Origin of the sequence: Saccharopolyspora griseoalba (genome assembly GCF_042665275.1) — a bacterium.
In the GTDB taxonomy this organism is placed as follows: domain Bacteria; phylum Actinomycetota; class Actinomycetes; order Mycobacteriales; family Pseudonocardiaceae; genus Saccharopolyspora; species Saccharopolyspora griseoalba.
On the sequence record NZ_JBHTCJ010000017.1, the window covers coordinates 1 to 93,449 of the forward strand.

The 93,449-nt window shown below is 66.4% G+C and carries 128 protein-coding genes and 1 pseudogene; 45 read left to right on the top strand and 84 right to left on the bottom strand.

Going from position 1 to position 93,449, the window contains the following annotated elements; translation table 11 throughout:
* Positions 1-323, top strand: a pseudogene (locus ACFQRI_RS24070) (hypothetical protein); the annotation flags it as partial.
* A gap of 35 nt (positions 324-358) precedes the next feature.
* Here the strand turns inward: ACFQRI_RS24070 and ACFQRI_RS24075 are convergent.
* The 3 genes from ACFQRI_RS24075 to ACFQRI_RS24085 form a co-directional block, all read right to left on the bottom strand.
* On the bottom strand, positions 359-1,096 hold the full coding sequence (locus tag ACFQRI_RS24075; RefSeq protein ID WP_380672333.1) for a M50 family metallopeptidase: 738 nt from the start codon (positions 1,094-1,096) through the stop codon (positions 359-361).
* Between the two features lie 704 nt (positions 1,097-1,800).
* Positions 1,801-2,442: a 2'-5' RNA ligase family protein gene (locus ACFQRI_RS24080; protein ID WP_380672335.1), complete on the bottom strand. Its 642-nt coding sequence runs from the start codon at positions 2,440-2,442 to the stop codon at positions 1,801-1,803.
* Complete coding sequence (locus ACFQRI_RS24085) at positions 2,442-2,723, bottom strand: hypothetical protein (RefSeq protein WP_380672337.1); 282 nt, start codon at positions 2,721-2,723, stop codon at positions 2,442-2,444. Before ACFQRI_RS24085 ends, ACFQRI_RS24080 begins: the two co-directional genes overlap by 1 nt.
* 477 nt (positions 2,724-3,200) lie before the next feature.
* Between ACFQRI_RS24085 and ACFQRI_RS24090 the strand changes: the two genes are divergently transcribed.
* Complete coding sequence (locus tag ACFQRI_RS24090; protein WP_380672339.1) at positions 3,201-3,587, top strand: hypothetical protein; 387 nt, start codon at positions 3,201-3,203, stop codon at positions 3,585-3,587.
* 73 nt (positions 3,588-3,660) lie between these two features.
* Positions 3,661-4,044 carry a hypothetical protein gene (locus ACFQRI_RS24095; protein WP_380672341.1) on the top strand — a complete coding sequence of 128 codons (384 nt, stop codon included), beginning with the start codon at positions 3,661-3,663 and terminating at the stop codon, positions 4,042-4,044.
* A gap of 975 nt (positions 4,045-5,019) precedes the next feature.
* Here the strand turns inward: ACFQRI_RS24095 and ku are convergent.
* Entirely contained in the window at positions 5,020-5,823 is an 804-nt protein-coding gene (gene ku, locus ACFQRI_RS24100; protein WP_380672343.1) for a non-homologous end joining protein Ku, read from the bottom strand.
* Positions 5,824-5,852: 29 nt separating this feature from the next.
* Positions 5,853-6,119, bottom strand: a complete 267-nt coding sequence (locus ACFQRI_RS24105) for a hypothetical protein (RefSeq protein ID WP_380672345.1) — start codon at positions 6,117-6,119, stop codon at positions 5,853-5,855.
* A gap of 167 nt (positions 6,120-6,286) precedes the next feature.
* Between ACFQRI_RS24105 and ACFQRI_RS24110 the strand changes: the two genes are divergently transcribed.
* The 5 genes from ACFQRI_RS24110 to ACFQRI_RS24130 all read left to right on the top strand — a co-directional run bounded on the left by ACFQRI_RS24110 (position 6,287) and on the right by ACFQRI_RS24130 (position 8,553).
* Positions 6,287-6,454 (top strand): hypothetical protein, encoded by a 168-nt coding sequence (locus ACFQRI_RS24110; protein ID WP_380672347.1) that lies wholly within the window; start codon positions 6,287-6,289, stop codon positions 6,452-6,454.
* Between the two features lie 20 nt (positions 6,455-6,474).
* Complete coding sequence (locus tag ACFQRI_RS24115; RefSeq protein ID WP_380672349.1) at positions 6,475-6,759, top strand: hypothetical protein; 285 nt, start codon at positions 6,475-6,477, stop codon at positions 6,757-6,759.
* A complete protein-coding gene (locus tag ACFQRI_RS24120) occupies positions 6,756-7,286 on the top strand; it encodes a P-loop NTPase family protein (RefSeq protein ID WP_380672351.1) in 531 nt (176 codons plus the stop codon). Before ACFQRI_RS24115 ends, ACFQRI_RS24120 begins: the two co-directional genes overlap by 4 nt.
* A 7-nt stretch (positions 7,287-7,293) precedes the next feature.
* Positions 7,294-7,587, top strand: coding sequence for a hypothetical protein (locus ACFQRI_RS24125; protein WP_380672353.1), 294 nt, complete (start codon positions 7,294-7,296; stop codon positions 7,585-7,587).
* A gap of 246 nt (positions 7,588-7,833) precedes the next feature.
* Entirely contained in the window at positions 7,834-8,553 is a 720-nt protein-coding gene (locus tag ACFQRI_RS24130) for a hypothetical protein (protein WP_380672355.1), read from the top strand.
* Between the two features lie 25 nt (positions 8,554-8,578).
* Here ACFQRI_RS24130 and ACFQRI_RS24135 read toward each other — a convergent pair whose 3' ends face one another.
* Both ACFQRI_RS24135 and ACFQRI_RS24140 read right to left on the bottom strand, forming a co-directional pair.
* Positions 8,579-9,007 carry a TSCPD domain-containing protein gene (locus ACFQRI_RS24135; RefSeq protein ID WP_380672357.1) on the bottom strand — a complete coding sequence of 143 codons (429 nt, stop codon included), beginning with the start codon at positions 9,005-9,007 and terminating at the stop codon, positions 8,579-8,581.
* Between the two features lie 196 nt (positions 9,008-9,203).
* A complete protein-coding gene (locus ACFQRI_RS24140; RefSeq protein ID WP_380672359.1) occupies positions 9,204-10,523 on the bottom strand; it encodes a helix-turn-helix domain-containing protein in 1,320 nt (439 codons plus the stop codon).
* Between the two features lie 525 nt (positions 10,524-11,048).
* Between ACFQRI_RS24140 and ACFQRI_RS24145 the strand changes: the two genes are divergently transcribed.
* Positions 11,049-12,272: a JmjC domain-containing protein gene (locus ACFQRI_RS24145; protein ID WP_380672361.1), complete on the top strand. Its 1,224-nt coding sequence runs from the start codon at positions 11,049-11,051 to the stop codon at positions 12,270-12,272.
* A 23-nt stretch (positions 12,273-12,295) separates the two neighbouring features.
* On the top strand, positions 12,296-13,033 hold the full coding sequence (locus tag ACFQRI_RS24150; protein WP_380672363.1) for an aldo-keto reductase family protein: 738 nt from the start codon (positions 12,296-12,298) through the stop codon (positions 13,031-13,033).
* Here the strand turns inward: ACFQRI_RS24150 and ACFQRI_RS24155 are convergent.
* From ACFQRI_RS24155 to ACFQRI_RS24170, 4 genes are all read right to left on the bottom strand, one after another.
* The gene (locus tag ACFQRI_RS24155; RefSeq protein WP_380672365.1) at positions 12,984-13,835 is read right to left on the bottom strand and encodes a hypothetical protein; all 852 of its coding nucleotides are present in this window, start codon (positions 13,833-13,835) and stop codon (positions 12,984-12,986) included. The two genes, ACFQRI_RS24150 and ACFQRI_RS24155, sit on opposite strands and share 50 nt — an antisense overlap.
* A 124-nt stretch (positions 13,836-13,959) precedes the next feature.
* Positions 13,960-14,823: an exonuclease domain-containing protein gene (locus tag ACFQRI_RS24160; protein ID WP_380672367.1), complete on the bottom strand. Its 864-nt coding sequence runs from the start codon at positions 14,821-14,823 to the stop codon at positions 13,960-13,962.
* A gap of 302 nt (positions 14,824-15,125) precedes the next feature.
* On the bottom strand, positions 15,126-15,692 hold the full coding sequence (locus ACFQRI_RS24165; RefSeq protein ID WP_380672369.1) for a hypothetical protein: 567 nt from the start codon (positions 15,690-15,692) through the stop codon (positions 15,126-15,128).
* A gap of 238 nt (positions 15,693-15,930) precedes the next feature.
* A complete protein-coding gene (locus tag ACFQRI_RS24170) occupies positions 15,931-16,629 on the bottom strand; it encodes a hypothetical protein (RefSeq protein ID WP_380672371.1) in 699 nt (232 codons plus the stop codon).
* Positions 16,630-16,838: 209 nt separating this feature from the next.
* Here ACFQRI_RS24170 and ACFQRI_RS24175 point away from each other — a divergent pair, with 209 nt between their 5' ends.
* Entirely contained in the window at positions 16,839-17,150 is a 312-nt protein-coding gene (locus ACFQRI_RS24175; RefSeq protein WP_380672372.1) for a hypothetical protein, read from the top strand.
* Between the two features lie 65 nt (positions 17,151-17,215).
* On the opposite strand, the gene ACFQRI_RS24180 is transcribed toward ACFQRI_RS24175, so the two are convergent.
* The gene (locus ACFQRI_RS24180) at positions 17,216-18,124 is read right to left on the bottom strand and encodes an endonuclease/exonuclease/phosphatase family protein (protein WP_380672374.1); all 909 of its coding nucleotides are present in this window, start codon (positions 18,122-18,124) and stop codon (positions 17,216-17,218) included.
* Positions 18,125-18,283: 159 nt separating this feature from the next.
* Between ACFQRI_RS24180 and ACFQRI_RS24185 the strand changes: the two genes are divergently transcribed.
* On the top strand, positions 18,284-18,730 hold the full coding sequence (locus tag ACFQRI_RS24185) for a hypothetical protein (RefSeq protein ID WP_380672376.1): 447 nt from the start codon (positions 18,284-18,286) through the stop codon (positions 18,728-18,730).
* Between the two features lie 38 nt (positions 18,731-18,768).
* Here ACFQRI_RS24185 and fxlM read toward each other — a convergent pair whose 3' ends face one another.
* The 5 genes from fxlM to ACFQRI_RS24210 all read right to left on the bottom strand — a co-directional run bounded on the left by fxlM (position 18,769) and on the right by ACFQRI_RS24210 (position 21,704).
* A complete protein-coding gene (gene fxlM / locus ACFQRI_RS24190; RefSeq protein WP_380672378.1) occupies positions 18,769-19,983 on the bottom strand; it encodes a methyltransferase, FxLD system in 1,215 nt (404 codons plus the stop codon).
* Between the two features lie 60 nt (positions 19,984-20,043).
* A complete protein-coding gene (locus ACFQRI_RS24195; RefSeq protein ID WP_380672380.1) occupies positions 20,044-20,283 on the bottom strand; it encodes a hypothetical protein in 240 nt (79 codons plus the stop codon).
* Positions 20,284-20,416: 133 nt separating this feature from the next.
* Entirely contained in the window at positions 20,417-21,121 is a 705-nt protein-coding gene (locus ACFQRI_RS24200) for a DUF6624 domain-containing protein (RefSeq protein ID WP_380672382.1), read from the bottom strand.
* 20 nt (positions 21,122-21,141) lie between these two features.
* On the bottom strand, positions 21,142-21,495 hold the full coding sequence (locus ACFQRI_RS24205; RefSeq protein ID WP_380672384.1) for a hypothetical protein: 354 nt from the start codon (positions 21,493-21,495) through the stop codon (positions 21,142-21,144).
* On the bottom strand, positions 21,492-21,704 hold the full coding sequence (locus ACFQRI_RS24210) for an HC3 family zinc finger protein (protein WP_380672386.1): 213 nt from the start codon (positions 21,702-21,704) through the stop codon (positions 21,492-21,494). The genes ACFQRI_RS24205 and ACFQRI_RS24210 overlap by 4 nt, the downstream gene beginning before the upstream one ends.
* A 258-nt stretch (positions 21,705-21,962) precedes the next feature.
* Between ACFQRI_RS24210 and ACFQRI_RS24215 the strand changes: the two genes are divergently transcribed.
* The 3 genes from ACFQRI_RS24215 to ACFQRI_RS24225 all read left to right on the top strand — a co-directional run bounded on the left by ACFQRI_RS24215 (position 21,963) and on the right by ACFQRI_RS24225 (position 23,819).
* Entirely contained in the window at positions 21,963-22,859 is an 897-nt protein-coding gene (locus ACFQRI_RS24215) for a helix-turn-helix domain-containing protein (RefSeq protein ID WP_380672388.1), read from the top strand.
* Positions 22,856-23,062, top strand: coding sequence for a DUF397 domain-containing protein (locus ACFQRI_RS24220; RefSeq protein ID WP_380672390.1), 207 nt, complete (start codon positions 22,856-22,858; stop codon positions 23,060-23,062). The genes ACFQRI_RS24215 and ACFQRI_RS24220 overlap by 4 nt, the downstream gene beginning before the upstream one ends.
* A 202-nt stretch (positions 23,063-23,264) precedes the next feature.
* Positions 23,265-23,819 (top strand): GGDEF domain-containing protein, encoded by a 555-nt coding sequence (locus tag ACFQRI_RS24225; protein WP_380672392.1) that lies wholly within the window; start codon positions 23,265-23,267, stop codon positions 23,817-23,819.
* Positions 23,820-23,872: 53 nt separating this feature from the next.
* Here the strand turns inward: ACFQRI_RS24225 and ACFQRI_RS24230 are convergent, their stop codons facing one another.
* On the bottom strand, positions 23,873-24,100 hold the full coding sequence (locus ACFQRI_RS24230) for a hypothetical protein (RefSeq protein ID WP_380672394.1): 228 nt from the start codon (positions 24,098-24,100) through the stop codon (positions 23,873-23,875).
* Positions 24,101-24,397: 297 nt separating this feature from the next.
* Here ACFQRI_RS24230 and ACFQRI_RS24235 point away from each other — a divergent pair, with 297 nt between their 5' ends.
* The 4 genes from ACFQRI_RS24235 to hisG all read left to right on the top strand — a co-directional run bounded on the left by ACFQRI_RS24235 (position 24,398) and on the right by hisG (position 29,020).
* Positions 24,398-25,735, top strand: coding sequence for a glycosyltransferase family 4 protein (locus ACFQRI_RS24235; RefSeq protein WP_380672396.1), 1,338 nt, complete (start codon positions 24,398-24,400; stop codon positions 25,733-25,735).
* Positions 25,732-27,342 carry a carbamoyltransferase C-terminal domain-containing protein gene (locus tag ACFQRI_RS24240; protein ID WP_380672398.1) on the top strand — a complete coding sequence of 537 codons (1,611 nt, stop codon included), beginning with the start codon at positions 25,732-25,734 and terminating at the stop codon, positions 27,340-27,342. Before ACFQRI_RS24235 ends, ACFQRI_RS24240 begins: the two co-directional genes overlap by 4 nt.
* Before the next feature lie 11 nt (positions 27,343-27,353).
* The gene (locus ACFQRI_RS24245; protein ID WP_380672400.1) at positions 27,354-28,043 is read left to right on the top strand and encodes a hypothetical protein; all 690 of its coding nucleotides are present in this window, start codon (positions 27,354-27,356) and stop codon (positions 28,041-28,043) included.
* Positions 28,044-28,156: 113 nt separating this feature from the next.
* Positions 28,157-29,020, top strand: a complete 864-nt coding sequence (gene hisG / locus ACFQRI_RS24250; RefSeq protein ID WP_380672402.1) for an ATP phosphoribosyltransferase — start codon at positions 28,157-28,159, stop codon at positions 29,018-29,020.
* 63 nt (positions 29,021-29,083) lie between these two features.
* Here hisG and ACFQRI_RS24255 read toward each other — a convergent pair whose 3' ends face one another.
* From ACFQRI_RS24255 to ACFQRI_RS24270, 4 genes are read right to left on the bottom strand one after another with little or no spacing between them, the layout of a single operon-like run.
* Positions 29,084-29,278, bottom strand: coding sequence for a hypothetical protein (locus tag ACFQRI_RS24255; protein ID WP_380672404.1), 195 nt, complete (start codon positions 29,276-29,278; stop codon positions 29,084-29,086).
* Positions 29,279-29,317: 39 nt separating this feature from the next.
* Positions 29,318-29,581, bottom strand: coding sequence for a hypothetical protein (locus tag ACFQRI_RS24260; RefSeq protein WP_380672406.1), 264 nt, complete (start codon positions 29,579-29,581; stop codon positions 29,318-29,320).
* Between the two features lie 24 nt (positions 29,582-29,605).
* Positions 29,606-30,115, bottom strand: coding sequence for a hypothetical protein (locus ACFQRI_RS24265; RefSeq protein ID WP_380672408.1), 510 nt, complete (start codon positions 30,113-30,115; stop codon positions 29,606-29,608).
* A complete protein-coding gene (locus tag ACFQRI_RS24270; RefSeq protein WP_380672410.1) occupies positions 30,112-31,722 on the bottom strand; it encodes a hypothetical protein in 1,611 nt (536 codons plus the stop codon). Before ACFQRI_RS24270 ends, ACFQRI_RS24265 begins: the two co-directional genes overlap by 4 nt.
* A gap of 168 nt (positions 31,723-31,890) precedes the next feature.
* On the opposite strand from ACFQRI_RS24270, the gene ACFQRI_RS24275 reads away from it, so the two are divergent.
* Positions 31,891-32,439 (top strand): hypothetical protein, encoded by a 549-nt coding sequence (locus tag ACFQRI_RS24275; RefSeq protein WP_380672412.1) that lies wholly within the window; start codon positions 31,891-31,893, stop codon positions 32,437-32,439.
* Between the two features lie 32 nt (positions 32,440-32,471).
* Here the strand turns inward: ACFQRI_RS24275 and ACFQRI_RS24280 are convergent, their stop codons facing one another.
* The 3 genes from ACFQRI_RS24280 to ACFQRI_RS24290 all read right to left on the bottom strand — a co-directional run bounded on the left by ACFQRI_RS24280 (position 32,472) and on the right by ACFQRI_RS24290 (position 33,580).
* Positions 32,472-32,909 carry an acyl-CoA thioesterase gene (locus ACFQRI_RS24280; protein WP_380672414.1) on the bottom strand — a complete coding sequence of 146 codons (438 nt, stop codon included), beginning with the start codon at positions 32,907-32,909 and terminating at the stop codon, positions 32,472-32,474.
* Entirely contained in the window at positions 32,906-33,151 is a 246-nt protein-coding gene (locus tag ACFQRI_RS24285) for a hypothetical protein (RefSeq protein WP_380672416.1), read from the bottom strand. The genes ACFQRI_RS24280 and ACFQRI_RS24285 overlap by 4 nt, the downstream gene beginning before the upstream one ends.
* Before the next feature lie 156 nt (positions 33,152-33,307).
* Positions 33,308-33,580: a hypothetical protein gene (locus ACFQRI_RS24290; RefSeq protein ID WP_380672418.1), complete on the bottom strand. Its 273-nt coding sequence runs from the start codon at positions 33,578-33,580 to the stop codon at positions 33,308-33,310.
* Positions 33,581-33,995: 415 nt separating this feature from the next.
* On the opposite strand from ACFQRI_RS24290, the gene ACFQRI_RS24295 reads away from it, so the two are divergent.
* Entirely contained in the window at positions 33,996-35,024 is a 1,029-nt protein-coding gene (locus ACFQRI_RS24295; protein ID WP_380672420.1) for an NYN domain-containing protein, read from the top strand.
* A gap of 27 nt (positions 35,025-35,051) precedes the next feature.
* On the opposite strand, the gene ACFQRI_RS24300 is transcribed toward ACFQRI_RS24295, so the two are convergent.
* Positions 35,052-35,270 (bottom strand): hypothetical protein, encoded by a 219-nt coding sequence (locus ACFQRI_RS24300; RefSeq protein WP_380672422.1) that lies wholly within the window; start codon positions 35,268-35,270, stop codon positions 35,052-35,054.
* A gap of 68 nt (positions 35,271-35,338) precedes the next feature.
* Between ACFQRI_RS24300 and ACFQRI_RS24305 the strand changes: the two genes are divergently transcribed.
* The 6 genes from ACFQRI_RS24305 (at position 35,339) to ACFQRI_RS24330 (ending at position 39,201) form a co-directional block, all read left to right on the top strand.
* Complete coding sequence (locus ACFQRI_RS24305) at positions 35,339-35,689, top strand: hypothetical protein (RefSeq protein WP_380672424.1); 351 nt, start codon at positions 35,339-35,341, stop codon at positions 35,687-35,689.
* A 122-nt stretch (positions 35,690-35,811) separates the two neighbouring features.
* Positions 35,812-36,336 carry a cupin domain-containing protein gene (locus ACFQRI_RS24310; RefSeq protein WP_380672426.1) on the top strand — a complete coding sequence of 175 codons (525 nt, stop codon included), beginning with the start codon at positions 35,812-35,814 and terminating at the stop codon, positions 36,334-36,336.
* Between the two features lie 5 nt (positions 36,337-36,341).
* Entirely contained in the window at positions 36,342-37,379 is a 1,038-nt protein-coding gene (locus ACFQRI_RS24315; RefSeq protein WP_380672428.1) for a pyridoxal phosphate-dependent aminotransferase, read from the top strand.
* Positions 37,333-38,565 (top strand): MFS transporter, encoded by a 1,233-nt coding sequence (locus tag ACFQRI_RS24320; protein WP_380672430.1) that lies wholly within the window; start codon positions 37,333-37,335, stop codon positions 38,563-38,565. Before ACFQRI_RS24315 ends, ACFQRI_RS24320 begins: the two co-directional genes overlap by 47 nt.
* A gap of 129 nt (positions 38,566-38,694) precedes the next feature.
* Positions 38,695-38,961 carry a hypothetical protein gene (locus tag ACFQRI_RS24325; protein ID WP_380672432.1) on the top strand — a complete coding sequence of 89 codons (267 nt, stop codon included), beginning with the start codon at positions 38,695-38,697 and terminating at the stop codon, positions 38,959-38,961.
* A 21-nt stretch (positions 38,962-38,982) separates the two neighbouring features.
* Positions 38,983-39,201 (top strand): hypothetical protein, encoded by a 219-nt coding sequence (locus ACFQRI_RS24330; RefSeq protein WP_380672434.1) that lies wholly within the window; start codon positions 38,983-38,985, stop codon positions 39,199-39,201.
* 74 nt (positions 39,202-39,275) lie between these two features.
* On the opposite strand, the gene ACFQRI_RS24335 is transcribed toward ACFQRI_RS24330, so the two are convergent.
* Complete coding sequence (locus tag ACFQRI_RS24335) at positions 39,276-39,734, bottom strand: hypothetical protein (RefSeq protein ID WP_380672436.1); 459 nt, start codon at positions 39,732-39,734, stop codon at positions 39,276-39,278.
* A 386-nt stretch (positions 39,735-40,120) separates the two neighbouring features.
* Here ACFQRI_RS24335 and ACFQRI_RS24340 point away from each other — a divergent pair, with 386 nt between their 5' ends.
* The 7 genes from ACFQRI_RS24340 to ACFQRI_RS24370 all read left to right on the top strand — a co-directional run bounded on the left by ACFQRI_RS24340 (position 40,121) and on the right by ACFQRI_RS24370 (position 44,347).
* Positions 40,121-40,810: a hypothetical protein gene (locus ACFQRI_RS24340; RefSeq protein ID WP_380672438.1), complete on the top strand. Its 690-nt coding sequence runs from the start codon at positions 40,121-40,123 to the stop codon at positions 40,808-40,810.
* Positions 40,811-40,901: 91 nt separating this feature from the next.
* Positions 40,902-41,282 carry a hypothetical protein gene (locus ACFQRI_RS24345; protein WP_380672440.1) on the top strand — a complete coding sequence of 127 codons (381 nt, stop codon included), beginning with the start codon at positions 40,902-40,904 and terminating at the stop codon, positions 41,280-41,282.
* Positions 41,279-41,860: a DUF6230 family protein gene (locus ACFQRI_RS24350; RefSeq protein ID WP_380672442.1), complete on the top strand. Its 582-nt coding sequence runs from the start codon at positions 41,279-41,281 to the stop codon at positions 41,858-41,860. Before ACFQRI_RS24345 ends, ACFQRI_RS24350 begins: the two co-directional genes overlap by 4 nt.
* A complete protein-coding gene (locus ACFQRI_RS24355; protein WP_380672444.1) occupies positions 41,860-42,321 on the top strand; it encodes a DUF6114 domain-containing protein in 462 nt (153 codons plus the stop codon). The genes ACFQRI_RS24350 and ACFQRI_RS24355 overlap by 1 nt, the downstream gene beginning before the upstream one ends.
* Positions 42,322-42,338: 17 nt before the next feature.
* Positions 42,339-43,010 (top strand): hypothetical protein, encoded by a 672-nt coding sequence (locus ACFQRI_RS24360; protein ID WP_380672446.1) that lies wholly within the window; start codon positions 42,339-42,341, stop codon positions 43,008-43,010.
* Between the two features lie 152 nt (positions 43,011-43,162).
* A complete protein-coding gene (locus tag ACFQRI_RS24365; protein WP_380672448.1) occupies positions 43,163-43,522 on the top strand; it encodes a hypothetical protein in 360 nt (119 codons plus the stop codon).
* A gap of 402 nt (positions 43,523-43,924) precedes the next feature.
* Positions 43,925-44,347, top strand: a complete 423-nt coding sequence (locus ACFQRI_RS24370) for a hypothetical protein (RefSeq protein ID WP_380672450.1) — start codon at positions 43,925-43,927, stop codon at positions 44,345-44,347.
* A 197-nt stretch (positions 44,348-44,544) separates the two neighbouring features.
* On the opposite strand, the gene ACFQRI_RS24375 is transcribed toward ACFQRI_RS24370, so the two are convergent.
* The 5 genes from ACFQRI_RS24375 to ACFQRI_RS24395 form a co-directional block, all read right to left on the bottom strand.
* Positions 44,545-45,027, bottom strand: a complete 483-nt coding sequence (locus ACFQRI_RS24375; protein WP_380672452.1) for a hypothetical protein — start codon at positions 45,025-45,027, stop codon at positions 44,545-44,547.
* A 223-nt stretch (positions 45,028-45,250) separates the two neighbouring features.
* Complete coding sequence (locus tag ACFQRI_RS24380; RefSeq protein ID WP_380672454.1) at positions 45,251-45,547, bottom strand: DUF4333 domain-containing protein; 297 nt, start codon at positions 45,545-45,547, stop codon at positions 45,251-45,253.
* A 146-nt stretch (positions 45,548-45,693) separates the two neighbouring features.
* Positions 45,694-46,377 (bottom strand): hypothetical protein, encoded by a 684-nt coding sequence (locus ACFQRI_RS24385; RefSeq protein ID WP_380672456.1) that lies wholly within the window; start codon positions 46,375-46,377, stop codon positions 45,694-45,696.
* Entirely contained in the window at positions 46,374-47,534 is a 1,161-nt protein-coding gene (locus tag ACFQRI_RS24390; protein ID WP_380672458.1) for a hypothetical protein, read from the bottom strand. The genes ACFQRI_RS24385 and ACFQRI_RS24390 overlap by 4 nt, the downstream gene beginning before the upstream one ends.
* Entirely contained in the window at positions 47,495-48,007 is a 513-nt protein-coding gene (locus ACFQRI_RS24395; RefSeq protein WP_380672460.1) for a hypothetical protein, read from the bottom strand. The genes ACFQRI_RS24390 and ACFQRI_RS24395 overlap by 40 nt, the downstream gene beginning before the upstream one ends.
* A 343-nt stretch (positions 48,008-48,350) precedes the next feature.
* On the opposite strand from ACFQRI_RS24395, the gene ACFQRI_RS24400 reads away from it, so the two are divergent.
* Positions 48,351-48,680, top strand: a complete 330-nt coding sequence (locus ACFQRI_RS24400; protein ID WP_380672462.1) for a hypothetical protein — start codon at positions 48,351-48,353, stop codon at positions 48,678-48,680.
* Positions 48,681-48,823: 143 nt separating this feature from the next.
* On the opposite strand, the gene ACFQRI_RS24405 is transcribed toward ACFQRI_RS24400, so the two are convergent.
* The 9 genes from ACFQRI_RS24405 to ACFQRI_RS24445 form a co-directional block, all read right to left on the bottom strand.
* On the bottom strand, positions 48,824-49,429 hold the full coding sequence (locus tag ACFQRI_RS24405) for a hypothetical protein (RefSeq protein ID WP_380672464.1): 606 nt from the start codon (positions 49,427-49,429) through the stop codon (positions 48,824-48,826).
* 14 nt (positions 49,430-49,443) lie between these two features.
* A complete protein-coding gene (locus tag ACFQRI_RS24410; RefSeq protein WP_380672466.1) occupies positions 49,444-51,621 on the bottom strand; it encodes a putative T7SS-secreted protein in 2,178 nt (725 codons plus the stop codon).
* Entirely contained in the window at positions 51,618-51,974 is a 357-nt protein-coding gene (locus tag ACFQRI_RS24415) for a penta-EF hand family protein (protein WP_380672468.1), read from the bottom strand. Before ACFQRI_RS24415 ends, ACFQRI_RS24410 begins: the two co-directional genes overlap by 4 nt.
* Before the next feature lie 2 nt (positions 51,975-51,976).
* The gene (locus tag ACFQRI_RS24420) at positions 51,977-52,432 is read right to left on the bottom strand and encodes an SseB family protein (RefSeq protein ID WP_380672470.1); all 456 of its coding nucleotides are present in this window, start codon (positions 52,430-52,432) and stop codon (positions 51,977-51,979) included.
* Positions 52,429-52,746 carry a hypothetical protein gene (locus ACFQRI_RS24425; RefSeq protein ID WP_380672472.1) on the bottom strand — a complete coding sequence of 106 codons (318 nt, stop codon included), beginning with the start codon at positions 52,744-52,746 and terminating at the stop codon, positions 52,429-52,431. Before ACFQRI_RS24425 ends, ACFQRI_RS24420 begins: the two co-directional genes overlap by 4 nt.
* A gap of 456 nt (positions 52,747-53,202) precedes the next feature.
* Positions 53,203-54,849, bottom strand: a complete 1,647-nt coding sequence (locus ACFQRI_RS24430) for an aldehyde dehydrogenase family protein (RefSeq protein WP_380672474.1) — start codon at positions 54,847-54,849, stop codon at positions 53,203-53,205.
* Between the two features lie 107 nt (positions 54,850-54,956).
* Positions 54,957-55,418, bottom strand: a complete 462-nt coding sequence (locus ACFQRI_RS24435) for a WhiB family transcriptional regulator (RefSeq protein WP_380672587.1) — start codon at positions 55,416-55,418, stop codon at positions 54,957-54,959.
* Positions 55,418-55,795 (bottom strand): hypothetical protein, encoded by a 378-nt coding sequence (locus tag ACFQRI_RS24440; protein ID WP_380672476.1) that lies wholly within the window; start codon positions 55,793-55,795, stop codon positions 55,418-55,420. The genes ACFQRI_RS24435 and ACFQRI_RS24440 overlap by 1 nt, the downstream gene beginning before the upstream one ends.
* A gap of 123 nt (positions 55,796-55,918) precedes the next feature.
* A complete protein-coding gene (locus ACFQRI_RS24445; protein WP_380672478.1) occupies positions 55,919-56,299 on the bottom strand; it encodes a hypothetical protein in 381 nt (126 codons plus the stop codon).
* A gap of 152 nt (positions 56,300-56,451) precedes the next feature.
* Here ACFQRI_RS24445 and ACFQRI_RS24450 point away from each other — a divergent pair, with 152 nt between their 5' ends.
* From ACFQRI_RS24450 to ACFQRI_RS24465, 4 genes are all read left to right on the top strand, one after another.
* Complete coding sequence (locus ACFQRI_RS24450) at positions 56,452-58,743, top strand: helix-turn-helix transcriptional regulator (protein ID WP_380672480.1); 2,292 nt, start codon at positions 56,452-56,454, stop codon at positions 58,741-58,743.
* Positions 58,744-58,824: 81 nt separating this feature from the next.
* Positions 58,825-60,060 carry a cytochrome P450 gene (locus ACFQRI_RS24455; RefSeq protein ID WP_380672482.1) on the top strand — a complete coding sequence of 412 codons (1,236 nt, stop codon included), beginning with the start codon at positions 58,825-58,827 and terminating at the stop codon, positions 60,058-60,060.
* Between the two features lie 201 nt (positions 60,061-60,261).
* Positions 60,262-61,686 (top strand): FAD-binding protein, encoded by a 1,425-nt coding sequence (locus ACFQRI_RS24460; protein WP_380672484.1) that lies wholly within the window; start codon positions 60,262-60,264, stop codon positions 61,684-61,686.
* Positions 61,687-61,851: 165 nt separating this feature from the next.
* Positions 61,852-63,183, top strand: coding sequence for an AAA family ATPase (locus tag ACFQRI_RS24465; protein ID WP_380672486.1), 1,332 nt, complete (start codon positions 61,852-61,854; stop codon positions 63,181-63,183).
* Positions 63,184-63,233: 50 nt separating this feature from the next.
* Here the strand turns inward: ACFQRI_RS24465 and ACFQRI_RS24470 are convergent, their stop codons facing one another.
* The 17 genes from ACFQRI_RS24470 to ACFQRI_RS24550 form a co-directional block, all read right to left on the bottom strand.
* Complete coding sequence (locus ACFQRI_RS24470) at positions 63,234-63,752, bottom strand: hypothetical protein (protein ID WP_380672488.1); 519 nt, start codon at positions 63,750-63,752, stop codon at positions 63,234-63,236.
* Between the two features lie 274 nt (positions 63,753-64,026).
* Positions 64,027-64,395, bottom strand: a complete 369-nt coding sequence (locus tag ACFQRI_RS24475) for a DUF7736 domain-containing protein (RefSeq protein ID WP_380672490.1) — start codon at positions 64,393-64,395, stop codon at positions 64,027-64,029.
* A gap of 327 nt (positions 64,396-64,722) precedes the next feature.
* On the bottom strand, positions 64,723-64,947 hold the full coding sequence (locus ACFQRI_RS24480; RefSeq protein ID WP_380672492.1) for a hypothetical protein: 225 nt from the start codon (positions 64,945-64,947) through the stop codon (positions 64,723-64,725).
* A gap of 8 nt (positions 64,948-64,955) precedes the next feature.
* On the bottom strand, positions 64,956-65,120 hold the full coding sequence (locus ACFQRI_RS24485; RefSeq protein WP_380672494.1) for a hypothetical protein: 165 nt from the start codon (positions 65,118-65,120) through the stop codon (positions 64,956-64,958).
* Between the two features lie 485 nt (positions 65,121-65,605).
* A complete protein-coding gene (locus ACFQRI_RS24490) occupies positions 65,606-65,938 on the bottom strand; it encodes a hypothetical protein (RefSeq protein ID WP_380672496.1) in 333 nt (110 codons plus the stop codon).
* Positions 65,935-66,135, bottom strand: coding sequence for a hypothetical protein (locus ACFQRI_RS24495; RefSeq protein WP_380672498.1), 201 nt, complete (start codon positions 66,133-66,135; stop codon positions 65,935-65,937). Before ACFQRI_RS24495 ends, ACFQRI_RS24490 begins: the two co-directional genes overlap by 4 nt.
* Positions 66,132-66,416, bottom strand: coding sequence for a hypothetical protein (locus ACFQRI_RS24500; protein WP_380672500.1), 285 nt, complete (start codon positions 66,414-66,416; stop codon positions 66,132-66,134). The genes ACFQRI_RS24495 and ACFQRI_RS24500 overlap by 4 nt, the downstream gene beginning before the upstream one ends.
* Complete coding sequence (locus ACFQRI_RS24505) at positions 66,413-67,642, bottom strand: hypothetical protein (RefSeq protein WP_380672502.1); 1,230 nt, start codon at positions 67,640-67,642, stop codon at positions 66,413-66,415. The genes ACFQRI_RS24500 and ACFQRI_RS24505 overlap by 4 nt, the downstream gene beginning before the upstream one ends.
* A gap of 601 nt (positions 67,643-68,243) precedes the next feature.
* Positions 68,244-68,537, bottom strand: coding sequence for a hypothetical protein (locus tag ACFQRI_RS24510; RefSeq protein WP_380672504.1), 294 nt, complete (start codon positions 68,535-68,537; stop codon positions 68,244-68,246).
* 389 nt (positions 68,538-68,926) lie between these two features.
* Positions 68,927-69,157 (bottom strand): hypothetical protein, encoded by a 231-nt coding sequence (locus ACFQRI_RS24515; RefSeq protein ID WP_380672506.1) that lies wholly within the window; start codon positions 69,155-69,157, stop codon positions 68,927-68,929.
* Between the two features lie 97 nt (positions 69,158-69,254).
* Positions 69,255-69,494, bottom strand: a complete 240-nt coding sequence (locus ACFQRI_RS24520) for a hypothetical protein (RefSeq protein ID WP_380672508.1) — start codon at positions 69,492-69,494, stop codon at positions 69,255-69,257.
* Between the two features lie 51 nt (positions 69,495-69,545).
* Complete coding sequence (locus ACFQRI_RS24525) at positions 69,546-70,181, bottom strand: hypothetical protein (RefSeq protein WP_380672510.1); 636 nt, start codon at positions 70,179-70,181, stop codon at positions 69,546-69,548.
* Positions 70,182-70,373: 192 nt separating this feature from the next.
* Positions 70,374-70,634, bottom strand: coding sequence for a hypothetical protein (locus tag ACFQRI_RS24530; RefSeq protein WP_380672512.1), 261 nt, complete (start codon positions 70,632-70,634; stop codon positions 70,374-70,376).
* A 148-nt stretch (positions 70,635-70,782) separates the two neighbouring features.
* Positions 70,783-70,944: a hypothetical protein gene (locus ACFQRI_RS24535; protein ID WP_380672514.1), complete on the bottom strand. Its 162-nt coding sequence runs from the start codon at positions 70,942-70,944 to the stop codon at positions 70,783-70,785.
* Positions 70,945-70,977: 33 nt separating this feature from the next.
* Entirely contained in the window at positions 70,978-71,118 is a 141-nt protein-coding gene (locus tag ACFQRI_RS24540) for a hypothetical protein (RefSeq protein ID WP_380672516.1), read from the bottom strand.
* Positions 71,119-71,222: 104 nt separating this feature from the next.
* A complete protein-coding gene (locus ACFQRI_RS24545; RefSeq protein WP_380672518.1) occupies positions 71,223-71,561 on the bottom strand; it encodes a hypothetical protein in 339 nt (112 codons plus the stop codon).
* A 125-nt stretch (positions 71,562-71,686) separates the two neighbouring features.
* Positions 71,687-71,893 (bottom strand): hypothetical protein, encoded by a 207-nt coding sequence (locus ACFQRI_RS24550; protein WP_380672520.1) that lies wholly within the window; start codon positions 71,891-71,893, stop codon positions 71,687-71,689.
* A 12-nt stretch (positions 71,894-71,905) separates the two neighbouring features.
* Between ACFQRI_RS24550 and ACFQRI_RS24555 the strand changes: the two genes are divergently transcribed.
* Positions 71,906-72,196 carry a hypothetical protein gene (locus ACFQRI_RS24555; protein ID WP_380672522.1) on the top strand — a complete coding sequence of 97 codons (291 nt, stop codon included), beginning with the start codon at positions 71,906-71,908 and terminating at the stop codon, positions 72,194-72,196.
* A gap of 403 nt (positions 72,197-72,599) precedes the next feature.
* On the opposite strand, the gene ACFQRI_RS24560 is transcribed toward ACFQRI_RS24555, so the two are convergent.
* The 26 genes from ACFQRI_RS24560 to ACFQRI_RS24685 form a co-directional block, all read right to left on the bottom strand.
* Entirely contained in the window at positions 72,600-72,827 is a 228-nt protein-coding gene (locus ACFQRI_RS24560) for a DUF4236 domain-containing protein (protein ID WP_380672524.1), read from the bottom strand.
* Positions 72,828-72,876: 49 nt separating this feature from the next.
* Positions 72,877-73,101, bottom strand: a complete 225-nt coding sequence (locus ACFQRI_RS24565) for a hypothetical protein (RefSeq protein ID WP_380672526.1) — start codon at positions 73,099-73,101, stop codon at positions 72,877-72,879.
* On the bottom strand, positions 73,102-73,380 hold the full coding sequence (locus ACFQRI_RS24570; protein WP_380672528.1) for a hypothetical protein: 279 nt from the start codon (positions 73,378-73,380) through the stop codon (positions 73,102-73,104).
* Between the two features lie 140 nt (positions 73,381-73,520).
* Entirely contained in the window at positions 73,521-73,715 is a 195-nt protein-coding gene (locus ACFQRI_RS24575) for a hypothetical protein (RefSeq protein ID WP_380672530.1), read from the bottom strand.
* Positions 73,716-73,760: 45 nt separating this feature from the next.
* Positions 73,761-74,090 (bottom strand): hypothetical protein, encoded by a 330-nt coding sequence (locus ACFQRI_RS24580; RefSeq protein WP_380672532.1) that lies wholly within the window; start codon positions 74,088-74,090, stop codon positions 73,761-73,763.
* A 14-nt stretch (positions 74,091-74,104) separates the two neighbouring features.
* Positions 74,105-74,287 carry a hypothetical protein gene (locus tag ACFQRI_RS24585; RefSeq protein WP_380672534.1) on the bottom strand — a complete coding sequence of 61 codons (183 nt, stop codon included), beginning with the start codon at positions 74,285-74,287 and terminating at the stop codon, positions 74,105-74,107.
* Positions 74,288-74,450: 163 nt separating this feature from the next.
* On the bottom strand, positions 74,451-74,699 hold the full coding sequence (locus ACFQRI_RS24590; RefSeq protein WP_380672589.1) for a WhiB family transcriptional regulator: 249 nt from the start codon (positions 74,697-74,699) through the stop codon (positions 74,451-74,453).
* Between the two features lie 199 nt (positions 74,700-74,898).
* Positions 74,899-75,186, bottom strand: coding sequence for a hypothetical protein (locus tag ACFQRI_RS24595; protein ID WP_380672536.1), 288 nt, complete (start codon positions 75,184-75,186; stop codon positions 74,899-74,901).
* An 85-nt stretch (positions 75,187-75,271) separates the two neighbouring features.
* Positions 75,272-75,505: a hypothetical protein gene (locus ACFQRI_RS24600; protein WP_380672538.1), complete on the bottom strand. Its 234-nt coding sequence runs from the start codon at positions 75,503-75,505 to the stop codon at positions 75,272-75,274.
* Between the two features lie 70 nt (positions 75,506-75,575).
* Positions 75,576-76,061, bottom strand: coding sequence for a hypothetical protein (locus ACFQRI_RS24605; RefSeq protein WP_380672540.1), 486 nt, complete (start codon positions 76,059-76,061; stop codon positions 75,576-75,578).
* Positions 76,058-76,351: a hypothetical protein gene (locus ACFQRI_RS24610; RefSeq protein WP_380672542.1), complete on the bottom strand. Its 294-nt coding sequence runs from the start codon at positions 76,349-76,351 to the stop codon at positions 76,058-76,060. The genes ACFQRI_RS24605 and ACFQRI_RS24610 overlap by 4 nt, the downstream gene beginning before the upstream one ends.
* 127 nt (positions 76,352-76,478) lie before the next feature.
* Positions 76,479-76,916 (bottom strand): hypothetical protein, encoded by a 438-nt coding sequence (locus ACFQRI_RS24615; protein WP_380672544.1) that lies wholly within the window; start codon positions 76,914-76,916, stop codon positions 76,479-76,481.
* A gap of 78 nt (positions 76,917-76,994) precedes the next feature.
* Positions 76,995-77,231 carry a hypothetical protein gene (locus ACFQRI_RS24620; RefSeq protein ID WP_380672546.1) on the bottom strand — a complete coding sequence of 79 codons (237 nt, stop codon included), beginning with the start codon at positions 77,229-77,231 and terminating at the stop codon, positions 76,995-76,997.
* 27 nt (positions 77,232-77,258) lie between these two features.
* A complete protein-coding gene (locus ACFQRI_RS24625; RefSeq protein ID WP_380672548.1) occupies positions 77,259-77,600 on the bottom strand; it encodes a hypothetical protein in 342 nt (113 codons plus the stop codon).
* A gap of 48 nt (positions 77,601-77,648) precedes the next feature.
* Positions 77,649-77,957: a hypothetical protein gene (locus tag ACFQRI_RS24630; protein ID WP_380672550.1), complete on the bottom strand. Its 309-nt coding sequence runs from the start codon at positions 77,955-77,957 to the stop codon at positions 77,649-77,651.
* A 28-nt stretch (positions 77,958-77,985) separates the two neighbouring features.
* Positions 77,986-78,390, bottom strand: coding sequence for a WhiB family transcriptional regulator (locus ACFQRI_RS24635; protein WP_380672552.1), 405 nt, complete (start codon positions 78,388-78,390; stop codon positions 77,986-77,988).
* Positions 78,391-78,527: 137 nt separating this feature from the next.
* Positions 78,528-79,211 (bottom strand): P-loop nucleotide/nucleoside kinase family protein, encoded by a 684-nt coding sequence (locus ACFQRI_RS24640; RefSeq protein ID WP_380672554.1) that lies wholly within the window; start codon positions 79,209-79,211, stop codon positions 78,528-78,530.
* Entirely contained in the window at positions 79,208-79,498 is a 291-nt protein-coding gene (locus tag ACFQRI_RS24645; RefSeq protein WP_380672556.1) for a hypothetical protein, read from the bottom strand. Before ACFQRI_RS24645 ends, ACFQRI_RS24640 begins: the two co-directional genes overlap by 4 nt.
* Before the next feature lie 16 nt (positions 79,499-79,514).
* Positions 79,515-79,919 (bottom strand): hypothetical protein, encoded by a 405-nt coding sequence (locus ACFQRI_RS24650; RefSeq protein ID WP_380672558.1) that lies wholly within the window; start codon positions 79,917-79,919, stop codon positions 79,515-79,517.
* Positions 79,920-79,977: 58 nt separating this feature from the next.
* Positions 79,978-80,460, bottom strand: coding sequence for a hypothetical protein (locus ACFQRI_RS24655; RefSeq protein ID WP_380672560.1), 483 nt, complete (start codon positions 80,458-80,460; stop codon positions 79,978-79,980).
* Positions 80,461-80,591: 131 nt separating this feature from the next.
* Positions 80,592-81,149, bottom strand: a complete 558-nt coding sequence (locus tag ACFQRI_RS24660) for a hypothetical protein (RefSeq protein WP_380672562.1) — start codon at positions 81,147-81,149, stop codon at positions 80,592-80,594.
* Positions 81,150-81,285: 136 nt separating this feature from the next.
* Positions 81,286-83,394, bottom strand: a complete 2,109-nt coding sequence (locus ACFQRI_RS24665) for a P-loop NTPase family protein (protein ID WP_380672564.1) — start codon at positions 83,392-83,394, stop codon at positions 81,286-81,288.
* Between the two features lie 115 nt (positions 83,395-83,509).
* Positions 83,510-84,817, bottom strand: a complete 1,308-nt coding sequence (locus ACFQRI_RS24670; RefSeq protein ID WP_380672566.1) for a ZPR1-type zinc finger protein — start codon at positions 84,815-84,817, stop codon at positions 83,510-83,512.
* 6 nt (positions 84,818-84,823) lie between these two features.
* Complete coding sequence (locus tag ACFQRI_RS24675) at positions 84,824-85,294, bottom strand: hypothetical protein (protein ID WP_380672568.1); 471 nt, start codon at positions 85,292-85,294, stop codon at positions 84,824-84,826.
* Positions 85,295-85,730: 436 nt separating this feature from the next.
* Positions 85,731-86,825: a hypothetical protein gene (locus tag ACFQRI_RS24680; RefSeq protein WP_380672570.1), complete on the bottom strand. Its 1,095-nt coding sequence runs from the start codon at positions 86,823-86,825 to the stop codon at positions 85,731-85,733.
* Positions 86,822-87,037 (bottom strand): hypothetical protein, encoded by a 216-nt coding sequence (locus tag ACFQRI_RS24685; protein ID WP_380672572.1) that lies wholly within the window; start codon positions 87,035-87,037, stop codon positions 86,822-86,824. Before ACFQRI_RS24685 ends, ACFQRI_RS24680 begins: the two co-directional genes overlap by 4 nt.
* A gap of 720 nt (positions 87,038-87,757) precedes the next feature.
* Between ACFQRI_RS24685 and ACFQRI_RS24690 the strand changes: the two genes are divergently transcribed.
* From ACFQRI_RS24690 to ACFQRI_RS24710, 5 genes are all read left to right on the top strand, one after another.
* Positions 87,758-88,504 (top strand): GntR family transcriptional regulator, encoded by a 747-nt coding sequence (locus ACFQRI_RS24690; RefSeq protein ID WP_380672574.1) that lies wholly within the window; start codon positions 87,758-87,760, stop codon positions 88,502-88,504.
* Between the two features lie 220 nt (positions 88,505-88,724).
* The gene (locus ACFQRI_RS24695; RefSeq protein WP_380672576.1) at positions 88,725-89,738 is read left to right on the top strand and encodes a helix-turn-helix domain-containing protein; all 1,014 of its coding nucleotides are present in this window, start codon (positions 88,725-88,727) and stop codon (positions 89,736-89,738) included.
* Positions 89,735-90,346, top strand: coding sequence for an HD domain-containing protein (locus tag ACFQRI_RS24700; protein ID WP_380672578.1), 612 nt, complete (start codon positions 89,735-89,737; stop codon positions 90,344-90,346). The genes ACFQRI_RS24695 and ACFQRI_RS24700 overlap by 4 nt, the downstream gene beginning before the upstream one ends.
* Positions 90,347-92,211: 1,865 nt before the next feature.
* Complete coding sequence (locus tag ACFQRI_RS24705; protein ID WP_380672579.1) at positions 92,212-92,466, top strand: hypothetical protein; 255 nt, start codon at positions 92,212-92,214, stop codon at positions 92,464-92,466.
* A gap of 239 nt (positions 92,467-92,705) precedes the next feature.
* Positions 92,706-93,449, top strand: a 744-nt coding sequence (locus tag ACFQRI_RS24710; protein WP_380672581.1) for a hypothetical protein, incomplete at its 3' end; no start/stop codon positions are given.

A 93,449-nucleotide genomic window follows, 5' to 3' on the forward strand; every position in this document is an offset into this window, starting at 1 on the left:
TCGCGCTGCTGGATTTCGAGTTCACCGGCCTGTTCCTCCCCGGATTCGACCTCGCCATGCTGCACACCCTGCTGGCCGCCACCCCGGGCGCGCAGCAGCGCATCGAGGAGCTGGTCACCGAGCAGGGAATCCAGGCAGCGTTCGCGGTCAACCAGGCCGTGGTGCTGTCCCGCGAACTGCGCCTGCACAACGAACTGCCCGACGGCGAGCTCCGCGACAAGCGCCTGCAACTCCTGCGGCCCCGCGCCCGGATCTTCACGCTCCGGGCTTGCGCCAGAGCGTTGCGCACGCAGCGTTCGGGTCGGCGGCGACCAGCGCGGTGAACGCGCCGCGCGCATTCAGTCCCAGCCTTGGGCGGTTACGCGACTGGCCAGAGCAGCCAAAACGAGCGCCAGCAGCTCCATCCGATCACCGCGTACCAGGCTGCAAACCACACCGGCGCGGGAAGGCCTGTGTCGCAGTACAGCGACCAGGCGTCGTCAGTCTTGACCACGACCTCCTCGCTGAACCGGGCTTTGACCAAGTCCCATACGCCGGGGATCTCGCCGATGAGCAGCATCCACATCACCAGGCTCGCCATGGCGAGATGCAGCCACAGCGGGGCCCACCACAGCGCGGCGGCGAACACGGCACCGACGATGAGCACGGTCAGCAGGCTGTCGCTGTCGCGCACCACCAGAAGTACGGAGAGCATCACCAGAATGCCGGCGAACAGCACCCATGAGGCGTGGCCGCGCGATAACAGTGCCGCGCACCCCAACCCGGCGAGCGCCGGCGTGGCATACCCCGCGAAGGACCGGACGACCGCCTCACTTCGAGTCACCATCCAGCGGTACATGCACAGGCCGGTATCCGGTGAGGTGATCATGATTTGGCGGACACCGCCGCCACACAGCAACGACACCAGTGCGTGCGCGGCCTCGTGCACGATGGTGGTCAGCACGTTCGCCTGCCAGAACCACCGTCCGGTGATGCGAATGGACAGGGCGATCGCGCCGGTGATCAGCAGCAACCACCAGGGCGGTGGGGTTGAAACCGCGGACACGATCGTGCCCAGTTGGTCACCATAGCCTGTGCCTGTCGACTGTTCCGGCACCGAAACCTGCCTTCCCCCAGTGAAGTCACAAACGGTATAAGTCTGCCTCACCGAATGTCACTCACTTCACGGCGGGATCCGTCGAAACCGTGCCGGCCGCAGCAGAAACGACCGCGTAGGGGCGCTGACAGCGTTTGCGCGTCATTACCAGCACAGCGGGTGGTTTACAGCAGCTCGCGCCTTCCAGCCCAGTCAGCTCATCGCAGTCCCGCGGGTCAGTTCTCTCGCCTACTCAGTCTTGTTGCAGTTGGACAGGGTGCCCACCGCGAGACCTACGGTTCACGCTGGCGGACGGCAGCTTCGGGCGCCCACACCTCCGTACTCACCCGCCCTCGCTGTGAACGGTTGGTCAACTCGAGACGGACCTGAGCCCAGCGGTCCCCTGTGATGGTCAACTGCCAGGCCAGCAGATCGCCGGCGACCTCACGCACTAGGTCAATCCCGGCCGCGCGCACACGCATGGGCGTACCAGGGCGGACGCCGGTGCGTTGCGGTGGAAACACACGGCGCAGGTCGACCCAGACCGCTACCGGCGGGTCGCGCTCATCGCGTGTTCCCATCCACCCATCATCGTCGCTCATACGTTCGATTATTGCCCTTTTGTGTGGCCAGGACCAGCGGTCAACCGGCCGCTGACAGGGTCTTCTGCTTGCCCGTTGTCCTGGGCTGCTGCCGCCGTCAGAGCGGGCCGCTGCTCGACGGCACTAGCGGGACCCGAGTTGCAGCTCGACAGAGTCGGTCCAGAACCGGCCGTTGGGATCCCACGGGTCGGTAGCTGCGAGCAGTACCCGGTCAACCCGTTCGCGGACGGGACCCTGGTACCCGGCTACCAGGCCGGGCGTGCGCAGCAGCGTGCTCTGCAGCCCATCGTCGTCGAATGGGGCGGTGCAGTAGGAGATCGCGGAGTGCGCCCGCCACGTCTTGCCCTGGGGTTCGGCTGGGCGCTCGAGTACCGCGGCGACGTCGGTGGCCAGGGCGTCCCGCAGCGCTGTTAATGCCGGACTGGGCTGGATGTAGAGCTCGACGGCAAGGGTGTTGACCACGGCTGGGCCCAACATCAGCTGCACCGGCAGGTGCGCGGCGGCCGTGACCGCCAACCGCGCACTAAGCTGCTCGACCAGCTCGGCTGGCGCGGTCTCGGCGGGCACGTTCGTGTTGATCAAAGTGATGTGCCTGTAGGCGCGCTGTACCGGCCGCAGCACCTGGTCGATCTCGGGCCACCATGCTCTCGCTGCGGCGAGATAGGTGTCTCCGAGGTCGAGCACCTCCGTGCTGGTCAGCCGGATCTGGGCGATCCACCGCCGCCCGGCGGGAGACCAGCGCTCGGCATCATCGAAAGAGCGCATCAGCGCAGGCGGCGCGCCATCGCGTCCACGTCCGCCACGTTCACGCGGGCGCGGCCTGCTAGCGCGGTGAACTCGTCGCGGGTGACGGGGTCGGCCAGCACAGCGTCCACTCCGCCGAGTGTGGCCACGTGTTCCTGCAGCGCGCTGCTAGTGCGGTCCGCGTCGCTCCCGGCGTCATCCAGCATCGCCGGGACCGGGTCGTGATCCGATGCGGCGCCGAGGTTCGCGTCCGTGCACAGCGCGCTGACCCGCAACTGGCGGTCATGGTCATCCCAGTTCATGCCCACAAGCCTACGGTTGATCACCGGCAGTAGTCTTGTAGCACAGAATCGCGTCGTTGCTGCCCACCACCGTGCCGGGCATGAGCCGAGTTTGGCATCATCTGCAGCCGCTGCGGCGTCGGCGAGCCCGGCGCCGCTAGGGTCGGACGGGAAACTGGCGCTAAGTAGCGGCTCACCGCGGGGATCATGGTGACCCTGACTGCTGGTCGAACCCTTCCTGGCCGGTCGAGGTGATTTCGATGGTGAGTGAGTTCCGATATCAGATTGAGCCGATGCCTCACTGGCCCTACCCCAGCAGCGACAACCGGCAGCCCAGCCCGTTCCGCGCCTCCTGGTCCGAGACCCTGTCGTTGCTGGGGCGGGAGCTGCGGCAACTCGACGCCCGGGGCACGGTCGCGATCCGGCTGGTGACCACCAGCGAGGCGATCCGCCGCGACGGGATGCTCCGGGCCGACGCCCGCGTCGCCCACCCCCGGGGTGGCGATCTCGTTCACCTCCAAACACGGGCCACTGTCCTACCCGTGCGACACGTTCACCGGCCCCGGCGGGCGCAGCTGGCAGGCCAATGTGCGGGCGATCGCGCTGGCGCTGGAGGCGTTGCGGCGGGTCGACCGCTACGGGGTTGCCGGCCACGGCGAGCAGTACGCCGGGTGGCGCGCGATCGAGTCCGGAACCGGCCCTGAGGCGCCCCTGACGTGGGAATCGGCGCTGCGGTGGCTGCGCAGCTACACCGGCCGCGACGGCGACCTGTGGTCCCTGCTGCGGATCGCCGCCCGCCAAGCCCATCCCGACGCGGGAGGTTCCCCGCAGGACTGGGCGATGGTCGACGCCATCCGGCAAATGACCCGCAACGACAACCAGTGAGATCACCGACCAACTAGCCAGGTCTCGAGCTTGCCCCGGTTACTGGCCTCTGACCAGGGGTAACCCGCAGGGCATGGCGGACGAGCACGACGGGGCGGAGCTGTGCGACTGGTGCGGCACCGTGATCACTGACGGTTCCGAGCTGTATTCCTTCGCCCGGGACTCCTCGGTGATCCACTCGAGGAACCCGAGGTTCGACGGACACCGGTTCCTCACCGCCTGCGGCCACGAGCACATGCAACAACTGATCGAGCAGTACCACCAGCGACTGTTCGTCGAAGCTGAGCTGTGGGCGGGCAAGATCGAGCGCGCGATCAAGCAACACCCCGGCCAGCGGATCGACGACGCCACCCTGGTGGAGCTCACCGGCCTGACCGTCGATCAAATCCACCAGGGCATCGACTACCAAAACAAGCAAGTCCGCGAGTTCTGGCGCGGACGGCGCCGAGGTCGGTAGGTCCGGCGAAGTCGCAACGACGTGAGCAGTGTTCGGATCAGCGCTGCAGGGCAGTATCAGCACGCCCGTGTCGTCGATGGCCATGCCACCAGCATGCGCCTGCCGCAGGGCACTGCCAGCATTCGCGCGTCTTTCCAGCGCAGCGGGTGATTTACGACAGCTCGCCGAACCGTTCACCGGAGCGGCCTGGGGCTTGGCAAGCCGGCCACCCTTCCGAGGCAGTGCGGATCCGCAGCGGGCGACCAACGCGACTTAGACGCTTCAGAGCTTCCAGCCCAGCCAGCTCATCGCAATCCCGCAGGTCAGAACCAGTACCGGCCGACAACCCACCTTCAGCCGGTGCATTCGATCCGTCCATGGCGGCGATACTACGGCTCACTGCCGACCGACTCGGGGCTTTCGACCCCAGGTAGCTTCCCGGTGGTTCGCAGCGTGTCGCCAATTGCTGCACATTCTGAAGGGCTACCGAGGCGGCGCTAAACAACGGTCCATGTCAGCAGCACCCCAGCAACTCGCTGTTGCACTCAGCGCAACCCACCACCGGGGCGAATCCTCGAAACTGCAGGTCATCGGCGATGAGGTCGCCCCGCGCAGCTGGCGTAGTGCACGTATCCCGAGGGTGCCGTGTACGTCCATGAAGCGCGAGCGACAGGAAGAACGTGGCGGTCCGCTTCACTGGATCCACCCGGCGTCGATATGCTGGAGATGCGGGCGCGGTCCGCACGTTTAGGTCGATCACCTCAAGTAGGTGGCGAGGGCCTCCAAGGGTTGTACCCACCGCGCAGACGACGGGCGGGAAGCGGTTAGCGGATCCGCCTTGGCTGCTTCCCGACCCGTTGTCGCACTCACTGACGGACCTCGGTTCTGATCGTGGACCGGCAAACTTCGGAGCTAGGCTTCCGAGCTGGCCTGCTCGAGGCGTGACCGGTGATCAGCTCTCGGAGGTCATCGAGCCGGCCCCTCGGCCGCGAGTGGTCATCGATCCACGTTGGCTCGGCGTTTCTTGGCGGACTCCACGCTGGCGCGCAGCACCTGCTCAAGCTCTGTTGCTGGTGTGGGCTCCGGGGCCTCTGCGGGGGCGATGGGTGCGGCTTGCCCGTGTTCCTTGGCTTCAAGCAGTTGTTTGACGCGTGTGGTGTAGGTGTCTTCGTACTCTTCGGGCGTCCACGTGCTGTGCATCGCGGTGATCACCGTGGTCGCTGCTTGCAACTCGCTCGGGCTTGGTTCGGCTGCAGCGGAGGGGATGTCGAGCACTGTGGCGGGGTCGCGGATCTCGGCAGGCCAGCGCAGCGTTGTCAGGGCCAGCACATGCTCGTCGGCGCGGATCATCGCAAGTCGCTGTTTGCCGCGGAGCACGAACGTCGCGATCGCGGCCCTGCCGGTCATCGTCATCGCCCGGTGCAGCAGGTTGTAGGCGTGCCGGTGGTCCACGCTGCCTGGCGCGAGCCAGTAGGTCCGTTCGAAGTGCACTGGGTTGATCTCGGTGACGTCGACGAACCGGTTGATCATGATCGACCGCGAGCGGCCGGGGGCAATCTCGTCGAGCTCGGAGTCTTCAACGGTGACCACCTGGGCGCCCACCGGTCGCCCTTTGACGATGCCGGCGAGGTCGACGTCGCGGCCTGTGCGTTCGTTGATTCTGCGGTAGCGAATCCGGTCGGCAGTGCCACGCTCGTACTGGTGGAATGCGATCGCATGATCCTCCGTGGCGCTGAACAGCTCGACAGGCAGCGTTACCAGCCCCACTGACAGAACTCCTCCCCAGACGGCCGTTGCCATGCCACACCTCCCCAGGGGGCAAGCAGGGGTCAGAGATGGTCCAGTCCGACGTACTTGAGCTCCCGTTTCAGCACCTTGATCGTGACCTCGTCCACGCCCGCCCAAAGGCGTTCGGCAAGGTGCTCGGCCACGATCCGCAGCGCATCGTGGTCGGCGGCGTCCGTGGCTAGTTCGCGCAGCACCAGCGAGGTAGCCGCCAGGTTGCGTGCACCCAGCGGTGGTGAACCGCTCGGCGCGAGGCGGTCCACCACCGCGATCAGTGCATCGCGCTGCTGACGGTTGAGCGCTTCCTTCATGCCGTCAGTGTCGCTCCGTCCGCTACTCCACGCCCGACGACCTGACCAGCAGTAATGCATACCGCACGAGCCCATCACTCCGGCCCGACCGCCACGCACCAGGACCCGATTGCGTTGGCTCATCCGCGCGCCCTTCGGTGTCGGCCACCGGCGCTACCGTGCCGATCATGGATGACTTCTGCGAGGACTGCGGTATTGCACTGCTGCGGCACGGCTCGGAGTGCGGGACCGAAGCAGGTGACCCCTACAGCGACCCGGATTACGGTCGACCGCTCGGATGGGCGACCCCGAACGACGAGCTGATCATTCCCGCTGACGTGGACATGGGTGACTGAGCCACGAACACGGAGGAGCCATGCCGGAAATACAGGTGTCGACCAGCCCTCGTGCGACCTGGATCTGGGCACCCGACGAGGACATCGCGCAGCGCGTGCGCGCGGTGTCCGGTGGCCAACCGGTACAGGCACGTAACAAGGATCTTTCTTTGGTCACCAACGTCGGCATCGGGGTCGATGCACTGCAAGCGTGCCAATCCCTCGCTTCGGCAGGATTCAGCTTTAGCTGGCACCCTGACCAGCACCCGTGGGACCGGGACGGTTGGCTCACCGAGATGCCCGGCATGCCCGGCCAGCAGCAATGAAGATGCACAACACCGAGGGAAACCGGCGGCGGATCGCCGTCGTCGGCAGCAGCGGCGCCGGCAAATCCACGCTCGCCCGCAAGCTGGGACAACAGCTGGAGCTTCCCGTGCTCTCCCTCGACAGGTACTACTGGCAGCCCGGTTGGCAACGCCCACCCCGGCAGCAATGGCGATGCGACCAGGCCGCGATGCTCGACGCCCACCCCAGCTGGATTGCCGACGGGAACTACTGGTCCACGCTCGACCTGCGGCTGCACCGGGCCGACACGGTCATCGTCGTCGACCTCCCCCGCCGGGTCTGTCTCGCACGCGCGCTGCGGCGCCTGCTGCAGCACCGGGGACGGGCAATCCAGGCTCCGGGATGCCCGGAACGCTGGTCCTGGGGCTTCTTCAGCTATATCTGGTCGTTTCCTACCCGGCATCGTCCACGCCTACTGGCCGCCCTCAACGAACACGCCGACCACACCCGAATCATCATGCTTCGCACCCGCGCTGACGTGCGGCAATTCCTTTCCGGACACGGGTGACACCAGCGTGCTGGAGGCGCACGCTGGAACCGTGGACGAGGCCGAGCAGGATCGCCGGATCACCGAGATCATCGCCGGCGCATCCGAGGTGATCACCGGCGTGCGCCGGGAGATCGAGCGGCGCCGCGGCGCGGGCGAGGACACCACCTGGCTCGACAACGTCATGGCTCGGCTGGAACCACTGGCCGAGCAGATCCACGACCTCGAGCTCACCCACGCGGTCCGCGACGTGGTCCAGCGCCACGGCCCCGGCCCTTCGCCGCCCCGGAACACCCCGGTGACCTACCCGGCTAACTCGTAATACGCCCAGCACTCTGATCGCACAACAGTCCCGGCTCTCGATGAGCCGGGCCCGCCTGATGCTGGCGTGTTAGCGCTCCCCGACGGAAGGTAGACCTGGCCAGCGTCGCTACGGACTGCCATCTGAGAGGTTGCGGGCGTGTCACCAGCGGTGATCCGGCAGCCGGTGGAGATGCCTAGTAAAGCCGATTCCTTGTAGGGATGGTGGTGTCGGCCCGGAGCCGTACCGTTGATTCCGGCGAGGAGCATGAGCCGGAAGAAGGGTGTGGGCATGATCGAGTCATGTGGGCACGGCACGGGTTCAGGTACCCACGTGCGAGTCCTGGACCTGCTCAGGAAGTCCTATCGGCTCGTCCAGGACGGCGATCCGGCTTGGCGGAACACCACGCGCATGGCGCAAGCGCTGTGCCCGCAGCTGTGCGCCGAAGTCGCGCTCGGTCATCGCGACGGGACAGTCCCGCCTCCCAACAGCGCGGAGTGGGAGCGGTGGCTGAATAAACGCACTGGCACCACGGCGGCCTTTCGCGTCGAGCACGCCATCCCTGACCGGGGTAGCACGCCGCCTCAGCCCAAGCGCAAGACCACTTCCGCGCGCCGCGCGAAAACCCCACCTCAGCGGTCGAGTTCGACCGAGGAACCACAGCGGTCGTTGGCGGGGTTCTCCCACGTCGCGCTTGCGCAGAAGTGGGTGGCGGTGCAGGGCGACCACGTGCCCGCGACGGCATTGGCGGCCATGCTCGGCCTCCCGCAACACCAGCTTGCGCAGGCCGCCACTGAGATCGCTGACCTGCTGGCGTTGCCTCCGTGGCGGCTGCGCGTTCGTCGCGGCGGGTTCGTGAGCTGCACGCATCTGCACGAACGCTGCCAAGACCTTCTCTGGCGGACCGAAGACGCGCGCCCGGCCAGGCCGCGCGCGGGACGCCAGGGAACCGCGACGGGTGATCGAGGGAGGACTCGGCGCCGATGAACCGTGTCTGGCCGCGGCTGGTGGATCAGCGGGTAGGCAGTACGCCTAGCTCGATGCACCGCTGGCGCGGCAGGTAATGCAGTGCCAGAAGCCGAGCGACGTAGTCGATCGGGCTGGTGACCCATCGGATATCGGGGTCGTCGGTGAGCCCGTGGGGCTCGAATCGGGTGTGCAGGAGCAGCGCGACGACCCGTTCGAGGGGCAGGCCGTGGTGCAGTGACTCGGTCAGCAGTGCACCGACGACCTGCAGCATCCCGTTGCCGAAGGACCCGTGCTTGGCGTGCTCAATGTAGACATTCGCGGGGCGATGATCGTCACCGGCAGAGATCAGCACCTGATACTCGGTGCCGGCGATGGAGACCTCGGTGGTGAACCCGCGACGCACCCGAGGTGCATCCCGCCGGATGACCGCGGGGGTGACGCTCATTGGGCTGGCGGGTTCAACCACAGTCACAGGACACTCCTACACACAATCGATAGTCACGCCAACAGCATGCCGCCACTAGATGTGGCGGTGATCGATCGTATTGGTGGGGTCTGACAACGACCGGGAACGGCACGTCACCTGTTCAGGTGCGAGCTCCCGCCGTCGCCGCCGGCGACGGATGATGCCACGCCTCGCCGGACCGTCGACGGGCACGCGCTTGGGATCAGTGCCCGTTGGGTTCGCTGCTGGTGCGCTCGGCCTGGGCTGGAGCGGGCAGTGCGTGCAGCCGGTCGTGGAGCTCGCGAGCGTGGGGGCCGGGGTGGTTTTCGGCGTGTAGGTCGCGGTTGAGGGCGGCCAACCGTTGACGGGTGGTCTCCCGCAGGTGTTCCGGCGCCACGGCGTCTAGCACGCGGGCGGCCAGCGCGGTGGCGTCTGAGGAGGCGTGGTCGGCCGCGGCGGCGCGGGCACGGATGATGGTGACTGCTGCCCACCCAGGCGAGCCGGTGCGTTTCAGGGAAACGGCGGTGGCGGCGTGGTCCTCGGCGGTGGCGGTATCGCCGAGCCGGAGGGCTGCTTCGGCGAGGTGCTGGTGGAACTCGGCCCGATCGAAGCCGAACCGTCCTGGCTGGTCCGCGGCACGGTCCATGTGGTGTTGCGCGCGGGTGGCGACGGTGGCCGCCTCGCGGTGGCGTCCGAGCATCGACAGCGCGCGGAGCTCGCACCAGGTGCTGATCTGTGCCTGTCGCAGCGGGGTGTCGGCGTGGTCGTGGGCCTGGTGTGCCAGTTCCAGGGCGTCGGTGGGGCGGTGGCCGAAGGAGGCCACCATCGACTGCGCGCCGAGGCTCCATCCGGTCAGGTGTGTTTCGCCCACGCTGGTGCCCAGGCGGGCGCCGGTGCCCAGGTGGATGTGGGCTCCGGCGTAATCGGCGGTGTGAAAGGCGAGGTTGCCTAGCAGAGCGGAGAGCCATCCGGCTAGTCGTCGCAGCTCGCAGCGGGCGGTGTCGGGCTGTGGGTGGGTGAGCATGTCGACGACCATCTGGCGGGCGCGGTGGATCTCGCCGGCGAGCACGCTTGGGGCGTAGCTGGAGTAGTGCCGGGCGTAGTAGTCCACGGCGTGCTGCACGTGTTCGCGGGTTGCCGGGCCTCCGGCGGGGCCGTCCAGGTCGCGCTGCAGCTGGACCGAGTCGGCAACGGCGGTCAGGGTGGTGTCGGCCATGGCAGCTCCCAGCGTGCTCGGTTGCGCGGGCCGACCATACCCAGCCGCTGTCGTCAGGCTCGGAACGTTGAGGCCGAGTTTCTGCGGTGGGACCTGATACACCCGTGCCAGGGCGGTGGCGTAGTCCGGGTCGGGCTGAACGCCGTCGTGTTCCCAGCGGCACAGGCGTGCGGTGGTCACCCCCGGTGGGGCCAGGCCATCGGCGGTGTAGAGCTCGCTGATGGCGGCCACGACCTGAGGTCGGCTCCATCCGTAGGCCAGGCGCCACACCTCCAGCGGCGTCAGCTCGGGAGCCTGACGGATGATCTCGTCGGCGATGGTGGCCACGTCCCAGTCCGCACGCTGCCCACGGCGGCGAATGTGTGCGGCTTGCTGAGCGAGCTCGGCGCGGTACGCCCGACTGATCCTCGGCATGATCACCCCTGTCGCAGGTTACCGACAGTATCGCTCACGTCGGCACAAAACATTGCCGCGCGCGGCAATGTTCGCGCGCGCCGGTCGTCATTGATCCCCGCAGTGTGCGCCGTCGAGCGTGGAGGTCAGCGCCACGCCGTCGGCGTCGGCTCCTTGAGAAGGCAGGCGGCCTGTTGGCATGGCGCTGAGGTTCTTGTCGAGCAGTGAGGGAGGTGAACAGCAGCTGTGGATGAGGAGCTGGAGATCACGGTGACCCGTCTGGCCGCGGCGGCCGATCGTACGGCGGCATCGACCAGTGACGGCCCGAACGGCGACAGCGGGGACAACCGCGACCCGTGACACGTCATGCCGCCACATATTCCTGATCTGGGGTGCGTGCCGATGGGCGCTGGCGTGCGTGTCGGCACGCACCCCAGCTGAACGAGACGAGGTGCGTTGATGCAACACCGGCTGGTTGACGGGATCGAGCAGGCTCTGGGCTGGCAGGGGCCGGGCATGCTGGGCCAGCAGTTCGCCGTGGGGAGCCTGCCCGACCCGCGAGTTGGGCCGCGGCTGCTGAGGCCGCAGCATCTGCTGGATGTCGTGATGCGGCGCAGCTTGGCGCCACCGCAGGTGCGGTGCGTGCGCGACGGCGCCGAGATCCCCGCTCGCGAATACCTCTCGGAGGTCACCACGCGTCGTGGGCAGGTGCTGCCGATGATCGACCCGGCTCGGCTGGGCCGCGTGCTCGCCGAGGGCGCGACGCTGGTGGTCGATGGGCTCAACCGGTGGGACCCGACCATGGAGGTGGCTTGCCGCGCGCTGCAGTGGTGGGCCGACGAGCTCTGCCAGGTCAACATCTACCTGACCACCCAGGACAGCAGTGGGTTCGCGCTGCACTGGGACGACCACGACGTGCTCATTGTCCAGCTCGACGGACGCAAGCAGTGGGAAGTCCGCGGGCCTTCCCGGGTGGCGCCGATGTTCCGCGACACTGATCCCAACGTGGAACCACCGGACGACCTCGTCTGGTCCGGAACACTGCAGCCTGGCGATGTGCTGCACATTCCCCGCGGGTATTGGCACCGGGCCAGCCGCGCCGACGAGGGCCCCGGCGGACACAGCCTGCATGCCACCTTCGGGCTGCAGCAGCGTACCGGGATTGATCTGGTGACCTGGTTGGCCGACCAGAAAGCACGCCAGCACGAGCAGTTTCGCCGTGACCTCCCGCATTCCAGCCACGCGCAGGATGGCTATACGCGCACCTGGCGTCAGGCGGTCACCGAGCTGGCAGGCCATGCTGATCTGACCGAGTACCGGCGGTGGCGCCGTCAGCACCAGGGCGCTGCGCGACACGTGGTCACCCACGGCTTGTTCGGTCCCGCCCGCGAGGTTGTGGCCATCACCGATTTTCCGCCGTTGATCGAGCGGGAAGCCGACTCGGTTCAGGTCTCGGCCGCGGGCACGCAGGTCGGCCTGCCCGCGCGCGCCGAGCCCGCGGTGCGGCAGCTGTTGTCGGGACAGCCTGTCGTTGTCGACGAGGTCAGCGCTACTCACACCATCGAGGCGGACAAGATCGCCGGCGTGCTACTGGAGGCAGGACTGTGTGCCGAAGTCACCGACGCCTTGCGCTCGGGTTTTTCCGGACTCCTATCCGCCGAGGCCTCCTCGAACACGCACTGAGCCGCGGCATCACCGACCTGGACGTGGCTGCGACCTATCACCGGGGCCATGCCCACCGGGATCTGGCCGGCGCCGCGGGGGACCTACTGGAGCGGTGCACGATCTCCACCAAGATCAGCCCCCGCCCCGGACACCCGCCGCTGCGCGACCAAGCCTGGCGCGCGGTCGAGGATCTCGGCTCCGTCCCGGCGGTGATGCTGGTGCACAACCCCGAAACCGTCGTGGCCGGGCTGTCTCCCACTGAGGCTCGGCGGTGGTGGTCGGCCACCGCCGAAACCATGGCCGACCTCGTTGCCCGCGGCGCATGCCGGATGTGGGGTCTAGCAAGCTGGGATCCACGCGTCCTGGGCGCACTGCTGGACTCCCGCACCGGGGCACAAACCCCATCTCCGCAGGTGGCCATGGTGCGGGCGGGCTTCCTCGTCCCAGCCGGCGTGCTAACCGCCAGCGACACGCTGCTGCACCAACTCGGACTCCCCCACGCCAACAGGTGGGGCATGAGCCCCTTCGCCGGCCAGCCGCACCTGCTCGACGGCATCAACCTGACCCAATTCCTCACCGGCCCACCGCCGGGTGCTGCCCAGCTTCCGGCAGCGCTGGCTGCGGCCTTCCACCTACCGGAGGTCTCACGCATCGCCGTCGGCGCCAGCACCCCCGCGCACCTCGACCAGCTCCTGGACGCAGTGGATGTGGGTATCCAGCATCAACGACTCAGCGACTACCGGCAGCGGCTAACGACCCACGCCGCGAAAGCGTCGTGACCAGCGCCTCGGCCGCCGCATGTACCGGCGCGGCCAACGGCCCTGCATAGTCCTCCCCCGCGGCGATCAGTTCCGCGAGGGCATACAGCTGGCACACCACACCGGTGGGGCTGTGCAGCTCGTCGGCGAAGACCTGCTGCACCCGCTCGGCCAAAGCCGGCACCGCTAGGGAGTTGACCCACAGGGTGGCCGCGTCCCACCCGCGCGGCGCGAGCCCGAAATCCTCCCAATCCAGGATGCGGCATGCCGGTGCGGTGAGGTTCACCCAGGCAAAGTCGGCGTGGGCCACGGCCCACTCCCCCACGGTGGTATCGAGGCCAGGGAAAACCGCCTGAATCGTCTCCGTCACGCGCTGCTGACTGATCGGCCGCGTGTGCGGGGTCGCCAGCCGCGACGTCGCGACCGTGGACAGTGCACGCTGAGCCCCGGCAAGCCGCTGCCACCACACCTCGGGCAACTGTGGGTCTGTGGTGAGCACACCACCCCCCTGCTGCACCACGGGCTCGGGCACCAGCTCGGTCTCCTCTGCCCGCCACAGCGTTGCCCCGTCGCACCAGCACACGCCCTGATACCACCGCGGATGCAGCGTTTCCGGCGGCAGCGCAACGGTTGCCTCAAGCCCACTACGTTCGGCGGCCGACTCGGCCGGAGTCGCCGAAATCCGTACCCACGTGCCGCGGCGAGTCGGCACCCCCACCGTGCGCCGCTTGCGCGCGGCCTGTTCCTCCGACTCCAACGTCACCCCCAGGGCGCGTTCGGCTGAGTCGAGCAGCGTCGTCACAGGCTGGGTTCGCAAATCCACGGTAACCAGGATAGGCCCATTCACCGACAGAACGCCTGAAGCGCCGCGGGCCGTCCCAACACCATCGGTTCCCCGTACCCGGCCAGGTCGCTTCCTCGGCAGCCTCACTCAATCAACTGAGGGACTAGGCGGCGGCAACAGTAAATGCCGTGCTCGCCATGACTCGCAGCCTCGGCACGATCGCCTGGCAATCCCCTCGCGCCCGATGATCGCCGTCGAGGCGTTGCCATCGGTAGCGCTGGCGCTTTTCGTCCCAATCACCGTGCCACTCGGCATACCTCTGCATCGCGCACTCGGTCCGCAGCGTGGCCATCCACTGGCAAGCGGCCGGGTGCGTACTCCACAGACTCGAGGCCCCGAACGGATCGTGAACCCGATAGTGCCGCTCCAGCTCTGTGGTCAAAATCCCTCGGTCGAATTCACTGTTGTAGATGATCACCCGGCGGCCCTCGAGGACTCGCGTCAGCTCCGGCAGAACCTCGGAGAAAGTGGGAGCGTCGGCGACCATTGAGTCGGTGATCTGGTGTTTCGCGATCGCCTCCTGCGGGATCGAGCGCCGTGGATTGAGCAGCGTGTCCAACAAAGGTGCCCCGGACACATCCACCACCGCAATCTCCACCGCATAGGACGGCTCCGGACCGCCGAGCAGTCCAGTGGTTTCGGTATCGAGAAAAACGGTGTTGGGGTCTGCCAGCACCTCGGCCGCCCAGACCGCCGCGCACACGCGGTCCTCGGCCAGCGCGTCGCGTTGCCTCGTGGTCAGCGGCCGGATCGGGCGTGCCTGGGCGCGCTTGTAGAGCGCGCAGGTTCGGTACCCGAGGCGCGTGTAATACAGCCAGGCAGCCGGTGCAAGACCGGCTACAGAAAGCCGTTCAGTGCGCAGTTGGGCTGCTGTGGCCAATCCGGGTGGTGCCATGCGCCGGCAGTACACCGGACGACCGTCGGTGTCGTAGCGCATCACCGCAGGATCATCGATGGTTTTTCCCATCCGCCCCGGGACCTTTCCGTGAGGAAGCGTTGGCCGCCCATATCCTCTCGCCGACCCCCGACACCGCCAGAACTCGCGGAAGGTGGGTGCACCCGGACTAAGCCCTATTTCACCTCTCAGCACCGACAGCGCCGGGTACGTGAGAAGCAGTGACGCTGTGGGGTCGCAGGCTGGCGTGCTTTTGACCGCCTGTTGCTGTGGCCCGGGTGCCGCCTATCCCCGGAACTCGTGCGTTCTGCCAGCTTGTCGAGTAGGAGCCAGGCATGCTCCCTTCGTTCGGCGTCGGCCCTGACGTGGGCCCGTCAGCCCCACCTCGGGGTTTGGTAGGAGACCTCGTTGTTGGTGACGACCAGTCGCCACCTATCGAAGAGGTCGTCGCCCTGCGCATCGATCACACCGTTGCAGACGTGATCGAACGTGAAGTGCGCGAACTCCTCTGGCCACGTCCAGCCCGGTCGCGGGGCTGTGGTCTGCACGGTTGCGCCTGGCTGCAGGAACGTGTCGATGAGGTAGGCCATCCACTCCAGCGAGTAGATGAACTTCTCCCCGCCGGACCACTGAATGCCGGTGCCGTCGTCGGAAGGTTCCCCTTCGCAGTGCTGCCCGGGTTGCCCGTGCGGCATCGCGTCGACGTCCAGGACGGGAATTACTTCCGACACGCTCTTTTCGATGTCGGGAAGCGGCTCCACGTAGTACGGCCCCTCGGCGCGCTCCTCCTTGTACGTGGCCGCAAACTTGCGGAGGTAAGCAATCTCGTACTTGTTGAGCGCCGGGGCGATGTTGATGACGCCCGCAAATTCGGTGTTATACCCCACGGTCTTCTCCATAGTGCTTGGCTGATTGCTGTGGCGGGTGGTCAGGTCCGCCAACACCAAAGAAGCTATCCCGCAGGTGGACCGCAAGGAAGCTATACGCCAGTCCCCACGCGCCTGTGGCTTCTCGAAGGGGCATGGTCTGCGGAAATGGGGCACGATCAGCCATGGGCTTGAGGCAACATCTTCGCCTCAGCACGAGAGGTTTTGCCATCGTGGGCGACGCTTGGTGTTCCGCTTCGGGGGCGGGGACACGCAATGGGCTACGGATGGCTCGCAGGTTGAGGTGTTCCTTTCACCGGCTGGCCTGTTTCATCGCAGCGAGGACCTCGGGGCGCTTGAGCCTGCCGGCATGGGCCAGGGCGCCAGCGACGGCGTGGATCTCGTCCCGATAGGTGGTGATGAGGCGGTTCGCGTCGGCTTGACCTTGGTCATAGACCGTGTCGGGCGCCTGCCGACCCAGCGTCGTACTCAAGGAGGCGAGGTCGGCGGCACCGCTGTAGGCGACGTCGAGGAGCGCTTCCGGGGTATCCCGTCCGTGGGTGCGAAGGTGTTCGGTGGCCATTGCCGGTCCCGCAAACAGCATCGCCGCCAGCGCGGCCTCGTTGACCTCATCGCCGGGGTGGAGTTGCCAATCGATCGCGCCGGAGCACTCCAGCGAGTGGCCGGACAGGTCAACAGGCTGTGCCGCTTCCACGCGGACCTCGTCCAGGACCAGACCGAGGCGTTCGCCAATGACCGTGTGCGCGGCTTCGTGCTGTCGCGTGATCTCGGCCCGCTCGGGGTCAGTGGACCACCGCCATGGCAGAACACGCACGCTCGTGTGGTGGTCTTTGAGCTGTTGCAGGCTCGCCCGGCACCGCGGGCAGCGGATCTCGGCGATCTTCCCGCGAAGCAGGTCGTGGTGGCGCGGTCGCCATCCGCGTGTGCGGATCTCGTCTTGGCACGACGAACACAGCACCTGCGACCAGCTGACGCTGCTGCCTCGGTCCATACGCACAGTTTCCCTCACCTGGCAAGTTGCTCGCGGCGAGGGTGTGTGGAGGCAATGGCGCGGGAGGATCCCGCGGACCGGGAGGCACGGCACTGTACTGAAACAGCGCCCCGTGACCTCGAGAACTCGTTGGTTGGACTACTGGCCTGACGACCTTCGTGGGGTCAAGTCGCTAGAGGTCGCCCTGTGGGACTGGCAGCCTATGAGGCATGAGCGAATTCCTCCGCCAAGGCCTCACTGACGCACTCACGCGTGGGCTGAATAGCCTTGCTGGCGACCTCGGTGTTGACCCGTTGCATTGGGAGGTGCGCCGGGTGGGCGTGACCACCGAAATCGTGGGACGCCCGCAGGCTGGGATGTCACCTGACGAGGCGGCCAGGGGCATGCGGCAGCTCGCCCAACGGCTCGGGCTGGTGGCAATCGTTAACGACGATGAGGAACCCGACGGGTACGCCGGGTCGTGGGAAAACCTCGCGGTGCATCTACCGGCCGTCGACAACCGGAGGGTTCAGCAGTCGTAGGAGCGCTGCGTACATGGGCCCCGGCCCTCCCTACCAGCCTGCCAGCGGTTGGTCACGTTCCTTGATCACTGCTGCACGCGGTTCGGATCGAGCGTGACCACCGCGGGAAGATGATCTGACGCTTTTTGGGCCGTGGGGGTGTCATGCACGGTGACCGTGTCCACAGCACCAGCGAAGTGGGGGGTGAGGTGGATGCGGTCGATTGTCCGTGGCCCGTGCGGGTCGTCGGGGTGGTGGCCGGTGGTGGGTGTCAGTTTGGCGCGCACGGGTAGGCGCGCATCGGTCATGCCAGCGGAGTAGAGCACATCGCCGGCGCGGCGGTCGCTGTGGGTAACTCGATGACCGTGCTCCCAGCTCCAGGTGGTCTGGAAGGTGAAGTGTGGCGCCCAGCCACGCCGGTAGGGGTCGAGGGTGTCGTAGAGCTCCCATTGCCCGTACTGCTCGAGGTCGTGGCGTTGGTAGCGGTCTGCGGACAGGCTGTTCCAGTCGGCTCCGATGAGTCCCGGAAGATCCGAGCCGAAACGGTAGACCGCGGCGATCCGCTTGGCCTCTGCGACGTTGCGATCCTGGTCGAAGGGCGATCCGTGGTAGCTGCCCACGCGCGCCCGTGTGCCGGCGACCTCGACATTGGCGACGACGAGGTTGTGCCACATCCCATCGTGATCAAAGGTCTGGATCGAACCGGGAACGAGGGCAACGCCGGATGTCCACAGCAGCCCAACCCAGTGGTAGAGCCCGTCGCGAACGTGGTGGCCGCGAGCGCACGGGCCCGCGTTCAGGCCGGTGTCGGCAGCCAGGCGCGCGAACGCGTTGGGCCCACCTTCTGGTGGCGCCACGACTTCTTGCACCGCCAGCACCAGCTCACTCTCACCGTCGCCGCGGAGTTGTCGGATGGTGTCAACGACCAGATCTTCGTGTTCCTGGTTCGCAGTGCGATAGAGGTCCTGGACGTTGTAGGTGGCTGCTTTGATCACTCCGTCATCGTGCCCAACCGCCGCTTGGGTCGCCAAGGCCTGGAGCTACTAACCTGTCGGAAGCAGGTGCGGACCTGTCTCGGGGGGCCATGTGAGCGTGCGGGCACCGCGGTCACGCATTTCGGCTGCCAGCGCGGCGGATTATCCGGATGAGTGATCATGTTCTACTGGCTGCAGCCCGATGTTCCCGGCTTTCTGGGGGACCGAACAGTTCTCGACACCACGGTTCGACCACCTCGCGTGCAGGGGGTTCTGCACTTTCAGATCGACAACTGGTTCGGCGACGATCTGATCACCTCATACCCGTGCTATCTCGTCACCACGACGATGGCCGCGGCCCTGGAAAGGTCCGGTCTCGGCCGCTTCGAGATCCGCGGTGTCGACGTGACCTACGGCGATGGTGCTCATGAGCGCCTCATTCGGCACGGTGTGGGCTCGTTTGCCGAGTTCCGCTGGCTCGATATCGGTGGAGCGGCTGGTCATGACGACCTTGGTCTCACGCCTCGTGGGCGTCTGGTTGTCTCCGATGCTGCCTTGGCGGTCTTCGGTCAAGGAGTTCTTGATCGGTGCGAGGCCGAGGAGTACGACCCAGGTTCCCACCGATAGCGCCAGTCGTTGCTGTACTGCTGGCCTGGCACGCGCAGCTAGCTCCGCCAGGTGACCGTCACGTTGGAGCGCTCGAGAGTAAAGACCCCCGCGGTCCGAGACGGCCTGTCGATTCCGCTCGGGTGGACGGCGATGGAGATTGGCGAGTCTCGATGCTCGGCCCAGGCGGCAACCTGGGCCGCCATGCGGTCGGCAAGTTCTCGCCTCGCCGGCCCGTGACCGATCACGCCCATCTCGTGCCCGGTCTTCCCGCGGCGCATTGTGAGGTACGCGAGACTGTCGCCTTCGACGGTGGCCATCGAGCCCCACCGCAGCATCGGGCTAACCAACCCCGTTTCCTGGGCGTTGCGTTGGATCTCCATTCGCGAGACCGCGTTGGGCAGCGCGCAGGCCAACCACAGCCACACCGGGTCCAGCGGTTCGTTGTCGCCGAATTCGATGCCCGTCCAGACGTCGTATGCGGGCTGGGCCAGTACCCCGCATACCGCCGCGGCCTGAACGTCCTGCTCCGGGTAGGCATGCAGGATCACCTCGGACTCGTGGGCGAGCTCGACTGTTCGGCGGCGATCAGCGCACACGCTGTCGCGCAGGGGCATGAACGCGCACCATTCGCTGTCTACGGATTCCCAACGGTCGCCGGCACGCTCGAACGCCACGCTGCGCATCGCACTGCCGGCGATGCGCAGGGGTGCCACGAGGCGCCCGTCGGGAGCGAGCTGGTCACGCCAGGCGTCCGGCAGGTTGGCAATGCCGACGGTGGCTACGATCCGGTCGTAGAGGGTGTTGTCGGGATCGCCCAGTGCTCCGTCTTGGCAGCGCACCTCGACGTTGGTGATGCCGGCGGCATCCAGGTGTGCTCGGGCGCTGCGAACCAGGTCGGCGTCGACATCGAGGCTCACCACCTGCCCGGTGTTGCCGACCAGGTATGCCAGTAGCGCGGCGTTGTAGCCGGTCGCGGCTCCAACTTCGCGGATGCGCTGGCCTGGTTGCACGGCGAGCTGGTGTAGCTGCATCGCGATGGTGTTCGGCTGGGATGCCGCGCTGATCGCGGTCTGACCTGCGTGCTTGGTGTACACGCGGGTGTTGGCGTAGGCCTGCTCCAGCGGCGTGTCCGGGAGGAACAGGTGCCGCGGGACAGTACGGAACGCCTCGTCGATACGCGGGTCGGTCACATAGCCCTGATCACGCAGCCAGTCAGCCAGCTCATGGCGGCAGCGTGTCGCCTTGTCCTCGTCTACCTGGTTCGTGACCACGTGACGTAGACCTCCTCCTCCACGAATGGCCTCGCGCAGTGTGATCTCTGATCGTCGGCGCTAGTTCGCGCCCGCGGGGGCCTCGGGCTCGACGCTGTCGCCCGAGGTCTCCAGATACCAGGTCGGCGTTTCCTTGGCCGCGCTTGAGGCCAGACCGCTCGCAGTGATAGTCGACGGAGCCAGGTCACCCGACGGGCGTTCCAGCACGACCTCGCCATCCGGCAGGGCATGCCACCGGGCGCCGGGGTAGGCATCCCAGCGGTAGACCGTCGCACCAGCCAGATCCCGATCTTGCTCCATCTGTCCTGTTCCCTTCGTCGCTTGGCCTGCAGAATCGTGCCACCCACCCCTGACGTCGCTCACGCTGTGATGAGCTGGGTCGGCCACGTGTCGTCATCGCGCGGTGCCGACATCTGCCCTCGACTGGACGTGATCACTGTGTGCTCGCCTGTCGTAGCCCACGGAGTTCGTCTAGGGACCAGGCGTCGTTGATCTCGCGCTGCGCGAGTGGGGCGAGGCTGGCGGTCGCGCGGAGGGCGTTGACGCGGTCGGGTTCGGCCAGCGGGTACAGGCGGATCGAATCGCGGGAGAGGCCGAACCATTGGGTGCCGGTGAGCTGGGGTTTGCCCAGGTGCATGTGCACCCGGTCTTCGAGGTAGGCCAGGTCGCTGGCCTGTGCATCGTCGCGGTCGACTGCATCGCGCAGCAGCTCGAGCCAAGCGCATTGACAATCGGCCGTGGCGTGTTGGGCCAGCAGCCACGCGGCGTGCGCGCCATCGGATCCGACCAGTGCGTGTCCTGGCCAACCGTGGACTGCGATGACTTCGGCGAGCCAGGCGGTGTTGTCGGCGTCGAGACGTTTCACTGACGCCCAGCTTTCCCGGTTGACCTCGAATTTCTCCCGTGCGGTTTGATCGCGAGCTGCGCGGAGCAGGAGTTCGGCGTGCAGGTCGTCTGCTGGTCGAGCAGCGCCGGAGTCAGACGGTGACGACACAGCAGTGGGGTTTCTCCGCTGGAAGGAGGTGTTCGTGCCGAACCAACCGCCTGGTGGCGGTTCGGCGAATGAGCCGGTCTCGGCATGCAGTGCTGCGCCGGGGATGCGCTGCTCAAGTTTCTGCTGGTCGCTGGTTCCGGTCATGTCCGCCCTCGATGGCTGGGTTACTGCGCCTCGGGCTCGCAGGGGGTTTGGGCTAGCCGCAGGGCAAACGGTGCGATGTTATCGGCCAGCCCATAGGCGAGCGCGTCGAGCGCGGTCAGGGCCTGTTGCCGGGCCGGGCCAGGGGGCATTTTCTTGATCCGGACTTCGAGCCGTTGAGCGAGGCGCGCTGTGTGCAGCAGCAGTTCGCCCGCGCGGCGTGCTGTAGCGAGAAGCGTCGCATCCGGTAGTAGAGCCGGAGTGACGATGTCGGCTGGCTGTTGGGCGAGCGATTCTGCGGCAGACTGCACCATTTCGGTTGCGAGTTCGAGAGCTACAGCCGAGTTGATCTGTCCGTTCACGTCGTCCCCGCTCACGGGAGCACCAGCGCCGTTTGCTCGTGGGCGAGTTTGTGGGCGCTCGCGTTGCACTCAGGGCAGGTTGCCCACAGCCATGCTTGCTCGCTGAGGTCGGCGGCAGCGCATTCTGCCCCGCACAGTGCGCGGAAAGCCGCCCCGTCGGCCACTTCCGTGCTTTTCGTGGCATGCCGAACTCCATCGCTCGGCCGCCATATAAACGGGTACATGGGTCCTCCTCCGGTGGTGGCCGGTGACGCAGCAATGGGTCGGGGCTATTGCTGCGTCACCGACGCCGGGATATGGGCTGTCTCAAACAGTGCGTCTGGGGACCGCGACTGGAGCCAGCCCACCAGTGATTCAAAGCTACAAATGTAGCCGCTACGCCTCAAGAGGCTAGGCAATCGTCCTTTAGAGTGGTGTTGTGAGCGTCAGGCGTGGGGCACGCTAAACGCGCATGATCACCAGCTCGGAGGAGGCACCTCGCGATGACGGCATCTGCGCTGCTCGACGCCAGCCCGATCACCTACCGGCGCTGGTTGGGCAACGGGTTGGCCTACGAGCGCAGCCACGCCTGCCTCAACCAGCGCGACGCTGCGCAACGGCTCGATGTGCAGCGCGCGACGATCGGCCATTACGAGACCGGCCGCAACCTCCCGAGCGTCGGCGACCTGGAAGCACTGCTGACCCTGTACGGCGCCGCGGGGCGCATCGAGCACTATCGCGCCCTGCGTGAGGGGGCGCGGCGGGGTGAGAACTGGTGGCGCCGCATCGCCGACGTCTCGCCGTGGTTCGATCACTACCTCGGGCTCGAGTCAGGCGCGGTGGCCATCGGCTCGTTTGACCCGATGTACCTGCCCGGGCTTCTTCAGACACAGCGCTATGCCAAAGCCATGTTCCGCGCCGACCCGGATATCACCGACGAGCGCGCCCACGAACTAGCCCGCGTGCGCACCGAGCGGCGCCAGATCCTCGAGCGCGCCGATCGCCCGGCCCGGCTGCGCGCGATCGTCGACGAAAGCGTGCTCTACCGCGATCCGGACCCCGGGGACCGTGCCCTGATGCGCGAGCAGCTCGAATCGCTGCTGGCTGATACCGAGGACCCCAACATCGAGCTGTCGATCCTGCCGCTTCGCGGGGGTGCGTTCGCGGGGATGATCGACCATCCGTTCAAGGTCTTGGATTTCCCGCCCGAGATGGTCGGCGACCACGGCGTGGTCTACATCGAATTGCATGGTTCCGCGCAGTACCTCGAGGAAGAGGGCTCGCTCGAGCTCTACGAGCAAGGCCTGCGCGACCTAGGAAACGCGGCGGCTGCGGCATGCGAACGCTTGGGTGCCCAACCGCGTGAGTTGATCACGAAGGCGTTGAAGGAGGTGACATGAGTAGCGATCGCCCTGAACCGACAAACTGGCGCAAAGCCCGCGCAAGCTGGGGAGAAAACAAGTGCGTCGAGGTCGGGAGAACTATCGACGGTGCCGCGGTGCGGCACAGCCAGCACCCCGATGGGGAACGGCTGGAGTTCAGCGCACGCGCCTGGCGTGCGTTTACCGACGGGCTGCACCGAGGCGACTATGACCTCGGCTAGGTAGGTAGCCGAAACGTCCAGAAGCGCCCCGGGCTTGCGGTAGAAGCCCGGGGCGCTTCGTCATCGTCCCACCATCGAGGCCTGCCCGGTTGACATTGTCATCGGCGATTCATCCATTCCTCCGACGTTGCGTGGATGGCAGGGTGCTTGTCTGACCAGTAATCCTCAGCGATCTGTACGGTCGGGTCCTTACTGTTCGGACATGGCAGCTTCGACTGGCACGCGCCTAGCCACAGTGGGCCTGCTCGCGGTGGCCGCTGGGTGGACTACGCACGTCTCGGTCCTTCGCCGCCGTCATGCGCGCGACCCTTTAACGCAGGTCTGCACCGCCGAGGCCTGGCGGCAACGTGCCGACCGCCTGCTGCGTCGTCACCCCGGTGCCGTTGTCGGGCTTCTCGACCTTGACGGGTTCAAGGCGATCAACGACCGCCATGGCCATGCTGGTGGGGATGCCGTGCTAGCTGCCATCGGCGCTCGGTTACAGCACGGGTTGCCTGCCGGCGGGATTGCTGGGCGACTGGGAGGTGATGAGTTCGCCGTCGCTGCCCCACGACCGTTGGCGTCCACCGCGCTTCACTGGCTACATGCCGGGTTGAGCCAGCCGGTCCTGCTGCCTGACGGGGCGTTGGTTGTTCCTGGCGTCTCGATCGGGCTGGTTCGTGCTGCCGATCTGGTGCATGCAAGGTCGCTGCCTGCGCGTTGCGGGCCGCGGACGCGGCGATGTACGCCGCCAAACGTCGGCGCGCGGGTGCGTTGAGCTCGCCGGCGGTTTCGTTGGTGCAGTGATAGGCCACGCTGGTGCAGCGACGATTAGAGCTGGTGGTTGCCGACATGGTCGGTTGGGAGGGTGCAGATGCTCTCTTCGTCGCCGACTCCGCAGGTGGGGCCGGGCATGATGTCGTAGCTGACGGGCGAGCCTGACCACCAGGCCCACCAGGTGATCGGAGCACCTTCGCCAGCGTCGTCGTCCTGCAGGCAGGTGACGTGACGACCTGGGTGGCCGGTGGGCAATTCGCACCAGTTGTCCTGCACGACCATGTGCGCTGGGGATCGCACGCCGGCCAAGAGTCGAACTTCGTTTGTGGTCAGGCGGATCATTGCTGGGCATGTCATCTGCCTCATGGCCATTGCCGCACCCTAACGCGCGGATGTGCGGTGGCGTGATCAGCCAGGCGGCCCCGGCGTCGCCGTGCCTCGCGCTGCGGCAGCGAAGGTCGAGAACCACTCGATGGGACGATCACCATCCTGTTGTTGTGTAGCGGCTACATTTGTAGCGTCTTCGTGTGCTGGGTCACTCCAGCTTCGCGAGTCTTCACGCAACCTCAGGAGTCCTGTGTGGACAGCTTGCATGTGTTGACCTACGACATCCGGGGCCACGTTCCCGAAACCGGCCAAGAGCGGCGTGCTCGCAACACCGGGATCGTTACCCATACCCATCAGATACTCGCCGGCCTCGCGCGTAACCATCCGCGGCTGCGACTGGCGGTGTGCCACACCGGTACCGAGGAACTCACGCGCTACCAGCTGCGCACTCCGGAGAGGTTCACCGCGCTCACCCATGGCATCCCGACCCGGTTTCCCGGGCTGCTCACCGGCTCCGACGGGCGCAAAGACCCCCAGGCGGTGCACCGGTATTACGAAGCCGGTATCGATGATCCGGACAACCCGGTGTGGAACGCACTGGCGCGCTCGTATGCCACCGCGCTACGGGCCGCCGGCGTCCCGATGGTGCTGGCCCAGGGCCTCAACCCTCTGGTCAGTGCCCTGAAGGCCGCTGACCAGGGGCTGTTGCGCGATCTGTGTCCGGCGATTGTTGGCGTCGTGCACGACACGGCCGGCATGCAGCAGCGTCTGCGCTGGGTCGCCGAGCGTGTTCACAGCCAGCAGGATCCGGTGCGGCTGGTCGCGGTCTCACCGGCCATCCGTGATGACCTGCTCGCCACGGGTCTACCGCGCGACATGGTGCGTCTGGTTCCCAACGGCATCGACGCGCATCAGTTCCGCCGCCGACTGCATCGCGCTGTCGACTCCGGGGCGTGGGAGCGAGTCTGTGCCCGCAACCGGCTTCCCGGACAGGGCCCGATGGTGCTGCTGTCTGCCCGCCGCACTCCGTGGAAGGGCCACGACGACCTCATCAGGGCCGCCCAGTTGCTGGATGTCGCGCGTCCGCGCGAGCGGTGGTTTGTGGCTATCAACGGCGCGGGGATGTGCGAGCGCACCGCCCCCGACTTCGAGCGCTACCTGCGCACGCGGATTGATTCCCTCGGGGTGCAGCATCGGGTGTTTCTCCTCGATGAGCTCGAGGCCGATGAGGTCGCGGCCTGCTATGCCCACGCCGGCATTGCCGCGCACCCCTCCCGGCAGGCAGAGCCGTTCGGCTACAGCAACATCGAAGCGATGCTGGCCGGCGTGCCTGTGGTCGCCAGCGCGCACGGCGGGCCGCTGGCCTACATCGAGCACAACCGCAGCGGCGTGCTCGTCCCGCCATTTGACCCGCCCACGCTGGCCGAGCAGCTCGCGAGACTGCTCGACGATGACCGGCTGCGCGCCCAGTTGGCCGCTAGCGGGCGGGCCAGCGCGCGCCGGTTCACCACCGCGGCGATGACGGCCGGGTACGAGGCCGCCCTCGCTGACGCACAAGCAGCCGCACAGCATTTGGAGGCGTTGACGTGAGCTATGTCCTCGGAGTGAACGCGGGAACCGGCACGTGGCACGACGCCAGCGCGTGCCTGATCGACGCCGATGGCACCGTGCTGGCCCTGGTCGAGGAGGAACGACTGAGCCGCGTGCGGCACGCACCGAAACAGCATGTCCCGACTCGTGCCGTGCAACGCTGCCTCGAGCTTGGCGGCGTCACTGCCGAGCAGCTGGAGGCGATCGCGGTCGGCTGGGACGAGCCACGCATGGCTCTGCGCTCCGGGCAGGGCTGGGAGTTCGACTCCCCCGAGGCGTTTCTCGCCGCGCTCGGGCTGGGCAGCAGCGGCGCGGAGGTGGTGTTCGTGCCGCATCATCGCGCGCACGCGGCCTCGGCCTTTCACGCCAGTGGGCGCGCCTCGGCCGCGGTGCTGGTGGTGGATGGCAACGGCGAGGACGAGTCCACCAGCATCTTTCATGCCCGCCGCGGGCATGGGATGCGGCGGGTGGAGCGGTGGCCGCAGGTGCACTCGCTCGGGCATGTCTATGAGGCCGCCAGTGTCTGGCTGGGCCTGGGCAAACGCGGCGAGGGCAAAACCATGGGCCTGGCCGCCCACCTCTCGGGGTCGCTCGACGATCCCGGCTGGCTGCACGTGCGCGACGGCGCGCTGGCTTCCGCGCTCGGTGCCGATCCGCGCGCGGGCTACGAGGAGACCAAGCATGCCTGGCGCGCGCTGGTCGCCCGTTATGCCGGCCAGCCCGCCCCCGACTGTTCGGCCGACCGGCTCGACACCGATCCAGTGGCCGTGCGCGTGGCCGCTGCCGCGCAGCACACCGTGGACACCGTGCTGACGTGGTGGGCTCAGCGTGCCCGCGAGCGCACCGGGGAGCACACGCTGTGCCTGGCCGGTGGGGTTGCGCTCAACTGCGCGGCCAACGGGCGCCTGCCCGGCGACATCTACGTCCCGCCGGTACCCCACGATGCCGGCGTCGCGCTCGGCGCCGCCTGGGAAGTCCGCCCGCCTGGGCAACTGGGCGTGCTCTCGCCGTATCTGGGCAGCCTGCCCGGCCCGGTCCCCGACGGTGATGACCTGGTGGTCGGTGAGGTCGATGTCGATCGGCTTGGGGAGTTGCTGGCCGAGGGCGACGTCATCGGCGTGTGCCGTGGCCGCGCGGAAGCCGGCCCGCGGGCGTTGTGCCATCGCTCGCTGCTGGCCTCACCTACCACCGCGGGGATGCGCACGGACCTCAACGCGCTCAAGGGCCGTGAGCCGTGGCGGCCGTTCGGACCGGTCGCTGCCGGTGGCGAGCATGAGTTGTGGTCGTCTGTCGGGGATCTGGAGCGCTACATGCTCGGCGCCGCCCCGTTGACCGCCTACGGTCGGCGCACCGTCCCGGCTGCGCGGCATGCCGATGGCACCACCCGGCCGCAGCGGCTGCAGCCGGGTGACGACGCCCTGATCCACGACCTACTGCGGCACCTGGCCGCGAGCGGGCATCCCCCGGCGCTGCTCAACACGAGCTTCAACGGCCCCGGCGAACCACTGGTCGACTCCGCGGCCGACGCTCTCGACTGCGCGCGCCGCCTCGGCCTGCGGCACCTGGTCCTCGAGGATCACCTGGTCACGCTGCAGGGAGGCCGATGATGCCCCCGAGCGTGGCGACACGACGCTGGAGCCTCATCGGCTCCGGCGTGCACAGCGAGGTCTGGCACCGGACAGGCAGCGCCTATTGCCTGCAGCTGTTCCGGCCGGATGCTCCCGAGCTCACCCCGACCAAAATCGACCGCGAGTACGCCTACCTGCAGCACGCCTACCGGGCGATGCCCCGCCTTCTCCCCCACCAGCGGCTCCTGCGCCTGGGCGGCACTCTCACCGAGTGTGTGCTGGTCAAGCAGTACGTGTCACACAGCGCTGTCCCCCGCCTCCACCGGGTAGATCCGGATCGGGTCCCTGCAGGTGCGCTCGCGCAGCTGCGGCAGTTTCTGGCGGTGACCCGACGGCTGCTGGCTGCCGCACCGGACGTGGGCGAGGCGGTTCTGCTGCCCGACATCATCGACGACGAGTGCGCCAACCTCGTCATCGACAACACCGGGGCCCTGCGGCTGGTCGACACCAACCGGCTCATCTCCGGACGCAAACTCGCCGAGCTGCGCGGCGCCCCGCTGCCGCTGGACACCCACGTCATCCACGCGAAGTTCCTGCGGCGCATGCTGCTGTTCGAATCCACGTTCCTCGGGCGACGCCGATCCGAGCTCGCCCGTGACCCGCTGTATACCCAGTTCCTCGACCCGCCCACCTTCGCCGCGCTCCTCGAGCACAGCGCCGCGCTCGGCGAGCCGATCTGACCCTCGCGCGACGCGCGGGCAAAAACCAGGACGCTCGGAGTCGGGGTGTGTCGATACGATACGTCGGACCCTGATTCACCAGGCATTTCATACGATCTTGAGGAGAATTATCGATGTTGCGCCTCGCGGTGCCGAACAAGGGCTCACTCAACGGGCCCGCCACCTCGTTGTTGACCGAGGCGGGCTACCGCGTGCATCGCGAGAACAAGGCCTTGTTCGCCACCGACACCGACAATGACCTGCAGTTTGTGTTCCTGCGGCCGATGGATATCGCCGCCAATGTCGGTGCCGGTGTGCTGGACATGGGCATCACCGGCCAGGACCTGTTGACCGAGGCTGGAACCTCCGGTGATGTCTCCGAGCTGCTCGAGCTCGGCTTCGGGCACTCTTCTTTCTATTTCGCCACCCCAAGCGGGAACGCCCGCGACGGGATTGCCGCGTTGGACGGCAAGCGGGTCGCGACTTCGTTTCCCCAGATCGTCGAGCACGCCGAGGCCCAGCACAACATCAAGGTCGACACTGTCTCCCTCGAGGGTGCGGTCGAGACCGCGGTGGAGCTGGGGCTTGCCGACGCGATCGCCGATGTTGTCGAAACCGGCGCGTCCCTGCGCGCTGCCGGGCTGGCCACGATCGGCGAACCGATCATGCGGTCGCAGGCCGTCCTTGTCCGCGGCCGGCGCTCCTTGTCGGATGACGCCGAGCGGGCGATTGAGGTCCTCGTCGCGCGCCTGCGCGGGGTGCTCATCGCGCGGCGCTACGTGATGATGGACTACAACTGCCCCGACCACGCGCTGGATGCCGCGCGCGCGATCACGCCAGGCATGGAATCGCCGACCGTGTCCCGACTCGACGAGCCCGGCTGGTACGCGGTGCGGGCAATGGTGCTGCGCAGCGAGTCCCAGTCAGTGATGGACCGGCTGTGGAACGCCGGTGCACGCGCCATCTTGGTCACCCCGCTGGAGGCCTGCAGGCTCTGACCCCTCGCGCATGACAGAGAGGGCCCGCCACCAGTGCTGGTGGCGGGCCCCCTTTTGGCGGGCTCAGACGATGCGGTCCCACATTTCTGACGGGATGAGCCCTTTGAGTGCTTCGGGGTCGGTGATGAGGTTCGCTGCGAGTTCGAAGGCGTGTGCCTCGGTGTGCAGGTCGTGACAGTCAGGCAGGGTAGCTGCATAGGTGAGTCGACCTTCCGCGGCGAGACGCAAACGAGCTTGGATTTGTTCCGTGCTGGTCATGCCAGGCCCTCCTGTTGGCGCTCGTGCGGTCCGAGGTGCTTAAGGTCGCAAGACGGCATTTCCCTGCTCGGTGATGCTTAGTGGTGCGGAGAAGCCGAAACCCGGGGGCGTGGGGGCGGTGACCCATCGTGCGTCGAGCAGTTCATTGATCATGCGGCGCTCGGTTTCGGTGATGCCGGTTTCGCCCCGGCGGTAGAGGTAGCCTTCGTCTGCGTCCCAGTAACGTTCGATCTTGCCGTCGGCGACTTCGCTCAGCATCCGCATACGCGCGGGGGTGCGCTGTAGCTGTGCGGCTTTGCCCATGTGCATTTCCTCCCGGTTGCGCGGTTAGGCGAGCTCGAGGTTCTCGCCGAAGTCGCCGATGTCGAAGGTGTCGGTGTCCTCGATGCCGTAGGCGTCGAGGACGGCTTGGGAGAAGAGTTCTTCGGCCTTCTCAATGTCGCCGGCCTTGAGTGCATCGAGGACGCCGTTGGACTCGAGGCCGGAGACGTTGAACCACTCCGACCCGTTCTTCGTGTTGTACGGGCATCGCTTTCCCTGGTCTTCCGTGCGCCCGTAGCGCAGCCGGATTTCGCCCACCCTGACCACGGTGCTCGCTTGCAACCGTCGCCCGAATGCCTGGACCTTGAGCTGGTCGCTCGCCAGCTTGCGCAACCTCCCGGTTCGCGAAGCCGGGGGGTTTCCTGACATCCAGCGCTGCGCCGACCGCATGGAGATCCCAGCCTCCTGGGCAACCCACCGGGTAGCTCCGCGGCCGAACTGGGCACGGATGACGTCCTGTGCCTCTTCGGTCGTGATCTTGCCCGCTGCCTTGGACAAGGCCTCGTTGAAGTTCACGCGGAGACCTCCTCACGGCTGGCTGCCTCTACCAGTGCTTTCAGCTGCGTCGTTCGGCCCTTTGTGTGTGCCTGGACGATCTCGGGGGTGGCCTGGCAGTAGTCCTCGACGGCCCACTTGCCGGGGCTGTGTTCCTCGGCGAGCACAGCGACGTCCACACCTTCCTGGCGCCATGTGTCGGGGTCAGGGGCGAAGCGCATGCCTTCGATGTTCTTGATGCGCTGCTTGGGGTCGGCGAAGATGGCCGTGTCCCGGAGCAAACACAACGGGGCGTAGCCGTGGGCAGCTGCCTTTTCCAGCGAGCGCAGTGCGTTCGCTGACGCCAGGGCTACGTATTGGTCGTGATGGTCGGGGCGTAGCAGGGCCATGTTGTGCTTCGTGCTGCGTGTCATGCCTCCCAGGTAGGAGGCGTACACGTTCTTAGCGATCGCGTAGGCCTCGGCTGCGCCGGGCTCGCCGCGCGCCACGCGGATGCGCAGTTCCTTGCGACCGGTTCGGAAGATTTCGGACCATTTGGCCAGGTGCTGTCCGTGGCGTCCCTTGATCCATACCAGCGCCCAGTCCAACTTCAAGTTCAGCTTGCGGTCTTTGGCCAGGTACCGCGCCATCGGGGTCGGCAGGTATGCGCCGGCAACAAGCTGGTCCTGCAACGCAAGACGGGTGACCTCGGGGGCTTCGGACATGTCGACTGCTTCAGCCAGGCGTACATAGCCGGGACGTTCAGCCGATCCGACCAACGCATCCCGAACCGGACGGGGCCAGTCCTGGTCGTGCGCATCGATTACGAACTCCCAGGGGCCTCCATGGTCGTTGTCAGTCGGCTCGACCTCGTGCCCGAGGTGCACTGCCGAGGCCGCCGCCAGGAACTGGGCGACGACATCAATCTTCGTGACCCAATCCCCCTGCTGCAGCGGCACTCGAGGGTTGGCGAAGTTGGCGTACCGCACGCACTTGCCGCTCGTGATTTCCCAGACACGCTGATGCCATTCAACCTCGGACCCCTGGGGTACTGGCTCGAAGACCTTGGCCGACCCATGGGCAGCCTGGTGCAGGCGCAGCGTCATCGTCCCGACGCGACCCGGATACTCGTAAAACGCCAGGTTGCGGTCGCCCACACGGTGGGCGTTGCGCCACAGCTCCAGCGCGTGGCGGCAAACCTCGTCCGAGGTATCTTCGAGCCCCTTGAGGTTCCGCAGGGAGCGCGTGAACCACTTCAGCTGCTCTTCTTCGGACGGTTCTCCGCCACTCTCGGCATCGCCCCGGTCGCGAGCATCGGACTCAGCGGACTCCTCAGCGGACGACGATTCCTGCGTGGCGCCCTGCTGGACAGTGGTGTTCCCGACGAGAGCGTCATCAAGGTGCGCGGTGACGTCGGATGCGTCGTATGCGCCGCCGTCACTGAAGTGCACGACCACGGCGTACATCTTGGTCATCGTGTCGAGCACCGCCTGCCACTCGGACTGCGACTGCGGCGAAGGCGTGGTGAACCCGCGTGCGGTTTCCTGCCGCGAGTTCTTGCCCGCCTCGACAAACTGCCTCTGAAGCTGCTGATACAGGCGCGCTGCCTCGTCCAAGGCGGGCGCCGCCGGCGACTCGGGCTTCGACACGTCCTGTCCTCTCGTTCGCGGGGCGGCACATCGCGGATCACCGCGAGGCTCAGTCTACACAGACCGTCATGTACGACACAACAGCAGGGCGTATCTATTTGTCGTATACGACGTTGTGGAATCAGTCTCCGATTTGTCGTGTACGAACATTCGGCTAGGATGTGTCCTATGCCGGAGACGCATCACCCCCATCTCCCCTACTTCGAGCGCGGCCTGCTCGACGAGCTCCACGAGCGCCACGAGGGAACGTGGTCGTGGCGCATCGACGACCTCGTAAAGCCCGGCGTCTACGGATGCGGCCACCGCGCAATCAAGCGCGGAGTAGACAACCTCGTGGACTGGGGATATCTCCAGATCTGGAAAGAAGGCCTAGGCCCCGGACGCGGCTGGCGACACCGGTGGCGCCTCCACACCGACGACAAGGCCGGCGGCAGCTACCCCAATCAACTTCCCTACTTCGAGCGCGGCCTGCTGGCCGAACTCGCCGAACGCCACGAACAAGCCTGGACGTGGCGCATCAACGACCTCGTCATGACCGGGGTCCACAAATGCAGCTACCGCGCCGTCAAACGCGGGATCGACAACCTCGTAAGCTGGGGATTCCTCCAGGTCTGGACAGAGCTCGAACCCGAGCAAGGATGGCAACACCGGTGGCAGCTCTACCCGCACGGAGACGCGCCAAAGCCGGACACAACACACTCAGGAAAGCACCAGTGATGACTGATGCTCTGGAAGCGGGCTGGTGATCATCACGCGCACGCGGTGCTGGGCACAGCGTGCTGACGGAGATGGGTTCGTTCGACGCTCGTCAGGGGGCGTGGGGCGTGTTCTCGCGGTGAGAACGCGATGTAGCTCGAGCGTCCGCGCGCGTAGATGCGGTACCCGTCGTGCAGCGTCGATTCCACGGAAACCCGGGTCCTCGCCATGTCGAGCACGGCGGTATCCACCCACAGCGGGTCCTCGCGCATGCGCAGCGGAATCTGGTAGTCGATTGCGAGCGAACCGGCCATGAACGTTGTCGGGCACGTCCAGTCAGAGCAGCTCTGCCCGGCGGATAGCAGGTGGTCGTGGGCGTGGTGCAGCCAGCGCGCGTATACAGTCGCGTCGACGCACCCTTGCCGGTCGAGGTCATCGCGTGTGACCTGCACCTGGTAGTGGTGCAGGGTCACCGCGGCTGGGCTGGTCATGCGGGCACCGCTGGGCGATTGGTCGCCAACAGAGCTGACAGGACGTCCTGCAGGACCGGGCCGTGGAGCTGCAGCGTGACCATGCCATCAGCGTCGAGCACGCCGTCGTCGCGCACGGCCTGACGCGCCAGTGCGCTCAGAGGCACGAACCCGAGAAAATGCCAGCGCTGCTGCAGCGTGATGCCGACATAGCCCCACTCATCGGAGTGCGAGTCAGCGCGCAGATCGTATGTCGTTTCCATGCGGGCACCTCCTGGCTGAGCGTGTACTCACGCCCCCAACGGTGACCGCTCCCCCGCACACGCAGCAGCGCGTGACCACCTGACTACGCAGGACTACGCAGGTCACACTCGCTTCGCTAAAGCGGTGCTGCGGACGCCCGCCCAGTGCCCGTCGGTTCAAGGCAGAACTTTGTCGTCGGTCCATACCGGCAGCGGGATCACGCGATACAGCTCTGCGGCCCGCTTGTCGGTGTCAGGGAACGCGTATGCCGGCAGGCGATCGCTCCAGCGAACGGGTCCATGTCCACCACGCTGCGCGTAGGTTTCAACATCCGCCTTTGCCCGTTCCAGGCTCAGGTAGACATGCGCCCAATACCGCAGGTTCTGTCCGGGCTCGGTGTGGTCTTCGACCAGGTAAACGGTCGCGGGAGGCTTTGACAGAAGACCCATGATCGCCAGGGTATAGAGCCGTCAACGGCGGTGCTACGTCCTCGCTGCGCCCGTTGGAGAGCACACCGGGAGGACAGGATCCTTCGCTACGAGCTACTGGCGCCGCCCCAGAGCGGCGAGGATCGCAACGAGCTATTGACGGGCACCCCAGCATCTGCTGATGCGGGTACTGCACCACGCGCCCCCGAGCATGTGCTCGGGGGCGCGTCGCTTTTCCGGGCCAGCCATCAGCACACCGAGTAGATATGCGGTGCGGGGCCGGTGGCGAGCAGGATGATCCTGACGTCCAGCCTCACCTCCGCCTCTGGGGTTTGCCCGCGCTCGGCCGCGCCAGGTCGCTGGCATTGTCGAGTAAGGAACCCCGAGCTGCGGACCAGCGTGGGATGATCATGCCGGTGAGTGAAAGGAGATCTCGTTGAGCTCGTGCGTGTATGTAGATGCGGGGTATCTGCTCAGCGCGGCTGCCGAACGCGTCACGGGCTCCCCTTCCCGCAACAGCGTTGACGTCGACTACCCGGCCCTCGTGGAGGGGCTGCGTGCGCATGCTGCCGCGTCCTCAGGGGTGCGGATGTTGCGGATGTACTGGTACGACGCAGCCCGCCATGCCAAGCCTGACCGTGCACAAAAGGCGATCTCGCTGTTGCCGCAGGTCAAGTTGCGTCTCGGGCGCGCTGGTGGCGATGGGAACCGCCAAAAAGGCGTCGACATCAAGCTGGGCCTGGACATGGTGTTGCGTGCTCCGCGTGGGATCGAAACGATCTATCTTGTCAGTGGTGATGGCGACCTTGTCGAGTTTGTTGAGGAGGCGCAGGTCCAGGGCTTGCAGGTCGTGGTCTTGGCGGCCCCGGACGCAGACGGGCAACCCATCGGGCTCAGCCACGATCTGCACGCCGCGGCCGACGACCTCGAACTGATCGACGGGAGCCTGATCGACGCCACGTGCACGCCTCGCCCGACGGAACCCGCACCCGAGCCTGGAGCTGCCGGTGAGTCCGCGACCGTTCCCGAAGCTGATGCTGCAACTGAGACCGACGGGGCTCGGTCAACACCGTCGCCTGCGGTGATTGCAGAACGCGCGCAGTTCCGGCCGGCGCTGGCCTCCTGGAGCGCCACCTTTGCCGACCCTCTGGGGCACGACGCGCCTGTGTGCACCAGCAGTTCGGATAGCGGAACAACAGTCATTCTCGCCAGCGGTGACGGGGATCCAACCAGCGAGGAACTCGACGAGGCGATGGACCGAGTCATCGACCGCGTGTTGGCGAACTATCCACACCCACTGCCCGAGCAACGCGCTGGGACGCAGCACCACCGGGTGATCCCTCCGGATGTCGACCGGCAACTGCTGATCGACCTGTCGACGGAGCTGGGAGTGCCCGATCTGACCGAGGCGATGCGGCACCGGCTTCGCGCACGCTTCTGGCTGGGCGTCGACCAAGACCGCTAGCGACTGCTGGTTCCCGGTGCCCTATGGTCAGCTCTTGACGGCCGCGTCGCTGTGGCGTGCCTGCACCTGCTCCAACTCCGCCAGCAGCTGGTCAAGCGCTTTCAGCGCTCCGTTGGCTTCGAGCTGGATCATCTGGGGCCGGACCCGCCCGTTGCCTTCGGCCTGCTTACGCGCCTGCTCGTGATGATCACGCACCACCTGCATGAGGGCCTCGAATCCTGCCTGCCACTGTGTCGAGCCGGCCATGCTGACGCACCTTCTCTCTGCGCTCGTGGGCTCTCAGCATGTCAGGCTAGCGTGACTCCGGGTGGTAAGTGGTCACGCCGCAGGCTGCCGCGATGCATCCGGCCACGATCTCGGACATGCGAAATCTATGGCTGCAGACTGCCAGGGACGGGCTGATCCGAACCACCGCGATCACCCGGGTGTTCTCCGACGGCGACAACCTGATCGTGACCACGCGGGAAACATCAGGTGGTGGCCGCGGCGACACGTGGGAGGTTGACCCGGCCAACTACATCGTGTGCCGGGTGGCCGACCTCGACCAGGAGGAAGACCGGCTGAGCCTTCCTGCCCGCCTGGTTGAGGCGCTCGGCGTATCGACCGTGCGCAGCGGCATCATCACCGTCGACGACGGCCGGCTCCGAGTCATCCCATTCGATTGACCATCGAGCCACACGTCGCAGCCGGCGCAGACGTGACCCGCGTGGTCATGCGGTCACGCACCGCAGCAGCATGCGTTCGACGTCCACGATCAGCCTCACTCGACTCGACTGAGGAGGCTGGAATGACTCTCGCCGTCCACCACAGCTGCGACACTGCTGCGTTGCGGGAGACCCCGTTTGCCACGGGCCCGCAGGGACAGCGCTTGGCGAACTTGATCCACCAGGGCGTGGCCGATGGGTGCCGGTCGGCCATGCGGGCAGTCATCATGCCGGGCGGGCACATGGCCGGAGCGCACCGTCATCCGCACCACGAGGTCCAGGTACTGGTGCTGCAGGGCTACGCGGCCAGCCTGGTGGGCGAGGACATGCGGCCGGTGCTGCACCGCGCCGGTGAGGCAATCCGCATTCCCCCGGGTGTCCCGCACGCGGCGGTTAATCTCTCGGCAAGTCGGCCGGTCACGGCCATCGAAACGATCACCGACCCGTACTCGGGTGATGTGGCCCTGATGCCCGAGCTCGACGCGGTTGCCGAGCAGGTCGCCGACCAGCTCCGCGGCGAGCGGGCTCGCGAGGTCGTGGAGTACGAGGGCGAGACCATCGAGCAGGTTTTCGCCAGTCTCATGCAGCAGTGGTCGGTTGCATCATGACGGCCATGCGACCTGCCCTCTCGGACGCCGCGGTCCGCTCGGGGCTCGGGGTGCAGCTGACCCGTCTGGATTGCAATGAACGCGCCGTGCCGCCCGGCCCCACGGTGAGCGCCGAGCTGGGTCGCTGGTGGACGGGGCTGCACCGCTACCCCTCCACCGACGATCGCCAGGCGCTGATCAGCGCCTTGTCGTTTCGACACGATCTCGACACTCAGCGATTCGTGGTCGGCGCTGGGTCGGCGTCCCTGCTGCAGCTGCTCGCGCGTGTGCTGCCCGCGGGCTCGGAGGTCGTTGCTCCGGATCCCACGTGGGAGGCGCATCCGGATCTGCTGACGACGCACGGGGCTGTGTGGCGGCCGGTGCCGATGACAGGGCCGGTGGTCGATCTCGATACGGTAGCCGCGGCCATGACCTCGCGCACGAGCGCCGTGGTGCTGACCAGCCCACACAACCCCACCGGGTTCGCCTTGGGGCAGCGTGAATGGCTGCGGTTCCTCGAGTACGTGCCCGAGGACGTGCTGGTCGTGCTGGATGAGGCCTACACCGAGTACCTGCCTGAGGGCGATTGGGCGGACGGGATCCGCACGCTGCGTGAGCTCAACCCGTCGAACTTGGTGGTCACCCGCACGTTTTCCAAGGCCTACGGGCTTGCTGGGCTGCGGGTCGGGTGGGCAGCCACCTCGCGGGTGCGTGCCCGCGAGCTCAACGAGCACCAGATCCCGTTCGGCGTGGGCACGCTGGGGTTGCGGGCGGCTGTGGCGGCGTTGGCTGACGAGTCGGTTCATCAGGCCCAGGTCAGCGCGATGCGGCGGGAGCGCGAGTGGCTGCACGAGCAGTTCCTCGCGCTCGGGTTGCCTAGCGTGTGCGGTCACGGCAACTTCCTGTGGCTGCCGCTGGGTGACGACAGTGCACACCTTGTCGGTGCGCTGAAGCGTCGGGGCATCGCGGTCAAACTCGTTCCTGGCGCGGGTATCCGCGTCACGATTGGAGCTCGGGATGAGCACGACGCTCTCCTGCGCGCGCTCGGCGACGCGCTCCGCTGAGCCTGCCGGCCCCGGAATTGGGGTGGGACTGGTGGCCGGGGTGCTGTTGCTGGCACTGCTGCAGCGTGCCCCGGTCGCTGGTCTCGGCGCGGTGTTGCCGGATCTCGGTGTGGCTCCGGCGTTGGCTGCGGTACTGACCGCGGCGCCTGCAGGGTGCATTGCGGTGGCTGCGCTGGCCGCCCCGGTGCTCGAGCGGAGGTGGGGCTCGGGTCGGGTGCTGGCTGGGTGCGCGGGGCTGCTGGTTGCCGCACTGGGCATGCGGGTGGTGGGCGGACAGGTGGGGCTGCTGGTGGGGTCGTTGGGGGCGTACTCGGCGATCGCGGTCGCCGGGGTGGTGATCCCGGCCCATGTGCGTGCCCTGCTGGCCCCGCGGCGGGCGGCGGCGTTGATTGCCGGGTGGGCCGCGGCGATCAGTGCCGGCGTGGGGATGGCTGGAGCGGCCACTCCCCTGCTGGCCGCGCGGTGGGGGTGGCAGGAAGCGCTGGTCATCCAGGCGGTGCCCGCGCTGCTGGCGCTGCCGCTGTGGCTGCGGCGACAGCCCCACGCGCCGCACACCGAGGGTGCTGCCGGCGCGGTGCCGGTGATTCCGGCTCAGCGGAGCAGGGGCCGAGGGCGGTGGCATCTGCGGCTGCGCTACAACCCTCATAGTTGGCTGTTGGCCGGGTTTTTCGGCTTGCAGAGTTTGCTGGCCGTGGCGTTGTTGAGCTACGAGCCGGTGCTGCTGCGGGCTGCCGGTGTCGAGGCCACGGTGGCGGGCTGGATGGTGGCGGTGACCATGGCTACCGCGATCGTCACGACCATGACGCTCGGGGCGGCCACCACCCGGGCTCGGCATCAGACCGCGGGACTGGTGGCGATGACCAGCAGCGCCGGGCTCGGTCTCGCTGGTGTGTGGCTGGCGCCCACGGTCGTGTTGTGCTGGGTGTGGGCTGTGTTGCTCGGGGTGGGGATCAGTGTGTTGGGCACCGCCCTGGCCCTGCCCGGCCTTCGCGCATCGGACCATGTGGGGGCGGTGCGGCTTGGGGCGATGGTGCAGTCGGTTGGCTACGGTCTTGCTGCCGCGGGTCCTGCCACGTTGGCTTTCGTGTCGACCGAGGTCGGCGTTGTGTTCTTGCTGGGGTGCACCGTCGTGCAGCTGGCGTTGGCGCCCGTGGTGGGGAACGCGGAAACGATTCGGCCACGCTAGCGTCGTTATCGACGCTGCTTCTGCGATGTGCCGAGCGTGAGCTAGTACCCCTCGGTGTTCACCTGTTGCCTGAGCGCATCCGTCGTCTACCCCCTCGCGCGGTCGGTGGAGACCGCTAGCGTCGCGATCATGACGAACACCCTGTGGCTTGCCGTGGATGACGGTTTCGTTCCCGCGAGCGGGATCGTGCGCATTCGAGCGATCGACGAGACCGGCGACGTAGCCGTGCACCTCATCGACGGCCAGACGGCCAGCATCCAGGCCAAGCCCGACGACGAAGCGTTCACGGTGGCGACCCAGCTCACGCGCGCTCTCGCCGAGCACGCGGAATCCGGTGGCGCCGCGGTAGTGGAGTACGACCCGCAGGCAACGAGCAAGGTCGGGCTCCTGAAGTAGCCCACCGCCTAGGAGGCACGGATGGACACAGCATTGCTCGAAGGGCTCGGAGAGGGCCGCTGGTACTGGCACGAACGCAGCGAGTTCGGCCGTCGACGGGTGCAGATCGCGGCGAAATACGTCACCGATACCGGGGTCACGATCATCGCCACCGACGACATCGTGGAACGTGCCTCGTATCCGCGCGGTTGGGTCGTCGAGCTCGCACCTGATCCACTCGGGCCAGACGGCCAAGCGTGACGAGAAGCCGCGCAGCAGGATCCTTGGTGAAGGCCCCCGGGAAACCGGGGGCCTTCGGTGCTGACAGCGGAGGCCTACGCCGCGGGGCGCATCAGCCGGTCCGCCAGCACAGCGGTGATGGTCGTGCCGATCGGGAGCTGCGCCCAGTGGTGCGCTCCCTGGTCAAGGAGTGCGCGCCCGCCCGACGGGCAGTCGGGCGCGAGCTCGTGGAACGCGCCGCTGCCGGTGGCGTACGCGAACCGGCGCAGGAGACGGCCGTCGTCGATGAGGACGTGCAGCAGCGTTTCCGCTGCCTGCCCGGCAAGCTGCGCCCGCACCGGCACCCGGAGTCCGGCCGCACGCAGCGCTGCTGCCTTGCAGAGTCCCTGCGCAAGTCCGTAGGCCAGGCCGTGCGCCGCCAGTGCGCGGCGGCCCTTCGCGGTGCGCTTCTGCTTGTTGATGGCCATCCAGTCGGTCTGCGCGGCGAAGTCCCCGGCGAAGTGGCCGATGATCGCCCCAGCGATGTTTGTGGTGTAGACGAGCGCGCGGTACATGGTTCCTCCTGCGACGTGCGATCTGTTGTGCACGTTCACGGTCTCGCCACTGGGCTCGTCGTTCTGTCCGCCGCTGGACAGTTCGCACGTGGCCGTGGTCACAAATGCCTGATTCGCCGACCATGGTGGCCCGGTTCGGCCACCACGATCCGATTCCACAGCCCCGGCGGATCGACCTCGGTGGTCTGCGGGGACACCGGCTGGGCACCTCGCAGGAACCTCCCCGCCTAGGTCGCCGCGTTCGTGCGTGACCGCCATGGTGATGTGGTCACGCGCCTTCCCCGTGCGCCGTTCGGCGACACACTGCCCTTTTTGCAGCTCAACGTCGATGCGAGGGCGCTATGACAGTTCGGATAGCAGTCGCCGGCACCGGGTCGGTCGTCACGGTGATCACGGAGGCCGCGCGCGAGGCCGGTCACGACGTGCTGACTGCCCAGTGGGGCGATACCGTGCCTATCGGCCAGCTGGATTGGCTGGTGCAGGCCTGCGGCTGTTCGGCGGATGCTGAGCCGATGTTGTGGCGCTCAACCCAGGTGTTGGACCATCCCGGGCATCTGCTGGCCATGGCTGATCAGCCGCCCAGTGTGCGCGCATTGGTGGACCCGGACGCAGACGCTGGCGCGCCGCGTGTGTTGCTGCCTGACACGCACCTGGGCGCCGAGCTCGCCTCGCTGCTCCCGGAGTGCCGTGTGGCGCTGCGCCCGCAGTATCAGATGCGCTCGGCCGCGTGGCGGGCGATCCTGCGCGAGATCGCGGTTGTGCCGATCACGGTGCTGACTCATCGCACTGACCCGGCTGCGTTCGCGGTGCCCTCGGTGCGTCACATGGCGCTCACAATGCTGCGCGAGGCAGCTGAAACCGCGGAGGCCGATGGGGTGCGGGTTCGCGACGTGTGGCTTGAGGGGGTTGTGGACTCGCTGGCCCAGCAGCCTGCACTTCCTTCCGGGGAGATCGGCGACTGGCTGGCGATGGTGGCGCCGGTGACCGAGCTGGCGCGGCTGCACGGCATCCCGACGTCGCTGTTGGACACGATGCACATCCTGCTGAGCGAGCGTGCGTCATCTTCGCGGGCGTGACCTGGGTGGTCATGTGGTCACGCTCCTCCGCGGGTGGTCATGATCACCATGCTGAGGCTCCCGAAACATCCGAATCCCCCGGGAGTCATTGATGATGCTGTCTGATCTCGGCGCGCTGGTGGGCGTGCTCGGTGCTCTGCTCTCCCCTGCAGAACCCGCCCCGGAGCCGGCTGACCCCGCTCCGGCCCCAGCGCCGGCGGCTGAGCGGGGCCAGCCCTATACAGCACTAGAGTCCGGTATTCCGATCTACGCGCCGAACCCGAACTATCCTGACGAGGCGTCCAACGAGACCGACGTTGTCGGCTATACCGAAGCCGGGGCGACGTACTACGTCATCGACGGGATGACCGGCGACTCCTATGACCTGCCGCTGTGCGGGGAAACCCGGGAGTCGTTGGGCTATTGGAAGATCGCTTGGGGGGACGGGACGGCCAACACTCCGCAGCCGTGCCTGCAGCGGAGCGGCGCATGAGCACCGCGGGCCGAATCCGATGGGTCCGCTTCGCGCTCGCGCTCGGCGGGGGCGTGGCGGGCCTGGGCGTGATGCTCGGCGGGGTGGCCTCCGGCACCGTCGCCGCCTCATTTTCAGTGAGCGGGACTGCCTACAAGGCCACCGCGTCGCGGATGGTCGCCGATGGCGTGGTGCAGTACGGCGCTCAGGATGACGCCGCAGGCACGCCGCGCCCGGTCGTGGTCAACGGATTCAAGCAGGCCACGATGGATGATTTCTGCCAGAGCATCCTCGTGCCGCTGCCGATGGGCGAGGCGACCATCAAGATCACCGCCCCTGGCGGGATGAGTGCGGAGAACTTGGTGCTCGGGCTCGACTGGGCCGCGGGCGATCTGACCATGACCAACGCCGATCTCGGTGTGGATGCCGGTGAGCTCACTAAGGGCCCTTCCATCGGCGAGCCTGGCACGTTCGGGGTGCAGGCAGACCGGGTCGAGTTTGACAACTTGCGGCAGGTGGCCTGGACGACCACCGCTTCCACGCTGCGGCTCAACGAGGTCCGCATCGAGGCCTTGGCTGGCCGCAAGGAGTGCTTCTGATGGGGTCGACGGTCACGGGCTGGTGGGCGAGGGTCCAGGCGTGGCGGAGGGCGCGCCCGTTTGCTGCCGGGGTGTGCACGATCGCGGCCGGGCTGGTCCTCCTCGCCCCACCGTATGCGGCCCTGCAGATCGGGCAGGTCAGCATCGCGCTGCAGACGCTGGGCGGCAGTGCCTCCCTCGTGCTCGGGCTCGCGCTGATCGCCTGCGGTCTGGCGATGTGGACCCGCCCCGGCTCGTGGCCTGCACCGTGGCTGACCTTGGTGCTGGCACTGGCCGCGGTGCCGGCGGCCAACCTCGGCGCGCTGCTGATCGGCACGAGCCTGGGCATGGTCGGGTTCGCTCTGGCCGTGGCCTGGGCGCCTGCTCCTGTGGCTGACCCGGCGCCCGAGCAGCCGGATGCCGGCCCTGCGCAGGCTGAGCCTCGTACCGAGCCCATCGCCATGGTCGGAGGGCACCGATGACCCGGCGGGGTTCGTGGTTGCTCGCCGCCGGCATGGCTTTGGCAGTGAGCATGACGGTATGCATCGCGCCCTCGGCCGGCGCCGAGGACCAGGACGCGGGGCTGCTCGGTGACCTGCTCGCCCCGCTCACGCCGAAGCCTCCGCCTGTGAGCCCGCCGCTTCCGTCGATGGGCTCACCGCCCAAGTCCGATAACACGCCACCGCGCGCGGTGGTCGATCTCTCCGCGGATCCCTCCCCCGGTCCCGGGCGGCAATGGTCTCTGCAGGCCACGCGGATGACGCTGCAGGAGCCGCGCCTGCACGGCATCACCACCACCCGCATCGCCGGGCGCGAGGTGCACGTGCTGCGGATCTCCACGACCGGGATCGACCTGCACCAACCCGTCCAACGCGCCCGCCTCGGCAGTACCGGAGCCGGCCTGCGGATCTCGGCCGCCCGCGGACAGGTCCGCCCCGCGCACGCTGGCGGGCGGATGGCGATCCTGGTGCGGCAGCTCTCCGGCACGCTCGATGTCGCCGGGCAACCGATCGTGCCAGTGCTGCTGGCCGCTCCCCCGCTCCAGGCCGAGGTCGACGAGCGGCTGCTGCAGCTGCCCTCGCTCGCGCTCACCGACGTGACCGTGCACGCCGCAGCACTCACAGGCAGCACGGTCGACTTCAACGGTGCGGCAATCAGCATCGGGCACTAATGACGCCGCTAGCTGGTTCGAGCGGAGAAATGAGTGCGTCCCCACCGCGGATATCGCGTGACCGCGCGGTCATGTGGTCACGCGCCTCTCAGGACCGGCGCAGGAGGTGATGCTCGACCACAACCACCAGCAGCAATAAAGGAGAGGAAACGTTGACTCCGCACAGCAAGACCGTTGCACGCGCCTGGATCGCCACAGCTGCCATCTCGCTGATCGGCACAGCGATCGGGGCGCTGCTGATGATGTCGGGGCCGAGTGCCTCGCTCGTTCTGACCGTCACCGCGGTAGAGGCCGCCATCGCTTTCCCTGCAGCCTTTGCTGCCCTACGTGGTCACAACTGGGCCAGGATCACCTTGGGCGTGCTGGCCTTCCTGAGCGTCGGCATCCTGTTCCATACGCTGCACATGCAGGCGTGGCCGATCGTGATTCTCACCCTCACTGCAGCGATCGTTCACGACCGCATGGCGAGTTCGGCCCAACAGCACGGTCCTCGCTTGCAGGGCGGCGCGTGACCACGGTCCTGATGTGGTGACGCTACCCGAGAGACCCGCACACGTCGCCCCAACGACATCGACGAGGGCTCCGATTTCCCGTGCAGACAGGTGTGCCCCAGCCGTTTCGGCTGGGGCACACCTGTTTACTGCTTGCTGCAGCTATGAGGACCGGGACACGCAAGCCGGTTGTTCATGTCCCGATGACGAACCGCCCTCCCAACTGCAAGCGCGCTGCAGGAAGTCTACAAGTGCGAGCCTTCTGATACAGACCAATCGATACGACAACGGGGTAGGTGCTGCGGTTGCCTCGGCGGTCAACCGTTGGCGTGTGACCGGTTTTGTCATGCGGTCACACGTCCCTTGAGGTCGACCGGCACGGAGAGGATTACCCCCAATCACGCAGGAAATGGAGGGGGTTCGTTGACTCCGCAAACCAAGATCCGAGTGGCGGCCTGGACCTGGATCGCCGTGTCGACCATATCGACGGTCGCCACTGTGATCATGGCCGTGCCCGTGATGTCTGGGTGGCTGTTTTGGGTGGTTGTGGGCATCTCCGCAGCACAGACCGCCGTCGCGATCCCTGCTGCCATCGCGATGCAGCATGCCCGCAGCCCGAAGATCCGCAATGTCGGTCGACTCTTCCTGATTGGCCTAGCCTGGCTGTGCGTGTCGAGCCTTGCGAAGGCCATCGAGATGGCCGCCTGGCCCTCGCTGGTTCTCAACCTCGTGCTGGCTTTGACCCTCGGACTGCTGATGGACAAGGAAGTCAAAGCAGTTTGCCGCGGCGAGCACGCCGACTCGCCTCAGCACCCGAATCCCAGTGCACAGCAACTGACCCCGTAAACCCGACCGAGATGACGTGAAGGGCCTGCACCGGAGGAAGCCGGTGCGGGCCCTTCACGTTGCGAGGCGTTTCGGAGCAGTCACGAGCTGCGAGTGCCTGACCCGATGTGATGGAGGAGGTGGGCACCCGGCAAACCCAGGACAAGTGAACATCCGGGTGCCCGCCTCTTCCATCACATCGATACCGACTCTGTGCGCTACTCCTCGGCCACTGGGTGTTCCTCCTGTTCTTCCTTCAGCCGGTCAATGACGGCTTGTTGGCGCAGCAGGATTGGGTAGCACTGCCGGTGGAGCTGACGGACGTGGCGGTCTCGGCGGCGGTAGCGGCCCGCGCGGTCGGCCCGCATCGCAAGCTCGGCCCGGATGGCCACGAACCGAGGGGTTTTCCGCTGGACGTCTTCCAACTCGTTAGCCATCTCGCGGGAGGCCTTCATGTCCTCCCCCGTCGCTTCCCTGAGGTGCGGAATCAGGTCCTTCTCGTAGGCCAGTTCCGCCGCGATCGCGTGCGCCAGGTCGTCCAGCTCGGCGATGATCGGCACGCCAGTTTCCCGCCGGGCCTGCCGGTGCTGGTAGAACGCCACCGCGGCAAGTGCGAACATTACGAACACGCCGCCGGCCGACGCGAGCGCAACCGTCTTAATGTCGCGATAGTCGGAATTCTTGGTCAGCAGCATCACCACGCCCAGAACACCAACCAGCCCCGCACACACCAGCCCTGTGGTGAACCAGCGCCTCGCCCGCGCCTCCCCGGCGGAGGCGGCTCATGCGAACCAACCTCGCGGCACTCCCAATTCACGATGTCCAAGCGCGCAACCACGCTCATGGGTCCCCCATGTTTGGCTGCATCTCCATTGCGGGCGGGCAGCGTACCGGCGTGCTACCCGCCCGCAGGACCGGATCGGATCATCCGGCGATGGGTTTACCGACCATGTAGTCCCCGCGATCGGTTTGCACCACCACGGGCACCTTGCGCTCCAGCCCGAGCTTGTTGCTGATCGTGCAGAACAGCTGATGGCCCACCTGGACCGGGATCTGGCGGGGGCAGCTCACCTTCTCCGGGTCCGGAATGCCGTACTCCCGCACAGCGACCTCACGGATGCCCTGCTCGACCCCGGATCCGGCCATCACGGTGCGGACCTCGGGCGGCGGCTTCAGCGCCACAGCCACGGTGATCACTACCGCGAGCAGTACCACGGGCACCGCGGTCCACACGATCCACCGGCGACGCCGAGGGGGCGTGGGTGGTGGCGCGCCCGCGCCCGCCTGTCGCGGATCTGCCTGCTGTGGACCGGGCGGCATGGCCGGAGGTGGGTATCCGGGGCCCGGAGTGGGCGGTTGCGGCCCGGTCATGTTCCGACCTCCTCGTATGCCGTGATCACCCGCTCGGCGAACCGCTGATGCTGCTCGAACGCGGCCGGCAGCGGCAGCGGTGCCCCTTCGCTCGGACCGAACTGCCCGCGGGGCAGGTACGACTCCATCTCGGCGAACATCACGCCGCCGTCGTAGGGGCTGCGGGTTGTCGAGATCGTCCAGCTCACCGAGCGGTTTCCGTTGGCGTCGGGGCCGCCATCGGACAGCCACGCGGGACGGCCCGCCACCTCGGTCCGCTGATTGCCCGGAACGATCCGGTAGCCGTCCATGGCCTCCGGCCAGGACCCGACCCGCACCTCCAGCTGCCGCTGCCCCGGCGGGGTGTGCACGGTATAGCGGCAGCTGCCCGAGCGGGTAACGGTGCGAGTGACCTCGGCCCCGCCGACCAGCTCACGGATCTCGGCGACGTCGAGCAGCTCGCAGTTCATCTGCCCCGCACGCTGCCGGTCGCCCGCGAGGATCCCCTCCTTGGTGGGCGCAACGCCGCCGACGTACTCGCTGCAGTCGTTTAGCGCCAGGTCCAGGCGCGCGCATTCGGAGGCGCGTGCCTGCCCGACCGGGATCGTCTCCGTGGTCGGGGCTGTACTGCAGCCGGCCGCGCCCACCGTGGCCAGGGCCGCCAGCAGCAGCCCGATGCTCCTGCGACGCCGGGCCCTCATGCCGAGGCCGCCTGCATCGCCGACTCGGCCACCGCCGCGGCCTCGTCACAGTTCGGCGCTTCGACCCGCAGTTGGGGCACGACACCCTGACTGCCCGGCTGGGTTCCCGGCACGCGGAAGGTGATGCCGCAGGTGGGGTTGGCGGCATCCGGGTCCGGCTCGGTGACCATCACGGTCTGCCCAGCGACCTGACGACCAGGCCGAATGCCCTCATTGACGTACTTGACCGGGTCATCGTCGACCTCGGCGATGATCGACGCGCGGGTGCGGGGCACCGAGATCCCACTGCCGCGCGGGACCTCATCGATGACCTCGCAGCGCGCCGGCTCGTCCCAGCGCACCGACCCGACCTGGTTTTTCCCGTCGGGCGGCACCGCGCCCGGCAACGGCGAGACCTTGGTGAGCGCGGCCCGGATCGCCTGGCACGGCACGATCACCGGCACGACCGGGTCGGTGCTGAGCTGCTGCTCCCGCATCGGCGGATCGGCGAATTTCCCGGCGATGCGCTGCAGATACCGGTCCCCCATCTGGCAGGGATCCTGCTCCGCGGCAGCGTGCGAGACCTGCAGTGACGCGGTGAAGCCCGAGCCGATCGGGGTCTGGTAGATGCAGGTGTGGCCGCCGCCGTCGGTGGACCGGTAGAACTGCACGCCTCCGGCCTGCACCGGCGCGGCGTCGCGCTGGTCAGTGTCGCCATAGGACTCCTCGCCGTAATCGAGGTCGAACGACCAATAGTTCGAGCTCAGGTCGTCGGCGGGGTCGGTCGTGTCAATGCCGCACTCGATGACCGTCTGACCGGGCTTGACCAGGTCGATGGGCTGGCCGGTGAGTTCCTGGATCGCGGTCTGGTCGTGCAGCGCGCAGGGATCCACCTGCAGCAGGGTCTCCATCGTGGACGCCTTCTTGGCGTTGAGGCCCTCTTCGAGCTGCAGGCCCTGCAGGTATGGGGGCGGTGGCTGCTGCGGTTCTTTCGGGGCCGCGGTCTGCTGACTCCCGGGCAGCCCGGCACAGCCGGACACGGCGAGCACGGCCGCGCCCACCACGAGCCCCAGGCTGCGCTTGGGGATTTTCCTCACGATTCGCTCCTGTATGAACGTCAGGTCAGATGGCGGGCGGATCACTTCGGCGGCGGGGGCACGTTGACGCAGACCTTCCATCGCCCGTCCTGCTGACGCTCCAGCGTCAGGTTGCCCTTCTTATCCTTCATCCCTTCGACCGAGCCCGTGGTCATCACGAACGTGCCGGACGAGCCGTTGACCTTGAGGTCGCTCACCGAGGTCTTGACGTTGCCGGAGCCTGCCCAGTACTCGTCGTTCGGATTGGGGTGCTGGCGGCGCATCTCGCCGAATTTCTTCCATTGGCCGACCATGCCCTCGGCGATCTTGTCGCAGGCCAGGCTGCCGACACGGTCACGCACCTCGGCTTCATTCGCCGGGGTCACACCCCCGAGCTTCTCCCCGCGCGAGTTGTAAAACGCGGCCGTCATGTCCGCGTACTCCTGCGCGACAGCCTTCGGGTCGGCCACCGCCTTCTCGGCGGGCTTGCCCTGCAGTGCGGGCGGCACCTCCTGCCCGGAACCGCCGGCGCATCCGGTCATGGTCACCGCCATCACCGCCCCGGCCGCGGCCACGGCGAACCTGGTTGTTCTTGTCGTCATGTAGCGCTGCCTTTCTGCCCCAGTTGCTGCTCGTGCCTACTCCCGGCGTGCGCCAACGGGACAACCGCACGTACCGGGGGCAGGCGCGGTGAGCATCACCCGCATCGACCAGCGCAGAGAGGACGTGACCACATGACCACCCAGGTCACGCGGCAACGGATGGATCACGCCGGACTCGACATGATTCGGGTCGACGTTCTCGTCGCGCAGGGGAGGTGGAGCGTGACTGGTGTAGTCATGTGGTCACGTCCTCCCACGTTCGCGAGTGCGCGTCGATGATCAGCCCGCTAGCACGAGATCCATCTGGGGAGGACTCATGGCGGTAGAGGCGCCGGCCACGGTCAGCGACACCGTTGCCGCGATGCACGACGTGCGCCGCGGCTTGCAACGAGTGTGGTGCCAGGCCAACAAGCTAGCTGGCAGCGTCAGCCAACGGCCGGAGGTGGCCGAGCTGCTCGACACCGCACTGATTTCTGGCGTCACCGCCACGGCTGCGCACGAGTACTACGAATTCGAGATCGTTTCCACCGCCCGTCGGGTGCGTACACTCACCGCCGGGCAGCTGCGGCGGCTGCGGGCCGCCGAAGAGCATCTCACCGGCAAGCCCGCGGCCCGATGGCTGGAGGAACTCACCCCAGCGATGTAAGAGGATGTAAGAGCGCCCCCGCGCCGAGCTATGGCGCGGGGGCGCTCTTACATCCTCTTACATCGCTGGGGTGGGCGCGTGAGGCTCAGTGGTAGAGATGAACAACGCTTGCCGGGACTGTGCGCAGCAGCCGCGCGAGGTCCTCAACTGGATGTCTTGATGATCTTATCCTCCGAGAACCGCGTGATGTCGCGCAGTTCTCGGAGGATGCGGTCGGGGTCGTGCTGGCCAGCCTGAGTAATGACGGCGCTGTCGTGGCTGTCGGGCCACCACTGGGCGACCAGGGCAACCAGGGCGCCGGACTTCAGGCGAAGCGTCACGCAAAGCTGCTCGGTGTCCTGGAGTTTGCGGAGGCTCACCTGAAGCGCGGTCTGTACCTTCATCGGGAGTCGCTTCACTCGCCCGATAACTTCCGGGGAGGGAAAGTCTTCCCAGCGTTCGAGGGGGACTCGCTCAAAGGGCGGCTCGGGCCACGGGCGCAGCGCATCCATCTGCGCGACCACCGCGGACATAAACGTCCGGAAGTCAGCTTCGGTGTGCGCGTCGGCGACCAGCTGGGTCAGGTCAGTGCCGGTCTCGGCTGCGCGTGCCAAGGCCGCGTACTGCTGTTCAGCTGTGTGCTCGACCAAGGGGCGCACGATGAGGCTCTGAGCGACGTGCGCGGCGTAGTCCTCATCGAGCGTTTTTTGGAACTGCACGGTGTGGGCCAGTGCGTTGACCACTGGGCGCCATGTTTCGTTGCTGGCCACGATTGTTGTCTCCGTTAGGTGTACGTGCCTTTGACGAGGTTAAGGCCGAACGTTTCCTCATCGAGTGGTGCGCCTTCTCGTCTAAAGAGGTGGCGCATGAACTGTGCGATGTCCGCTTCCATGGGTTTGTAATGCCCGCTTTGGTTAGTGATCAGCTCGACTTTGCCGTCCTTGACGACCAATTCACCGGCGGCTGCTGCCGGTTGGCCAGACAGGAAGCTGGAGTGGTGGAACCTTCCGGCTTCATGGTCAGTGGAGGCGTAGATGCGTCCGTTTTCGTCCATCACGAAGATCGCGCGTCCGTCGTCGGGGTGTTGCACCGTGCTTGCACCGCTGCTGTCGAACAGGTCTCCGTCAGCGTCGCGCAATAGACCGTCCTCGTCCACATGCAGACGGAACGCCTCACGTTGGACTTCGTCAAGGTACGTCACTGGCGTGCCAAAGATGTCATTGCCCGGTAGGTGTTCCCCTTCGTACTTGCTGTCCATTTCTCTCGTGTTGTATTCGGGGAGGTCTCCTGGTTCGGGCGTTCCCGGTGTTTCCCCGGTGGATCCGTCACCATCGTCGTGTGTGTGCTCGTCACCATCGTCGCGGGGGTACTCGTTGTCCTCGTGCGGTTCGTTGTCGTGGTTGGCGTCGTGCTCGGGTCGGTCGTCCTCGGTAGCTTCGGCGGAGCGATGCTCGGCGTCCTCGTGCTCGCCGTGGTGCGCGCTGGGGGTATCACTGTGCCGGGCCGGTTGGTCGTGGTCACGCGGAGGCGGGTCGCTATCTGCTGCGTGCTCGATCGTTGGCCGATCGAGCGGTTGACGGCTGCCGTCCATCCGGTTGTCGGGCTCGAAGTGGGGTTCGTGCTCCCACGACATCGGCTTGGGTGGGCCGCCGTTGGGGCGGAATACGTCCTGCTGTGCGGTGGGATCCTGCAGGTGTTGTTGCGGTCCGGGGTGGTCGTGGGTTTCTGGGCGCGCTGTGGGCGAGTGCACGTCGCGGCCAATGTCGGGGCCGAGGTTGCCGTTGGGGCTTGTGTGTGGGGCGTCGCGCGACGGTACGTGGAACGCGGATGTGTCCTTGTCGGGGGTGTTGGGCCCACCGTCGAGGGTGTTGAGTCCACCGTCGAGGTCATCGACCGTTTCGTGTCCTGCCTCGTGGAGCTGCGGGGCGGGGCGCTGTGGAGGTTCGGGCGTGTGGGGGGTCGGGACGGCCTCGGCGGCGTCCTCGGTGGTTTTGCCGACCGTTTTTCCTGTGCGCCCAATGAAGCGACTTGCAATGCCGATTCCGCCGCCGCCCATGGTCAACAGCGCGGGCAGCGCCTCACCGGCCGCTTGCACGGGGTTTTTGGCGAAACCGTCCACGTTCAGTGCGGCTTTGGTCACGCTCCACCCAGTACCGGTCGGATCCGTACTGGCAGATGCGGCCAGTTCTCCGAGCGCGGTGTTGAATTGCTGCGCCTCCTGGGTGAGCGCCCAGCTGGGCTGTGTCATCTTGGCGAACTGCACGACGCCGGAGACCGTGCCAATGGCCCCGTTCCACACACCGGTTGCTAGTTCACCGCCAACCGTCCAGCCGGCCTGGGCAAGGTCCTGGCCGAACTCTGCCAGCTGCGCGAACAAGCCGGGCCCTTCCGGAGCTTCCTTGGCGGCTGCCCGCACAGCGCTGGCGGCCTCTGCTTCGGCGGTGGCGATAGCGGCCTTGGCTTCGGCCACCTCCTGCGCGGCGGCCTGAGCCTCGGCCCGAGCCGGGTTCGCCGGCGGATCGCCCGGGTCTGGGCCGCCATCATTGAATGCAGCGCATGCTTGCGCGTACTGCGCGTCGCAGGATTGTGCGCGCTGGAGTGCGTCGTCGCGGCGTCGGACTGCCTCCATCCCACGGGGTTTTTCCCGGCCCAGTACCGCGGCGAAGGCCTCGACGGCCGTGCCAGCGGTTCGATAGGCGTGCGCAGCGCGGTCGTAGCGTGCGGGCAGTTTGTCACGCAGGATGTCGCGGGCTGCCTCGGCTGCTTCCCCGGTCCAGCCGCCGCTGTCGACCGAGCCGATGTCGGCGGCGGCCTGACGCCATCCGTCGGCAGCACGTACCAGCAGGTCGGCCAGGTGCTGCGCTTCCTGGGGGTCACCGGGTATTTCGTCTTCGACCAGACCTAAGCCGCGCCCGATGGTGTCCATGTCCTCGCTGAATGACGAGGAGTTCGAGATCGTCACTGGCTCACCTGCCTGGTCACGTCCTGGGCGATTTGGTCGTCGAGGCGGCGGTAAGCCTCGGCCACCTCACGTAACCGTGTGGCGCATTCCTGCCCGTCTTCGACCAGCGTGTGGTTCGGGGCCTCCCACGCCTCCCCGAACGCGATCAGGGCTGCGCCGAGTTCGCCGGGAGAGATCGTGGGCGCTGTGGTGCGGGTGTAGGCCGCCAGTCCTCGCCCGTTGGAGCCCATAGTGGAATCCAGGGCTTGGGATCCCGAGCCGTAAAGGTCGCCCAGCACGTCAACGGCTTTCTGCACACCACGCCCGGCGTGATCGAGGAGGTCGACATCGACGTAGAAGCCGTGATGCGGCATCACTAGCACCCCTCTACTGCGTCTGGAAGGGGCAGTGCCGTGACGTGCTCGGATCCTGGGTCCAGCACCAGCCCTGTCCCGTTGGGCATTCGCGGCAGTGTTGCTAACAGATCGGCTCCAGATATCCCGGCATAGCGCACAGGTGTCTCGCCCTGACCGCAGCGGTTCTTCCAGTCGACTAGCCGCAGCACTGTCGTGAAGACCGGGATCCAGGCCATGCCTTCGCGTTGCACCACCACGACGTCGGGCTCGGCCGCGGCGGTGGTTTCCACCCACAGCCGCGGTGTCGCACGTAGCGCGGCATGCACTGGTTCCCACGCGGAATCAGGGCCAGCGGTGCGCAGTGTCTCGACGGCCGCGATGAGCTCGGCGGTTTCGGCAGGCGGCTCGATGGTCACCGTGTTGGCCACCGGCACGGTGCCGGCAAGAAGCGGGATGTACCCGTCGGTTCGGCTCATGCGGTCTCACCAGCATCGGTCCCGCTGGGGTCCTCACCCGAAGCCTGCTCGGCGCGGGCGATGTCGGCGATGTGGTGCAGGCTGGCGCGGGCAGTGGAGGCGATGTCTTGCGACTGCCCGCCCAAGGTTTCCAGCGCGGAGTGCACCGCCTGCCGAAGGTGCGGCGGTGCCGCATCCCCACCGATGGCGTGATCCAGCTGTGCGGCCAGGGACGGCATGTTCGCTGCGATCTCGTCATGGACGGCGGTTGCCTCAAGCGCCTTGGTGAGGTGGGTACGCGGGATGTCATCGAGATCGTCAAACGGGCTGGTCACGGTGGCTTCTCCCCCACAGGAATCACGTTGCTGCCGCGCAGAGGCTGCCTGTTTCGTGTACGCCATGGACGATCGTGACCACATGACCACCGAGGTCACGATCGATGTGCGGCGGAATGCCCCACGCCGGGTGTGAGCTATCGCGTCGCAGCGCTGGTCCGCGCCACACGTAGCCCGAGCGCTCCGGCCGAGCGGGCAAGGGGCCTGAGCGGTCAGCAGGACGGCACCCGAGATAGACATGTGCTGTGCTGACAGAGATGCCGCGGTGAGGCCACCTCGACCGTGCTGTTTTGCACTATGCTGGCTGCTCAGCGTTCATAGCTCCCGCGCTCCCCCTGCGCGGGTTCGGCATGGTGACCCCAGGCCGTGTTGACACATCGCCCCCGGCTAGCGCCGGGGGCGATGTGTGTTGTGTCGGGGTTGTTTTCGTTCCGGCGGGGTCAGGTCACTGGTGGGTTAGCCCAGTGGGGTTCGGAATCGGGTGTCGGCTCCTGGTGCGGGAATGTGCACGCCTTGCAGGTGGGTGAGTTCGAGTCCGAAGTTTTGGGCACCGTAGGCGTTGCCGCCGTTGGACAGGCCGGTTCCGCCGTTGGTGGGGGCCAGTGCCGGGGGGGCTGCGGTGTGGGGGGAGTTGATCTGCAACAGCCCGCCGTTGGTGCAGCGGCGCAGCCATTCGTCGATGAGGCTGGTGTTGTTGGTCCACAGCGAGTTCCGTAGCCCGTAGTGGTTGTTGTTGACGAAGTCGAGCACGCGGTCGAGTTCGCTGGTTTCGGGCACGATCACCGGGATGAGTGGGTAGAAGGTTTCGTCAGTGACCACCCGCATGGTTTCAGCGGTCGCGAGTCCGTCGATGCGGGCTACCGCGGGGTCGACGAACAGGCCCATGGTGTCGTCGGGGTTGCCGTGCACGTCGCGTTTGGTGCCGCCTCGCAGCAGCGTGACGCTGCTGGTGGTGCGGCATTCCTCGAGTGCGTGCAGGTAGCCGTCTTGTTGTTTGACCGCGGCGAGCACGGTGTCCTCGTCGTCGGGGAATCCCGGGGTCAGCTGGTCGACCCGGGTGAGGATGCGTTCGAGGAGCCCGTCGGCGATGGTCGGGTGGGCAATGATGCGGTTGGGCAGCATGCAGATTTGCCCGGAGGCGGCGACGGCTTCGGTGCAGGCCTGGGCGGCGGCGTCGAGGTCGGCGTCGTCCCAGACGACCAGGGTGTCGTTTCCGGCGAGTTCGAGCACGGGTTTGACGCCGTGGTCGGCGCAGCGGCGCTGCACTGACCTACCTCGTGCGGTTTGCCCGAAATACACCATGGTGCTGGTTTCCTCGGCGAGGATCATGCGATCCAAGCTTTCGGCGGGGTCGGCACAGATGACGTTGAGGGTGCCGGGCGGGGCGCCGGCGGCTTCCACGATCGGGGCGAGTACCTCCCGCAGCAGCCACATCGCGGTGAGTGGGTTGGAGCGCGGCACGCGCACCACCGTGGTGTTGCCGACGGCGATGGCGATGGCGGCGATGGCCGCGATCGGGGCGGGCGCGTTGGCCGGCGGAATGATGGCCACGACCCCATCGGGCTGGCGGCGCAGCACCACGCGTGAGGTCTCGACGTGTTCCTCGTACCAGAGCTGGTCGCGCAGCCACTCCAGTGAGGATGGGTGCAGGTGCGACTTCATGCCCTCGAGTTCCCAGCGCGCGGTCCGCAGGGGGTGCCCTTCGGCTGCCGAGAGCTGCTCAAACTCGGCGGCGTGGGTGTCGAGGGCCTCGCAGAAGCCGTCGAGAATGCCCAGCCGGGTGTCCTGGCTGGTGGCGGCCCAGTCTGGTGCGGCCGTGCCTGCGGCACGGAGAGCGGCGTCGACGGTGGTGAGGTCGACCAGTGCGGTGCGGCCCACGACCCAGGGGTGGGTGGGCAGGGGCTCGGCCAGGCCCTGGGCGGTGTTGAGTTCGTCGAGCATGGTCAGGGCCGCGTGGGGGGCGCCGATGAGGGCGTGGGCATGCAGCGTGTGGCACCAGGCGATGCCGGGTACGTCGCGGCCGGCGACGTAGGCGTCGTAGCTGCGCTGCTGCAGCAGCGGCACGGTGAAGTCCGTGTCGGGGGCCTCTGGGGTGAGGGTCACGGTGTCCTCCGCGTGTTCGGGATGTGATCCCTTCGCAGCCTGATGATCTTTCCGCGGCTGGATGCGGTGTGACCACTGACCGCGCAAGTCACGCTCGCGTAGTGGGGTCAGGCGGCGGTGACTGTGTCCGTACCCTCGGGAAACGGTGTGGTTTCCTCCGGTTGCGGCTGTTGGGTGCCAACCCCGTCCTTGGGGGCGGTGATGGTGGCGGGCCTCGGCCAGATCCAGTCGGCGTCGCGCAGGATGACGCGGCGGCGTTTGGTCGAGACCGCTCCCCAGATGCCCCAGCAGGTGCGGGCGTCGGCTTCGTACCGCAGGCCGCGTTCGAGGCAGGCCATGGTGACCGGGCAACCGCGGCAGGCGGCGCGGGCTTGGGTTTCGCGCTCTGGTCCGGCTTTGACCTGGTGAGGCTCGGGATAGTACTGGTCGGCTCCGCAGCGGGGGCTGGACTGTTGGGCGCACATGCCGTGCTCGTGCACGACCCGGTCAAGCGCTGGGTCGGTCCAGTCCTGGTAGCCGGTGGCCCGCAGGGTGGGTGGGGCGTGTTCGTAGCGGGTTCCGTAGATCATCACGTGTGTGGCTGCTCCGTGCTCGTGCCGGCAGCCGGTGGGGTGGTGGTCAGCTGCAGGGAGTTGGCTTCGCCGAGGACGGTGGCGTCGAGGCGGACCGCGCCGGAGGGATGCTCGCTGGAGGGGTTATCCATGGCGACCTGGCGCAGCAGAGCGGTCACGCGCGTGCCGTCGAGCTGGGAGAGGGTGATGAGCACGGGAGCGTCGTGGCTCAGGGGCATGTGCGTGAGGACCTGGGTGAGGTCGCCGACGTTGTAGCTGGCGGGCCCGGGACAGGCGGTGCGTCCGATGCCGTAGGCCACGATCGCGTCGGCGGGCACGGTGACTCCTGGCACGACGGGCCCGATTTCGGTGTTGGCGTGGGGACTGCTACTCATCGTTCCTCTTTCGTTGCGGGTAGTCAGCGCTGGTGGTGCTGGGTCCTGGTGGGCAAAGGGGTGGCCCCGCGGCGGGTGCGTGATGAGGGAGGAACCGACGCGGGGCCACGCTGAGGGGGGCGGTTAGTCCTCGAGGCTGACGCGCTGGACCGATTGCGCTTCGGGGCGTAGCACGATGACCTCGTCGACTGGGTTGGAGTGGTAGAGCGCTCCGGCGTCGGGGGCGTGGTTGCGCAGCCACGTCCGTAGTTGTGCGCCCGTCCAGTCCACGCAGTGGATGTTGTCGAAGTCCGCGCTTGAGCGGGCTTCGAGCAGGTCACGGCTGCTGTAGGTGTGCACCCATCGACTGCCGACGGTGGTGCGGGTGTCGATGAGGATCTCGCCGTTGGAGTCGGTTTCGATCCACAGGCGTTGCCGGAGCCAGTCATCGACGGGCGTGTCGGTGGCCAGGCCACGTTCCCGGTTGCTCCGGGGGCGGTTCGAGGTGGATTGCAGCCAGCTCACGGTCCTCTTCCTCCTGCAGACAGGCGTGTTGGGACCGATGCTGGGTTGCCCCGCCTTGGGCGGCTAGATCGTGACCACGTGACCACGTGACAAACCGGAATGGATCCATAATGATGCGGGGCGTGTCGGGGATAGTTTTGGGGGAATAGAACGTGGCACAGCTTCCAGCGGCGCCGACCACCTTTGTGGGTCGCGATCTTGAGCTCGCGACTATCGAGGCGATGTGGGAAAGCGGAGCGCGGTTGATGACCTTGGCCGGTCCTGGTGGGGCTGGTAAGTCGACCTTGGCGATCCACGCGTCGCATCAGATCGCTGCCGAAGCAGCGGCCGAATGGGTCGATTTGGAAAATCTGCGCAATTCGGAACTGCTTGCGGAGCATGTGGCCGAGCAGATCTCGGCGCAGTCACTCGATGGCGAGGGGGCCTACGAGAAACTGCTGAGCCATTTGGCGCGTCAGGGCCGGATGCTCCTGGTGTTGGACAACTGCGAGCACCTGCACGAGGACCTGGCCGATCTGTGTGCCGACATGCTGGATACCGCTCCGCAGCTGGTCGTGCTGGCGACCTCGCGGCGACTGCTCACACTTGACGAGGAGCACAAGGTCCCCGTCGAACCGTTGTCCCAGGACAATGCCGTGGAGCTGTTTTGCACCCGTGCACGGGCCGTGGCCCCGGAGTCGCACCCGGAGCTGCATGTGCCGCAGGTACGTGAGCTCGTGGAACAAGTCGATCGGCTGCCTGCAGGCATCGAGATTCTGGCGGCGCGGGCACGCAGCATCGCCATCCCGGATATCGCAGCGCAGCTGGACAAGGTGCTGGCGTCCACGGCTGGTGACCGGTCGCGTCGGCGCCGTCGGGGCCGTCAGCGCGGGTTTGCCGCGCTGCTGGAATCCAGCTGGGAACTGTGCTCACCGGAGGATCAGGCGTTGTGGTCCCGGTCGGTGGTGTTCGGGGGCGCGCCCTGGACGCTGGAGGCGGCCGAGGCGGTGTGCTCCGGGCCGGATCTGGCCCCCGAGGACGTGGTGGACACCGTGCAATCGCTGGTGGATCAGTCGCTGCTGAGTCTGGACCGGGGCACCGGCCGGTACCGGATGCTCTCCAGCGTGCAGCGCTATGGCCGGGAGCAGCTCGAGGCCGCCGACGAGCTGGACACGTGGCGGGCTCGCCACGCCCAGTGGGTCCGGCGGTTTTTCGCCACGGCCAACCGCGACTGGGGCGGCCCGCACGAGGTGCACTGGCTGCGGCAAACAGCAGCCGAGCTCGCCAACGCGCGGGCGGCCATGGACTACCTCATCGACGCCGGTCGCCTGGTGCAGGCGATGGAACTCGAGGACAACGTGTTTCGCACGCGCATTGCCTTCACCTCCGGCTCCCTGCATGAGTGGTGCTATCACCTCGACCGGCTGCTGGGCGCCTATCCACAGCGCGACACCACGCGCGCGAACGCGCTCGCGCACCTGGCGTATTACGCGGTGTGCATGGGCCAGCCGGATCGCGCGGGATGCGCCCTGCGTGAGGCCATCGAGATCGTCGGTGACTCCACGGAGGCGGAGCACCTGTGTGTTCGGGTGGCCGAAGGCGTGTACACGCTGTTCGTGCGCGGCGATCCTCGCTGCGTCGGCATGATGGAGCGCGCCTATGAAGCTGCCCAGGCGGCTCCGGCCTCAGCAGGGGTCCACAGTGGCGACCTGCTGATGCTGCGCATGTGGATGGCGATCTGCCAGGCCATGCACGGGGCGCGGGACACGGCCGATCAAGTCACCGCCCGGCTCATGCACGAGGCCGAAGCCACCGGCGCCGCCTACCACATCAGCTGGATGCAGTGGGCCCGCGCCGTGTTCCTGCTGATGCGGGTGCCGGAGCGCGAGGGCGCCCTGACCACCGCGGAAACGCTGCTGCGTCAGGCCCTGCCGCTGCAGCGCTCCATCGCCGACTTCTGGGGACCCTTGTGGTGGCTGCTGCTCGAGGTTTGGCGCGCCGTGGCGGTGGGGCACTACCGCCGGGCCGCGGAGATGGCCGGGGCCACCCAGCAGGCCAGCGACCTGACGGGGATCCGGACCCAGTCGGTCAGCGGCCTGGCGGAGTTGCTGGCGGAAGCCCTGCAGCGCGCGGAGGAGCAGCTCGGCGCGGAGACCTACCGGCAGCTCTACGAGCGCGGTGCCGCGGTGCGGGACTATGGCGAGGCGATTTCGCTGTGCCTGTCCGGCCCGCGGGATGACGACACCGTCGTGACCCCGGTGGTGCAGATCCCGGACGGTTTGGCCAAGCGCACGCAGCTGGTGCGCTGCGCCAAGTTGGTCGCAGCGGGGTTGTCGAATGCTGAGATTGCCGAGGAGATGGGTGTGGCGCCTCGAACGGTCAAACGGTATGTCACCGACATTCTCGCCACGCTCGGTGTCACTCAGCGCGAGCAGGTTGCTGCCGCGCTCGGCATGCAGGAGTGATCCAAGCCGCATGAGCGCGGTGTTTCCCCGGGGTGCGCGGCACAGTGGTGTTGATCATCGCCGCGCACCCTGGGGGACGCCGTGAGCACACAGGACCTGCCCGATCTGTGGGAGCGGATGGCCGCGTTCGACCCGGCCACCGCCACCACCGAGCACACCGACGACGGCCTTGACGATCTGTTGGCCGCAGCGCGGCAGCATTGCCCGGCGGTACGCGCCCACTCTGGCCAGCACGGGGAGTATGTGCTGGTCACCAGTGACGCCCTCGCGCGTGAGGTCGGCCGTGACCACACCCGTTTTTCGGCGCGCAGCGGGATCGGTGCCAGCAACGCCGCCGGGATCGGTAACCAGTCCGATCCCAACTGCGCTCCCCTGTTCGGGCAGGATCCCCACCTGTCCAGTGGGGATCCCCTGGTTGATCAGGTTGAGCTGCGGCGGCGGCTCCAGCCGTTGTTCACGCCGCGGGCGAGCAGGTCCTGGCGGGTGTATGCCGCGACGTTGGCGCGGATGCGGGCCCGTGAGCTCGTCGGGCGTGGGCAGTGCGAGGCGGTGCGCGAGCTGGCGCATTGGATCCCGGCCTACATCGCTGGGGCGTTGCTGGGGGTGCCGCGGCGCGACCGGCCGCGCTACCGCACCCTGGCCACCCGGTTTTTCGCCGACGATGCCAGCGAGTGCGACCACGCGGCGTTGTACCGGTACCTGCGTGAGGTGCTCGCGTTGCGCCGGGACCAGCCCGGTCAGGATGCCGTGTCGATCGTGCTCGCGGCCGGCGCCAGCGAGCAGCAGGCGCTGGAGTTCGCGGTGCTGTTTTCCGCGGCCGGGACCCTGACCAGTGGGGACAGTCTGGCCACGCTGCTGCACTGGCTGGCGTGTGACCACGAGTTGCAGCAGCAGATGCGCAGCCACCCCGACCGTTTGCCCGCGCTGGTGGATGAGGCGGCGCGTCTGCGGGGTGCGGTGGCCACCAGCGGACGCACCGTCACCAGCCCCACCCGCCTCGGCGACCTCGAGCTCGCCGCCGGTGAGCAGGTCCTGGTGTGCTGGTATGCCGCCGGTGCGGATCCGGCACGTCACCCCGAGGCCAACCAGATCCGGCTGGATCGTCGCCCCCGGGACCACAGCGGGTGGGGCGCGGGCGCACACCGGTGCCTGGGCCAGCACATCGCCCAGACCACGATCGCGTCCATCCTGGGCGCCACGCTGGAGATCCTCCCGGCGTTCGCGGTGGATCCGGCTGTGTCCGCGCCGCGGCGCACCTTCGGTCAGCTCTCCGGTCTCGATCAGCTGCCGTTGATCTGGGCGCCTCCCGCGGACTGACCCCGGGATCACCCATCTATCTACCCCCGTATCTACCGGGTAGATACGGGGGTAGGCACTCGTTTGGAGCAATCCGTCCCCCGGGTAGATATCCGGAATACCACCCTCCGGCTGCGATATACCTACCCCCATCGCCTTGCATGCCTACCGGTAGATACCGCGACGCTCGTCCCTGTCGACATCGATGTGGGAGGACGTCACATGCAGCAGGACCTGGACCCGGACCTGGCCCTGGACTGGCACAGCGCGCCCCGGCCCGATGGCGGGGTGCTCTACCGTGATCTGCCAACACGCCGCGAGGCCGCACGCGACCTCGGCGGCATCGTGCACGCACTGCCCGGAGCCGTACTTCGCCCCGCCGGGGGCCGCGACATAGCCCACCTGTTGTCCTGGGCCTCCCTGCGCGGCGTGCCCGCCTCGGCGGCCGGCACCCGCCACCAGATGGGCGGGCAGGCCTCGCCCGGCGAAGGCGGACTGATCATCGACACCCGATCCCTGTCCGAGATCTACGACCTGCAGGACGACCACATCACCGTGGGCGCCGGAACGACCCTGCGCCAGATCACCGAAGCCGCCTCCGCCCGCGGACTGCGCACCATTTCCGGCTCCACGGGCTACACCCGGTTGACCGTCGGTGGGGTGTGCAGCGCCGGCGGCATCACCAGCACCTACCGCACCGGCGCACTGATCGACTCCGTGGAGGAGCTCGAGGTGGTCACCGCCGCCGGAGAGATCCACACCTGCACCGCCGAGGACAACGCAGAGCTGTTCAACGCCGCCCTGGCCGGCGGCGGGCGCGGCGGGATCATCACCCGCGTGCGCCTGGCACTCACCCACGCACCCAGCCGTGTGCGCACCTGGACCCTGCACTACACCCAAGACCCTGAGCAGACCCGCGTGATGCTGGCCGACATGCGCATGCTGGCCGACCGCGGCGAGGTCGACGAGCTGTGGGTGCAGTGGCTGCGTGACGAGCAGGTCGACCACACCACCTACCGGATGCACGTCAGCTCCTACTACACAGGACCCGAGCCTGACCCACAGGTGCTGCTGCAGGACCTGCACCGCGAGCCCGCTGAGGTCACCGACGAAACCTGGGGCGCGCACGCCATCCGGCACGACGCCCTCTACGACACGATCATGCCCGAGTGGGCCGCGCGCCCCAAGGCCTGGTCCTGCTATTTCCTGCCCGAAAGCGAGCTCGCGCAGTGGTGCGATCGCACTGCCGCCGAGCTCGACGAGACCGACTACGGCACCCCACTGAGCCAGGGACTGATGTTCCCGCACAAGCGCACCGCGTTCGCGCGGCCCGGCCTGCATCTGCCCGAACCCACCGGCGACCCCAACGAACTGGTCGTGCTGTGGGGCGTGCTGCTAGAGACCAGCAACGACACCCCGGCTGAGCAGTGGCTACCTCCGCGTATGGGGCGTGCACGCCGCTGGGTCGACCATCTCCACACCCTGGGCGGCACGGTCTACCCGATCGGCAGCGATCCCGTCACGCCCGACGACGCCCCCACCACCGACAGCACCGACGACCTGATGGCCACCCACGACCCGCATCAGATCCTCAGCGGCCCGTATGCCGGCCGTGTAGCAACCCACCTCGCCCGCCGGCACAACTAAGACGCCGCCCCGCGCTACCCGCGCGGGCGAGATGGGCCGGTGTGCCGCACCGCACTCTCCCAGGCACAACGCCAGCGTTGCGACACACCGCTGGTGCCGGGTGGTGACCCAACCACCACCCGGCACCAGTCACTCCATTCCCTGCGACACCAGAGGACGATACCCATGCCCACCCTCGAGGCCGACACTCCACGCACCGCCCCCACCGCCAGCGACACACCGATCCGCCACGACGACGCCCGCACCATCACGACCTTCGGTACCCTGCTGCAGCAGTACCGCGAGTCCTACCAGCGACCCGACGGCCACGTCGGTCTCACCACGGTCGAACTGGCCCAGCTCATCGGAAAGAGTGACTCGGCAATCCGCCACTGGGAACGTGACTCGAAGCGCCCCAGCCGAGATGCCGCCCGTGACTGCGACATCGCACTCAACGCAAATGGCGCCCTGCTCACGGTATTCGACAAGCGCGCACCCGCACCCCACACCCACATCGCCCACAACACCCGCCGACCCCGCCTACTGCCCGCCCCACCGCAGCTGGTCGGCGCCACCAGCACACTCGACGACATCACCACCGCCGCCGACACCGGCGCACCCGTCATCCTCACCGGCGGCCCCGGCGCCGGCAAGACCGCCCTCGCGCTGCGCTGGGCACACCAGCAGCAAGACGCGCACCCGGACGGGATCCTGCTGCTACACGCACGTGGCCGCGCCACCACCCCACCGCGCACGGCCGCCGAACTGCTGCACCAGGCCCTCGACCGGCTCTCCAGCCGCCCCAGCCGCCGCGGCTACGACGTCGACGCGCTCGCCGACGAGCTGCGCGAGAGGCTGAACTATCGCCGGCTGCTGCTGGTCATCGACGATGCCGGCAGCATCGAGCAGATCTCCCCGATGCTCGGCATCCCCGGTGTGACCACACTGGTCACCAGCCGCAACGAACTTCCCGGGTTGACGCTGGGCATCGAACACGCGCGGGCGGTCACCATCCCGCCCATGGACCCGGACACGGCCACCCACCTGCTGACCACCATCGTCGGCCGCCGTGCCGAAGCGCACGCCGCCGAGATCGCGCGCATCATCGAGGCCTGCGACGGCACACCGTTGGCCGTGCACGCCGCGGCACGCCACATCCTCACCCACCGCGACCAGGACATGGCAAGCCTGGCCGACGATCTCACCGGCCAACACCGCATCCAGCATCTGCACCTGGCCGCCGGTGGGCACACGCACACCAGCCTGGCCATCGGCTACAGCACCAGCCTCCGCACCCTCGGGCCCCGCACCCAGCGGGTCCTGCAGGCCGCCACCTACCGCGGGCACGAATTCACGCTTGCCGACGCGGCACACCACACCGGGTTCACCCACACGCTCACACGCGCGTGCCTGGCAGAAGCCGCCACCGAGCACCTGGTGCACACCAGCGCCGAGTGCTACCGCACCCCGCCGCTGCTGGCGAACTACCTGCACACCCGCACCGAATTCGACCACTGACACCCCCACCCCACCCCGCTCTCCAACCGTGCGAGTCGTGGGGTGGGGGTTTAGAACAGCTCGAGCTGACCGTGATGCTGCGGCACCAACGGAGACGGTTCACCGCGCATGCGCGCATCGACCACCTCGGCGGGAAATGCCAACACCGGCTGGGTGTCGTCGCGGAGGTACAACTGCCGCTCGGCGTCGCTCAAGTGGAACCACAGCGATGTTTCGTGCAGCTCAACCAGATCCTCGGGCCTGACCGGCTGGCTGAACCATCCTGGTTCGCAGCCGGTCAGTTCTGCCAGCGCCACGAGCTGATCCCACCGGGGATACACGATGCCGGCTTCCCACTGGTCGACCTCGGGTTCGCGGGCCTTGCACGCCGCGTCAACCTCCGGTCCCTGCAGACCGCGGAAATCCAGGCTGAGGGTGATGCGATGCGGCACAACGCGTCCCGCCACCCAATCCTGATACGCCTCCTCGCGCCGCACCTCCCGGTCACGTCGACGCCGGGCGGCTTCGAACGCGTTCCTGCGGGCCTCGGCCTCCGTAAGCCGCACACCCGCCTTTCCCCAGCGGCCCAATCCCCACACCTCCCCTGGATTGCCTCGGACCTCATCGCGTCTGAGGATGCCGCGCCACACCGACAAGCATGCTCGCGACACCACGTGCCCCCTTGGGCATGCAGTGCACGCCTGCGCCCCAACTGGTTTGGGACATAAAAAAGCCGCCTCCGCCGGAGCCCGGCGAAGGCGGCTTCCTCAATTAGCTCGCACCCGGCGTATGCGTGCCCTCCTCAGCGAACGCTGACGCTCGCCGACCCGTGCCCGGTCAAGCGGGTTCACGATGTCTCCACGATCATCGTCCCTCCACCGGCCCCTGCATCTCGATCAGCTCGGCAACCGGATCGCGGTTGACGTAAGCGCCGGTCGACATCTGCACAACCGCGTGCATCTCTCCGTATTGCTTGGCGACACTTTCTGCCCACTCGTTGACGTCCTTCTCGCTCTTGAGAGCAGGAGGTTCGATGTTTGCGAGCCAGGGCAGCTGCCGAAGCAGCTCAGGCTTCACTACTTCCTCTGCGGCTCGACCAAGCTGGTGGGTCCAGTGTTTCTGACCGGAGACGAAGTCAACAACGTCGTAGAACGCCTGGATGTGGCGTGGTGACACCACGCGCCCGGAGGTAATCGAGACTAGATCAGCGACATGGAACTTTTTCTGAGGCAACAGTCCTCACTTTACGTGGTTGCAGTAGCCCAGGCGCGCGCTTCACGCACCTGAAGCCACTGGAGTTCGTTGACCTTGCGCTAACGAGTTGAGTGGGTATTGACGTAGTCCCGAACCTTGGCGATGGCCTCGTCGCTTTCGTCTCGTCGCGTCCAGACTTCTCGCCCTTGGGAACCGGCAGGTGGTCCGACAATCGACAACTCACGCAGACGGTCCAGGATCCGGCTAGCGGCACCAAACCCGACTCGCCAGGTGATCTGGACCTCAGTACCTTCCACCGTCGTATGTCTCTGGTCGGCGAACGCGGAGGCTCACCTGCCATCCGAGTCAGCACAGGTGGATCATGATGACCCCACGCTCATCCCAGGCAGTTCCCTCCACTCGGTGCACTCCAGGGAGGTTCTCGATGCTCTCCAGCAGCGGCGGAGTCAAGGGACGCCAGTCGGGACACTTGACCACCAGGGCGGTGGGATGTTCCTCGAAGGTGTAGGCCACGGGATCCATGTCTACCTTCTTCAGTTCCTCTACCAGTTTCACGTGCTTGTCCGACATCGTTACTCCTAACTCTTCGAGCAAATCCACGGGCGATCGGTCTTGTAACCGATCACGCGCGACTTGTAGGGGTGGGTGTGGACACTGACCGTCGCGGCGAGTTCGGCCAAGTGCTCGGCGAAGCGCTCGAACATCGTGCGGTAGAGCTCAGGCAGGGGTACCGGTTTGGGCATCAGTTTCCCCCTCGCGATCGGACATGTGTGGGTTCGGGTCAGGGACTCCAGGCTGGCGAAACGCCCACGAACACCGAACGTCGTGGAGGCCTGGGCATGATCCGCACTCATAGCAGTGCCGGGCGGTGTATCCGCATCGGTAGCACTCTCGATCGCCGACACGGCGGGCGCGCTCGGATGCGTCCATCTGTTGTTGCTGTGCGCATTTCGGTTCGGTCACGGCGGGCTCCCTAGTATCAGGTCGAACGGGACGGGGCTTCGGTGTGAGTTCGAGGATGGCGCGTTTCGCGGACGCAGCCAGATCGAGGCTGGTCACGGTGTTGCCTCCCAGAGGTGTGCGGGTGATGACGGACGTCGATTGTGGCTGTGCTTCGAACCGCATCGAGCCGCAGAGGCACACGACGTGAGTCATGCTGTTTCTCTGATTGCGTCGTCCTGTGGGCGTTCGCCGGTGAGCAGCGCGACCAGGTCTTTCACGGTGCAGGTCACCCACTGCTGGCCGGGATCGGCGACCCCGCGGCGTTTGTGGACGACGATCCCGGCGACGGCGTCGTCGTTGCCGCGCTCGGTCTCGGCCTCGGCCGACCGGCGCCGAGCTCAGTGCGGGTGGTGTCCTTGCACTCGATGACGATCCGGCCGCCGCGGAGGGCCTGCGACAGGCGGATGCCGCCGATGTCCCCGCGGTCCTTCGCTCCGGTCTTGGGCCGCCGGTCGACGCGGTCGTCGTAGTGTTCGGCGAGGTAGTCGGCGATGGCGCGTTCGAAGCGGGCGCCGGCGGACTTGGCCGAGCGGCGGGAACGCTTCCGAGGGTTGGTCATGTTTTCCGTTCCTTCAGCTTCCGGTACGTGTCGTCTTGCTGGAATCTCGCCGCGGCCACCAGAGCAGCAGCGTTCAGGACGCTGTCGATGTCGGGCGCGTCATGACGCCACCGATTCGTTCGGGTATTGCCTGCAGACGTCTGGACCGGGAGCGCGCGGCCCGCACTCGCACCGTGGGTTTCCAGCTCAGCGGTCACTGGTCGTCCTCCGATCGCGGGTACGGCTGGCAGGTCGGCAACGCCCACACATAGCCGTTGCGCATCGCCATGCCGAGCTCGCGCACCACGCGGACGGTGACCGGCCGCTCGATGCCGCTGCCGCCGAACCGAGTTGTTAAGGCGATGCCGTCGCCAGTGTCGGTGCCGTTGGACGCGAGCGCGTCGAACACGGCGCGCTCGGCCACGTGCGTGGAGTTGAGGAGGTCGTCCTCGTCGGTCTCGACGAACACGACGACTGCGACACGGTTGTGGTCGGTCACGACTGCACCCCCAGCTTGCGGGCGATTCGCTCACGGACCGCCTTCGCTACAGGGTGTTCGGCGTCGCCTTCTCCGGTCACCTGCCCGTCCATAACGAAACACAGGTCCAGCACGGCGGCGATCGCCCCGGCCAGCGCCTCCTCACGGACCGTGTCGTTGTGGCCGAGGGACAGGGGCTCCCGGAACCGGGAATCAAGGTCAGGCGTCGGATCAGTGTTCTCGACGCGATCAGCGTCTCTGCCGTGCACCGGGCAGCTCAGGTCGGTGATTCCACCGTCGTACAGGTTGGTGTGTGGCTGTTCGCACGAACACTCGGCGGACGGTGCACGCAGCTGATCAATCTGGATGGCGGCCTGCCTGGCGTGGCAGCACTCCCCGCGGCGGCATTCGCTCTCGCTGCACCGGGACGCGTTGGCCGACGGCCGTATCTCGGCGAGCGCAGCATCGAACGAGCGAGCATCGCCCTCGGTGAGGTCAGGAATCGCGAGGCCGTCGAAGTCGACCGTTTCCGCATCGGTCTCGGGCGCGCTGCGGAAGCATCCGTCAACGTGCCGCGGAGACGGGCATGTGGACGAGCCATCGCAGACGATCCCGATCAGTTCGGCCCGCTCGGCCGCCGCGTCGTTGGCGCGGGCGATAGCCTCGTCCCGCTGTCGCAGCAGGGTACGGTACGCCAGATCATCGATGGCCGAATTACCAGCCCGCTCGACGCGTTCCTCCGCGTACCGCGTGGTTTCGCCGCGCAGCATTGTGATGGCCGCGTGTGCGATGTCGACGCTGTCGGCCGTGTCTCGCATCTGCTCGATGGCGTCTCCGATGGCCGTGACCTGGGCGTCGCCCTCGTACGTGCCGGGGGTGTACAGCGTGACCTGCGTGTCGCGGCCGAGTAGCGGTGTTTCCCCGACGAGCGTGAGTAGGTGACGCGCGTGATTGATGACCTGATCGCGGGTCACGGCGCGGTGCGTGATGCCGTCCCGCTGATCAGCGTCCGAGGTGCTGACGGTGACGGCCAACTCCTCGCCGGCGAACCCGACCGACAGGTTGCATCCGGCCGACAGGTTCCAGCCCACTGACGGGTCAACCGGGTTGCCCTCCTCGTCGTGCTCGGTGCGCACGCCGGGGTCGGACGAGACGGGGGCAGGGTGTTTGTGCTTGCCGTCCCAGCACATATCGTCGGGCTCGTAGGGAAGGTGGCGTTTCTTGTGGACGGGGCAGATCTCAGACACGGTGTCTCCTCCTCATGCTTGCTGGAGTGAACCCGGGCAGGGTGGAGGTTCGATCGAGGCCAGATAAGGCGATGGCGCCCGGACGTCACCGGGCGCCATCGTGCGCTGCGTGCTACTTCCGGTCGTCGGCGGTCTGGTCACCCCGCCGGTTGATCGCGTCCTGCATTTCGTCGGTGCCGAGCTTGTCGGCGAACTTGTCCCAGAAGTCGTCTGCCATGCTGGTGTCTCCACTGTTCTGCGGTGGGGCCGAGGCCAGGGGCGGCCGGCAAGCACTAAGTCCCCTGGTCTCGGCATTTTTCTTACGGTCCGGGCGGACCCCGCAGCACACCGACTTCATGGATGTGTGGTGTGGACGCGGTGTGCTGCGAGCTCGTCGGGACGCAGCGGTGCTGTGATGGCGGGGTCGGCGGCGGGTCAGCGTTATCGCTGGTGTGTGCGACTGCGGAGCTCCGCATGGGGGCACCGGGGCTTCGACCTCGACTGCGACGATCATTCGCTGGCCGAGCTCCTTGGCGAGCTGATCGGTGAGATCAGCTGCGAGGAAGCATGCGCCGAAACCGCGGTGCAGTGCAGGTCCGCCGTGGCAGTTCACTCGGTGGGCTCACCAGCCTTGCTGCTGGAGTTCGGTTTCGATTCCGTTCTTGAGTCCGGAAAGATCGGCGCACATGTCCTGTGCGTGGCGCAGGCCTGCGTCGGTGCGCGGCCAGTAGTCGTGGACTTCTCCGTTATTCCCGCAGCTGGCACCGTTGGTGACCGACGGGGAGTCAGGGGCGGGGGCTGCGGGGACTGCCGGCTGAGGGTTCGGCAGGGAGGAATCGGGGTCGGTGGGCTTGCACCCGGTCGCGATCCCGGCGGTCAGGGCCGCGGCCAGCGTGGCGCGCGTGATCTGGCGCATGCCGGTTCCTTTCTTTTGTGGAGGCCATCGGAGGTGGGTCGCCTCGCTCCCCGGGTGGTGCGAGGGGCGGGAGCGAGGCGACCCAGGCCTGACTGGCTGCGGCGGAGGGGTTGCCGGCTCAGTCAGGCCGTCAAGGGTCGACCTGCGGTACGGGGACTCACAGGTCGAGCGCAAGGGAACGTGCTCATGCGTGCGGCGACGTGCCGGGCTGCAGACGGTCGTCGCGTCCGTACCGGAGCCTGGCCGGGGGCGGCCGAACACGTCGCCGCGCAGAGCGTGGAGAAAACGCATCGGTGTCTGCCGCTGCGTAGGTCGTGAAGGGTGGGAGGTGGCGGCGAGCTGCCCGTGCCGTGCCAAACAAACTGGCGTTGACCAGCGGAGAGCGCGTGTCAGGTTTGCTCGTTGTATTCGACGTTGAAGCACACCCAGCGCATCTCGCCGCTGTTCGTTTCGGGCTTGAGCTCCCAGTCCCCGGTAATCCAGTCAGGTTGCAGCAGGGCCTTCGCGTTGTCTCGGGTCATTCGAGGAGGGAGGTCCTTGAGGTGAAGGCGCTCAGTACCGTCGCGGTCCTTGATCCAGAGAGTAGAGCTCTTGTAGCCGGCGATGAGTTCTGCGTACATGACGCTTCCTTTCTTTCGTGGGGCTGGCTCACCCGCGCTCGAGACGACCGACAGTTCGTCTCCTGGTGTTCGCACGGGTCGGCCTATGTGGGCGGTTTTACTGTTCGTTGAGTTCCCGGAGCCTGTCGTAGTGCCGGCGGATAAGTCCGGCGGCGGCGCGGCCGGTGGTGGTGATGTGCAGCGTCTGCTCGTGGAGTTCCACGTAGCCGTCCTCGAGAAGCTCGTTCTCATGCTTTGCGATTGGGCTGCTGGCGGGGGCTTGCCCGTAGTGGTCGTGGATGCGCATCAGCAGGTAGCGCGCATCGGTGGTCAGTCGCAGTTCGGGGGCTTCACGCAAGGTTCCTCCCTGTGTTGGCTCGGTGGGACTCTGCTGGAGGCGCGTCAGGGGTTAGGTCCGGTCGTGCTGGGCGCAGAGGGTGGGAAGTGGCATGTCACGCGCACCGAGGGGTGTGCCGTCGGAGTAGCGCAGCCACTGGTCGTCGTCGATGAGGCAGACTGCAACCTGTGCGCCGTTAGGCATGCGGGCGCGCATTTCCTGGGCGAGGTCGAGCGTTCGGACCGGAACGGTGTAGGTCTCCGGGTGCCAAGCCCCGTACACGAAGTCCGGCTCGCTGTCGGTGGCGGCCGGGTGCTCGTTCTGCTGCTGGTCCCGCGCGTAGTCGGCGAGCACCCCGTTAGCCAGGTCGGGCTCATCGAGCACTGCATTGAGGATGTTGCGTGCCTGCGCCATCCCGTCAGCCAGGCCGCAGTGATAAGGGCACGAATCGTCGGTGTAGTGACAGGCTTCGCAGTCTTCGGCGTCGTAGGACCAGCGGGTGAGTATGGTGTTCTTCGGTTCGAAGAACTTGGTGGCGTCGAGCGCTCGCCACCCAGCGCCGAGCTTGTCGTGTGCCGCGCTGGTCAGCGTCTCCCAAGCTGCCAATGCCACCGTGTGGCTCGGGGCGCTGTACACCGAGGGCTTGTCGGTGTAGTAGTTCAGCAGCGTGTTGACTGCCCGCGCGGACTCGATATCGGTGATGGCCACAGGCCCCTCCCTGTCGGTTCGTTCGCATGGTTGGTCAGTTGAGTTGATAGGAGGGCGCGCGGCCTGACCGGGCCGTGCGCCGATCTGCCGGCTCACGTTCGTGACCTTTTCTTGCAGCGCTCTGGCCCGAAAACGTTCAGTGGTGCACGCGCCAGCACGCAGTACCCAGGCGATGTGCGTCTGCGGGCGTGTTCATGTCCGGTCCGCGTTCTCGCGACGGGTGAAGTGGTAGACGGAACTGGTGCCCTGGGGCTGGGCAATCCAGGCTTTGCGGAACTTGGCCGCCGCCTCGGACGGGTCGTTCTCGATGTCGTCGAGCTCTGCGGAGGTGACCTCGACGTGCTCCGGGTTGTGGAAGGTCAGGTCTCCTCCGCCGGCGGGGGCCGCGGCGATCCAGTCCGGGCCGACACGGTGTATGCAGCGTAAAGACGCATGCTGGATGCGTTTGCGCACGAGGTCTCCTTTCATGGGTATCCGGTCACCGGCCCGGGGAACTCCATGCGGCACCCGGCCGGTGACCATGGTTCGGGCGTCCGGCCGGTGCTCGGTGAGTTGATGGCGAGCTGCGGGTGCCGCGCAGCGCTTTGGCCCACCTGGGGTGTCAGCGTCCGTTGACGATGACCGTGCAGTTGGTGACCTCGCCGCCGACGATGCCGACAGTCCGCCCATTGCCTACGACGGTGCGGTTGACGACCTCGCCGCGGTCGTTGATCTCTTCTGTGACCTGATCGCCGTTGCTGTCGGTGTAGGTCTTGGTCTCCAAGGTGTTGCTCCGTTCTGTTCGTCGAGGGATTGGTCAGTCGTCAGTGATGGTCACGCTGGTGATGTGGTCGGTCTCGAACGGCAGCTCTTCGAATTCGCGAGCGGTCGCATCGTCGGAGACGGTGGTCGTGGTGACCTGACCGTTGGCGTCGGTAACAACGACCTTCTTTGCCATGGTGTGCTCCATTTATGCAGGTAAAGGGGCCACTGATATCGCTGCAGCGGGCGAGGTGCGCGTCGAAAGTGCCGCCAAGTGAGGAGCAGCTCTGCGGTGCTGGTTTAGCTGCCGCTGGTCTTGCCGCTGGAGCTGCTGCCGAAGCCGCCGCGGGTGACCTTCCCGTTGGGGGCGACGCTTCCACCGCGCGAGATCGTCGGTGCGGGCCCGCCGGGTTTGGCTTTCGGAGTGGCGAAGGAGCCGCCGGTGACGCGCGAGCCCACGCGGGGTGCGTTGTTGCGGTCGGCGTTGAGGTAGTACCACTGGAAGCTGCCCGAGCCGTTCTGGCGGCAGTCGCGGTCGATGGTCCGGGTGTGGGTGTGGGTGTCCGCGCAGACCGCGACGTACTCAGGCCCGGAGGGGGTGCATCCCGATAGTGCTGCCGCGGTGGCTGCCACGATCACAGTCGTTGGTCCTACGGTTCCTCGTAACTTCATCGTGTAGTCCTTCTCGAGCGAGCTTGATGCTGGCCGTTGCCGGATCGAGAGGCCCGCCAGTGCCTCAGGGGCGTACTGGCCGGCCTTTGTTTTTAGGTCTGGATGCCGAAGGCGCGGGCGATGGCGCGGGCCTGGTCTTCGTGGTCGGCGTAGGCCACCGGGTGCGCGGAGCGCTGTACTTCTTGGGCGGCGTCGGTGACCTGCATCTGCTGCCAGCCGTCGACCTGCAGCAGCGCGGTGTAGAACGCGCCGGCCGCGTTGGCCGGGTCGTCCAGGTAAGCCGGGTCGCCCCAGCCCATGGAGGGTCGCTGTTGGAAGACGCCAACGCTGTCGTGATCGCAGCAGGTTATGGCACCAAGGTTGCTTTCCTGGATGGCAGTGGCGATCGCGATGACGATCCCCTGGTCGGGGACGCCCTGCTTGTGTCCGACCTGGATGATGGTGGCGGCGGTGTCGATCTGATCGCGCTCGAAGCCGGGCACGTTCGGTGTGTTCTCGACCGGCGCGACTACCGCCGGGGGCTGCTCGAGGACTTCCTCGAGGGGCATGGTGGGGTTTGTCGCGCCGCCGGCAACCAGCAAGGGCGCGAGGACTTGTTCTAGTGCCATAATGGGGTCTCTCCCGTTCAATGGGCGGGTGTTGAAAACAGCCAGGCCAGAAGCTCGAGCTCGCCGGATCTGTGGTGGTGAGGGCGATGCTCGAGTTTCTGGCCTGGTGTGTGTGCACCACCGCAATCGGCGTGCACATGCCCAGCCGCGGGCGCCAATGCGGGGCGGCGATTGGTGATGCGCCCGGCGGGACTGGGGCAGATTTCCGCGCCGCGCTGCACGCGGCCTCTAAGGGGCTCTGCGTGGGCTCGCGGGTCGTGGGTAGAGGGCTGCGAGCGCCCGGCGGTGACGCGTGCGGGCAAGCCACGGGCGTGGCGAGAGTTGGTGGTTTAGGCCGCTAGGCCGGGCTGGGGCTCGACGCGTGAAGCGTGGTGGCTCTAGCGGCCGGCGCTACCGTTTACCGGTTCTTCCTGTTCTGCCCCTTCTTCGGCGTGGCTGGCGACTGCCAGGACACCCCGTCTACGGGCAGATTGATCGTGTGTCGCCTGGTTCGGGAGTTCCACGACCAGCGGCCGTGGCGCAGGCTGACCGAATTCAGGCCGCGCTTGCCGAAGTTGAAGGCAACGGGTCTAAATCCGATCGATTTTCGGTACTTCAGGCCCTTTAAGACCTGACGTAGGTCCATGGGTTCTCCCCTCCTTCTGGCGCGTTCAGCTTGGGGTGCGAGCGTTTCGCTATCGACCGACAGGGCTGGGGGGTTCGTCGGCCGGGTCGACGGCGACAAGGTCGCGGCTGCGTCGTAGTTCGACGACCGACGCGACATGTCGGTGGTCCAGCGTGTGCGCCTGGCCGTCGCCGTCGAGGATCCACACGCGCTGTTGGGTGTCTTTGACCGCCTTGACTCCATCCAGCGATCGGGAGTGGTCGCCGGCGAGGAAGGTGAGCGTGTTCGCGTGCATCTAGTTGTGCCTTTCTGTCTCGGCAGCCAGTAGTGCGGCTCGCTGGGTTTCGTGGATTTGGGTGTCGAGCACTCCGGCCTGGGCGACCGCGAGGATGCTCAACACGGGGGCCGCGGCGAGCAGGACGGTTCCGGCGCGGCGAGGTCCGCGCACGAGGTTGAGCTCGAGCAGGGTCCCTGCGGCGGCGGTGGTGCTGATGGTGGCCAGCCACGAGCCGACCACACGAGCGCGGCGCTCGCGGAGGTGAGCGAGGGCAGCCCACGTGTTGTTGTCGTTCATGCACTCTCCTTTTGGGCTTAAGAGGTGGGGTGTGATGGCCGGCCGGTGGCGGAGGCGCGTGCGCGGGGCAGCCCTCCGCCACCGGCGGCTTCAGGAAAAGCGGGACACCCTGCAACCAGCGCACGTCGGGCAGGCGCGCATCACTGGGATGGCCGCCAGGTGACTTTTTCAACCTTTTCCATGTTGATCAGCTTTTCTCCAGCCGGCCCTTCGAGTTCGAAGATGTATGGCCCACCGACGCGGGCTTGCATCGATTCCGCCGTTTCTTGCGGTGCACCGAACGTCTCCGTTTCCCCCGAACGCTTTTGAAGCGTGATTTGGACGATCTCTCCCATGCGGTACTCCTTGTCGCTCCGCAGACGTCGCCACAAGGCGAACGCTCAGAGCGTGGTTGCGAGGGCTCGGAGTTCAGCAACTTCGTGCGGGTTGTCGTCGCGCCATTCCGACCACGACGCGTCGGTGAGCAGATGCCGCACCCAGTGGGTGTGTTCGCGCGGCAACCGCGTCTCGTCGACATCGGCGCAGGTGTGCACGCCGCACACGAACAGGACCTGGTCGATCGGGTCGTCGTCTTCGTGAGTCGAGCACTCACAGACGTCACCCATTCCGCGGGTGATCTCCGCACCGCAGCCAACCGCGTCGCAATAGGCCGGGACACCGTATCCGCGGAAGCGGCGATGTTCCGGCTCCCATCCAACAGCCCATCCCATGGTTACCTCCCTCGTCAGTTCGGGCCCGTGCTCGTCGAGCACGTGGTTCGGGCGCATCCACCGTTGAGGTAGTGGACCCGTTCGGCAGCCTCGTCCTGACTGCCGTGGTCGCTTGCGGCTTCCCACTCACCGGAGGGCGTGTAGAAGCCGACCGTCCACAGTTCCGGCTCGGTTTGCTTGAACATCCAGGTCGTCACTGATGCGTTCACCTTTTCTCGCGATTGGTTGGCCAGCAGTTGAGCTGGCTGGGAGGCGCGCACCCACTTGGAGGGAGTGCGCGTCTTCCAGTCGGCTCACTGGTATGGGACGTCGTGTGCTGCACCCCCTAGGCGCGAGTTGCGTTCCTGGGGGTGCAGCACGTCAGGGGCGGGCATGCGGGCGGGCGGTGCGGCGCTTGAGGGCGCGCCGCTCGTCCTCACTCATGCCGCCCCACACGCCGGCGTCCTGTCCGCTGTCCAGCGCCCAGGCCAGGCACTCGGAGGCCACCGGGCAGCGGTGGCACACCGCCTTGGCGTCGGCGATCTGCAGGACCGCGGGTCCGCTGTTTCCCACGGGGAAGAACAGCTCGGGGTCCTCTTCCCGGCATACGGCTTCGTGCCGCCAGTCCATTACACTGAACACCCCTTTCCTGATGAGGGATTGGGCCGGAATGGGGACGTCTCGGCTCTGATCAGGTGGAGGCGTCCCCGTCCGGCAGGCTGCTGAGCAGCCCACAGGCACGACAGGCGAGCTGCCGTGCCGAGTGCGACTCAGCGATGGGTCAAGACGAATGCGGCAAGGCCAGGGAGGCTCGCTGGCGCTCCGCGGGTCACTGGCGCGCGAGGACGATCTCGGCGATCTCGGTGTGGATCTCCGGATCCCACAGCAGGCCCTCTTCGTACTGCTCGTAGCAGGACGTTTTGACCGTCTGCCTGATCAGGTCCTCGCCGGTCACGCCTTCGAGGTCCTGGGCGATCGTGTCAGCGAGCAGTGCAACGTCTCCGTCGCGGACAAAGATTCGTTCGCTGTCGTACCACTCCCGAAGGCGCGGCTCGATCTGCCGCGGCAGTGGAACGATGCCGGCTGCGCTGGCGGCCATCATTTCCTCGATCGTCATCAGGCTCCCTCCGGTTCTGGCCAAGTGGCTGGCCGCTGGTGAGTAGTTCGCGCCCCACGGGCTGGTTGCTGCCCGTGGGGCATGATCAGATGAGGATGTCTGCTCGTCCGATCTCGTCGTCGAACGAGTACACGATGGCCTCGTGCCAGGGCGTCACGACGACGCGGAGCTGGTGCTGATCGTGACGACCGAAGGCAGCGAGGTGGTTTTCAATCTCCGTCGCGAGCAGGTCGGGGTCATCGACTGCCCGCACGAGGTCGTCGATGTCGTAGCCGAACTCGCTTGCGCGGAACTGAACCGTGAATGTGGTTGCGCTCATCGCGGCACCTCGCTCTCGTTGATGCGCCCCAGGGTTGGCTGGTGTGAGCCGGTCGCTACCGCCGTCTCGTTCACGCATCGCCCTGGGTGTTGTCGACTTCCGCTGCCGCGGTGAGGAATTTCGTGATGTCGTCGTCCAGGGCGTCGTTGAGGATCAGCTCGGTCTCGATCTGATCGAGTGGCTTACCGTTGTGCTGCTGCCGGAGCGCCTCGATGGCTCGGCGCATCGTGGAGACGAACTCGTTGAGGTTGGGGTCGTCGATGTCGATGTTCAGCGCGACGGTCCCGTCCGGGCTCGACAGGGTCAGGGTGAGCTCGGTGCTGGACCATTCGGCCTGCACGTCCCTGCCGGGCAGGACGAACTCCGGGTCATCGAAGACCCTGCGGTCGATCTCCCAGATGATCCGCTGTCTTGCCTTTGCTATGAAGGTCAGGTCGACCTGCCAGGGCCGGTCGAGGTTGAAACTGCAGGTTGCAGGGACCTTGATCTTTCCTTCCGGCAGGGAGTAGACGGTGAAGGTGAGGGTGCGCTCGACGACCTGAGGTGTGGTGGTCATACGGTGCCCTCCTCGTCCCGGAGCTTGTGCAGGGTGTCCCGCAGCAGCTCTACGGCCCGATCGATTTCGCGCGCGACGCTCTCGCCGCGGCTGTGTCCGTAGATGGTCTGCAGCTCGTCCAGCGCGTAGGACTTCCGCAGGTCATCGAGGTCGTCGACCGCGTCACTGAGGGCGTCGTGGGCGCCGTGGCAGGTCCTGGTGATGTGGTACGCGTGAAGCCGCGCTTCGTCCTGAACATCATGATCGAAGCAGGTCTCCACTCCGGCCTGTTTCGTCACGGTGACGCTCATAGGGTCCTCCTCAGAAGAGAAGCGCTCCCGCGTGAAGAGTCGCGGGAGCGCGGGTTAACGACTGGGGCGCACGCGGAGCCCGCGGTGTGGCGCCGGCCCCTTCAGCCGCGTGAATCGTGGTGCTCGTTCAAACGCGGTACTTCTGGGTTTCCGGGTTCCACTCCAGCCGGGCCCTGGCCATCCCCTCGTCGGGTACGTAGCGGTTGATGTCCGGCGCGGGATGCCAGAAGAAGTAGCCGGCCTTGACGGCGGCGTCGGTGTCCGGTCGTACGCCGTGCCAGATTGAAGGCCGGTCCGGGCCGTCGGCGTCCTCGTCCCAGTGCTCGCAGTCGTGCAGCAGCAGCTGCTCGCCGCAATCTGGGCAGTGGGCCCAGTCGCAGTCACCCGGGTTGACCTGGGCATGCGCTTCGCCCGGTTGAACCCCGCAGCCACCGCACGACTCGAGTTCGAGCGCGGCCTCCGGAATCTGCGACAGGTCAATGAGTCGTTCCTCGGTTGCGACTCGCGGGATCCGGGGGTTGTCGAGTATGTAGACGTGGTGTTTCACCGTGACGACTCGCTGCATCTGCACTCCTGCTGGTTTTCGTTGTTGTGTCGCTGACGAGATGGTGCGGCCCGTTCGGGGCGTGCTTGAGCGGCTCCGTCAACCTCTGAAGCGGATGACCAAGGTGTCCGGCTGTGAATAGTTGAAGTCGTCGACATCGGCTACTGCCGCGGCGATTCGGTTGAGCTGCTCGTCGTGAGTCAGCGTGTCCGGGTCGATCCGGACACGGGCCACGTTGTTACTCGGGGCGCTGATCTCGGCGAATCTGAGGTTGGCTGCCCTGAGGGCCTCGCGGAGACTGTAGAAGCGGTCGGGGTTCATTCCGGGACCAGCCATCTTTTTCGTCCTCCTTGATCAGGGGTTTCACATGCGGCTGCTGGTGCGCCGCTGCTGCTGGTTCTGCATGGCAAGTTGATCGAGCCACGTCTTGGCCTGCTTGAAGTTCTTCGACCGGTTGAGGTCTTCCTCGCGGCTCGCCGCAATCAGCGAGTGGAAAGCGAACTGGACGCTGTCGTGCTGCTCGGTGGACCGACAAGCCGGGTTGATGTAGAGGGCGTGCAGCCAGGAGAGCTGGTTGGCAATCCTGTCCCAGTTGTCTGCACGGTCGAGGTAGTTCTCGCCGAGCAGCACACAGAACTCGCGGTGTACCGCGAGCAAACTCTCCGGACTGTCGAGCTCAGGGATGTCGGCCTTGCGCTCGATCACGTGCTTAAGGTGCATGTCTTCCTCCGAAACGACGCTGAGCGGGGTGGGTTAAGCCGCCTGGTTCGTGGCGGTGGGCCGGGCGAGTAGGGCCTCGGCCACGCTGCTGGTGACTCCGTTCTGGCGGAGGCGTCGATACTCGTCGGGGCGGTGGAGCCAGGTAAGGAGTTCGGCCGGTGTTCGGTCGTCGGGCACCATCGCGGCGAGGATGAACATCACCGCGTCGGGATCGGTGATCTCGTCGCGAATCTGCTGGATTTCGGTGGCGTCGAGGTCGCGGACGGCCCCGACGAACCGGGCCGCCAGCGGCACGGCCGCATCGGCACGCGACTCGGCGTGCCGTGGAATCGGGTTCGGCATGATCTCCCCTCCGGTGTGCTCAGCTCGGTTAGGCCGCGGTGTGCGCAGTGGTGGAGGCGCTGGTGTCCGAGTCAGGCGTGCCGACGGTGATGGTTGTGAACTCGTCAAGGCCGGCCTTGTTAGCGCAGTCGGCGATGAAGGCTTCAAGGCGTGCCCGGTCGCCGCGGATCTTGTCCCGATCCGCTTCAGAGAGTCCGCCCCAAACGCCGTAGCGTTCGTTGCCCGCGAAGGCATAGACAGCACACTGCATACGCACGGGACACCCAGCGCAGACCTTCTTCGCTGACTTGGTGCTGCAGCCCTTCTCCGGGAAGAACTGCTCACCATCGATCTCCGCGCACAGGCCCTCGAGTTTCCAGCCGTTTCCCCCTTCAGGGTGTGCATCGATCGCGGTCGCGAGCTCGGCGAGATCTGGAATCACCGTGTAAAGCATGTTGGAACCCTTCGTGCGAAACGCACGACGCTAGGTCGTGCTGGTGTGCTGAAGACGCCCCGCAACCGCGCGCGTACGGCGCGTGCCTGCCCCAGAGCCGGATCGGGTCGAGCTCACGGTGGCCAGGGGTGCGTGGATCAGGTCGTGGTGAGGTGCAGGCCGCGGGTGACCTGTCCTCGGGTGAGCAAATGAGCAGTCCAGCCGCGTGGCGGCTGGCCCTGCTGTAGGCGTCGTGTAATCCGCCGACCGCGGTGGCTGTGGCGGCGAAACGAGCTCGCAGGCAGCGTGCGGCCCCGGTCGTGCTGTCCTCGCAGTGCGTCTTCGGGTGTGGCGTGCAGCCACACCAGCACGGGCGTGCGCCCGGTTATGGTCGCTATCCCGAGCAGTGCAAGACGCTTGGCTCTACTGGTGGCCGGCGCGTGAGCGAGCACGCTTGCCCTCCCGCTCAGGGAGTGGGTGACGATTCGGCCGAAGTGCAGAAGGTGCACCAGCGGCCGGAGCCGCGGGTATCGCACACGCGGTAAGTAGGTCCGCAGGCGGTCGGTGACTTGCTCGGAGTCCAAACAGATCGTCGGCACATCGGCCGTGACCTGGTGAAGCAGGGTCGTTTTCCCAGCTCCTGGCACACCGGCGAGCACGACCAGGCACCTGCCGTACGGCAACCGTAAGCACGGAGGCGGTGCCACATCGACGTGCTCGCGCGCGTGACCAAGCTCGCGTTCAGAGACAGGAATCGTGCCGTTGAGCGCGGGCGATTCCAATGGACGCGTCCCGGGCTGCGCACTTGGCGTTGTGTTGGGTGCGGCAAGACTCGTGCTCATGCCAACTCCTCCTGTTTCAGGAGCGCCATAAGTGTGGCGGCCTCCTGCGGGGAAGCGGTGTAGCTCGGGTCGCTACGAACGAGGTCGAGGAGTTGGAGCAAGTCGGTATCGAGGAGGTTGTTGCGGCGCGGGTGCCAGAGGTGGGGCTCGATCCGGTTGACCTGCTCCAGGACCTCCCCGAGTCGCCCCGGGTTGTCGCGGTGTGTGAGAGGGCAGAGTGCCAGTGCAATTGCGATCGCGTCATCCCGGACCGCAGTTGCACTGTTGTTGGTGCGGTCCAGGGACATGTGCACCTCGTGTGTTCTACGGGTCTTGGTTGTCGTGGTCTGTGAGGACCAGCTCGAGGTGGTCTAGCCATCCCTTGGTGTCGGTGAACCCAATGTCGTTTTGGGTGTCACCGAAGTGTTGGAATGCCCAGACTGCACGGAGCTCGGCGAACAACGTGGACCAGACGCGGTGGGCAATCGGCATCACCTCACGTTGCTCGGCGGCTGGCAGCGCCTTCCAGAGCCGACCAGCGATGTGTGCCGCCTGATGGGAATACTGTTTCCAGTATTGATGAGGTTCGGCGGACGCGTGCTCGCGGAGCTGCTCAGTGATGTGCCGAACGGAGGTCCTGGACAGCGGTGGAGTAGCGCCGCTGTCCAGGACCTCCTTGAGGCTCGCGCGGTGGGTCAACCTGCGGTACCAGGATCCGATTCCTGCCATGCCCTGCCTTTCCTTTGTTGCAGCCAGCTAATTGACGCGGAACTGCCAGGCAGCCCTCTTAGCGTCCAGCGATCCCCGGCAGCGTTGTCGTGGTGAATGCGTTTACGCCTCCCACGGCCGACTCGATTCCTCCAGCCACGATTCCCGCGGCGATGAAGCACAGGAACGGACTCAGAATAAAGAAGGTCCTCGCGACCTTATTGGCTTCGCGGTCCAGAAGGTCGATCACCGCGAAGGTCAGCAACAACACGAGGGCAATGCCCGCGAAATACCCAAGGGCAGAGCTCGCGTTAAAGAACCCGGCGATCCAGTGCAGGAAACGCGCGATCCAGGCTGCCAACGGGACGTCGTAGAACGGCAGAAACGACACGGTGCAAATTCCGGCCCAGAAGAGGACCGGCTCGAGGAACCACAACTTTGTCAGGAATTTCTTCACGAAGTCAGGAATCCGGTTCACGGACAAGAGCCTTTTCGAAGCGTAGCTGAAGCCGAACAGTAGGACGGCCACGCCGATTCCGGTCACCAGCGCCCACGAGAACATGACGTACCTCCAGTAGTTGAGATGTGATGGGCTGAACTGCCCAGCCAACACACACAGCCGTGGGGTGGTGTGTGCTGGAGTGCGGTTCAGAACCAACTGGCTATCCAGCGTGTGTGCGTAGCCGCTGCTACCTAGAGGGCGACAACGTTTGAGCTGGGGACAAAGCTCAGGAAGTTACCCCCAGAGGCCCGCATGGCGGAGGCCCACACGGCCATGCCGTTCCTACCGCCGGCATGAGTGATTCGGGTGAGCTCGGCACCAAAGGCCGGGTCCACGGCGCACAGCCGGTCCAACTCGTCGATGATCCACAGCAAACTCTGCCGTGCCGGAGACGGGATGAGTCCTCGAAGACCGGCGGTAGCGTTCTCCGCACTGCTCCACTCAATGTGGTTCTTCGCTGCGGCGAGGTGCTGCCAGGCAGCCTCAGTTCCGGATCCCCACCGGACTGGGGTGTTACTGAACCCCGGGCGGGCTCCATCAACGCCGTATGTGTAGAGCACCTTCCAAGATCCCGAGGCGAGCGCTGCCATACCGAGGGTTTCCAGAAACATGGTCTTGCCTGTTCCTGGATACCCGGTCACCAAGCCGTTGAACACACGTCCCGTGTTGCCAACGAGCTCGATCGAGTGCCCGTCAATGGCGATCTTCCCGTTCTCGTAACGCGAGGCCTTGTAGGCGTCGGTCCGCATGCAAACCTCCAGTGATGGGGAACGATTGGCACGAGCTGAGCTGAACTGCCCAGCCAGCACACACAGCCGCGGGGCCGGCTGGAGTGCGGTTCAGAATCAGTCCCGCGACCGCCTCGTCACAGGCAATGGACTTGAGTTAGGCCGCTGGGAGTTCGTAGATGCCTTGTTTGATTCCCGTTGCCAGGTGTCCCTGCTTGACCAGTTCGGCGAGCTTGCGCTTGGTGGTCCGCTCGGAAACATCCCGGGCACGCATCCGTTCGACGATCTCGCCGGTAGCTGCCACGCCTTCGCGCACGAGGCCAAGGATCGCGTGGTGAACCCGGTCGAGCTCGTCCTCCTGATCAGGGCTTGGTTGCTGCGAAGGGCCTTGATCCAGACGAGGAATCATCGCAATCAGGTTGTCGATCGGAGCCGTCACCGATGTTGCCGCAGAGGACACGCTGTCATCCGCATTATTGTCGGACTCGGTCAGATCGATACCGTGCTTCAGTCGCGTCTTCAGCGCTTCGAGGCGCCGTCGTGCCTTGTCGCGCTTCGCGGACTCGTCAGTCTGGTTTTCCTCCAAGTGCTTCTTGACAGACAGGTAGCCGTTCTCGTCCCACGGACACTCGGGGATCGCAGCGGCCCACCTCGTCATGTCCTCGGCATAGTCGGTACGCAGCATCGCGTATCGGGACATACCAGGGGTTTTCAGGTACATGTAGCCACCGTCGTTGGGCAGCGTGTTCGGTGCCAAAGCGGCACCGGAGATCAGTGAATGCCCGTACTTGCTGGACGAGTAGCACGCGGCCACGTTGCGGGAAGTGAGGATGTCCCGGAGCGCAGTGACGCTTCCGAAGTCTTCCTTGAGGTCGGTGCCCTGTGTGGCTCCCCATACGGACACGCCCTTCTTACGGCCAAGCCGGACGACCTGAGCAAGCTCAGCGGCGAACTCCGGATCCGCGGTGGCCAATCGATGCAGCTCATCGATGATCCAGAGGAGTCCGACACGCTCCGGTGAGGGGTTGACGCCCCGAGTTCCGGTGGCGTTGTTTTCCACGCCGCGCATCTCGAGGTAGTTCTTGACGGCAGCAAGCTGCCGGCGCGCACCCTTGAGACCGGCTTCCGACCAGGTCATGTACTTGTTCAGTAGGGCTGAGGAGTCTGCGTCCTCTGAACCGTCGGTGTAGAACACCTGCCAGCAGCCAGAGGACAGGGCCGACATCCCGAGGTTTTCCAGGAACACTGACTTACCCATGCCCGGATCACCCGTGACGAGGCCGTTGTACACGCTGTTCTTGTGGTCGGTGAGCACGATTGAGCCCCAGCCCTCACCGTCACGCCAGGGGCCAACAGCGATTTCACCGTTGTTGTAGCGCGGCCCCTGATACGGGACACCCCTCTTCAGGGGATTGGTCGTGGTGAAGGTCAGCTGGGCCTTGCCGCGGTGACCCGTCGGGTGCGGTTCGGGGATGATGTCGTCGACGCCCATGCCCAGGTCACCCATGACTGCAGCGATCTTTTCCTGGAGATCAAGGACGTCCTTGGTGGTGTGCTTATCGACGTCGACTTCAACGTCGAATCGCCAGCCGGTAGCCAGCGATTCCATGTTGGTCAACATCGCGCCCTCGAGCTTTTTGCCTCGGGCAGCGATGAAGGCATCGAACCGCTCGAGGATCTCCTCGACGAGCTCCTCGTTCTCATCGGACGCGGGCTCGAGCTCCAGCGTCTCCACAGCCGGAATCGCTGCCTGCTCGTAGTCGGGCTGCGGGTGGCCCCGCATCCAAGGGCGGGCGAACACGGCCGTGAACGCCACCAGGAGTGCGGTCGAGATCCAGGAAAGCCCAAGGGCGGTCGTCGCGGCCATCCAGACCGTGACTATGCCTGCCACAGACCAGTACAGGCTCTCCCACCGCGGAAGGAAGATCGTCTTTCCAGCGACACGGACCACGAAGGCGACTCCCGCCACGCTGAGTCCTGCCAGTGCGGCCGCGCCTCCCGTCGAGGTTGCCGCCTGCATGGCCATGAAGTGGGCGCACTGGCCGGCGCCAAGCGTGGCCAATGCCGTCGCCGGCGGGGTAATGGCAGCCCTCTGCCACCGGCGGATTTCGATCTCACGAGGGCCCCACGCGCGCTTTTCGGCAAGCTTCCTACGTCGGTAGTCTCTGGCTTTTTCCGCGGTAGTGCGCGCAAATCTGCTGGCACTCTTCCCGAAGGAGGACTGCGTTTCCTCGTCGGTAGCGCCGTTCAGGCTGTTTCGGCCCATGAGTCCTCCTCCCGGATGGACGGTTTGTGTTCGTTTTAGCCACTGTCAAGCGATGGGGTGGCCCCTGCTTGCATGGTTTGCCACGCAAGCAGGGGTCCATGCTCAGTCGGTTGGCTTACTCGCCGGCGAGGTAGTTGTTGTTGGTACCGGCACCCGCGGCCTTGACCACGTCGCGGGCCGCGATGTGCTGGTTGAACGCCTCGGTCTGAGCATCGAGGGTGCCGCGGGCCTCTTCGATGAGGGCAAACACCTTCTCCATTTGGGCGACCTGCTCCGGGTCGATCTCCGCGGACTTCATCTGCTCGGCAGCCAGCTGGACCTGCTGGTTGAGCTGCACCAGCAACCCCGAGACCGAGGAAGTGAATCCCTTACCGGTGGTCGGTCCGATGATCTGACCGGACTCGACATGAATTGCGTTGCTGCTGTCCGCCGTAGGAGCACTCATGTTTCTACCTTCCTTGGGAAAGAGTTCGATCACGTTTCCGTCGTGGTTGGGGTCAGTTGAATCCAGGTTGGCTCCAACGTCCTCCTTCGAATGTTGATCATTGTCTTGTTCGACCACGGCATCCTCGATACCTTCATCGGGCATCACCGCGGTGAGTTCTTCTTGTCGCTGCTCGACCAACTTCTGGCAGGAGTCGCACAGGTAGGACGTTGTTTCGTACATCCGGGACTGTGTGAACAGCCGGAGTGTGACGTCGGGCCCCTTGCTGCCGCACCGTTGGCAAGTCGGCGCGCTCAAAGGTTCCCGGGCAACGAGGCCGGGCGGTAAGGCAAGCGGTGGTGCAGCGTCTTGTTCGGGCTCGTCGGCGTTCTCTCGGTCGAGGCGGGTGGCCTCAGCCCACTGCACGCCGAGGTCTTCACCTTCAGGTGACGTATCGTCCGTCGAGGACGCGCCGCCTTTTGCCGAGTACGTGCCCCCGTATGCATCGTGGACGCTGGTCGAATCATCGACTGGGCCGGTGGTGTCGCCACCGGTTGCGTTGCGCTCGAAGCGCTGTTGCAGACGTTCCTCAGCCCACGTTGCCCAACTACGGAAGCGGGCGTGACGACGCTGCCGTCGCCGGCGCCAGGCTGTCGTGAACGCTGCACCGTATCGGCCGAAGAAACCCGCATTTGGATTGCCGTCGGCGTCGAGCAGGTCATCGAGCGAGGCGATCTTTTCGTCGTAGCCCTCGATCCATCGAGCCAGCCTGTTTTGCAGCGCTTGTCCGATGGTCTTGTCGCCGCGCTGGCGACGAACCCTGCGCTCGCGGACCTTCTCTTGCCAGCGTTCGTGCTCGTAGCGCATCTTGGCCATGCGCTCTTCGTGTCGGCGCTGACTCGCCCCGGACTCGTTCCCACGCAATTCGGTGAACGCTTCGATCACCGGCGGTCTGACTATCAGCGCAGCCAACACGAGCGCTAGTACCACAAAACCCATGGCCGATCACATCCCTAGCCACGCGGCGATGTTGAGCGAGTCCGGCACCAACGCTCCGATCAGTGGAACGTGTGCCAATCCGGTCATGACCACAAGGACCGTCGGCCAGAAGACCAGAAAGCGTGCTGCGGACTGCCACGACCCAACGATGATCAGAGCCAAAGCAGTAGGCCACTTCATGATCGCTGTCCAGGTCTTGTTGATTTTCCGCAACAGCGAAGGGTGCCCCTGCTTCACGGTGGTGTACTCGCCTTCGTTGGCGTGCTTCGTCATCTCCGCAGGGCTGCGCACCGCCTGTGGCCAGGTCTTGAAGTCTTCGATCACCACCTGCCACAGCTGCTTGGCCAGTTCCATTGGGTCCGGTCTCGTATCCGGGCCTGCCTTCTCGGGACGTTCACCGGCATCGAGATCGACCGTGAGCTCCTCGCCCACCGGTTCGGCCTGAGGCTCGGTCGCGGTCGCTGCGTCGTCGGGCATCGCCTCTTCCTCCTTGTCATGTTTGTGGCGAACCCGACGTACTCACGACCGCGCTGCCCACGGTGGCTTCAGTCCGCTACGGGATTTCGCCTGATTGGTCCGGCGTTTGTAGATCTCAACGAGGTCGTCCTTGATTGCCTGGGCATGCTTTTCGACGATTCGGACGACCTCGTCATGGTCTGGCTGCTGGTCTGTGGTGAGTGCCGCGATTGCTTGTGCTGACTCCACCAGCCGAGCGCGGGACGACCGTGCTTTGCCCCAACGCTCACGGAACTGACGCCACTGACCATTTACGCGATTCAGCCGCTGCAGAGGCGGTATCGGGGTGCGGCTGTTTACCTTCGGCTGACCAGCCAAAGGCCCTCCTTGGGTGCGAGTCGGGCCGCCCGCTCCGTATTGGGAGCGGAGCGGGCGGCCGTGTGTGCGGGGCGGGTCCTTAGGCAGCGACGGCTACAATTTCGTCGGTCGCCTGCTTGATCCACTTCTTACGGCTGGAGAAGCCGCCAGAGTCCCAGCCCTTCCCGCTGAGCTTGTCGCCCAGTGCGTGGGCCATCTCGGTGACACTCATGTCGCAGTTGGGGATCCCGTAGGCGATCGCGAACTGCACAGCCACCTGCCCGGTCGGGGTGGCGCCTGGGGTAGGAGCCTGGGGAAGCCGGTCCTGGGCTTCCTTGCGCCGTGCAGCTTCCTGAGCGGCCTGGGCTTCCTCCTGCTTTCGCTTGCGCTCGGCAGCTTCCTGCTGCTGCTTGGCCTCGAATTTCTCTGCCTCATTGCGCTTCTTTTCGGCCTTCTTGAAGGCCAGGAAGTCGGCGAGCTTCTTCAGAAAGACATGCAGAACGAGCGCCATGCCGGTGGGGATGGCTACGGCCATCAAGTCCCCGACCCATTCCCATCCCTTCGGGAGCATAAAGGGGGTTGTTCCGCGGGCGACTTGGATGGCGTGCCCAGCGAGGTTTCCGGCAACGGAGACGCCGGTAAAGCTCACCAGTAGCCCCCAGCCGAGGGCTCGTTCCGTTCGGAACACCAGCATCGCTGCGGCTGCCAGGGCCATCAGGTCGGGAAACAGCGCGAAGATGTAGCTAACACCACCGGGGATTCCCATTCCCTCTGCCACCAGGTGCAGGAAGAAGTAGCTCACCACGAAGGCGGCGGTGACTGCGCTGACCGCCAGGAAGCCGATGATCCAGAGAATCGGCTTCTCTGGTGGTTCCTTGACCTCGGCCTCGCCCGTATCCAGCTTGCGCAGCATCCGCTTGCGGATACGACTCAAGAACACATCACGCAGCCGCGGCTCGGGCTCAACGTCCGCTGCGGCGGGGGCGGCAACTTCGGTGTCCTGGTCGTCGAGCGTGACTTCGACCGGCCCTGGGTTTTCTGCTTGCGGTGCGAGGCCGGCGGCCGGACCCGGCAACTCCGTCGGCGTGGCCTTGCCTTGCTGTGGCAGGGGCACGACTACTTCGGTGCTGCAGCCCGGCCCCCTCCCTGGAGCCAGGGCATCCGCGTCGGCGCCGCGCTTCAGGGAGGCGGTCATGACTCTCCTTCCAGATCACGAGACGAGGGGTGGTTCAGTGCAAGCAACGTGACGATGACCAGGCTGATGAAGCCCAACGTGGTGTTGCGCTGCACGAGCAGATAGTTCGCAGGCTGCGTCAGGTGCAGCCAGATCAACAGCGACCCCATGGCGAGGGCGCCCGCGATGAAGATGAGGCAGATCGCTGTCCGGTACATGACAGGGCTTTTCATGAAGACCTCCAACGACTGGGGTCGAAGCCATTGGGAGCAGCAAGACTTGCTTTTGTCCTGCGTTGTTCCTTCCCTGCCGTCCGGGGCTTTCGAGTCCCAGACGGCGTAGGCAAAGCGCGCTTCTAGCCGCAATGAGGTACGGCACCCCGGAAGGCCACCCTCGATCCCGTTCAACCTGTTAGATGGCTTTGTGGTGGATCGAGGTGGCCAACCGGCACGCCGCAACGTGCGGTGGTGCGGTCGGCTTGTGAGGTTGTGGTGACGTCCTTCAGTGGACGCCCCTCTGTTGAGGAACCTCATGGCATCGGTACGCAAGCCTCCGCGCGTTTGCGCGGCAGGCGAGCCGACCTTGCGTGCCCTTCGCGGTCCGATCCCTCCTGCCCCGCCTGGTCCCCGACGCGCGCAGTGGCGTCGGGCCTGGGCGTTTGATTTGGACAGGGACGCAGGGCGTGGTCCCGCTGTATTGGTGTTGTCAAACATCCCGGCTGCAGAAGCCGGAGGCTCCAGCGGCCTGGGAAACGTCGGACCCGGTTGGTTCCGGCGCTCCCCCGGTACTGGCACCGAGTTGTACGCTCATCGCTGTTGTCTGCCTCGTACGTACAAGTAAAGCATGTGGGGTCATCGGCGTTGTGTCAACCCCGCGGCGAGCTAGAGTGCAAGAATTCGTACGTATAAGTCGTACGACCAGGACAACTAGGGTGCACAGAAGGGTTCAGCAACGTGGCATCGAAGCGAGAACAGATCGCAGCTGACCTGCGCGGAGCCATCACCAACGGTGAGCTCGAGCCGGGAGCCCGACTCCCGACCGAGGATCACCTCGCGGGCACCTACAACGTGTCGCGCGACACCGTCCGCTGGGCGATCCAGGCCTTGCGCGCCGATGGCCTCGTGCTCTCCGAGCAGGGGGTCGGCACCTTCGTTGCCGACACAGCGAACCAACCACCGAAACACATTCGGCGCTATAGCCCCGCACGCCTGGCGCACGATGAGCGAGAAGCCAACCGCGGTGCCCACCTGCACGACGGAGATGCGACCGTGCACACCCGTGTGTACTTCGAGCCCGTCACCGAGGCCCTGGCCACGGAGATGGGACTCGAACCCGGTGACGAGATCACCGTTCGCAGCCGCGTCATGAGCCTCAACGGGGTACCGACCAAGCTGGCCACAAGCCGACTGCCGCGAGACATCACCCGCGGAACGCGAATCGAGAAGGTCGACACCGACGCCGACGAGCTGCTTACCCAACTGGAGGAAGCAGGCTTCACCCTGGCCAATCCCATTGAACGCGTCACCTTCGGAACCGCACGCTCCACCGAGTCCTCTGAGGACGCACTCAACATCAAAACCGGCGACCCGGTTGTCCGGATCACCCGGCTCCAGACCGACGCGCACGGTCGCGTGCTCGAGCACACCCAGATGACCATGCTCGTCAGCTACGAGCTCACCTACGAAATCCCGGTGTCTTGACCGCTCCCCCACGGCGCCACCGACACTGTCGGCGCCGCGCGGGATTGTCGCACGGAGAACGTCTTCTGACCTCACGGAAAATTACCGTATGCGCAGGTCAGAGCCTTGTTAAGGTACTGTATGTACACCTTTCCGCGAGGAATGAGCTATGCGCAGCCACCATTCGGCACAACCGTGTACCGGTAGTACACCTGCCCCACAGCCGCGTACTGCTGGCGCGGTGTTCAGCGCCATCCGCAAGCACCTCGGGCTCTCCCAGCCATCGATGGCAGAGCGCCTCGAGGTCAGCGTCGATCTCGTTAAGGGATGGGAAACCGGCCGGCGTCCACTCACCCGGGTCAGCGCCGAAGACCTCTGGCGTCATGAGCACGTGATCCTGGCCGCGGGCGCGCCCGCGGAGCTGGTCAGTGTGCTTTCCGAGGCCATCCGCGCCGACGTCATTCTCGCTAACGTTCCCGGCGCCGATGACGCTCACGTTCTAGGGCCACATCCATTGGCAGCGATCGTTCCTGGCCGCACACTGACCGAGCTGCTGGCCTGGCCAATCAGCGGTGTCCCTCCGCGTGTGCTGCGCGGGCTCGTTAACGGTGAACGGGCTCAGCTTCCGGCCGGCGACCGCAAGGATCTTGCGCATGCCCTTGCTATTACCGCGGAGTCCGCAGACGGCAACACCGAGCAAGGTGCGATGTTGCGTCGACAAGCGGCCTACTTGGCTGCCTCCGAACCCACGATGGCCGGCTGGACCCCTCCAATGCCGCGCCGGCCGGTGGCCGTCGCGGACTCGTGGTTGCCGGAGTGGCCAGTGCAACGCTCACGGGCGATCGCCGCTGCATCTGCCGGCGATGTGGACGCCTTGCACCAGTTCGTCGACACCAGCCTGGTCAGCGAGCAAGCCAAGAGCGCGAACCTGACCTACTGGGCCTATTGGTGCGGGGAAATCCCGCACGTGTGGCGGTCCGACGCGCAAATGGTCACCACCCCGGTCGAAAGCTGGCCGGGCGACAAGCTGTTGTCCACGCTTCTCGACGGGCTCGTCCATGCCCCGTATCGGGATCTGTGCGCACACACCTTGAACACCCTGCTAGAACGGAAACCACATCTTGTCCACGCGCACCGTGAACGCTTGGCCGAGACACTGACGCACAGTCTCGATGCCAACCACGATGGCGCGCTTGCACCATCAGCCCGCGATGCACTGCAGCAGACGCACTACCTCGTGAGGAGCCTCCGTTGAACACTCCCGCCGACATCACCCGGTTTTGCTACGAACTGGGTCAGCTCAAGCGTCTGCCACGGGCCGGATGGCACCGCGCGGGCGTCGCGAATCCCGAAAGCGTTGCTGCGCATAGCTGGCGTGTGGGGTGCATCGCGATGGTCCTTGCGCATATGGAAGGCATGGACGCAGCGGGGGCTGAACATGCGATGGCGCTCGGCAATGCCCATGACCTCCCCGAATCACGGATTGGCGACGTCGGGCCGGTGGCAAAGCCGTATGCATCGTTGGCTGATCCGGCAACGATCACGCAGGATCAGACCGCTCGTTTGCCGGCGAGTGTGGCGCGGCATTACCAGAGCTTGGTGAGTGAGCACGAGTCCGCCAAGACCGGTGGGACTCTGGCCGCCCGATGCTCTCGGGATGCCGACAAGCTCGATTGCCTTCTGCAGGCGCGGGAATACGCACAAAGCGGCAACCAGGCTGTACATCACTGGATGAGCGATGCCTACGAAGCGCTTCGCACCTCGTCTGGGCGGGCGCTTGCAGACGAAGCGATGCGCATGGACCCCACCGAGTGGTGGACCAACCTCACCGTGCACACCGACCAAGCCCACGTGGCCGGCTAGTCGCCCTCAGCACCACAATCTCGTCGCGGGAAGCCAACCAACGCGCCGCGGGACGCAGTCGCCAACACACTGCGTCCCGCGGCGCGTTTTCGTTGCACCCGCCTTGCCCATGCCAAGCCCCGGTGCTTGCTGGCGGCCGAGCCGATGGTGGGTCCAGAGAGCCGCTTACTGGCTCAGCGCCGGTACGCAGTGGCAAGACGTGGCCCGGAGAGCTATGTGCGATCTCGGTTCGTGCGTATGGAGCCGCGCCCAAGGGGCGGCAGAGCGTCGCCGTTGATGAGCGAGCTACGCCAGAACCGCCCGGAGCCGACTCGGAGCCACCCCAGGAGCGGGTTCGACCCCAGCTGCTGTCGCCGTGAAGCCCGACAGAGCCACCGGAGCTACCCGTTTCACCCTCCAGAGCCAGCACAGAGCCAGGCGGGAGCTCGACAGAGCCAGGCCGGAGCTCCGTACGAAAAAGCCCAGTCGCTAGCCGCCTACGTGTGGCCTGGATCCCGACCGAGGATCGATCATGGATGAGGGGCAGGAGCCGCCTCAGAGCTTGCAGAACTTGGACCATCGTTGCTGGTAAATGCGCCGTGCGGGTACTTGCTGTGGTGGGCTCATGTGCCCCTTCGCGCCCTCCGCGTCGCTTCATCTGACGTTCTCTAGCGTGGCTCTAGCCGGGCTCTGGGGCGGCTCCCGAAGGGGTATGAGCGCCTCACTGTGGATGCGGTGCGCCCGGAAGAGATCTATCGGTAGCTCCGCCTGCGAGACTCCAAGCTCTGCACCGGTTCGCTTCGAGCTCTGAACTAGCTCGGGGGTGGCTCTCGTTCGACACAGCGCTCGGTGGAATCGACTCGCCCTGCAATCCGACAGCTCTCGTGGGGATCTCTAGCGGCTCCCGACGGCCGTAACGATGCGTCCCGGGACTAATGCCAATGCGACTGAGCGGGCTCGTGGAACGGTCGGCGAAGTCATCCGTGGTTCTGGCCGATCACGCAGCCAAGTGGCCTTGTTGCCCCGGGCGCTGGCAGTTAGAGGGCCTTGCAGCCATGACGACCCCCGGTCGCCGCTACCGCCTGGCAGCTACTTTCCGTGACCGAATCGGGGTCGAAGTTTGTGCCATGCGTGCCATGGCACACCTGCCCACACGCTTGGCCATGGGTTACGATCAACATTGCTTCGCGCGTGCGCGCGCGCACGCGCGAACAGCCATCTTGAGTGGGAGTCCGCCGGCTCAGTCTTGCCCGAATGGCACAACCTGGCGCTGAGTACGTCCTGTAGTCACGACCGGCTTGGCGTCGACCACCCACAATCCGCGCAAACCATCGATATCGGCCAGCCAGGGCGGTCGTGCGTGGCCGGGCGCGGTCGCCCCGCGGGCACAACGAGAGAAGCCTTCAGCTTTCCACTCATCCAGCGGCATCAGCAGACTCAGCCGATTGCTCGTCGACATACCCGGCCTGCTGGGGAACCGGACACGCGCGCGACTCGCTGCATGGCCTCGCCGAGGTAACAGTGCTGAGTCAACGCGCCCGACGTAAAGCCGAGCTGGAGCCCTGCCGCACCCAAAGTAGGCCTGCCTAGCCGCAGCGGCGCGCTTTGCTGGATTTCGGAGCCGCCCTCATGTACAGCAGGCCGGACGTGATCAGCCTCCCGGGCCCACCCCCACTGCGGATTTCGCGAATTTCGGACATATCTTCGAGCTGCGCGTCAAGGCTCGGTGACGAGCAGGGCCTGAATGGACTGTGACCAGGGGTTTTCGGCGCGACACACCGACACGGTTCTGTTGCTTGCGCCCTGATGATCGGTCGAAATACGATGCCTGAAACTTGTCCAGGGAGGTCTACATGGGACGACCAGGACGCCCCCCGGTCGAGGGGATGTCTAAGAACCGGCTCATCATCCAGATTTTCGAAGACGACGAAGAGGTTGCGACGCAAGACGGCAAGCGGCATCTCGGTAGCCGCCAAGCCGCGCTGCGCAGCTGGGTCGCCGTGGGTCGGCGGTTCTATGAGGAACTTGGACCTGAGCAGTACAAGGCGCTGTGCGATGCGCTGCGCTCCGGCGAGCTGAAGGTGCAGGACCTGCTGCGCCAGGACTTGGCTCCCGAGGACATCTCGTCCAACGCGGCATAGACATAAAGAGGACCCCGGGTGGTCTCCCAACCAAGTTCCGGGGTCCTCTTCGAACCAACAACCAAGAGATGATCGCTCATCGCTCGGTCACATAGCCTCTGTGCCGCCCCGCACATGAAGGCGCTGTGTTGTAGAGCCTAGTATGCGATACGGGGACTGGCGCTTCAAGCCTGGCTCCCCGGCGACGCGCTAGATCGGTGAGTCACGGATCACTCTCTTGGGTTTGACCAGGAGGAACCGTGGAGACGCCACCCTCTTCGCCCGAAGAGACGCACGACACACCCACCCAGGATGGTTCGACCGCGGTGCACGCGGTTGCGGATGACTCGCCCACGAGTGAGCTGATCCCGTACTGGGTACTCGCTTGCGTTGATTTCGCCCCGCCGGTCTCGAAGAAGACCGGCAAGCCCGTTGACGTCACGGTCGCGCTGAAAGTGGTCATGGCGCTGCTGAGCGCTCGGCTGCGCGTTTCGCCGGAGATCGAAGTTGAGCTCAACCGTGACCGGCTTGCCGTGGTCGCGGGGCGCGCTAACGCCAAGCAGGTCCGCCCGGTCCTGCAGTGGCTGGAGAGCATCGGGTTCTTGAAGGTCCGCTCGCACTACCCCGAAGGCCGCCGCGGGCGGATGTACGACACGTTCACGGTGTCCACCGAACCCCCGCAGAACTACGTCGGGCCGCGCACGTACGCGGAGTGGATTCACACCCTCTTGCTCGACCAGGCGGACAGGCCCCGTTCCCTGTTCGCGACGCCGGCTAAGGCCGATGCACAAAACCCCAGGTCAGGATCTAGGGCCGCCACGACGGCCCTAGAAAATCAGGGCACCGAACTCTATGGCCGTCACGACGGCGGTAGACCACAAAACCCCAGGTCAGGATCTAGGGCCGCCACGACGGCCCTAGAAAATCAGGGCACCGAACTCTATGGCCGTCACGACGGCGGTAGACCACAAAACCCCAGGTCAGGATCTAGGGCCGCCACGACG

Bases quoted from the DNA above. Each gene is read 5' to 3' on its own strand.
- ACFQRI_RS24080 (WP_380672335.1), bottom strand. From the start codon at position 2,442: ATGCGCTCTTTCGATGATGCCGAGCGCTGGTCTCCCGCCGGGCGGCGG.
- ACFQRI_RS24085 (WP_380672337.1), bottom strand. From the start codon at position 2,723: ATGAACTGGGATGACCATGACCGCCAGTTGCGGGTCAGCGCGCTGTGC.
- ACFQRI_RS24095 (WP_380672341.1), top strand. From the start codon at position 3,661: ATGGCGGACGAGCACGACGGGGCGGAGCTGTGCGACTGGTGCGGCACC.
- ku (WP_380672343.1), bottom strand. From the start codon at position 5,823: ATGGCAACGGCCGTCTGGGGAGGAGTTCTGTCAGTGGGGCTGGTAACG.
- ACFQRI_RS24105 (WP_380672345.1), bottom strand. From the start codon at position 6,119: ATGAAGGAAGCGCTCAACCGTCAGCAGCGCGATGCACTGATCGCGGTG.
- ACFQRI_RS24110 (WP_380672347.1), top strand. From the start codon at position 6,287: ATGGATGACTTCTGCGAGGACTGCGGTATTGCACTGCTGCGGCACGGC.
- ACFQRI_RS24115 (WP_380672349.1), top strand. From the start codon at position 6,475: ATGCCGGAAATACAGGTGTCGACCAGCCCTCGTGCGACCTGGATCTGG.
- ACFQRI_RS24120 (WP_380672351.1), top strand. From the start codon at position 6,756: ATGAAGATGCACAACACCGAGGGAAACCGGCGGCGGATCGCCGTCGTC.
- ACFQRI_RS24130 (WP_380672355.1), top strand. From the start codon at position 7,834: ATGAGCCGGAAGAAGGGTGTGGGCATGATCGAGTCATGTGGGCACGGC.
- ACFQRI_RS24145 (WP_380672361.1), top strand. From the start codon at position 11,049: ATGCAACACCGGCTGGTTGACGGGATCGAGCAGGCTCTGGGCTGGCAG.
- ACFQRI_RS24160 (WP_380672367.1), bottom strand. From the start codon at position 14,823: ATGGGAAAAACCATCGATGATCCTGCGGTGATGCGCTACGACACCGAC.
- ACFQRI_RS24170 (WP_380672371.1), bottom strand. From the start codon at position 16,629: ATGGACCGAGGCAGCAGCGTCAGCTGGTCGCAGGTGCTGTGTTCGTCG.
- ACFQRI_RS24175 (WP_380672372.1), top strand. From the start codon at position 16,839: ATGAGCGAATTCCTCCGCCAAGGCCTCACTGACGCACTCACGCGTGGG.
- ACFQRI_RS24185 (WP_380672376.1), top strand. From the start codon at position 18,284: ATGTTCTACTGGCTGCAGCCCGATGTTCCCGGCTTTCTGGGGGACCGA.
- ACFQRI_RS24195 (WP_380672380.1), bottom strand. From the start codon at position 20,283: ATGGAGCAAGATCGGGATCTGGCTGGTGCGACGGTCTACCGCTGGGAT.
- ACFQRI_RS24200 (WP_380672382.1), bottom strand. From the start codon at position 21,121: ATGACCGGAACCAGCGACCAGCAGAAACTTGAGCAGCGCATCCCCGGC.
- ACFQRI_RS24210 (WP_380672386.1), bottom strand. From the start codon at position 21,704: ATGTACCCGTTTATATGGCGGCCGAGCGATGGAGTTCGGCATGCCACG.
- ACFQRI_RS24215 (WP_380672388.1), top strand. From the start codon at position 21,963: ATGACGGCATCTGCGCTGCTCGACGCCAGCCCGATCACCTACCGGCGC.
- ACFQRI_RS24220 (WP_380672390.1), top strand. From the start codon at position 22,856: ATGAGTAGCGATCGCCCTGAACCGACAAACTGGCGCAAAGCCCGCGCA.
- ACFQRI_RS24225 (WP_380672392.1), top strand. From the start codon at position 23,265: ATGGCAGCTTCGACTGGCACGCGCCTAGCCACAGTGGGCCTGCTCGCG.
- ACFQRI_RS24230 (WP_380672394.1), bottom strand. From the start codon at position 24,100: ATGGTCGTGCAGGACAACTGGTGCGAATTGCCCACCGGCCACCCAGGT.
- hisG (WP_380672402.1), top strand. From the start codon at position 28,157: ATGTTGCGCCTCGCGGTGCCGAACAAGGGCTCACTCAACGGGCCCGCC.
- ACFQRI_RS24255 (WP_380672404.1), bottom strand. From the start codon at position 29,278: ATGACCAGCACGGAACAAATCCAAGCTCGTTTGCGTCTCGCCGCGGAA.
- ACFQRI_RS24260 (WP_380672406.1), bottom strand. From the start codon at position 29,581: ATGGGCAAAGCCGCACAGCTACAGCGCACCCCCGCGCGTATGCGGATG.
- ACFQRI_RS24275 (WP_380672412.1), top strand. From the start codon at position 31,891: ATGCCGGAGACGCATCACCCCCATCTCCCCTACTTCGAGCGCGGCCTG.
- ACFQRI_RS24280 (WP_380672414.1), bottom strand. From the start codon at position 32,909: ATGACCAGCCCAGCCGCGGTGACCCTGCACCACTACCAGGTGCAGGTC.
- ACFQRI_RS24285 (WP_380672416.1), bottom strand. From the start codon at position 33,151: ATGGAAACGACATACGATCTGCGCGCTGACTCGCACTCCGATGAGTGG.
- ACFQRI_RS24290 (WP_380672418.1), bottom strand. From the start codon at position 33,580: ATGGGTCTTCTGTCAAAGCCTCCCGCGACCGTTTACCTGGTCGAAGAC.
- ACFQRI_RS24300 (WP_380672422.1), bottom strand. From the start codon at position 35,270: ATGGCCGGCTCGACACAGTGGCAGGCAGGATTCGAGGCCCTCATGCAG.
- ACFQRI_RS24310 (WP_380672426.1), top strand. From the start codon at position 35,812: ATGACTCTCGCCGTCCACCACAGCTGCGACACTGCTGCGTTGCGGGAG.
- ACFQRI_RS24315 (WP_380672428.1), top strand. From the start codon at position 36,342: ATGCGACCTGCCCTCTCGGACGCCGCGGTCCGCTCGGGGCTCGGGGTG.
- ACFQRI_RS24320 (WP_380672430.1), top strand. From the start codon at position 37,333: ATGAGCACGACGCTCTCCTGCGCGCGCTCGGCGACGCGCTCCGCTGAG.
- ACFQRI_RS24325 (WP_380672432.1), top strand. From the start codon at position 38,695: ATGACGAACACCCTGTGGCTTGCCGTGGATGACGGTTTCGTTCCCGCG.
- ACFQRI_RS24330 (WP_380672434.1), top strand. From the start codon at position 38,983: ATGGACACAGCATTGCTCGAAGGGCTCGGAGAGGGCCGCTGGTACTGG.
- ACFQRI_RS24335 (WP_380672436.1), bottom strand. From the start codon at position 39,734: ATGTACCGCGCGCTCGTCTACACCACAAACATCGCTGGGGCGATCATC.
- ACFQRI_RS24345 (WP_380672440.1), top strand. From the start codon at position 40,902: ATGATGCTGTCTGATCTCGGCGCGCTGGTGGGCGTGCTCGGTGCTCTG.
- ACFQRI_RS24350 (WP_380672442.1), top strand. From the start codon at position 41,279: ATGAGCACCGCGGGCCGAATCCGATGGGTCCGCTTCGCGCTCGCGCTC.
- ACFQRI_RS24355 (WP_380672444.1), top strand. From the start codon at position 41,860: ATGGGGTCGACGGTCACGGGCTGGTGGGCGAGGGTCCAGGCGTGGCGG.
- ACFQRI_RS24385 (WP_380672456.1), bottom strand. From the start codon at position 46,377: ATGAGGGCCCGGCGTCGCAGGAGCATCGGGCTGCTGCTGGCGGCCCTG.
- ACFQRI_RS24390 (WP_380672458.1), bottom strand. From the start codon at position 47,534: ATGGAAGGTCTGCGTCAACGTGCCCCCGCCGCCGAAGTGATCCGCCCG.
- ACFQRI_RS24400 (WP_380672462.1), top strand. From the start codon at position 48,351: ATGGCGGTAGAGGCGCCGGCCACGGTCAGCGACACCGTTGCCGCGATG.
- ACFQRI_RS24415 (WP_380672468.1), bottom strand. From the start codon at position 51,974: ATGCCGCATCACGGCTTCTACGTCGATGTCGACCTCCTCGATCACGCC.
- ACFQRI_RS24420 (WP_380672470.1), bottom strand. From the start codon at position 52,432: ATGAGCCGAACCGACGGGTACATCCCGCTTCTTGCCGGCACCGTGCCG.
- ACFQRI_RS24435 (WP_380672587.1), bottom strand. From the start codon at position 55,418: ATGATCTACGGAACCCGCTACGAACACGCCCCACCCACCCTGCGGGCC.
- ACFQRI_RS24440 (WP_380672476.1), bottom strand. From the start codon at position 55,795: ATGAGTAGCAGTCCCCACGCCAACACCGAAATCGGGCCCGTCGTGCCA.
- ACFQRI_RS24460 (WP_380672484.1), top strand. From the start codon at position 60,262: ATGCAGCAGGACCTGGACCCGGACCTGGCCCTGGACTGGCACAGCGCG.
- ACFQRI_RS24465 (WP_380672486.1), top strand. From the start codon at position 61,852: ATGCCCACCCTCGAGGCCGACACTCCACGCACCGCCCCCACCGCCAGC.
- ACFQRI_RS24480 (WP_380672492.1), bottom strand. From the start codon at position 64,947: ATGTCGGACAAGCACGTGAAACTGGTAGAGGAACTGAAGAAGGTAGAC.
- ACFQRI_RS24485 (WP_380672494.1), bottom strand. From the start codon at position 65,120: ATGCCCAAACCGGTACCCCTGCCTGAGCTCTACCGCACGATGTTCGAG.
- ACFQRI_RS24490 (WP_380672496.1), bottom strand. From the start codon at position 65,938: ATGACCAACCCTCGGAAGCGTTCCCGCCGCTCGGCCAAGTCCGCCGGC.
- ACFQRI_RS24510 (WP_380672504.1), bottom strand. From the start codon at position 68,537: ATGCGCCAGATCACGCGCGCCACGCTGGCCGCGGCCCTGACCGCCGGG.
- ACFQRI_RS24515 (WP_380672506.1), bottom strand. From the start codon at position 69,157: ATGTACGCAGAACTCATCGCCGGCTACAAGAGCTCTACTCTCTGGATC.
- ACFQRI_RS24540 (WP_380672516.1), bottom strand. From the start codon at position 71,118: ATGGCAAAGAAGGTCGTTGTTACCGACGCCAACGGTCAGGTCACCACG.
- ACFQRI_RS24550 (WP_380672520.1), bottom strand. From the start codon at position 71,893: ATGGGCTGGGGCGACCCGGCTTACCTGGACGACCCGGCCAACGCGGCC.
- ACFQRI_RS24560 (WP_380672524.1), bottom strand. From the start codon at position 72,827: ATGGACCTACGTCAGGTCTTAAAGGGCCTGAAGTACCGAAAATCGATC.
- ACFQRI_RS24565 (WP_380672526.1), bottom strand. From the start codon at position 73,101: ATGCACGCGAACACGCTCACCTTCCTCGCCGGCGACCACTCCCGATCG.
- ACFQRI_RS24570 (WP_380672528.1), bottom strand. From the start codon at position 73,380: ATGAACGACAACAACACGTGGGCTGCCCTCGCTCACCTCCGCGAGCGC.
- ACFQRI_RS24575 (WP_380672530.1), bottom strand. From the start codon at position 73,715: ATGGGAGAGATCGTCCAAATCACGCTTCAAAAGCGTTCGGGGGAAACG.
- ACFQRI_RS24580 (WP_380672532.1), bottom strand. From the start codon at position 74,090: ATGGGATGGGCTGTTGGATGGGAGCCGGAACATCGCCGCTTCCGCGGA.
- ACFQRI_RS24590 (WP_380672589.1), bottom strand. From the start codon at position 74,699: ATGGACTGGCGGCACGAAGCCGTATGCCGGGAAGAGGACCCCGAGCTG.
- ACFQRI_RS24595 (WP_380672536.1), bottom strand. From the start codon at position 75,186: ATGACGATCGAGGAAATGATGGCCGCCAGCGCAGCCGGCATCGTTCCA.
- ACFQRI_RS24600 (WP_380672538.1), bottom strand. From the start codon at position 75,505: ATGAGCGCAACCACATTCACGGTTCAGTTCCGCGCAAGCGAGTTCGGC.
- ACFQRI_RS24605 (WP_380672540.1), bottom strand. From the start codon at position 76,061: ATGACCACCACACCTCAGGTCGTCGAGCGCACCCTCACCTTCACCGTC.
- ACFQRI_RS24610 (WP_380672542.1), bottom strand. From the start codon at position 76,351: ATGAGCGTCACCGTGACGAAACAGGCCGGAGTGGAGACCTGCTTCGAT.
- ACFQRI_RS24615 (WP_380672544.1), bottom strand. From the start codon at position 76,916: ATGCAGCGAGTCGTCACGGTGAAACACCACGTCTACATACTCGACAAC.
- ACFQRI_RS24620 (WP_380672546.1), bottom strand. From the start codon at position 77,231: ATGGCTGGTCCCGGAATGAACCCCGACCGCTTCTACAGTCTCCGCGAG.
- ACFQRI_RS24630 (WP_380672550.1), bottom strand. From the start codon at position 77,957: ATGCCGAACCCGATTCCACGGCACGCCGAGTCGCGTGCCGATGCGGCC.
- ACFQRI_RS24635 (WP_380672552.1), bottom strand. From the start codon at position 78,390: ATGCTTTACACGGTGATTCCAGATCTCGCCGAGCTCGCGACCGCGATC.
- ACFQRI_RS24640 (WP_380672554.1), bottom strand. From the start codon at position 79,211: ATGAGCACGAGTCTTGCCGCACCCAACACAACGCCAAGTGCGCAGCCC.
- ACFQRI_RS24645 (WP_380672556.1), bottom strand. From the start codon at position 79,498: ATGTCCCTGGACCGCACCAACAACAGTGCAACTGCGGTCCGGGATGAC.
- ACFQRI_RS24650 (WP_380672558.1), bottom strand. From the start codon at position 79,919: ATGGCAGGAATCGGATCCTGGTACCGCAGGTTGACCCACCGCGCGAGC.
- ACFQRI_RS24655 (WP_380672560.1), bottom strand. From the start codon at position 80,460: ATGTTCTCGTGGGCGCTGGTGACCGGAATCGGCGTGGCCGTCCTACTG.
- ACFQRI_RS24660 (WP_380672562.1), bottom strand. From the start codon at position 81,149: ATGCGGACCGACGCCTACAAGGCCTCGCGTTACGAGAACGGGAAGATC.
- ACFQRI_RS24665 (WP_380672564.1), bottom strand. From the start codon at position 83,394: ATGGGCCGAAACAGCCTGAACGGCGCTACCGACGAGGAAACGCAGTCC.
- ACFQRI_RS24670 (WP_380672566.1), bottom strand. From the start codon at position 84,817: ATGGGTTTTGTGGTACTAGCGCTCGTGTTGGCTGCGCTGATAGTCAGA.
- ACFQRI_RS24675 (WP_380672568.1), bottom strand. From the start codon at position 85,294: ATGCCCGACGACGCAGCGACCGCGACCGAGCCTCAGGCCGAACCGGTG.
- ACFQRI_RS24680 (WP_380672570.1), bottom strand. From the start codon at position 86,825: ATGACCGCCTCCCTGAAGCGCGGCGCCGACGCGGATGCCCTGGCTCCA.
- ACFQRI_RS24685 (WP_380672572.1), bottom strand. From the start codon at position 87,037: ATGAAAAGCCCTGTCATGTACCGGACAGCGATCTGCCTCATCTTCATC.
- ACFQRI_RS24705 (WP_380672579.1), top strand. From the start codon at position 92,212: ATGTCTAAGAACCGGCTCATCATCCAGATTTTCGAAGACGACGAAGAG.